112 protein-coding genes, 2 tRNA genes and 2 riboswitches (2 of these 116 only partly in view) are annotated in these 111,166 nt (G+C 62.8%); of the genes, 46 read left to right on the top strand and 68 right to left on the bottom strand.

Translation table 11 applies throughout. The features are described 5' to 3' along the window. The 15 genes from rpsQ to rpsL form a co-directional block, all read right to left on the bottom strand. Window positions 1–140: the 5' portion of a 30S ribosomal protein S17 gene (gene rpsQ, locus IZV00_RS13440; RefSeq protein ID WP_006960320.1), read on the bottom strand. 124 nt of this gene lie to the left of the window's left edge; the window shows 140 of its 264 coding nt (coding positions 1–140); its start codon is at window positions 138–140; its stop codon lies beyond the left edge, outside the window. Between the two features lie 12 nt (window positions 141–152). After that, window positions 153–356 carry a 50S ribosomal protein L29 gene (rpmC, locus tag IZV00_RS13435; RefSeq protein ID WP_021244952.1) on the bottom strand — a complete coding sequence of 68 codons (204 nt, stop codon included), beginning with the start codon at window positions 354–356 and terminating at the stop codon, window positions 153–155. A 3-nt stretch (window positions 357–359) separates the two neighbouring features. After that, complete coding sequence (gene rplP, locus IZV00_RS13430) at window positions 360–791, bottom strand: 50S ribosomal protein L16 (RefSeq protein WP_196225091.1); 432 nt, start codon at window positions 789–791, stop codon at window positions 360–362. A 21-nt stretch (window positions 792–812) separates the two neighbouring features. Further along, complete coding sequence (gene rpsC / locus IZV00_RS13425; protein ID WP_196225090.1) at window positions 813–1,508, bottom strand: 30S ribosomal protein S3; 696 nt, start codon at window positions 1,506–1,508, stop codon at window positions 813–815. 4 nt (window positions 1,509–1,512) lie between these two features. Further along, a complete protein-coding gene (rplV, locus tag IZV00_RS13420; protein ID WP_196225089.1) occupies window positions 1,513–1,899 on the bottom strand; it encodes a 50S ribosomal protein L22 in 387 nt (128 codons plus the stop codon). Then, window positions 1,899–2,177 carry a 30S ribosomal protein S19 gene (rpsS, locus tag IZV00_RS13415; protein WP_007686576.1) on the bottom strand — a complete coding sequence of 93 codons (279 nt, stop codon included), beginning with the start codon at window positions 2,175–2,177 and terminating at the stop codon, window positions 1,899–1,901. Before rpsS ends, rplV begins: the two co-directional genes overlap by 1 nt. Before the next feature lie 5 nt (window positions 2,178–2,182). Then, window positions 2,183–3,019, bottom strand: a complete 837-nt coding sequence (gene rplB / locus IZV00_RS13410) for a 50S ribosomal protein L2 (RefSeq protein ID WP_196225088.1) — start codon at window positions 3,017–3,019, stop codon at window positions 2,183–2,185. A gap of 2 nt (window positions 3,020–3,021) precedes the next feature. Continuing rightward, window positions 3,022–3,339, bottom strand: a complete 318-nt coding sequence (locus IZV00_RS13405) for a 50S ribosomal protein L23 (protein WP_021239762.1) — start codon at window positions 3,337–3,339, stop codon at window positions 3,022–3,024. Next, window positions 3,332–3,955, bottom strand: a complete 624-nt coding sequence (gene rplD / locus IZV00_RS13400) for a 50S ribosomal protein L4 (protein ID WP_196225087.1) — start codon at window positions 3,953–3,955, stop codon at window positions 3,332–3,334. The genes IZV00_RS13405 and rplD overlap by 8 nt, the downstream gene beginning before the upstream one ends. A gap of 2 nt (window positions 3,956–3,957) precedes the next feature. Continuing rightward, entirely contained in the window at window positions 3,958–4,713 is a 756-nt protein-coding gene (gene rplC, locus IZV00_RS13395; RefSeq protein ID WP_196226665.1) for a 50S ribosomal protein L3, read from the bottom strand. Window positions 4,714–4,986: 273 nt separating this feature from the next. Then, on the bottom strand, window positions 4,987–5,295 hold the full coding sequence (gene rpsJ / locus IZV00_RS13390) for a 30S ribosomal protein S10 (RefSeq protein ID WP_004208724.1): 309 nt from the start codon (window positions 5,293–5,295) through the stop codon (window positions 4,987–4,989). 207 nt (window positions 5,296–5,502) lie between these two features. After that, window positions 5,503–6,693, bottom strand: coding sequence for an elongation factor Tu (gene tuf, locus IZV00_RS13385; RefSeq protein WP_097090702.1), 1,191 nt, complete (start codon window positions 6,691–6,693; stop codon window positions 5,503–5,505). Between the two features lie 136 nt (window positions 6,694–6,829). After that, a complete protein-coding gene (fusA, locus tag IZV00_RS13380; RefSeq protein WP_196225086.1) occupies window positions 6,830–8,923 on the bottom strand; it encodes an elongation factor G in 2,094 nt (697 codons plus the stop codon). A 152-nt stretch (window positions 8,924–9,075) separates the two neighbouring features. Beyond that, window positions 9,076–9,546, bottom strand: a complete 471-nt coding sequence (gene rpsG / locus IZV00_RS13375) for a 30S ribosomal protein S7 (RefSeq protein WP_013847768.1) — start codon at window positions 9,544–9,546, stop codon at window positions 9,076–9,078. A 13-nt stretch (window positions 9,547–9,559) separates the two neighbouring features. Continuing rightward, complete coding sequence (gene rpsL, locus IZV00_RS13370; RefSeq protein ID WP_007686591.1) at window positions 9,560–9,931, bottom strand: 30S ribosomal protein S12; 372 nt, start codon at window positions 9,929–9,931, stop codon at window positions 9,560–9,562. Here rpsL and IZV00_RS13365 point away from each other — a divergent pair. From IZV00_RS13365 to IZV00_RS13355, 3 genes are all read left to right on the top strand, one after another. Continuing rightward, a complete protein-coding gene (locus IZV00_RS13365; RefSeq protein ID WP_196225085.1) occupies window positions 9,930–10,163 on the top strand; it encodes a hypothetical protein in 234 nt (77 codons plus the stop codon). The genes rpsL and IZV00_RS13365 overlap by 2 nt on opposite strands. Before the next feature lie 136 nt (window positions 10,164–10,299). Beyond that, entirely contained in the window at window positions 10,300–12,585 is a 2,286-nt protein-coding gene (locus IZV00_RS13360) for a putative bifunctional diguanylate cyclase/phosphodiesterase (RefSeq protein ID WP_196225084.1), read from the top strand. Between the two features lie 150 nt (window positions 12,586–12,735). Further along, window positions 12,736–13,899 (top strand): M23 family metallopeptidase, encoded by a 1,164-nt coding sequence (locus IZV00_RS13355; RefSeq protein WP_196226664.1) that lies wholly within the window; start codon window positions 12,736–12,738, stop codon window positions 13,897–13,899. Between the two features lie 74 nt (window positions 13,900–13,973). Here the strand turns inward: IZV00_RS13355 and IZV00_RS13350 are convergent, their stop codons facing one another. The 7 genes from IZV00_RS13350 to yajC form a co-directional block, all read right to left on the bottom strand. Further along, on the bottom strand, window positions 13,974–15,482 hold the full coding sequence (locus IZV00_RS13350; protein ID WP_196225083.1) for a YifB family Mg chelatase-like AAA ATPase: 1,509 nt from the start codon (window positions 15,480–15,482) through the stop codon (window positions 13,974–13,976). A gap of 40 nt (window positions 15,483–15,522) precedes the next feature. Beyond that, window positions 15,523–16,197, bottom strand: coding sequence for an RlmE family RNA methyltransferase (locus tag IZV00_RS13345; RefSeq protein ID WP_196225082.1), 675 nt, complete (start codon window positions 16,195–16,197; stop codon window positions 15,523–15,525). Next, window positions 16,194–17,312: a Ppx/GppA phosphatase family protein gene (locus IZV00_RS13340; protein WP_196225081.1), complete on the bottom strand. Its 1,119-nt coding sequence runs from the start codon at window positions 17,310–17,312 to the stop codon at window positions 16,194–16,196. Before IZV00_RS13340 ends, IZV00_RS13345 begins: the two co-directional genes overlap by 4 nt. Window positions 17,313–17,446: 134 nt before the next feature. Beyond that, window positions 17,447–17,788 (bottom strand): MTH938/NDUFAF3 family protein, encoded by a 342-nt coding sequence (locus tag IZV00_RS13335; protein ID WP_329604502.1) that lies wholly within the window; start codon window positions 17,786–17,788, stop codon window positions 17,447–17,449. Window positions 17,789–17,841: 53 nt separating this feature from the next. Further along, complete coding sequence (gene secF / locus IZV00_RS13330; protein ID WP_196225080.1) at window positions 17,842–18,828, bottom strand: protein translocase subunit SecF; 987 nt, start codon at window positions 18,826–18,828, stop codon at window positions 17,842–17,844. Between the two features lie 18 nt (window positions 18,829–18,846). Beyond that, window positions 18,847–20,445 (bottom strand): protein translocase subunit SecD, encoded by a 1,599-nt coding sequence (gene secD, locus IZV00_RS13325; protein ID WP_196226662.1) that lies wholly within the window; start codon window positions 20,443–20,445, stop codon window positions 18,847–18,849. A 7-nt stretch (window positions 20,446–20,452) separates the two neighbouring features. Continuing rightward, the gene (gene yajC / locus IZV00_RS13320; RefSeq protein ID WP_196225079.1) at window positions 20,453–20,788 is read right to left on the bottom strand and encodes a preprotein translocase subunit YajC; all 336 of its coding nucleotides are present in this window, start codon (window positions 20,786–20,788) and stop codon (window positions 20,453–20,455) included. Window positions 20,789–20,974: 186 nt separating this feature from the next. Between yajC and IZV00_RS13315 the strand changes: the two genes are divergently transcribed. The 3 genes from IZV00_RS13315 (at window position 20,975) to IZV00_RS13305 (ending at window position 22,033) form a co-directional block, all read left to right on the top strand. After that, window positions 20,975–21,051, top strand: a tRNA-Pro gene (locus tag IZV00_RS13315). Between the two features lie 165 nt (window positions 21,052–21,216). Continuing rightward, window positions 21,217–21,756: a glycoside hydrolase family 108 protein gene (locus tag IZV00_RS13310; protein WP_196225078.1), complete on the top strand. Its 540-nt coding sequence runs from the start codon at window positions 21,217–21,219 to the stop codon at window positions 21,754–21,756. Further along, window positions 21,749–22,033: a 3TM-type holin gene (locus IZV00_RS13305; protein ID WP_196225077.1), complete on the top strand. Its 285-nt coding sequence runs from the start codon at window positions 21,749–21,751 to the stop codon at window positions 22,031–22,033. Before IZV00_RS13310 ends, IZV00_RS13305 begins: the two co-directional genes overlap by 8 nt. A 584-nt stretch (window positions 22,034–22,617) precedes the next feature. Here IZV00_RS13305 and IZV00_RS13300 read toward each other — a convergent pair. Then, window positions 22,618–23,142 (bottom strand): hypothetical protein, encoded by a 525-nt coding sequence (locus IZV00_RS13300; protein WP_196225076.1) that lies wholly within the window; start codon window positions 23,140–23,142, stop codon window positions 22,618–22,620. Between the two features lie 394 nt (window positions 23,143–23,536). Between IZV00_RS13300 and rpsM the strand changes: the two genes are divergently transcribed. The 11 genes from rpsM to IZV00_RS13245 all read left to right on the top strand — a co-directional run bounded on the left by rpsM (window position 23,537) and on the right by IZV00_RS13245 (window position 35,256). Beyond that, the gene (rpsM, locus tag IZV00_RS13295) at window positions 23,537–23,905 is read left to right on the top strand and encodes a 30S ribosomal protein S13 (RefSeq protein ID WP_007707977.1); all 369 of its coding nucleotides are present in this window, start codon (window positions 23,537–23,539) and stop codon (window positions 23,903–23,905) included. A gap of 74 nt (window positions 23,906–23,979) precedes the next feature. Next, window positions 23,980–24,369: a 30S ribosomal protein S11 gene (gene rpsK, locus IZV00_RS13290; RefSeq protein WP_004208752.1), complete on the top strand. Its 390-nt coding sequence runs from the start codon at window positions 23,980–23,982 to the stop codon at window positions 24,367–24,369. Window positions 24,370–24,487: 118 nt separating this feature from the next. Continuing rightward, the gene (locus IZV00_RS13285; protein ID WP_196225075.1) at window positions 24,488–25,549 is read left to right on the top strand and encodes a DNA-directed RNA polymerase subunit alpha; all 1,062 of its coding nucleotides are present in this window, start codon (window positions 24,488–24,490) and stop codon (window positions 25,547–25,549) included. A 228-nt stretch (window positions 25,550–25,777) separates the two neighbouring features. Further along, window positions 25,778–26,203, top strand: a complete 426-nt coding sequence (rplQ, locus tag IZV00_RS13280; protein WP_196225074.1) for a 50S ribosomal protein L17 — start codon at window positions 25,778–25,780, stop codon at window positions 26,201–26,203. A 184-nt stretch (window positions 26,204–26,387) separates the two neighbouring features. Next, entirely contained in the window at window positions 26,388–26,954 is a 567-nt protein-coding gene (locus IZV00_RS13275; protein ID WP_230463221.1) for a hypothetical protein, read from the top strand. A gap of 278 nt (window positions 26,955–27,232) precedes the next feature. Continuing rightward, window positions 27,233–28,486 carry a TCR/Tet family MFS transporter gene (locus tag IZV00_RS13270; protein ID WP_196225073.1) on the top strand — a complete coding sequence of 418 codons (1,254 nt, stop codon included), beginning with the start codon at window positions 27,233–27,235 and terminating at the stop codon, window positions 28,484–28,486. 42 nt (window positions 28,487–28,528) lie between these two features. Next, a complete protein-coding gene (gene guaA, locus IZV00_RS13265; RefSeq protein WP_196225072.1) occupies window positions 28,529–30,088 on the top strand; it encodes a glutamine-hydrolyzing GMP synthase in 1,560 nt (519 codons plus the stop codon). 214 nt (window positions 30,089–30,302) lie between these two features. Beyond that, window positions 30,303–31,475, top strand: a complete 1,173-nt coding sequence (locus tag IZV00_RS13260) for an aminotransferase (protein ID WP_196225071.1) — start codon at window positions 30,303–30,305, stop codon at window positions 31,473–31,475. Window positions 31,476–31,546: 71 nt separating this feature from the next. Continuing rightward, entirely contained in the window at window positions 31,547–32,980 is a 1,434-nt protein-coding gene (rmuC, locus tag IZV00_RS13255) for a DNA recombination protein RmuC (RefSeq protein WP_196225070.1), read from the top strand. Between the two features lie 570 nt (window positions 32,981–33,550). Next, on the top strand, window positions 33,551–34,540 hold the full coding sequence (locus tag IZV00_RS13250) for a UbiA family prenyltransferase (RefSeq protein WP_196225069.1): 990 nt from the start codon (window positions 33,551–33,553) through the stop codon (window positions 34,538–34,540). Window positions 34,541–34,551: 11 nt separating this feature from the next. After that, complete coding sequence (locus IZV00_RS13245; protein WP_196225068.1) at window positions 34,552–35,256, top strand: HAD family hydrolase; 705 nt, start codon at window positions 34,552–34,554, stop codon at window positions 35,254–35,256. Between the two features lie 27 nt (window positions 35,257–35,283). Here IZV00_RS13245 and IZV00_RS13240 read toward each other — a convergent pair whose 3' ends face one another. Further along, window positions 35,284–35,727, bottom strand: a complete 444-nt coding sequence (locus IZV00_RS13240) for an EamA family transporter (RefSeq protein WP_196225067.1) — start codon at window positions 35,725–35,727, stop codon at window positions 35,284–35,286. A 33-nt stretch (window positions 35,728–35,760) separates the two neighbouring features. Continuing rightward, on the bottom strand, window positions 35,761–36,885 hold the full coding sequence (locus IZV00_RS13235; RefSeq protein ID WP_196225066.1) for a hypothetical protein: 1,125 nt from the start codon (window positions 36,883–36,885) through the stop codon (window positions 35,761–35,763). Window positions 36,886–37,233: 348 nt separating this feature from the next. Between IZV00_RS13235 and IZV00_RS13230 the strand changes: the two genes are divergently transcribed. The 7 genes from IZV00_RS13230 to gltB all read left to right on the top strand — a co-directional run bounded on the left by IZV00_RS13230 (window position 37,234) and on the right by gltB (window position 48,434). Next, window positions 37,234–38,664 (top strand): pectate lyase, encoded by a 1,431-nt coding sequence (locus IZV00_RS13230; protein WP_196225065.1) that lies wholly within the window; start codon window positions 37,234–37,236, stop codon window positions 38,662–38,664. Between the two features lie 53 nt (window positions 38,665–38,717). Beyond that, window positions 38,718–38,846, top strand: a riboswitch (yybP-ykoY riboswitch). A 99-nt stretch (window positions 38,847–38,945) separates the two neighbouring features. Then, a complete protein-coding gene (locus IZV00_RS13225) occupies window positions 38,946–39,524 on the top strand; it encodes a TMEM165/GDT1 family protein (RefSeq protein ID WP_196225064.1) in 579 nt (192 codons plus the stop codon). A gap of 89 nt (window positions 39,525–39,613) precedes the next feature. Further along, complete coding sequence (locus IZV00_RS13220) at window positions 39,614–40,561, top strand: complex I NDUFA9 subunit family protein (protein ID WP_196225063.1); 948 nt, start codon at window positions 39,614–39,616, stop codon at window positions 40,559–40,561. A 175-nt stretch (window positions 40,562–40,736) separates the two neighbouring features. Beyond that, window positions 40,737–41,546, top strand: a complete 810-nt coding sequence (locus tag IZV00_RS13215) for an undecaprenyl-diphosphate phosphatase (RefSeq protein WP_196225062.1) — start codon at window positions 40,737–40,739, stop codon at window positions 41,544–41,546. A gap of 164 nt (window positions 41,547–41,710) precedes the next feature. Beyond that, on the top strand, window positions 41,711–43,162 hold the full coding sequence (locus IZV00_RS13210; RefSeq protein ID WP_196225061.1) for an NAD(P)-dependent oxidoreductase: 1,452 nt from the start codon (window positions 41,711–41,713) through the stop codon (window positions 43,160–43,162). Beyond that, entirely contained in the window at window positions 43,159–43,893 is a 735-nt protein-coding gene (locus IZV00_RS13205) for a DUF2059 domain-containing protein (protein ID WP_196225060.1), read from the top strand. The genes IZV00_RS13210 and IZV00_RS13205 overlap by 4 nt, the downstream gene beginning before the upstream one ends. Beyond that, window positions 43,893–48,434, top strand: a complete 4,542-nt coding sequence (gene gltB, locus IZV00_RS13200; protein WP_196225059.1) for a glutamate synthase large subunit — start codon at window positions 43,893–43,895, stop codon at window positions 48,432–48,434. The genes IZV00_RS13205 and gltB overlap by 1 nt, the downstream gene beginning before the upstream one ends. An 82-nt stretch (window positions 48,435–48,516) precedes the next feature. Here the strand turns inward: gltB and IZV00_RS13195 are convergent, their stop codons facing one another. After that, window positions 48,517–48,999 carry a hypothetical protein gene (locus tag IZV00_RS13195; RefSeq protein WP_196225058.1) on the bottom strand — a complete coding sequence of 161 codons (483 nt, stop codon included), beginning with the start codon at window positions 48,997–48,999 and terminating at the stop codon, window positions 48,517–48,519. A 150-nt stretch (window positions 49,000–49,149) separates the two neighbouring features. Here IZV00_RS13195 and IZV00_RS13190 point away from each other — a divergent pair. Next, a tRNA-Leu gene (locus IZV00_RS13190) sits at window positions 49,150–49,236 on the top strand. A 211-nt stretch (window positions 49,237–49,447) separates the two neighbouring features. On the opposite strand, the gene IZV00_RS13185 is transcribed toward IZV00_RS13190, so the two are convergent. From IZV00_RS13185 to IZV00_RS13170, 5 genes are all read right to left on the bottom strand, one after another. After that, window positions 49,448–49,597 carry a hypothetical protein gene (locus tag IZV00_RS13185; RefSeq protein WP_196225057.1) on the bottom strand — a complete coding sequence of 50 codons (150 nt, stop codon included), beginning with the start codon at window positions 49,595–49,597 and terminating at the stop codon, window positions 49,448–49,450. A 38-nt stretch (window positions 49,598–49,635) separates the two neighbouring features. After that, entirely contained in the window at window positions 49,636–50,160 is a 525-nt protein-coding gene (locus tag IZV00_RS13180) for a glycine cleavage system protein R (protein ID WP_196225056.1), read from the bottom strand. Window positions 50,161–50,385: 225 nt separating this feature from the next. Beyond that, entirely contained in the window at window positions 50,386–50,811 is a 426-nt protein-coding gene (locus IZV00_RS13175; protein ID WP_268934766.1) for a ParB-like protein, read from the bottom strand. Further along, entirely contained in the window at window positions 50,811–51,008 is a 198-nt protein-coding gene (locus IZV00_RS21355; RefSeq protein WP_268934765.1) for a ParB/Srx family N-terminal domain-containing protein, read from the bottom strand. Before IZV00_RS21355 ends, IZV00_RS13175 begins: the two co-directional genes overlap by 1 nt. Next, window positions 51,005–52,603 (bottom strand): SulP family inorganic anion transporter, encoded by a 1,599-nt coding sequence (locus tag IZV00_RS13170; RefSeq protein ID WP_196225055.1) that lies wholly within the window; start codon window positions 52,601–52,603, stop codon window positions 51,005–51,007. Before IZV00_RS13170 ends, IZV00_RS21355 begins: the two co-directional genes overlap by 4 nt. A gap of 230 nt (window positions 52,604–52,833) precedes the next feature. On the opposite strand from IZV00_RS13170, the gene IZV00_RS13165 reads away from it, so the two are divergent. Together IZV00_RS13165 and IZV00_RS13160 are read left to right on the top strand one after the other, a co-directional pair. Continuing rightward, window positions 52,834–54,837 (top strand): virulence factor family protein, encoded by a 2,004-nt coding sequence (locus tag IZV00_RS13165; protein ID WP_196225054.1) that lies wholly within the window; start codon window positions 52,834–52,836, stop codon window positions 54,835–54,837. Further along, window positions 54,834–56,285: a hypothetical protein gene (locus IZV00_RS13160; protein WP_230463220.1), complete on the top strand. Its 1,452-nt coding sequence runs from the start codon at window positions 54,834–54,836 to the stop codon at window positions 56,283–56,285. Before IZV00_RS13165 ends, IZV00_RS13160 begins: the two co-directional genes overlap by 4 nt. A 6-nt stretch (window positions 56,286–56,291) precedes the next feature. On the opposite strand, the gene IZV00_RS13155 is transcribed toward IZV00_RS13160, so the two are convergent. The 8 genes from IZV00_RS13155 to IZV00_RS13120 all read right to left on the bottom strand — a co-directional run bounded on the left by IZV00_RS13155 (window position 56,292) and on the right by IZV00_RS13120 (window position 64,685). Next, the gene (locus IZV00_RS13155) at window positions 56,292–56,858 is read right to left on the bottom strand and encodes a DUF4337 domain-containing protein (RefSeq protein WP_196225053.1); all 567 of its coding nucleotides are present in this window, start codon (window positions 56,856–56,858) and stop codon (window positions 56,292–56,294) included. A gap of 11 nt (window positions 56,859–56,869) precedes the next feature. After that, window positions 56,870–57,661, bottom strand: coding sequence for a transporter (locus tag IZV00_RS13150; protein WP_230463376.1), 792 nt, complete (start codon window positions 57,659–57,661; stop codon window positions 56,870–56,872). 66 nt (window positions 57,662–57,727) lie between these two features. Continuing rightward, window positions 57,728–59,668, bottom strand: coding sequence for a DUF4838 domain-containing protein (locus IZV00_RS13145; RefSeq protein WP_196225051.1), 1,941 nt, complete (start codon window positions 59,666–59,668; stop codon window positions 57,728–57,730). A 114-nt stretch (window positions 59,669–59,782) separates the two neighbouring features. After that, window positions 59,783–60,880 carry a nucleotidyltransferase family protein gene (locus tag IZV00_RS13140; protein WP_268934787.1) on the bottom strand — a complete coding sequence of 366 codons (1,098 nt, stop codon included), beginning with the start codon at window positions 60,878–60,880 and terminating at the stop codon, window positions 59,783–59,785. Next, on the bottom strand, window positions 60,837–61,937 hold the full coding sequence (locus IZV00_RS13135) for a hypothetical protein (protein ID WP_196225049.1): 1,101 nt from the start codon (window positions 61,935–61,937) through the stop codon (window positions 60,837–60,839). Before IZV00_RS13135 ends, IZV00_RS13140 begins: the two co-directional genes overlap by 44 nt. Before the next feature lie 59 nt (window positions 61,938–61,996). Then, entirely contained in the window at window positions 61,997–62,281 is a 285-nt protein-coding gene (locus IZV00_RS13130; protein ID WP_196225048.1) for a hypothetical protein, read from the bottom strand. Between the two features lie 137 nt (window positions 62,282–62,418). Beyond that, window positions 62,419–64,266 carry a phosphomethylpyrimidine synthase ThiC gene (gene thiC, locus IZV00_RS13125; protein ID WP_196225047.1) on the bottom strand — a complete coding sequence of 616 codons (1,848 nt, stop codon included), beginning with the start codon at window positions 64,264–64,266 and terminating at the stop codon, window positions 62,419–62,421. An 11-nt stretch (window positions 64,267–64,277) separates the two neighbouring features. After that, a complete protein-coding gene (locus IZV00_RS13120) occupies window positions 64,278–64,685 on the bottom strand; it encodes a DUF2065 family protein (RefSeq protein ID WP_196225046.1) in 408 nt (135 codons plus the stop codon). A gap of 52 nt (window positions 64,686–64,737) precedes the next feature. After that, window positions 64,738–64,848: riboswitch (TPP riboswitch) on the bottom strand. 79 nt (window positions 64,849–64,927) lie between these two features. On the opposite strand from IZV00_RS13120, the gene IZV00_RS13115 reads away from it, so the two are divergent. Then, window positions 64,928–65,224, top strand: a complete 297-nt coding sequence (locus IZV00_RS13115) for a hypothetical protein (RefSeq protein ID WP_196225045.1) — start codon at window positions 64,928–64,930, stop codon at window positions 65,222–65,224. A gap of 140 nt (window positions 65,225–65,364) precedes the next feature. Here IZV00_RS13115 and IZV00_RS13110 read toward each other — a convergent pair whose 3' ends face one another. Next, window positions 65,365–66,729 (bottom strand): cytochrome P450, encoded by a 1,365-nt coding sequence (locus IZV00_RS13110; RefSeq protein WP_196225044.1) that lies wholly within the window; start codon window positions 66,727–66,729, stop codon window positions 65,365–65,367. Continuing rightward, window positions 66,726–67,853 carry a hypothetical protein gene (locus IZV00_RS13105; protein ID WP_196225043.1) on the bottom strand — a complete coding sequence of 376 codons (1,128 nt, stop codon included), beginning with the start codon at window positions 67,851–67,853 and terminating at the stop codon, window positions 66,726–66,728. Before IZV00_RS13105 ends, IZV00_RS13110 begins: the two co-directional genes overlap by 4 nt. 21 nt (window positions 67,854–67,874) lie before the next feature. On the opposite strand from IZV00_RS13105, the gene IZV00_RS13100 reads away from it, so the two are divergent. Both IZV00_RS13100 and kdsA read left to right on the top strand, forming a co-directional pair. Then, entirely contained in the window at window positions 67,875–68,168 is a 294-nt protein-coding gene (locus IZV00_RS13100) for a hypothetical protein (protein ID WP_196225042.1), read from the top strand. 5 nt (window positions 68,169–68,173) lie between these two features. Continuing rightward, a complete protein-coding gene (kdsA, locus tag IZV00_RS13095; RefSeq protein ID WP_196225041.1) occupies window positions 68,174–69,001 on the top strand; it encodes a 3-deoxy-8-phosphooctulonate synthase in 828 nt (275 codons plus the stop codon). 166 nt (window positions 69,002–69,167) lie between these two features. On the opposite strand, the gene IZV00_RS13090 is transcribed toward kdsA, so the two are convergent. From IZV00_RS13090 to IZV00_RS13080, 3 genes are all read right to left on the bottom strand, one after another. Further along, window positions 69,168–70,433, bottom strand: coding sequence for a glutamate-5-semialdehyde dehydrogenase (locus IZV00_RS13090; protein ID WP_196225040.1), 1,266 nt, complete (start codon window positions 70,431–70,433; stop codon window positions 69,168–69,170). A gap of 205 nt (window positions 70,434–70,638) precedes the next feature. Continuing rightward, window positions 70,639–71,265: a class I SAM-dependent methyltransferase gene (locus IZV00_RS13085; RefSeq protein ID WP_196225039.1), complete on the bottom strand. Its 627-nt coding sequence runs from the start codon at window positions 71,263–71,265 to the stop codon at window positions 70,639–70,641. 151 nt (window positions 71,266–71,416) lie between these two features. Further along, window positions 71,417–73,711, bottom strand: coding sequence for a CDC48 family AAA ATPase (locus tag IZV00_RS13080; RefSeq protein ID WP_196225038.1), 2,295 nt, complete (start codon window positions 73,709–73,711; stop codon window positions 71,417–71,419). 336 nt (window positions 73,712–74,047) lie between these two features. Here IZV00_RS13080 and IZV00_RS13075 point away from each other — a divergent pair, with 336 nt between their 5' ends. Beyond that, window positions 74,048–74,929 carry a LysR substrate-binding domain-containing protein gene (locus tag IZV00_RS13075; RefSeq protein WP_196225037.1) on the top strand — a complete coding sequence of 294 codons (882 nt, stop codon included), beginning with the start codon at window positions 74,048–74,050 and terminating at the stop codon, window positions 74,927–74,929. Window positions 74,930–75,020: 91 nt separating this feature from the next. Further along, the gene (locus IZV00_RS13070) at window positions 75,021–76,187 is read left to right on the top strand and encodes a GGDEF domain-containing protein (RefSeq protein ID WP_196225036.1); all 1,167 of its coding nucleotides are present in this window, start codon (window positions 75,021–75,023) and stop codon (window positions 76,185–76,187) included. Window positions 76,188–76,191: 4 nt separating this feature from the next. Here the strand turns inward: IZV00_RS13070 and IZV00_RS13065 are convergent, their stop codons facing one another. Further along, window positions 76,192–76,863: a glutathione S-transferase family protein gene (locus tag IZV00_RS13065; RefSeq protein WP_196225035.1), complete on the bottom strand. Its 672-nt coding sequence runs from the start codon at window positions 76,861–76,863 to the stop codon at window positions 76,192–76,194. Window positions 76,864–77,021: 158 nt separating this feature from the next. Between IZV00_RS13065 and acs the strand changes: the two genes are divergently transcribed. Both acs and IZV00_RS13055 read left to right on the top strand, forming a co-directional pair. Continuing rightward, window positions 77,022–78,965 (top strand): acetate--CoA ligase, encoded by a 1,944-nt coding sequence (gene acs, locus IZV00_RS13060; protein WP_196225034.1) that lies wholly within the window; start codon window positions 77,022–77,024, stop codon window positions 78,963–78,965. 25 nt (window positions 78,966–78,990) lie between these two features. Then, window positions 78,991–79,506 carry a cytochrome b gene (locus IZV00_RS13055; RefSeq protein ID WP_196225033.1) on the top strand — a complete coding sequence of 172 codons (516 nt, stop codon included), beginning with the start codon at window positions 78,991–78,993 and terminating at the stop codon, window positions 79,504–79,506. Window positions 79,507–79,857: 351 nt separating this feature from the next. Here the strand turns inward: IZV00_RS13055 and IZV00_RS13050 are convergent, their stop codons facing one another. Continuing rightward, entirely contained in the window at window positions 79,858–81,066 is a 1,209-nt protein-coding gene (locus IZV00_RS13050) for an FAD-dependent monooxygenase (RefSeq protein ID WP_196225032.1), read from the bottom strand. Window positions 81,067–81,249: 183 nt separating this feature from the next. After that, on the bottom strand, window positions 81,250–82,341 hold the full coding sequence (locus IZV00_RS13045) for a branched-chain amino acid aminotransferase (RefSeq protein ID WP_196225031.1): 1,092 nt from the start codon (window positions 82,339–82,341) through the stop codon (window positions 81,250–81,252). Window positions 82,342–82,499: 158 nt separating this feature from the next. On the opposite strand from IZV00_RS13045, the gene IZV00_RS13040 reads away from it, so the two are divergent. After that, window positions 82,500–83,513, top strand: coding sequence for a threonine aldolase family protein (locus tag IZV00_RS13040; RefSeq protein ID WP_196225030.1), 1,014 nt, complete (start codon window positions 82,500–82,502; stop codon window positions 83,511–83,513). Beyond that, window positions 83,510–84,412, top strand: a complete 903-nt coding sequence (locus IZV00_RS13035) for a DMT family transporter (protein WP_196225029.1) — start codon at window positions 83,510–83,512, stop codon at window positions 84,410–84,412. Before IZV00_RS13040 ends, IZV00_RS13035 begins: the two co-directional genes overlap by 4 nt. Here the strand turns inward: IZV00_RS13035 and IZV00_RS13030 are convergent. The 11 genes from IZV00_RS13030 to IZV00_RS12980 form a co-directional block, all read right to left on the bottom strand. Then, window positions 84,409–84,564 (bottom strand): hypothetical protein, encoded by a 156-nt coding sequence (locus IZV00_RS13030; RefSeq protein WP_196225028.1) that lies wholly within the window; start codon window positions 84,562–84,564, stop codon window positions 84,409–84,411. The two genes, IZV00_RS13035 and IZV00_RS13030, sit on opposite strands and share 4 nt — an antisense overlap. Window positions 84,565–84,646: 82 nt before the next feature. Further along, window positions 84,647–85,453, bottom strand: coding sequence for an SDR family NAD(P)-dependent oxidoreductase (locus tag IZV00_RS13025; RefSeq protein ID WP_196226659.1), 807 nt, complete (start codon window positions 85,451–85,453; stop codon window positions 84,647–84,649). A 93-nt stretch (window positions 85,454–85,546) separates the two neighbouring features. After that, window positions 85,547–85,909 (bottom strand): HesB/IscA family protein, encoded by a 363-nt coding sequence (locus tag IZV00_RS13020; protein ID WP_196225027.1) that lies wholly within the window; start codon window positions 85,907–85,909, stop codon window positions 85,547–85,549. A gap of 42 nt (window positions 85,910–85,951) precedes the next feature. Continuing rightward, window positions 85,952–86,404: an SUF system Fe-S cluster assembly protein gene (locus IZV00_RS13015; protein WP_196225026.1), complete on the bottom strand. Its 453-nt coding sequence runs from the start codon at window positions 86,402–86,404 to the stop codon at window positions 85,952–85,954. Further along, window positions 86,401–87,618 carry a cysteine desulfurase gene (locus IZV00_RS13010; RefSeq protein ID WP_196225025.1) on the bottom strand — a complete coding sequence of 406 codons (1,218 nt, stop codon included), beginning with the start codon at window positions 87,616–87,618 and terminating at the stop codon, window positions 86,401–86,403. The genes IZV00_RS13015 and IZV00_RS13010 overlap by 4 nt, the downstream gene beginning before the upstream one ends. Further along, complete coding sequence (locus tag IZV00_RS13005) at window positions 87,615–88,367, bottom strand: SufD family Fe-S cluster assembly protein (RefSeq protein ID WP_196225024.1); 753 nt, start codon at window positions 88,365–88,367, stop codon at window positions 87,615–87,617. The genes IZV00_RS13010 and IZV00_RS13005 overlap by 4 nt, the downstream gene beginning before the upstream one ends. Window positions 88,368–88,527: 160 nt before the next feature. Continuing rightward, window positions 88,528–89,274, bottom strand: coding sequence for a Fe-S cluster assembly ATPase SufC (sufC, locus tag IZV00_RS13000; protein WP_196225023.1), 747 nt, complete (start codon window positions 89,272–89,274; stop codon window positions 88,528–88,530). 3 nt (window positions 89,275–89,277) lie between these two features. Further along, on the bottom strand, window positions 89,278–89,733 hold the full coding sequence (locus IZV00_RS12995; RefSeq protein ID WP_196225022.1) for a hypothetical protein: 456 nt from the start codon (window positions 89,731–89,733) through the stop codon (window positions 89,278–89,280). 135 nt (window positions 89,734–89,868) lie between these two features. After that, window positions 89,869–91,353 carry a Fe-S cluster assembly protein SufB gene (gene sufB, locus IZV00_RS12990; protein ID WP_196225021.1) on the bottom strand — a complete coding sequence of 495 codons (1,485 nt, stop codon included), beginning with the start codon at window positions 91,351–91,353 and terminating at the stop codon, window positions 89,869–89,871. Further along, window positions 91,350–91,793 carry an RrF2 family transcriptional regulator gene (locus tag IZV00_RS12985; protein ID WP_196225020.1) on the bottom strand — a complete coding sequence of 148 codons (444 nt, stop codon included), beginning with the start codon at window positions 91,791–91,793 and terminating at the stop codon, window positions 91,350–91,352. Before IZV00_RS12985 ends, sufB begins: the two co-directional genes overlap by 4 nt. A 113-nt stretch (window positions 91,794–91,906) precedes the next feature. Then, window positions 91,907–92,818, bottom strand: coding sequence for a helix-turn-helix domain-containing protein (locus tag IZV00_RS12980; protein WP_196225019.1), 912 nt, complete (start codon window positions 92,816–92,818; stop codon window positions 91,907–91,909). A 374-nt stretch (window positions 92,819–93,192) separates the two neighbouring features. Between IZV00_RS12980 and IZV00_RS12975 the strand changes: the two genes are divergently transcribed. Next, the gene (locus IZV00_RS12975; RefSeq protein WP_196225018.1) at window positions 93,193–94,263 is read left to right on the top strand and encodes a quinone-dependent dihydroorotate dehydrogenase; all 1,071 of its coding nucleotides are present in this window, start codon (window positions 93,193–93,195) and stop codon (window positions 94,261–94,263) included. Window positions 94,264–94,321: 58 nt separating this feature from the next. Continuing rightward, window positions 94,322–96,022: a gamma-glutamyltransferase gene (ggt, locus tag IZV00_RS12970; protein WP_196225017.1), complete on the top strand. Its 1,701-nt coding sequence runs from the start codon at window positions 94,322–94,324 to the stop codon at window positions 96,020–96,022. A gap of 108 nt (window positions 96,023–96,130) precedes the next feature. Here ggt and IZV00_RS12965 read toward each other — a convergent pair whose 3' ends face one another. The 6 genes from IZV00_RS12965 to pspA form a co-directional block, all read right to left on the bottom strand. Beyond that, on the bottom strand, window positions 96,131–96,625 hold the full coding sequence (locus IZV00_RS12965) for a hypothetical protein (protein WP_196225016.1): 495 nt from the start codon (window positions 96,623–96,625) through the stop codon (window positions 96,131–96,133). Window positions 96,626–96,692: 67 nt separating this feature from the next. Further along, entirely contained in the window at window positions 96,693–97,115 is a 423-nt protein-coding gene (locus IZV00_RS12960; protein WP_196225015.1) for a SufE family protein, read from the bottom strand. Between the two features lie 40 nt (window positions 97,116–97,155). Then, window positions 97,156–97,386, bottom strand: coding sequence for a hypothetical protein (locus IZV00_RS12955; RefSeq protein ID WP_196226658.1), 231 nt, complete (start codon window positions 97,384–97,386; stop codon window positions 97,156–97,158). Window positions 97,387–97,407: 21 nt separating this feature from the next. Next, on the bottom strand, window positions 97,408–97,788 hold the full coding sequence (gene pspC, locus IZV00_RS12950) for an envelope stress response membrane protein PspC (protein ID WP_196225014.1): 381 nt from the start codon (window positions 97,786–97,788) through the stop codon (window positions 97,408–97,410). Window position 97,789: 1 nt separating this feature from the next. After that, a complete protein-coding gene (gene pspB / locus IZV00_RS12945) occupies window positions 97,790–98,071 on the bottom strand; it encodes an envelope stress response membrane protein PspB (protein ID WP_196225013.1) in 282 nt (93 codons plus the stop codon). A gap of 17 nt (window positions 98,072–98,088) precedes the next feature. Continuing rightward, window positions 98,089–98,757 (bottom strand): phage shock protein PspA, encoded by a 669-nt coding sequence (gene pspA / locus IZV00_RS12940; RefSeq protein ID WP_196225012.1) that lies wholly within the window; start codon window positions 98,755–98,757, stop codon window positions 98,089–98,091. A gap of 146 nt (window positions 98,758–98,903) precedes the next feature. Here pspA and pspF point away from each other — a divergent pair, with 146 nt between their 5' ends. Beyond that, window positions 98,904–99,911 (top strand): phage shock protein operon transcriptional activator, encoded by a 1,008-nt coding sequence (gene pspF / locus IZV00_RS12935; RefSeq protein WP_196225011.1) that lies wholly within the window; start codon window positions 98,904–98,906, stop codon window positions 99,909–99,911. Window positions 99,912–99,923: 12 nt separating this feature from the next. Here the strand turns inward: pspF and IZV00_RS12930 are convergent, their stop codons facing one another. After that, the gene (locus IZV00_RS12930; RefSeq protein ID WP_196225010.1) at window positions 99,924–100,802 is read right to left on the bottom strand and encodes a 3-hydroxybutyryl-CoA dehydrogenase; all 879 of its coding nucleotides are present in this window, start codon (window positions 100,800–100,802) and stop codon (window positions 99,924–99,926) included. 210 nt (window positions 100,803–101,012) lie between these two features. Between IZV00_RS12930 and IZV00_RS12925 the strand changes: the two genes are divergently transcribed. From IZV00_RS12925 to pal, 6 genes are all read left to right on the top strand, one after another. Further along, window positions 101,013–101,483: a YbgC/FadM family acyl-CoA thioesterase gene (locus tag IZV00_RS12925; protein ID WP_196225009.1), complete on the top strand. Its 471-nt coding sequence runs from the start codon at window positions 101,013–101,015 to the stop codon at window positions 101,481–101,483. Further along, entirely contained in the window at window positions 101,480–102,202 is a 723-nt protein-coding gene (gene tolQ, locus IZV00_RS12920; protein ID WP_196225008.1) for a protein TolQ, read from the top strand. Before IZV00_RS12925 ends, tolQ begins: the two co-directional genes overlap by 4 nt. A 124-nt stretch (window positions 102,203–102,326) precedes the next feature. Next, window positions 102,327–102,791 carry a protein TolR gene (tolR, locus tag IZV00_RS12915; RefSeq protein WP_196225007.1) on the top strand — a complete coding sequence of 155 codons (465 nt, stop codon included), beginning with the start codon at window positions 102,327–102,329 and terminating at the stop codon, window positions 102,789–102,791. A gap of 18 nt (window positions 102,792–102,809) precedes the next feature. Then, window positions 102,810–103,775, top strand: a complete 966-nt coding sequence (locus IZV00_RS12910) for a cell envelope biogenesis protein TolA (protein WP_196225006.1) — start codon at window positions 102,810–102,812, stop codon at window positions 103,773–103,775. After that, window positions 103,772–105,094, top strand: a complete 1,323-nt coding sequence (gene tolB, locus IZV00_RS12905; RefSeq protein ID WP_196225005.1) for a Tol-Pal system beta propeller repeat protein TolB — start codon at window positions 103,772–103,774, stop codon at window positions 105,092–105,094. Before IZV00_RS12910 ends, tolB begins: the two co-directional genes overlap by 4 nt. Window positions 105,095–105,153: 59 nt before the next feature. Next, window positions 105,154–105,669 (top strand): peptidoglycan-associated lipoprotein Pal, encoded by a 516-nt coding sequence (gene pal / locus IZV00_RS12900; protein ID WP_196225004.1) that lies wholly within the window; start codon window positions 105,154–105,156, stop codon window positions 105,667–105,669. A gap of 152 nt (window positions 105,670–105,821) precedes the next feature. Here pal and IZV00_RS12895 read toward each other — a convergent pair whose 3' ends face one another. The 3 genes from IZV00_RS12895 to IZV00_RS12885 are packed head-to-tail and all read right to left on the bottom strand — an operon-like array spanning window position 105,822 to window position 109,522. Beyond that, window positions 105,822–106,271: a MarR family winged helix-turn-helix transcriptional regulator gene (locus IZV00_RS12895; protein ID WP_196225003.1), complete on the bottom strand. Its 450-nt coding sequence runs from the start codon at window positions 106,269–106,271 to the stop codon at window positions 105,822–105,824. Between the two features lie 48 nt (window positions 106,272–106,319). Next, entirely contained in the window at window positions 106,320–106,622 is a 303-nt protein-coding gene (locus tag IZV00_RS12890) for a hypothetical protein (protein ID WP_196225002.1), read from the bottom strand. 23 nt (window positions 106,623–106,645) lie between these two features. Further along, window positions 106,646–109,522, bottom strand: a complete 2,877-nt coding sequence (locus IZV00_RS12885; RefSeq protein ID WP_196225001.1) for a M16 family metallopeptidase — start codon at window positions 109,520–109,522, stop codon at window positions 106,646–106,648. Window positions 109,523–109,767: 245 nt separating this feature from the next. On the opposite strand from IZV00_RS12885, the gene clpB reads away from it, so the two are divergent. After that, a protein-coding gene (clpB, locus tag IZV00_RS12880) for an ATP-dependent chaperone ClpB (protein WP_196225000.1) crosses the window boundary here: on the top strand, window positions 109,768–111,166 show its 5' portion. The gene runs 1,181 nt beyond the window's last position; 1,399 of the gene's 2,580 nt are visible here — the first part of the coding sequence; its start codon is at window positions 109,768–109,770; its stop codon lies off the right edge, out of view.

Raw genomic sequence — 111,166 nt, 5'->3', positions numbered from 1 at the left:
TCATCATGGGCATGGTACTTCTTAGAGCGGCGGATGATCTTGCCGTAGAGCGCGTGCTTAACCTTGCGCTCCACGCGAACCACCACCGTCTTGTCGGTCTTGTCGGAAACCACCGTTCCCGTCAGCACGCGCTTGGGCATCGTGTGTTTCCTTTACTTCGCGGCCGAGCGCGAACGCTCGGTCTGCAGGGTCTTGATCTGCGCGATCGAACGGCGGACTTCCTTCACGCGGCTGGGCTTTTCCAGCTGGTTGGTGGCCGCCTGGAAACGCAGGTTGAACTGCTCGCGCTTCAGGTTGTTGAGTTCGGTCGACAGTTCGTCGTCCGTCTTGGTTTTGAGGTCGGCAACGTTCGCCACGGCTTAGCCCTCCAGGTGCGAGGTGTCGCCGAGGCGGGCAACGACCTTGGTCTTGATGGGCAGCTTCATCGCGGCGCGCGAGAATGCCTCTGCTGCGAGCGGGCCGGGAACGCCGTCGAGTTCGAACAGGATACGACCCGGCTTGACGCGAGCCGCCCAATATTCGACCGAACCCTTACCCTTACCCTGACGGACTTCGGCAGGCTTCTTCGACACCGGAACGTCGGGGAACACGCGGATCCACAAACGACCCTGACGGCGGATGTGCCGGGTGATCGCGCGGCGGGCCGCCTCGATCTGACGCGCGGTAACACGCTCGGGTTCCAGAGCCTTCAGACCATAGGCGCCAAAATTCAGGTCCGAACCGCCCTTGGCGTCGCCCTTGATCCGGCCCTTGAAGGTCTTGCGGAACTTCATTTTTTTCGGTTGCAGCATGACGCTATACCTACCTTATTCTCAGCGCGCCGGGCGCACGCCGGAGGTCTGAGCCTCCAGCATCAGCCGGTCGGTAGCCATCGGATCGTGACCAAGGATTTCGCCCTTGAAGATCCAGACCTTGATGCCGCACACGCCATAGGCGGTGTGGGCCGTGGCTTCGGCATAGTCGACGTTCGCACGCAGCGTGTGCAGCGGAACGCGGCCTTCGCGATACCATTCGACGCGCGCGATCTCCGCGCCGCCCAGACGGCCGCCGCAGGTGATCTTGATGCCCTCGGCGCCCAGACGCAGGGCCGACTGAACAGCACGCTTCATCGCCCGGCGGAACGCAACGCGGCGTTCCAGCTGGTCGGCGATGCCCTGCGCAACGAGCTTGGAGTCGACTTCCGGCTTGCGAATCTCGACGATGTTCAGGCTGACGTCCGAAGAGGTCAGGCTGCCCAGCTTCTTGCGCAGCTTCTCGATGTCCGCGCCCTTCTTACCGATGATCACACCGGGACGAGCGGCATATACCGACACGCGGCACAGCTTGGCCGGGCGCTCGATCACGACCTTGGAGATCGCGGCTTGCGGCAGGTTCTTCATGATATACTGGCGGATCTTCAGATCCTCCAGCAGCAGACGGCCATAGTCGGCGCCTTCGGCATACCAGCGGCTGTCCCAGGTGCGGTTGATCTGCAGGCGCAGACCGATCGGATTGCTCTTGTGACCCATGTGCTTACGCCTCCGCTTCTTCAGCTGCTTCGCGAACGACGATGCGCACGCGGCTGAAGGGCTTCAGGATCCGGGTCGACTTGCCACGGCCGCGAGCGTGGAAGCGCTTCAGGGTGAAGCTCTTGCCCACCGACGCTTCCGCGACGACCAGCGAGTCGACGTCCAGATTGTGATTGTTTTCCGCATTGGCGATGGCCGAAGCCAACACCTTGCGCACGTCGACCGCCATCGCCTTCTTCGAGAAAGCGAGGATGTTCAGCGCGTCCTCGACCTTACGGCCGCGGATGAGCGTGGCGACCAGGTTCAGCTTCTGGGCCGAACCACGGATCTGCGTGCCAACGGCCAGCGCCTCATTGTCGGCGACGCGACGGGGAGCCTTTTCCTTGCTCATTAGCGCTTGCCCTTCTTGTCGGCAGCGTGGCCGGGGAAGTAGCGGGTCGGGGCGAATTCACCCAGCTTGTGACCTACCATATCCTCGTTCACCGAGACCGGCACATGCTTGCGGCCGTTATAGACGTTGAACGTCAGGCCAACGAACTGCGGCAGGATGGTGGAACGGCGCGACCAGGTCTTGATCGGACCCGAACGGCCACCGGCGTCCTGCGCCACTTCCGCCTTCTTCAGAAGGCTGAGGTCCACGAAAGGACCTTTCCAGACGGAACGAGCCATCTCGCTTACCTCTTCTTCTTCGCGTGGCGGCTACGGATGATGAACTTGTCCGTCGCCTTGTTGTGGCGGGTGCGCGCGCCCTTGGTCGGCTTGCCCCAGGGCGTAACCGGATGACGGCCGCCCGAGGTCCGGCCTTCACCACCGCCATGCGGGTGATCGACCGGGTTCTTCGCCACACCGCGCGTCAGCGGACGGATGCCGTTCCAACGGTTACGGCCTGCCTTGGCGAGGTTGGTGTTGCCATTGTCCGGGTTCGACACGGCGCCGATGGTGCCCATGCAGTCCGAACGGATGTAGCGCTGCTCGCCCGACGACAGGCGGACCATCACCATGCCACGATCGCGGCCGACCAGTTGGGCATAGGTGCCCGCCGAACGGCAGAGCTGACCGCCCTTGCCCGGCTTCATCTCGATGTTGTGGATGATCGTGCCGACCGGCATCTGACCCAGTTCCATCGCGTTGCCCGGCTTCACGTCGGTCTTCTTGCCCGCGATGACCTTGTCACCCGGGGCAAGCCGCTGCGGCGCCAGGATATAGGCCTGGGTGCCATCGGGATAGTTGACCAGCGCGATGAAAGCGGTGCGGTTGGGGTCATATTCCAGACGCTCGACCGTGCCTTCGACGTCCCACAAGCGGCGCTTGAAGTCGATGATTCGATAGCGCTGCTTGTGACCGCCGCCGATACCGCGCGAAGTAACATGGCCCTTGTTGTTACGGCCACCAGTCTTGCGCTTGCCTTCGGTCAGCGCCTTGACGGGCTTGCCCTTGTGCAGGCTGGACTTGTCGACCAGGATCAAGCCACGCTGCGCGGGGCTGGTCGGGTTGTAGCTCTTAAGCGCCATGATCAGCGCACTCCTTCGGTGATGTCGATCGACTGGCCGTCAGCCAGCCGAACGATCGCCTTCTTCACGTCCGAGCGAGTGTAGGGCTTGCCCTTCCACTTCTTCGTCTTGCCCTTGGCGACCAGCGTGTTCACGCTCTTGACGGTCACACCCCAGAGCGCTTCGACGGCCGCCTTAATCTCCGGCTTGGTCGCATCATTGGCGACCTTGAAGACTACGGCGTTGTTTTCGGAGAGAAGGGTCGACTTCTCAGTGATGACCGGGGCGACGACGACGTCATAATGACGGTTATCGACCTTCGCGGCTTCTTTCTTAGCCATTGAAACGCGCCTCCAGCTTTTCGACCGCGGCACGCGTCAGCACCAGCGAATCCGCCCTAAGGATGTCGTAGACATTGGCGCCGACGGCCGGCAGCAAGTCCACGCCGACGATGTTCGCCGAAGCCTTTGCAAAGCTGACGTTCACCGCGTCGCCGTCAATGAACAGCGCCTTGTTGAGGTTCAGCTTGGCAAGGTGCGCGACCAGAGCCTTGGTCTTGCCTTCTGCCACGTCGAGATTGTCGAGAACGATCAACGAGCCGTTCTTGGCCTTCGTCGACAGAGCCATTTTCAGGCCCAGTGCGCGAACCTTCTTGTTGAGGTCGTGGCCGAAGGTGCGGGCACGGGCACCGTGCGCCTTACCACCGCCGATGAACACCGGCGCCTTGCGGTCGCCGTGACGGGCGGTACCACCACCCTTCTGACGGCCGAACTTCTTGCCGGTGCGGGCCACGTCCGAACGCTCACGGGTAGCACGCGTTGGAGCACGACGCTTCTCGAGCTGCCAGAGGACGACGCGGTGCAGGATGTCGGTGCGAGGCTCGATACCGAACACGGCATCGCTCAGTTCCACATCACCAGCAGCCTGCGCGTCGAGGGTCTGTACATTGACCTTCATGATTAGCCCTCCTGGCCTTCGGTCGCTTCGGGAGCAGCCGCTTCTTCAGCGGGCGTCTCGGCCGGAGCGTTGTTGCTGTTGGCAGCCTGCTTCAGGCTGGCCGGATAAGGCGCATCCGCAGGACGCTTCACCTTGACGGCGTCGCTGACGGTCAGCCAGGTGCCCTTGGCGCCCGGAACCGAGCCCTTGACGAACAGCAAGCCACGCTCGACGTCCGTGCGGACGATCTCGAGGTTCTGCTGGGTCCGCTCACGGTCACCCATGTGACCCGCCATCTTCTTGTTCTTGAAGACGCGACCCGGATCCTGGCGGTTACCCGTCGAACCATGGGCACGGTGGCTGATCGACACGCCGTGGGTAGCGCGCATACCGCCGAAGCCCCAGCGCTTCATGGCACCGGCAAAACCCTTACCCTGGGTATGACCGGCAACATCGACCAGCTGGCCGGCGATGAAATGATCGGCCGCGATCTCGGCGCCGACATCGAGGAGCGCGTCCTCGGCGACACGAAATTCGACCAGACGCGCCTTGGGCTCAACTTCCGCCTTGGCGAAGTGGCCGCGCTGCGGCTTGGCGACATTCTTAACCTTCGCAACGCCCGCACCGAGCTGAACCGCGACATAACCGTCACGATCAACTTCCTTGCGAGCCACGACCTGGTTGCCCTCAAGGGCCAGAACCGTAACCGGTACATGCCGTCCGTCCTCCTGGAACAGACGGGTCATCCCGACTTTCTTAGCGATCACGCCTGTGCGCATCACTGATTACTCCCATAGAGGCCCGCCTTAGCAGCGGGCGTATCCAACGAAAAAACCGCTTAGGATTTCTCCCTCGCGGCCAACCCGAAATAACAATCACCCCGTCCGGGTTGGATGCCGACCCCTCCTCGGGACCAGCGACGGGGGACCAGGACCATGAACCTTTCCGGTTCACCGGAGGGCCATGCGGTATCCCTTGTGTCGTTTGAGCTTCCGGCCTCCCGGAATGCCCGATACCCTGCCATCCTTGCGGAAAAGCGGGGACTTGCCAGCTTAAGCCAGCTTGATTTCCACGTTCACGCCGGCAGCCAGGTCCAGCTTCATCAGCGCGTCGACCGTCTGCGGCGTCGGCTGCACAATGTCAAGCATACGCTTGTAGGTGCGGACCTCGAACTGCTCGCGCGACTTCTTGTCGATGTGCGGACCACGGTTGACCGTGAACTTTTCGATGCGCGTCGGAAGGGGAATCGGACCGCGAATAAGGGCGCCGGTGCGGCGGGCGGTTTCGGCGATGTCGCCGGTCGCCTGATCAAGCACACGATGATCGAACGCCTTGAGGCGAATGCGGATGTTGCTGTCCATTGTTCCTGTACCGATGCGAAAGAGCCAAAACTCAGAGCATTTTCAGAAATCAGCTGGAGCAGCCGATGACTTGTGAAAATGCACCAACAAAAAATATCCGCCCCGTTCCTTGCCCTTCTAGCTCAGTCGAGCCGGAGAAAGGCGATCCGGGGCGGTAGAGAATCCGAGCGGCGCGAATCAGGCGATTCGCGCCGCTGCGGTCCTATATTACTTCGAGATCGTGCCGACAACCCCGGCGCCGACGGTGCGGCCGCCTTCACGGATGGCGAAACGGAGACCGGAGTCCATCGCGATCGGAGCGATCAGCTTGACGCCGAGCTTCACATTGTCGCCGGGCATTACCATCTCGGTGCCCTCGGGCAGGATCACTTCGCCGGTCACGTCAGTGGTCCGGAAGTAGAACTGCGGACGATAGTTCGCGAAGAACGGGGTGTGACGGCCACCTTCTTCCTTCGACAGGACGTAGACTTCGGCGTCGAACTCGGTGTGCGGCGTAACCGAACCGGGCTTCGCCAGAACCTGGCCACGCTCAACGTCTTCACGGCCAACGCCACGAACCAGAGCACCGATGTTGTCGCCAGCTTCGCCCTGGTCGAGCAGCTTGCGGAACATTTCGACGCCGGTGACGGTGGTCTTGCGGGTGTCGCGGATGCCGACGATTTCGACTTCTTCGCCAACCTTGACAATGCCGGTTTCAACGCGACCGGTCACCACGGTGCCACGACCCGAGATCGAGAACACGTCTTCGATCGGCATCAGGAACGGCTTGTCAACCGGACGCTCCGGCTGTGGGATGAACGAGTCAACGGCAGCCATCAGCTTCAGAACGGCTTCACGACCGATTTCGTCGTTCGAACCGTCCAGCGCCTTCACGGCCGAGCCGGGGATGACGGGGATGTTGTCGCCGTCGAAGTCGTAGGACGACAGCAGCTCGCGGATTTCCAGCTCGACCAGCTCGAGGATTTCCGGATCGTCGACCAGGTCGACCTTGTTCATGAACACGACCAGCTGCGGAACGCCGACCTGCTTGGCGAGCAGGATGTGCTCGCGGGTCTGCGGCATCGGACCGTCGGTGGCCGAAACGACGAGGATCGCGCCGTCCATCTGGGCCGCACCGGTGATCATGTTCTTGACGTAGTCAGCGTGACCCGGGCAGTCGACGTGCGCGTAGTGGCGGGCTTCGGTCTCATATTCGACGTGGGCCGTCGAAATGGTGATGCCGCGCTCGCGCTCTTCGGGAGCCTTGTCGATGTTCGCGTAGTCAACGAAGGTCGCGCCGCCGGTTTCGGCCAGCACCTTGGTGATCGCCGCGGTCAGCGAGGTCTTGCCATGGTCAACGTGACCGATGGTGCCGATGTTGCAGTGCGGCTTGTTCCGCTCAAACTTAGCCTTAGCCATTTTATCCTACCTTCTAATCAAATCAGCTTTGGTCTGACCGCTCGGCCGCGCCTCGCGAAGGCGCGTCCATAGCAGCAAATTCACAGATTACCAGCCCCTAACCGAGCCGTTTGCACGGCTCGGTTAAGGAAAATCATCAGGCCATCTTCGCCTTGACTTCGTCCGCCACATTCTGCGGCACTTCGTCATAATGGGAGAAGATCATCGAGTAGTTCGCGCGGCCCTGGGTGAAGGAACGCAACGAGTTCACATAGCCGAACATGTTGGCCAGCGGCACCATGGCTTCGACCACCTGGGCATTGCCGCGCGTGTCGGTGCCCTGGATCTGACCACGACGGCTGTTCATGTCGCCGATGACGTCGCCCAGATATTCTTCCGGGGTTACGACTTCGACCTTCATGACCGGTTCGAGCAGCGTGATGCCCGACTTCTGCGCCGCTTCGCGCATCGCGCCACGGGCACAGATTTCGAACGCCAAAGCCGACGAGTCGACATCGTGGTAAGCGCCGTCATAGAGCACGATTTCGAAGTCGATGATCGGGAAGCCGATCAGCGAACCGGTAGCCGCAGTCTCGCGGAAACCCTTTTCGATCGCGGGGATATATTCCTTGGGAATATTGCCGCCCTTGATCTCGTCCTTGAACAGGATACCCGCACCGCGCTCGCCCGGCGTCAGCTTCACCTTGACGCGGCCGAACTGGCCGGTGCCGCCCGACTGCTTCTTGTGGGTGTAGTCGATATCAACCGGCTTCTTGAGGTACTCGCGATAGGCCACCTGCGGCGCGCCGACGTTCGCCTCGACCTTGAATTCGCGCTTCATGCGATCGACGAGGATTTCGAGGTGAAGTTCACCCATGCCCTTAATGATCGTCTGGCCCGATTCGTGATCGGTCGTGACGCGGAAGGATGGATCTTCGGCGGCCAGGCGGTTGAGCGCGACGCCCATCTTTTCCTGGTCGGCCTTGGTCTTGGGTTCCACCGACAGTTCGATAACCGGCTCGGGGAATTCCATCCGCTCCAGAATGATCGGCTGGCGCTCGGCGCACAGCGTGTCACCCGTGGTGGTTTCCTTCATGCCGGCCAGCGCGACAATGTCGCCCGCATAGGCGGTGTCGATATCTTCACGGCTGTTGGCATGCATCAGCAGCATGCGGCCGATCTTTTCCTTCTTGTCCTTGACCGAGTTCAGATAGGTGCCCTTGGTCAGGGTGCCCGAATAGACGCGCAGGAAGGTGAGCGAGCCGACGAACGGGTCGTTCATGATCTTGAACGCCAGGCCCGAGAAAGGCGCGTCGTCAGCGGTTGCACGGCTGTCGGGCTGATCGTTCGCGGGGTTGATGCCCTGCACGTCCTCAATGTCGAGCGGCGAAGGCAGATAGTCGACGACCGCGTCGAGCAACGGCTGAACGCCCTTGTTCTTGAACGCCGAGCCGCAGAGCACCGGGGTGAACGCCTGGCCCAGCGTACCCTTGCGGATCAGCGCCTTCAGGGTCGCAACGTCGGGCAGGTTGCCTTCCAGATAAGCTTCCATCGCGGCATCGTCCTGCTCGACGGCAAGCTCGATCAGCTTTTCGCGATATTCGGCGGCCTTATCGGCGAGGTCAGCAGGAATCTCTTCATAGGAAAATTCTGCGCCCAGATTTTCATCCTTCCAGATGATCGCGCGATTCTCGACCAGGTCGACCAGCCCCCTGAACTCCGATTCCGCGCCGATGGGCAGATAGAGTACAGCCGGGGTCGCGCCCAGGCGATCAATGATCGTCTGTACGCAATAATAGAAGTTGGCGCCGGTACGGTCGAGCTTGTTGATGAAGCACATGCGCGGCACGCGATACTTGTCGGCCTGGCGCCACACGGTTTCCGACTGCGGCTCAACGCCAGCAACGCCGTCGAATGCAGCGACCGCACCGTCGAGCACGCGCAGCGAACGTTCAACTTCAATGGTGAAGTCGACGTGACCGGGGGTGTCGATGATGTTCAGGCGATGCTCAGGACCCTTGCCCTCTTCGGCTTTCCACACACAAGTAGTGGCCGCAGACGTGATGGTGATACCACGCTCCTGCTCCTGCTCCATCCAGTCCATGGTGGCGGCGCCGTCATGGACTTCGCCGATCTTGTAGGACTTGCCGGTGTAATAAAGGATACGCTCGGTCGTGGTGGTCTTGCCGGCGTCAATATGCGCCATGATACCGAAATTGCGATAGCGTTCGAGCGGATGGCTGCGGGCCATGATGCTTCTCCGTTGCCGGCAGACCGGCGGTGAGTGAGTGAGTCTTGCGGCTGGCCCCTAAACCAATCCGTTCGCCATGGGTAGCCCCACGGCGAACGGACCGATATTCAAAACCAGAATGACAAAGCGGGCACCTGAGCGCCCGCCTTGAATTACCAGCGGTAGTGCGAGAAGGCGCGGTTCGCTTCCGCCATGCGGTGCGTGTCTTCGCGCTTCTTGACGGCATTGCCGCGGTTGTTGGCAGCGTCCAGCAGCTCACCCGACAGACGGGCGGCCATGGTGGTTTCGCTGCGGTTGCGCGAAGCCGTGATCAGCCAGCGGATCGCCAGCGCCTGGGCGCGCTCGGGGCGCACTTCGACGGGAACCTGATAGGTCGCACCGCCGACGCGGCGGCTGCGGACTTCGATGCCGGGCTTCACATTGTTCAGCGCATCATGGAACATGCCGATCGGGTCCTTCTTGGACTTCGCTTCGACAGTTTCGAGCGCACCGTAAACGATGGACTCGGCGACGGCCTTCTTGCCGTCCTGCATGATGCTGTTCATGAACTTCGACAGCACGATATCACCGAACTTGGGATCGGGCAGGATAACGCGCTTTTCGGGGCGACGACGACGTGACATATTCTAGTCTCCCTTACTTCGGACGCTTCGCGCCGTACTTCGAACGGCTCTGCTTACGGTCCTTGACGCCCTGGGTATCCAGAACGCCGCGCAGCACATGGTAACGCACGCCGGGAAGGTCGCGTACGCGGCCGCCGCGGATCAGCACAACGCTGTGCTCCTGAAGGTTGTGGCCTTCACCCGGGATGTAGGTGATGACTTCGCGCTGGTTGACCAGACGCACCTTCGCCACCTTACGGAGAGCCGAGTTCGGCTTCTTCGGGGTCGTCGTGTAAACACGGGTGCAAACGCCGCGCTTTTGCGGGTTCGCTTCCATTGCAGGGACCTTCGACTTGGTCTTCTGCAGTTCGCGGCCCTTGCGGACCAGCTGGTTGATTGTTGGCATGAAGCCCTTCACCTTTTCAGTTACTTTACCGCAAGCATTCCCGCGTTCTTCACGGCCTGAAAAGGATGACCTTTCAAACAGCAAAAGCCCCGACGGGCAACAACCCATCTGGAGCCGCAAGAGCACCGGCAATGTTCAGCTCTATGTCGCCTGGCATGTCACCGACCAGAAAGACCGAATCTTTCCAGGTGGATCGCCGCTGGGCAGGCGCGCCTATAGCGAGGCACGGTAAGCCGGTCAAGAACGGCGGCGCGCCACCTTGTTTCGGTTTCGTTCCAAGATGGTGAACTACTCATTAGCAGATTGATAACTTACGCTATTCTATTGATTTCCAGTGGCGCCACCGGGAGCGCCGACGTGGATTGGCCGTGACCCATCTTTCTCTCTTTTCGGGTGAGTTTCTCAGCCGAACACAGGAAGCCGCCTTTCAAGCGGAGCGCCTCACCGAGTCGCGTCGGCACGCGCGTATACTCTTCATCTGCTCGGCCCTCCTGAATGCGCTTTTCCTGCTGAGTGATTGGCGATTTCTCGGCACGCCCCATTTCTGGATCGCAGTACCGGCGCGCGTCATTGTGGTGCTATGGTCACTTGGATGCCTGTATTTCAGCCGGAAGTTGGACTCCTTCCAAAAGGTCGAACGAGTCTGCCTCGCCTGGCAGATTGTGACCGCGATCGGCGTGGCGTTTCTGGTAAGCTCCCACACCGATATTGCTCTGTTCGTCCTCGTCATGCTGCCGCTGATCTTTTATCTGGTCGTGCCCACCAGCTTCCGAGGCAATTTCGGCGGCGGGCTGGGATGTGGAGTCGCGCTGCTCATCGGCTATCTGGCGCCTGCGCCCTTGTCCCCCACTACCCCCGGTATGATCATGGCCGTGCTGATCCTTCATTGCGGCATGTGGATCACGATCATGCGAACCAACCGCCTCCAGCGTCTGGAGTGGATGGCGAGCCAGGCGGCCGGTGCGGCGCGAGCCGCGTTGGCGCGCAACAGCGAAACGCTGGAGCGCATGTTCATGAGCGTACCCATCCCACTGCTGGTCACGCGTCAGGACGGCACGGTAATCCGCCTCAACTATGCTGCTGCTCAAGCCTTCGGATCAGACGGCGACATTGCGCGCGTTCACCTGCTTGGCGAGGGCTCCGCCGCGCAAGCGAGCCTGCGGGACCAGATCGCAAGCGGCGATGCGCTCAACAATCAGGAATGCCGGATCGTCGGAAAAGATGCGGTGGTCCACGATGTGTTGCTCGCGACGCGCCCGATTCAGATAGACGACGAAAACTGCATCCTTTCCAGTATCGTCGATATCACAGACCGCAAGGATGCCGAGCGGCATCTGGCCCATCTTGCCATGACCGACGCGCTGACAGGCTTGGCAAATCGCTCGCATTTCATGGCGACGCTGGCGCAGGCGGCAAGTGCGACGGGCCATGCGGGCGGACAGATGGCCGTTGTGCTGATCGACGTCGATGAGTTCAAACGGATAAACGACAGTGCCGGGCACGCAGTCGGCGACGCTCTGCTTTGCGCTGTCGCCGAACGGCTGCGGCGAGCGGTGCGGCCGGGAGATCTGGTTGCGCGCATGGGAGGCGATGAATTTGCCGTGCTGTTGACGCGCCTGCGCAACGGACCTGATCTGGAAGCGATCCTGGCGCGCATGATGGCTCAACTTCATCAGCCACTCGCCTATGGCCATCGTGACGTCGATTGCCGTGTCAGCATGGGCGTTGCACTTTTTCCAGAACATGCTGGGGACATTGCCGACCTTATAAAATTCGCGGACATCGCCTTGTATGAAGCGAAAAATGGCGGACGAGGTCGCGCGTGCCTGTTCGAGCCCTCGTTGCTCGAACGATGGCAGCAGGAAGCCCGAATGCTGGATCACGCACGCCACGCCTTGGTCCATGCCCCGCCCGTCCCCTGGTATCAGCCCAAGATCGATCTATCGACGGGCGCCATCATCGGCTTCGAGGCACTGCTGAGATGCGTTCGTCCTGACGGCTCAGTCATCATGCCGGCCGAGATTGCCGCTGCGTTCGAACATTCCGAGCTAGGCCGGACAATCAACGAGCGGATGCTGGATCAGATTCTTGCCGACTGTCGACGCTGGCAGGATCAGGGACTGGATTTCGGTCATGTCGCCATCAATGTGCCAGGGGTTGAGCTTCACGACGGCAGCTTCCCTGATCGATTGCTCTCCCGACTCGCCACTACGGGTATATCCACCGCAAGGATCGAATTGGAGGTGACGGAGTCGGTTTTTCTTGGCCGGAATGCGGAGGTCGTGGAACGCAGTCTTCATCAATTGAGTACAGCGGGCCTGTCCATCGCGCTGGATGATTTTGGCACCGGCTATGCGTCGCTCTCGCATCTGAAGCAGTTTCCAATCGATATCATCAAGATAGATCAGCGTTTCGTCCGGGACCTGGAAACCGATCCGGATGACGCCGCCATTGTGCGAACATTGCTGAACCTTGCCTACAGCCTTGGCATTCGAACGGTCGCCGAGGGCGTCGAGAATGTTCATCAGGTTGATTATCTGCGTGCTGGTGGGTGCCATTATGCACAGGGCTTTCATTTCGGGGCAGCCGTCCCGGCTAGCGAAGTTCCCGCTCTGCTGGGGTTGCATGTCACAGCCCGCCCCACCGAGGCATAATTTTTGCTTTTCGTCAGGAACCGGAACCGCCGAAACACGTTTCGCCCCGATCTGATTTCGACTCGTCACGAGTCCGCGTTGGCAGATTCGCGCGCTGCTCTTCCCCTTGCTAACGGGCCGATTCTCTAAGAATTGAGCACGGGGTCGTCATTGTTGCAGCGGTGTAAATTAGGCATTTTCAGCCTATGGGTGAGGATCGCCGCTTTGTGTCCGGAGCGGCAGTTCCTCTTCCAGTCTGGCGGCGGAAAGCTGCAACGTGTCCGCATCTCGAGCCGCACCCAGGTTTCGACGCTTCTGCTATCCGCAGCGCTCCTGATCGGCGCGGCCACGCTGGCTCTGTCGTTTTCCTGGAACCGGTCTGAGATGGAGAGGGAAAGCGCCGCGATCAATGCGAAAACCAGGGCGATAGCTGAGTACAGGAAATCCATTGAACAACGTGCGCGTGACTTGGAAGCGCGGCAAGACTTCATGGACGATCTTTATCACGCTCATTTTGGCGAGGATGCTTCCCAAACTAACGGGGCACTGAAAGACCTGTCTGAATCAGCTCCCACGCAAGGCGGGGCCGATTCATTAAAGGTTCGCATCAGTGCCGCGCAAGACATTCATCCTCTGGGAGCGATTGACGCGAGACAGCGCCGGTTCGCCGCGCTTCTTACTCATGTGGTCAAGCGCCGGGCGGACGAAACGGCGCATGCAATTCGCAGCCTGGGTCTTAATCCCGACCTATTGGCGCGTGCCGCTCCCCGTGCGCAAGGCGGTCCCTTCGTGCCCTGGCCTGATGGGCAGAGGCCCATGCCCCGGGAATTTGAGCGTCTTTCTGATGCTCTTGCCCGGATGGAATCGTTGGAGACCAGTCTGAAGACCATTCCGTCTGGCCTACCGACGATGGCCCCGATGCAATCCAGCTCCTATGGCTATCGCCGCGATCCGTTTAATGGCCATGCCGCATTCCATGCGGGTATCGACTTTCCCGGCCGTCACGGCGAGCCCATATTGGCCGCCGCGACAGGCAGGGTCACCTTCGTTGGTCAGCGGAGCGGCTATGGCAATGTGGTGGAGATCACCCATGGTAACAGCTTGATGACGCGATATGCCCATCTGTCCGGTTTCAATGCCCGTGTTGGGCAACAGGTCATCCGGGGACATCAGATCGCACGCATGGGTTCAACCGGCCGTTCAACGGGTGACCACCTTCATTTTGAAGTGCGCTTGAAGGGAGAACCCGTCAATCCGCGACCTTTCCTGGAAGCCGCTCGAAACGTCCAGCAAGTCGCCGCTGCCCGGAACGCTGATATCCGAAGCCGCGGCTGAAGCTTTGCGACTTCTAAGATTGATGGGTCGGCAGCTTCCCCCCACAAGCGTCAGACTAGCCGAGACTTTTCGGGTCAGTTGACTGGCGCCCGCCGCCTGTAGCTGAGCGCTTCGGCTACATGTACGCGGCCGACCTGTTCCGCGCCCGCAAGGTCGGCGATTGTTCGGGCCACGCGCAATACCCGGGTATAGCCCCGGGCAGAGAGCTTCATCGCCGCCGCCGCCTGCGCCAGCAGTTCCCGCCCAGCAGCATCAGGACCGGCAACTTCCTCAAGCCGCTCTCCATCGACTTCCGCATTGGTTCGCACGCGGGTCCCGGCATAGCGCTGCGTCTGGCGATCGCGCGCGGCCGCCACCCTGCCTGCTACTTCCACCGAACCTTCAGTTGGAGGAGGCAGAACGAGATCTGCCGCCGTCACGGCCTGAACCTCGACATGCAGATCGATACGGTCAAGCAGTGGCCCCGAAACCTTGGCCTGATAGTCCGCGGCACAGCGCGGCGCCCGTGAGCAGGCAAGGGCTGGATCAGCAAGATGGCCGCAGCGGCAAGGGTTCATCGCTGCAACAAGCTGAACCCGCGCCGGGAAGGTGACATGGGCATTGGCGCGAGCAACCGTAACCTCGCCTGTTTCCAAGGGTTGACGCAGCGAGTCGAGTACAGTGCGCTGGAACTCGGGCAGCTCGTCGAGGAAGAGGACGCCGAGGTGCGCCATGCTCACCTCACCCGGTCGCGCCTTGTGCCCGCCGCCGACTAGCGCCGCCATCGATGCGCTATGGTGTGGAGTGCGAAACGGCCGTGCCCGGCTGATGCGACCGCCTTCCAGTGACCCTGCGACGCTTGCTACCATGGACGTTTCCAGCGCTTCGGCCGGGGTGAGTTGCGGCAGGATACCGGGCAGGCAGCTTGCCATAAGCGATTTGCCTGCGCCCGGTGGTCCCACCATCAACAAATTATGGCCTCCGGCTGCGGCGATCTCCAGCGCACGCTTTGCCGTTTCCTGCCCCTTCACTTGGCGCAGATCTGCCGTACGATGCGGAACCTCCACGACGCCCGGCTGTGGCGGGGAAAGCGCGGCGTTACCTTTGAAGTGGTTGAGTAAACTCAGCAGATCGGGGGCGGCGATGACCTCCACCTGACCAGCCCAGGCCGCTTCCGGCCCCTGAGCGACCGGGCAGATCAGGCCCAACTCCTTTTCGCCAGCATGCAATGCGGCGAGCAGCACGCCGGGGGTGGAAGCGATGCGGCCATCAAGCCCCAATTCTCCCACGACGACATAGCTCGATAGAGTCTCGACATCGATCACCCCCATCGCGCCGAGCAGCGCAAGTGCAATGGGGAGATCGAAATGCGATCCTTCCTTGGGGAGGTCCGCAGGTGAAAGATTTACCGTGATCCGCTTGGGCGGAAGAGACAGGCCGATCGCGGCGATGGCGTTGCGCACCCGCTCGCGGCTTTCCGCCACGGCCTTATCAGGCAAGCCTACAAGGATAAAGTTAGGGAGGCCCGGAACGAGCTGACACTGCACCTCCACGCTGCGCGCGTCCAGCCCGAGATAGGCGACCGTCGATACCGTCGAAACCAATGTGCCCCCATTTTTCTGAAAAACGCCGCGCGTGGCTGCGTCAGCCCTGTTCGTCGGGCCGTCCCTTAAAACCCTGCGCCACGACATACCATTCCACGCTGCCTTTGCGGCTGGCGGGCGGCTTCGCGTGCTTGATCGTCGTAAAATGCTTTTTCAACACCGCAAGCAGATCAGCATCAGTCCCGCCCGCGAACACCTTGGCCACGAACGTTCCGCCTTTGCGCAGATTTTCTACTGCAAACCAGGCCGCTGCCTCGACCAAGGCCATGGTACGCAGGTGATCGGTCTGCGGATGGCCAACCGTGTTCGCGGCCATGTCGGAAATCACAAGATCAGGCGCGTCGCCAAGAGTCTCAGCGAGAACTGCGGGCGCCTTGTCATCCATGAAGTCCATTTGGAACAGTGTGACGCCGGGGATGGGGTCCGTCGGCAGCAAATCCATGCCCACCACCTTCGCCTTGGGCGAGAGCTTGCGCACCACCTGCGCCCAGCCACCGGGCGCGACGCCCAGATCGACGACGGCGCGTGAACCCTTCACGAAATGGAACTTCTCATCCAGTTCGATCAGCTTGAACGCGGCCCGGCTTCTCCAGCCCTCCGCCTTTGCCTTTCGAACATAGGGGTCGTTCAGCTGACGCTCCAGCCAGCGGGTCGATTGCGCCGTCCGCCCTTTTGCCGATTTGACCCGAACTTTGCCGGCGCCCGCGCCTCTCACATCATTGCTCCATCGCGATCCATAAGGCCGCGCAATATACCCTCGCGAATGCCGCGATCAGCCACGCCCAACCGCTCGGCGGGCCAGATGTCCAGGATGGATTCCAAGATGGCGCATCCGGCCACTACCAGATCGGCTCGCTCAGAACCAATACATGGTAATTTCTGCCGTTCGGCCAACGACATGGTGGATAGCCTGCCGGAAATCGACCGCATCGATGTCGAGGGCACAATCAGCCCATCAATCGCTTGCCGATCGTAGCGCGGCAGATTGAGATGCACGCTGGCGAGCGTCGTCACCGTGCCCGAAGTGCCTAGCAAACGTATCGACGAAGTTTGTCGCGGCAAGCGGCGGGCGAGTGGCGCAAAAGCATCCGCTACCCGCGACCGCATTCGGCCGTAGGCAGCCAGACGCTCATTCTGATCGGCATGGTCGAACAACTCGCTTTCGGTAAGCGACACCACACCCCATGGCGCGCTGACCCAATCGACGATGTGCGGCGCACCTGCCCGATTTGCATCGACCAGCACCAGTTCGGTCGATCCGCCGCCTATGTCGAAGATCAATGCAGGGCCATCGCCTGGCTCCAGTAGTGCGTGACAGCCCATGACGGCAAGCCGCGCCTCTTCTTGCGCACTGATGATGTCGAGGGCGATGCCGGTTTCCCGATAGACGCGCTGGATGAATTCCGCGCCATTAACAGCACGGCGGCATGCTTCGGTCGCGACAGACCGTGCCAATGTCACATGCCTTCGCCGCAGCTTGTCAGCGCATACGGAAAGCGCGGCAATCGCTCGGTCGATCGCGGCATCACTGATCCGCCCTGTCGCAGCCAGCCCTTCGCCCAATCGCACGATACGGGAAAAGGCATCGACGACGATGAAGCCGTCAGCCGATGGCTTGGCAATCAGCAATCGGCAATTGTTGGTGCCCAGATCTATCGCAGCATAAGACCGCCTACCACGCGGCGGATGAGGCAATGAGCCCCGCTGCTTCGACGGGGGAGGTATGGCCGCAGCCGTGCTCCCATTACCCTGGCCGGAGCGGGCAGCTTTGCCCGAAACACCCCCGGCGGGACCGGAACTCTGCGGCGATGGGCGGCTTTGCTGCACCATGGCCGGATCACTTCTCTTCTTCGCCGACACCGACAGGTGGCGGAACTTGATGCCAAACTATGCGGATGCCGCGCAAAGCGCAAGACGGCGCTAGAAAAGCCAATGACATAGTGCGCTGGCGAGCGCCGCACCTGTCAAAGCGGGAGCAAGGCCGCCACGATCCAGCGCTCTTCGGCCCGCAACACGCCCCAGGCGCGGGCTGCGGCACGGCTGTCCATCACTTCCACGCCGATGCCCATATTTTCGAGTTCGCGAACGAAAACCCGAGGCGGTTGGCGCAAGCCTGCCCCGGTGCCAAGCAAGAGAAATTCGGGCAAGGGATCGATCGTCAGCAGATCGTCCAGGGAGGCAAGCGTTAGCTTCTCAGGAGAAGGCGCGTCGCTCCACTTCGATGCGCGGGTCGGGCTGAGCAGCAACCCTTCGGGGAACACGTCATCCCTTACGCGAAAGCCTCTTCCCGAAAAACCGGTTACGATCGGCCCCTGCCCCGTCTCATCACGACGGACCTCGATACCAGTGCGCCTGTCGGTCAGGGGCGCGCCCCGTCATCACGCGGACCCATGCGCTCTGCCTGCGCGGCGATGTTCGACTTGCCAGCCTTTCGTTCCGTCAGCTGCGGCGACAGTCCCAGCGTGATCAGGAGCGAGGACGAAACATATACCGACGAATAGGTACCGACGACGATGCCCAGCATCATGGCGGCAGTGAAGCCACGCAACACATGGCCGCCGAACAGCAACAGCGCGCCCAGGGCGAGCATGATCGTAACCGATGTCATCACGGTTCGCGGCAGCGTTTCGTTGACGGAAAGGTCGATGAGCGCCTTCATATCCATCTTGCGATATTTCCGCATATTTTCGCGGATACGGTCGTCGATCACCATCTTGTCATTGATCGAGTAGCCGACGATCGTCAGAACCGCAGCGACGATGTTCAGGTCAAACTCCAGCTGGGTAATCGCAAAGAAACCAAGCGTCATCAACACGTCGTGCATGATCGCGACAAAGGTGGAAACGCCGAACTGCCATTCATAGCGGAACCAGGAAAAGATGGCGATACCGATCACCGCCAGCATCACCGCCAGCACGCCATTCTGGATCAATTCGCCCGACACCTTGCCCGACACAGTGTCGTAGCGGGAGAAGGTAACGCCGGGAAATTCAGCGGTCAGCGCCTTGCGCGCCTTTTCCACGATCGCATTGGCTGCGCCTGCCCCACCCTCTTCAGGTAGCGGCAGACGGATCTGTACGGTCTTGGGATCGCCGAACTGTTGCAGCGATCCATCGCCTACTCCGAGCCGGTCGATCGTCATGCGAACCTGATCGAGCTGCGCTGGTTGCTGGAACCGGGCCTCTATCATCAGGCCGCCGACGAAATCGACGCCAAGGTTGAGGCCACGCTGGATCGTCGCGCCCACGGCGAGCACGGTCAGCAGCGCGGTAAGAGCGAACGCCCAATGGCGCAGCTTCACGAAGCCAATGTTGGTATTGTCGGGGACGAGCTTAAGAAGTTTCATGGGTTTTCTCCCGGCCCCTTAAATGTGGATCTCGGTCGGGCGCTTGGCACGAAGCCAGCGAGACGCGAGCAGGCGGGTGAAGGTGACGGCCGTGAACACGCTGGTCGCGATGCCGATCAATAGCACGATAGCGAAGCCCTTGACCGGGCCGGAGCCCAGCGCAAGCATGATACCGCCAGCGATTGCGTGGGTGACGTTCGCTTCGAAAATCGTTCGGCTCGCTTCCTTGTAACCGAACTCGATCGCCTGAACTACGCCGCGCCCGCGCCTTCGTTCTTCGCGGATACGCTCATATATGAGGACGTTGGCATCGACGGCCGTACCGATGGTCAGGACGAAGCCCGCGATCCCCGGAAGCGTCAGCGTCGCCCCCAGCATCCCCATGACGCCAAGGATGACGAGCACATTGATGGCAACCGCCAGGTTCGCATACATGCCAAAGCGGCCGTAGCTGGCGAACATGAAGACGGCGACGGCAGCGACCGCTATGACTGACGCCAACAATCCGGCGCGGATTGAATCGGCGCCGAGCTGTGGGCCGACGGTGCGCTCTTCCACCACGGTCAAGGCAACTGGCAGCTTGCCCGATCGCAGGGCGATGGCGAGCTGGTTGGCGCTTTCAACGGTGAAATTGCCGCTGATCTGGGCGGAGCCGCCGAGGATCGGTTCATTGATGTTCGGCGCCGACAGGACCTGGCCATCCAGGATGATGGCGAAGGGCCGGTTGACATTCTGGGACGTCACCTGGCCGAACTTGCGCCCGCCTGACCCATTGAAGCGGATGTTGACGATCGCCTGGTTGCTCTGGTCGTAGCCCTGCGTCGCGTCGGTCAGGTCTTCGCCGGACACCATGACCTGGCGCTTAACCGCGATCGCCGGAACGCCGGATGGGTTGCCTGGATAAGGAAGCACTTCGCTGCCGACCGGCGCGCGGCCCTGAGCCACTTCCGACGGATTGGCACTGGTATCGACCAGCTTGAATTCCAGCTTGGCAGTCTGGCCGAGCAGATCCTTCAGTGCCTTCGGATTCTGAAGGCCGGGCACCTGGACGACAATGCGATTGCCGCCCTGCTGCTGGATGGTCGGCTCGCGCGTGCCCATTTCATCGATGCGCTTGCGGATGACTTCGGTTGCCACCTCCATCGCGCTCTTGACCGCATTGTCGATCCCCGCCTCGGTCGGCGTGATCACGATCGTCGAACTGTTGACTACTTCGACATTGAAGTCGCGCTGCCCTGTTAGCCCCGCGCCCTGCGTCAGCGGGCGGATGCGCTCCACCGCAGCATCGACCTGCGAGGGATCGCGGACCATGAAGCTGAGCTTCCCGTCGCGGCTGGAAATGTCCCCGACCGAGATACGCGGGCTGCCGCGCCGAAGCTCGGTGCGGACCTGCTCCTCCATGTTGGTGAGGCGCTGCTTCGCCACATCCTGCGTCGATGCTTCGAGCAGAAGATGACTACCACCGGAAAGGTCAAGGCCAAGGTTCACCCGGGTCTGCATGAACCCGGGCAGCCGCTGAACCGCAGAGTCCGGCAGGAAGCTGGGGATGGCGCAGGTGATGCCGATCAGCAAGGGCAGCAGGATCGCTGCGATAGTCCAGCGCGAGAAGTTCAGCATCAGCCGATCAGTCGTTTGCGGGTTTGGCAGTTGCCGGGTCGATGACATCGGTGAGCGTCGATTTGACCGCCTTCACCTTCATGCCCGGTGCCAATTCGACATCGACGTAGAATTCATCGACGCGGGCCACCTTGCCGACAAGGCCACCGCCGGTCACGACCTGATCACCCTTCTTAACCGCGCCAATCTTCGCCTTATGGTCCTTCATCCGCTTCTGCTGGGGACGGATCAGAAGGAAATAGAAAACGACGAAGATGAGGACGAGCGGCGCCATCTGCACCAGCATGGAGGCACCGGACGACTGTTCGCCCGCGGTCTGGGCAAAGGCTGGGGTAATGAACATGGTGGGACTTTCGCCTTAATCTCTTGTCCAGCCGCAGACAGGCAAATGCCTGCGGATCAAGGGCGCGCGGCTAACACAGATCGGGATAGGGAGGCAACATGATTAGGGAAGGAAGAAAGCGGCAAAAAGGGCGCGCCGAAACGCTTGCAAGTTTTCAAACATGCTTCTATGTGCCGCCGCTCCGGTCGGGACGTAGCGCAGCCTGGTAGCGCATCACACTGGGGGTGTGGGGGTCGGAGGTTCGAATCCTCTCGTCCCGACCAAATTCATGAAGGAAATGGTGAAAAGAACGCGTTTTTGCGGACTCGCCTTTCCTGCCCCGGCAAATCCTATTTTTCCTATTTCCGCGCCAGACGCGAAAATCTGCTGTCCTACAGATAACCAAATGGGATAAATGCCCTGCCTCATTCGACGAGGGAGGCGGCTTCATGGATATTTCAGCACTGATTGACGAGGTGATCGCGCGCGAAGGTGGCTATGGTCATCATCCGGCGGATCGGGGGGGACCTACGAATTTCGGGATCACCCAGGCCGTCGCGCGGGCCAATGGCTATGCGGGCGACATGCGGAAATTGCCGCGGTCGCTGGCCGAGACGATCTACCGAAGGCTTTATTGGGAACGGCCGGGCTATGCCTTTGTCGCGGAGGTCGCGCCGGACATCGCCACCGAATTGTTCGACAGCGCGGTGAATATGGGGCCGGGCACGGCGACCGGCTTCCTGCAACGGGCGCTCAACGCGCTTAATCGCAATCAGAAGGACTATCCCGACCTGAAGGTCGATCGCACGATCGGCGCCAAGACGCTGGCGGCGCTGCGCGCATTCATGGCACTGCGCGGAAAGGCAGGGGAGAAGGTCCTGCTGAAGGCGGTCGAGGCCCTGCAAGGGGAACGTTATCTGGCGCTGGCGGAGAGCAGGCCCGCCAACGAGTCCTTCCTCTACGGCTGGTTGGCGAACCGAATTGGTTAGAGGCAGGACGGCAGCGGGGAACCGGAGGCGGCGCGCCGATCGCTGGACGCTGCGGGCGCGGCCAGCCTTTCTTTATGTCATGTACGCCCTGCTGCTGTGGTCGGTGCCGGTGGGGCTGATCGGAGGCATGTGGCCGGAGGGCGCGGCGGCGATCGTCCGGGCGATGCGGGGCTATTTCGAGGCGTTGCCGGAGCCGCTCTATGCGCTGTTTGGCACCGGGTATCTTGGATATACGGCGGCGCGGACCTGGGGGAAGGTGAAAGGGGTGGAGCGGTAGGAGGAGAGCTGCGCTTCGGATCGGGCGTTGCGCGACCCCCTCTCCCTAACCTCGCAGGGAGTCACGCGCCTCCCTGCGACCCCTGAAGGGGAGAGGGGACTTTTTTGCGCTCAAACCCACAAAAATGAGAGGGGCCGCTGGGTAGATAAGTCCCAGCGGCCCATCATTGACATGGTCACAGCGGCCGGAAGTGCCGCCAAACGGAAACGTTGATCGCGCTATCTTTGCAGGCAAGGAAAGCCCGTTCGCGACTGGTCGCGGCAGAGGCTGTTTCAATGTCTGTAAAAACCGACGTTATGACGTCGCTCAGCGGCGCGTTTCCCGAATGGACTTGACCGACCTCACTGCTGAACCATGAGACATCGGATCACCTCCTTTCGCTTGTTAAAGCCCGCGCAGCCCGCCCTGGAAAACCGTTTTTGACCTGGCCACGACATGGACTGTGAATCAGACGGGAAGCATGATCAAGACTTGTAAAATTCTTTTTTCGAATCATAATGGCGCGTCCGCTTGAAAAGCCGATATGGTGCTCTTTAAGTCGATCCTCCCACAAGATGTGCGGCAAGCGGCCGGAAATGGCCCTTTTAGCGGCGGCAGTCCTCGATGACCCGACCGACCTCTGCCCAGGCGGGCAGGATCAGGGTTTCGAGCCCCTGCGCCTCCACGGCGAAATGGCCCCGGCTGTAGGCAATCTGATCCAGCACTGTGTCGCTGGCGGCGCGGACTGCGAGGGTTCCCGAACCGTTCGGCATGGCGGGCCAGCTGACCGCGCCATAGCTGGTGCGGAGCGTGACGTTCCCCTTCCCTGCTCCGGCGCGCAGAAGACTGATCCGGCCTGCGGCGGGATCGCATCGCAAGGAAAGCAGTGTGCCGGATGCGGGACTGGCGAAGGAGGCGACGGATCCCGATCCTTCCGCGCGGTAGCTCCAGTTGCCGGGCGTCGCGGGACGATATTGCCATTCGACCGGTCCGGGAGCGGGTAGAGGTGGCCTTGCCGAGGGCGAGGGCGCCGGGCGCGGAGCTGGCGGCGGGGGCGCTTCTGGGGCGCCGACGCAGGCCGGGAGGAGGAACAGGGATGCGAGGACGGCGGAGGCGGGGAATATGCGCATGCGCCACTCAATGCCCGAGGGGGCAGACCGGGTTCAACTGGAAAAGGATTTTTTGGGCTGGCGTGGCGATATAGTATCAGCGTTGCGCTGGCCCACCCCCCCCCGGCCCCTTCAAACGAGTCACGTGCCTCGTTTGAACGCTTGCGGGAGGGGGAGTGAAGGCGCGCTATCCGCAGAACCGGCTCAGACGCGCCCTCGCCAATTGACAGTTTCGCGCCGAATCGCTAGGGCGCATCGCATCCCGGACACGCTGGTGAGCGGCAGTGCATGGCACTGGCCGTCTTTTTTGCGTCTCGGGGGCTATCGAATCGGCCGAAGTCCTTCTAGGGCTCGGCCCTGACGCTTTGAGATGGGGTGGCGCCAACCGCCCCGTGGAGCAGGAGTACAGATTACCATGGCACGTATTGCGGGTGTTAACATCCCGACCAACAAGCGCGTGATCATCGCGCTCACCTACATCCACGGCATCGGCCGCAAGACCGCCGTCGACCTCGCCGACAAGCTGGGCATCGACCACAGCCGCCGCGTTCAGGACCTGTCGGACGCCGAAGTCCTGCAGATCCGCGAAGCCATCGACGCCGACCTCACCGTTGAAGGTGACCTGCGTCGCGAAACGGCGATGAACATCAAGCGCCTGATGGATCTGGCCTGCTATCGCGGCCTGCGTCACCGCAAGGGCCTGCCGGTTCGCGGCCAGCGCACGCATACCAATGCGCGCACTCGCAAGGGCAAGGCTAAGCCGATCGCCGGCAAGAAGAAGTAATCGTTGAGGGTCAGCCTTTCGGCATGGCCCTCCGGTGACTTCCGCTTTCAACGATTTCAGTAGGATAGAGCAACATGGCACGCGAACCCCAGCGCATTAAGCGGCGCGAGCGCAAGAACATCTCGGCCGGCGTCGCGCACGTAAACGCCAGCTTCAACAACACGATGGTCACCATCACCGATGCCCAGGGCAATGCGATCAGCTGGTCCTCGGCCGGCATGATGGGCTTCAAGGGCAGCCGCAAGTCGACCCCGTACGCCGCGCAGGTTTGCGCCGAAGACGCTGGCCGCAAGGCTGCAGAACATGGCGTGCGCACCCTGGAAGTCGAAGTGAAGGGTCCGGGTTCGGGCCGTGAATCGGCTCTGCGCGCATTGCAGGCCGTCGGTTTCCACATCACCTCGATCCGCGACGTGACGCCGATCCCGCACAATGGCGTGCGTCCTTCCAAGCGCCGCCGCGTCTAACCGCTGCGCTTGAGTTTTCCGGGCGGCGGACGCGCCGCCCGCTAACCCATCTACATCGCCGGGCGGTCCTGTCGGGTTCAGGATTTCAAACGTTCCGGCCTATCCCCAGGGGAAATACATGACTGTCAACATGAAGAACTGGCAGGAATTGAAGAAGCCCAACAGCCTTGAGATCAAGGCGGCGGGCGACGGCAAGCGGAAGGCGACTTTCGTTGCCGAGCCGCTGGAGCGCGGTTTCGGCCTGACGCTTGGCAACGCGCTGCGCCGGGTTCTTCTGTCCTCGCTCCAGGGCGCGGCGGTCACCTCGATCAAGATCGAGAACGTGCTCCACGAATTTTCGTCGCTGGCCGGCGTGCGTGAAGATGTGACGGACATCGTCCTCAACATCAAGCAGGTTGCGCTCCGCATGGAAGGCGACGGTCCCCGCCGCCTGCAGCTGTCCGCCACCGGCCCGGGCGAAGTGCGCGCCGGTGACATCACCACCGTGGGCGACATCGAAGTGATGAACCCCGACCTGGTGATCTGCCATCTGGACCAGGGTGCGACGCTGAACATGGAACTGACCGCTGACGTCGGCAAGGGCTATGTCCCCGCCGTCGCCAACCGTCCGGCCGATGCGCCGATCGGGCTGATCCCGATCGACGCGCTCTATTCGCCGGTGCGTCAGGTCGCCTACAAGGTCGACAATACCCGCGTCGGCCAGGAACTGGACTATGACAAGCTGTCGCTGACCGTCGAAACCGACGGCACCGTCACGCCGGAAGACGCGGTGGCCTATGCCGCCCGCATCCTGCAGGACCAGTTGCAGCTGTTCGTTCACTTCGAAGACGCGCTGCCCGTCGCCGCTCCGGCTGCTGGCACCGCTGCGGCTGCCGCCGCCGAGGGCGAGAGCGACACCAACCAGATCAACCGCTATCTGCTCAAGAAGGTGGACGAGCTGGAACTGTCGGTTCGCAGCGCCAACTGCCTCAAGAACGACAACATCATCTACATCGGCGATCTGGTCCAGAAGACCGAAGCCGAGATGCTGCGCACCCCCAATTTCGGCCGCAAGTCGCTGAACGAAATCAAGGAAGTGCTGTCGTCCATGGGCCTGCGTCTAGGCATGGACATCCCCGGCTGGCCGCCGGAAAATATCGAGGAAATGGCCAAGAAGCTCGAACAGGAGCTGCTGGGCTGATTTGATCCTCCCCGCACGAAGTGGGGGGAGGGGGACCGGCGAAGCCGGTGGAGGGGCCGTCGCGCAAGCGACGGTTTCACCGTCGCCCCCTCCACCATTCGCTGCGCGAATGGTCCCCCTCCCCATCTCACGATGGGGAGGATTAAAGGTGGAATGGGCGACGACCTCTAACGGTTGCCTGGTCTGGGGTACCTCAAACGGCCCCTTAACGAACGGAAGGAAAGACATATGCGTCACAAGGTTGGTCATCGTAAGCTGCAGCGCAGCGCCGGGCATCGTAACTCGCTGCTCCGCAACCTCGCGGCTTCGCTCATCAAGCATGAGCAGATCCTGACGACCACGCCCAAGGCGAAGGAACTGCGTCCCTACGTCGAAAAGCTGATCACCCTTGCCAAGAAGGGTGGACTGTCCAACCGCCGTCTGGCCCACGCCCGCCTGCAGGACGACACCCAGCTGGTCAAGCTGTTCGAAGTTCTGGCCGAGCGCTACAAGGATCGCAACGGCGGCTACACCCGCGTGATCAAGGCTGGCATCCGCGCTTCGGACGCTGCGCCGATCTCGATCATCGAGCTGGTCGACCGCGATGTCGATGCGAAGGGCAAGGATTCAGGTCCGGTCCAGAACGCCGACGCGGACGAGCTGGAAGCGGCCTGATCAAGGGCAAGGCGCGCCTCTTAGGGGCGGCTGGATAAATCGAAACAGGCTGCGGCTCGATGGAGCTGCGGCCTGTTTTGTTTTTGCGCCGCCTACCTCTGCCTCAACGATGCCCCGGCCGCGTTCAGCCGTGCGACAGCCGATCAAGCCTAGACACGTCCCGCAGCTGACAAGGAGTGATGGGATGACCGGCAAGGCGGGTTGGATGACGGGAGCAATGCTGGGCGCGGCGGCACTGGTGCCCGGCAGCATGGTCCATGCACAGGCGCAACCGGATTATGGCTATCCCAGCGCGAGCGACCGGCAGGCGCAGGATGATCCTTATGCGGATGACGATGTGACCGGCGGCGAGGAGCGGGGCAGCCAGGCGCAGGCGCAGCAGCGGGCTGACGATGATTTTTCCGATGTGACGGGCGGGGTGGATGAGCAGGCCGGTTCCCCTCCGCGCAGTCAAGCTTATGCCCGTCCGGGCGAGCGGGCTGAAGACGCGCGGGTCGACCGGGAACGCGAGGAGGCGATCACCGAATGCGCGGTCGCGGCCCGTGACGAGGCAGAGCGGGACGGCGGCTTTGCCGAGGTACGGCAGGTGCAGGAGCCGGTGGAGACGCGCGGGAAATATCAGGTCGAGGGTGACATCGACGCCCGTTCCAGCTGGCGGTCGGAGGACGGCCAGACGCTCCATTTCACCTGTTCGGTGCAGAATGGCCGGATCGCCAATCTCCAGTTTCCCCGGAACCCGGCGGCGCGATAGCCGGGGCCGGAGCGAACCCCTTTTTTTCGGGCCGTGAAACCGCTAGGGGTCGGGCTTCGTCATGGCGTGATTGAACCGAGCCGCGTCAGGAGCGTCCCCGATCCAATGCATGATCCGATCTGACTGGATCGGATTATGCATTATTTGTCTTTTGTTTCCCGCATTTTCCGAGCCAGCAGATGATACCATCTGCTTCGAAAATGCTTTAATGCATGCGCTGAGCAGGTGAGGTCATCTGCTTTTGAAGGCTTAAGGCCGTCGCAGCGCTAGGAGCCATCATGTCCCCGCCGCCCGTCCCGCCTCGTACCGCCGCCATCGCGTTCATCCTTTTGACGGCGATGCTCGATGTCATGTCGATGGGGATCGTCATTCCGGTCGTGCCGCAGCTGATCGAGGAGCTGACCGGATCGACCACGGGCACGGGCTTGTGGAACGGCCTGCTCGTCGCGCTGTGGGCGGTGATGCAGTTCCTGTGTTCGCCGATCATCGGATCGCTGTCGGATCGCTTCGGGCGGCGGCCGGTGATCCTGATTTCCGTTGCCGGGTTGGCGCTTGATTTCCTGCTGATGGCGCTGGCGCCCAATCTGTGGTGGCTGGCGCTGGGGCGGATTCTTGCGGGCGTGACCTCGTCCAGCTTCACTTCCACCTTCGCCTATATGGCCGACATTCTGCCCCCGGAAAAAAGGGCGCGGGGCTACGGGCTGATCGGCGCAGCGTTCAGTGGCGGGTTCGTCGCCGGCCCCCTGCTGGGCGGCATGCTGGGGGAGATTTCGGTGCGGGCGCCTTTCTGGGCGGCGGCGGGCTTTTCCGCCCTCGCCTTCCTCTATGGCCTGATCGTCCTGCCTGAGTCGCTGGCGCCGGAAAAGCGGATGGCCTTTTCGTGGAAACGGGCCAATCCGTTCGGCGCGCTGAAGCTGTTGCGGTCGCATCCGGAGCTGTCGAGCCTCGCCACCGTCAACTTCCTGCTCCATTTCGCCCATCACCTGTTTTCGGCGGTGTTCGTTCTCTATGCGGGCGACCGTTATGGCTGGGGTCCTTGGCAGGTGGGCATATTGTTCGCGCTGGTGGGGATGCTCGACATGGGCGTGCAGGGCCTGATCGTCGGGCCAATGACCAAGCGGCTGGGCGACCGGGGGACGATGATCATAGGACTTTCCTTTGGCGCGCTGGGGTTGGCGGCCATGGGCCTGGCGTCCACGGAGGCATTGTTCATCGCGGCCGTGTTTCCCAATGCGCTGTGGGGGCTCGCCATGCCCACGATCCAGTCGCTGATGACGCAACGGGTTTCAGAATCCGAGCAAGGGCAGTTGCAGGGCGCGAACAATAGCGTCGGATCGATCGCCGGGGTTCTCTCGCCGATATTCTTTGGCGCTATATATAGCCTGTCGGTGGGCGAGCGGCCGGTGTTGCCCTTTATCGGCAGCGCTTTCCTGATCGCTGCGGCGGTTCTGGCTGGCGCGGCGCTGCTCGGCTGGGCGGCGGGGCGGGCGCAGGACGTCCCTTCGCTGGACAAGCGGGGCCAAGCGCACTAACCGCGCCCCATCCCATTTCTCTCGGCTCATAAAGGCGATTCGATGACGCTGCCCCTTCAGGATTCCATCCTTATCGTGGACTTCGGCAGCCAGGTGACGCAGCTGATCGCGCGTCGCGTGCGCGAGGCGGGCGTCTATTCCGAGATCGCGCCGTTCAACAGCGCCGATGCCGCGTTCCAGCGGATGAAGCCCAAGGGCATCATCCTGTCGGGCGGCCCTTCGTCGGTGATGTGGGAGGACAGCCCGCGCGCGCCGCAGAGCTTCTTTGACGCGGGCATCCCGATCCTGGGCATCTGCTATGGCCAGCAGACGATGATGCAGCAGATGGGCGGCAATGTCGAAGGCGGAGAAAGCGGCGAGTTCGGCCGCGCTTTCATCGAGATCAAGAAGCGTTGTGCGCTGTTCGATGGCCTGTGGGCCGAGGGCGAGCGGCATCAGGTGTGGATGAGCCATGGCGACAAAGTGACGCAACTCGCGCCCGGTTTCGAAGTCGTGGCGGTGAGCGAAGGCGCGCCCTTCGCCATGACGGCGAACGAGGAAAAGCGCTTTTACGCGACGCAATTCCATCCCGAAGTCGTGCACACGCCCGATGGCGGCAAGCTGATCGCCAATTTCGCGCGCCATGTCTGTGGCCTGAAGGGCGATTGGACGATGGCCGAGTTCCGCGCGACCAAGATCGCCGAGATTCGCGAGCAGGTTGGCGACGGCAAGGTGATCTGCGGCCTGTCGGGCGGCGTCGATAGCGCCGTGGCCGCCGTGCTGATCCATGAGGCGATCGGCGACCAGCTGACCTGCGTGTTCGTCGATCATGGCCTGATGCGCAGCGGAGAAGCCGAGCAGGTCGTCTCGCTGTTCCGGGGCAGCTACAATATTCCGCTGGTCCATGTGAACGCCGAGACGCTGTTCATGAAGGGGCTGGAGGGTGTCACCGACCCCGAGGCCAAGCGCAAGTTCATCGGCAAGACCTTCATCGACGTGTTCGAAGATGAGGCGAAGAAGATCGGCGGCGCGGCTTTCCTGGCGCAGGGGACGCTGTATCCCGATGTGATCGAGAGCGTGAGCTTTACTGGCGGACCTTCGGTGACGATCAAGAGCCACCATAATGTCGGCGGCCTGCCCGATCGCATGAACATGAAGCTGGTCGAGCCGCTGCGCGAGCTGTTCAAGGATGAGGTGCGCGCGCTGGGTCGTGAATTGGGGCTGCCGGAGATTTTCGTCGGCCGCCACCCCTTCCCTGGTCCGGGCCTTGCCATCCGCATTCCCGGCGAGGTGAACAAGGAACGGTGCGATATCCTGCGCAAGGCGGACGCCGTGTATTTGGAGGAGATCCGTAACGCGGGTCTCTATGACGCGATCTGGCAGGCCTTCGCCGTGCTGCTGCCGGTGCGGACGGTCGGCGTGATGGGCGACCATCGCACCTATGACAGCGTCTGTGCGCTGCGGGCGGTGACGTCGACCGACGGCATGACGGCGGATATCTATCCGTTCGACGCGGCCTTCCTGAGCCGGGTGGCGACGCGGATCATCAATGAGGTCAAGGGTATCAACCGGGTGGTTTATGACTACACGTCGAAGCCGCCGGGCACGATCGAATGGGAATGACGCGGAAATAGCAGGCATCCGGGGGATGCCAGCCCGCGTCATTCGGCACCGAAAGGTGCCGCGCGTTCACCCTTGAGCAACGGCGTTCCTCCATCTGCTCGTTGAGTGCAAAGAAGTGAAGGGCTTCGACAAACTCAGCCCGAACGGGGCTAAGGGGGATTTACACCCCTTGAGCGCGCTATACTCGGGCGGTGGCAGGCTTTAGGCTGGCGGGATGACCAGCCCGCCTCTTGGCCATCCCGTCTACCGGGACATGCCCGCCACCATCTTTGAAAAAATGTCCACTCGCGCGCGGGAGACAGGGGCAATCAATCTGGGTCAGGGGTTCCCGGATGCGCAGGGTCCGGAGGACATATTGCGCGCCGCCGCCGACGCACTGATGACCCGGTCCAACCAATATCCGCCGAGCAGCGGCCTGCCCCAATTGCGCGCGGCGGTGGCCGCGCATTATGGGCGGCATCAGGGACTGGCGTTAACCCCCGAAGAGGTGATCATCACCTCCGGCGCGACCGAGGCGATTGCGGCCAGCCTGTTCGCGCTGGTGCAGCCGGGCGACGAGGTGCTGTTGCTGGCGCCACTTTACGATGCCTATCTGCCTTTGGTGGAGCGCGCGGGCGGGGTGGCGCGGGTGATCAGGCTGACGCCGCCTGACTGGCGCGTGACGCGGGACGCGCTGGAAGCGGCGGTGGGGCCGCGCACGCGCCTGTTGATCCTCAACAATCCGCTCAATCCCAGCGGCAGCGTGATGGACGAGGCGGCGTTGGCCATGCTGGCGTCCTTTTGCGTGGAGCATGACCTGATCGCCATTTGCGACGAGGTGTGGGAGCATGTGACGTTCGATGGCCGGGTGCATCAGCCGTTGATGCGCTTTCCCGGCATGGCCGAACGCACGGTGAAGGTCGGATCGGCGGGGAAGATCTTTTCGGTCACCGGATGGAAGATCGGCTGGATGTGCGCGGCGCCGCCGGTGGCGAGGCTGTTGGGGCGAGCGCACCAGTTCCTGACCTTCACCAGTCCGCCCAATCTGCAATGGGCGGTGGCAGAGGGGCTGGCCAAGCCGGAAGCGTGGTTTGCGGACATGCGGGCGGGCTATCAGGCGTCGCGCGATCGGCTGGTCGAGGGACTGCGACTGGCGGGCTATGACGTGCAGGCGAGTGCGGGCACCTGGTTCGTAACGGTCGATCTGGCCGCTTCCGGGATCGCACTGGACGATGTCAACTTTTGCGAACGAATCATCGAGGAAGCGGGCGTTGCGGCGATTCCGATATCGGCATTTTATCCGGACGCGGCGGTCACGCATCTGGTGCGGCTTTGCTTTTCCAAAAGTGATGCGGTGATCGATGAGGCCGTCGCGCGGCTTGGCCGTTTTCGCCTTATGCTCGGCTGAGGCGCAACTAGCGCTTGCGGCGCCGCGCGACGGCCGCTAGGTTCACCTTTCGTTCCACCGGGGGATCATTAATGGACAGCCTTGCCATCATCCTCAGTCTGGCCGCCCTGATCGCAGGGTTGGCGCTGGGCTGGCTGTTGCGTGGGAAGACGGTGGCGCCGCTGGTGACGGAAAAGGCCGAGCTTGTTGCGAAGCTGGCGCAGGCGGAAGCGCAGCGTAATGGCGCCTTGCAGGAACTGGTCGTGGCGCAGGAGCGGGCGGGCCAAGCGGGCGCGCTGGCGCAGCGACTGGAGGATGAGCGGGCGGCGCGCGGCCTTGCCGAGCGGGAGCTGGCGGCGCTGCAATCCGACGCGCAGGCACGGGCCGAGGCTTTCGAGGCGCAGATCGTGGCGCTGAAGGACGCGAAGGAGCAGTTGTCGGCGCAGTTCAGCGAGATTGGCGGCAAATTGCTGCATCAGGCGCAGAGCCATTTCCTAGAGCGCGCGGACCAGCGGCTGGCGCAGGCGCATGAGAAGAGCGAGGCGCAGCTCAAGCAATTGCTGCATCCGGTCAATGAGACGATCCAGCGCTACGACCAGAAGATCAGCCAGATTGAGCAGCAGCGCACCGAGGCCTACGGCATATTGCGCGGCGAGATTGAATCGATGAAGTCCGGGCAGGAAGCCGTGCGCGCCGAAGCCCAGAGGCTGGTCGATTCGCTGCGCCATGCGCCCAAGGCGCGCGGCCGTTGGGGCGAGCAGCAATTGCGCAATGTGCTGGAGACGTGCGGGCTTTCCGAACATGTCGATTTCCGCACCGAGGTGAGCGTCGAGGGTGAGGATGGGCGGTTGCGGCCTGACGCGATCGTGCGGATTCCGGGCGGCCGCGCTCTGGTGATCGACGCCAAGGTGTCTTTGAACGCCTATCAGGATGCCTATGGCGCGGAGGGCGAGGAGGAGCGCAAGCGGCTGCTGTCCGCCCATGCCGCCGCGATGCGCGCGCATGTCGAGACGCTGGGGCGGAAAAGCTATGCCGACCAGTTCGACGAAGCGCCGGACTATGTCATCATGTTCGTGCCCGGCGAGCATTTCCTGTCGGCGGCGCTGGAGCATGATCCGCAGCTTTGGGATCATGCCTTTGGCAAGCGGGTGCTGCTGGCGACGCCCACCAACCTCATCGCCATCGCCCGCACCGTCGCGGCGGTGTGGCGGCAGGAGAAGATGGCGGACGAAGCCAAGCGGATCGGCGCGCTGGGCAAGGAATTGTACGAGCGCTTGGCGGCTGCGGCGGGATCGCTCAAGAAGCTGGGCAACCGGCTGACCGGGGCGGTCAGTGATTATAACAGCTTCGTCGGTAGCTTCGAGGGACGCGTGCTGGTCACCGGGCGCAAGCTGCGCGACCTCAATATCGAGACGGGCGGGCGCGAACTGGAGGCGCTGGAGCCGGTCGAGGCTCTGGTGCGCGAGCCTGCCTCACCCGAGGCGGTGCGGGCATTGCCCGAGGCTTTGGCCGACGCGGCGGAGTGAGGTTTGTCGGCCGGGGCCTGTTGATTCTGGTTATCGTGAACAAGTGACCGCCACCGGCTGACAAGGGTGGGGCAAGCTGTCCCGGCGCGATTGGAGCATGATCCAATCAGACTGAATTGGATCATGCCCCATTTGTCTTTTCCCGCATTTTCCGAGCCAGCGGATGATGCCATCCGCTTTGAAAATGCTTTGGCGCCTTTGCTATCGTTCTTGATGGACTGATAAGCCCATGGGAACGCGACCCTGCGGTCAGTACCGCTGACTGCTCGCCGGAGATCCCGGCCTGCGCCGCGATTGTGCATTGTCGGAGCCAGGCGGTCGGCCACCTTGCGGCCCGGAATTGCCATGTTGGTCAAGGCTCTTTCGGGACAGAATGCCTCTGATCCGTATCCAAATGCGTCGCGCTTCTGCCCCCTTTGAACCGGGAGCGCCACTGGCCTGACCCAGGCCCCTATGGCAATAATATCGGCAACATCGTGGACGATAATGGACAGCAAGTAACGCCCGTTTAACCGCCCAATGCCGCGAACGGGATGAGCTTATCTGCATGCCCCGAAGGAGCAGTAAGTGATGATCAACCAGTCTGACGCCACCGCCCGTGGCGCCATTGCATCCCAGGCATCGCTGCGCGATTATCTGGCGATCGCGCGCTTCGACCATATGACGAAGCATGTCTTCATCATTCCGGGCATCGTGTTGGCCTATGCCGTCCACCACAACGCGGCGCATCTGTCGATCGATCGCCTGCTATTGGGGTTTGCGAGCGCCATCCTGATCGCGTCGGCCAACTATGTGATCAACGAGTGGCTGGATCGGGAATTCGACGCCTTTCACCCCGTCAAGTCGCAGCGCACGGCGGTTCATCAGGCGCTTTCGCCCGTGCTGGTCTATGCCGAATATTTCGCCCTGCTGCTGCTCGGCCTATTTTTGGGCTATCAGTTGGGGCAGCTGTTCTTCGTCGCTTCGATAGCGTTCGGACTTTCTGGCATAAGCTATAATGTTGAGCCGATCCGGACGAAGGACAAGGTCTATCTGGATGTCATCAGCGAGTCTGTGAACAATCCGATCCGTCTGGTGCTGGGTTGGGCCATGGTGGACCCGACCGCCCTGCCCCCGGCCAGCCTTTTCATCGCCTATTGGGCAGGGGGGGCATTCCTGATGGGCGCCAAGCGGCTGAGCGAATATCGCGATGTCGTCGCGGATCAGGGCGTCGAGATGCTGCACCGCTATCGCAAGTCGTTCCGCAGCTATTCGAGCGAGAACCTGACCGTTTCCTGCTTCCTCTATGCCATGTTGTCGGCGTTCTTCATCGCGGTGTTCCTGATCAAATATCGCCTTGAATATATCATCGCCTTTCCCTTCATCGGGGGGCTGTTCGCCATCTATATGTGGCTGGCGTTGCGGCAGGGATCGGTGGCGCAGCGGCCGGAACGGCTTTTCCGTTCGCGCCGCCTGCTGGCCGCGACCGGCCTTGCCGTGTTGGCGGTGGCGGTCGCCACCTTTGTCGATCTGCCCTGGCTGAGTTCGCTTTCGCAGCCCTATCTCATCAAGGTCGGCTGATCGGGTCCGGCATGGCGGCGCAGTCCATCCCGATCGATTGGAGCGCGATCGACCTCGTCATCTTCGACATGGATGGCACGCTCTACGATCAAAGGCGGCTGCGCGCGCGGATGCTGGCGGCACTGCTGCGGGATGCGATCGCCCGGCGAAGTCTGGACACGCTGCTGACGCTGCGTTCCTTTCGCCGTTGTCGCGAGGCGCTGGCCGAAGGTCCGGCGGAGGATTTCCTGGCCGATCAGTACAATATCCCGGCGGCCGAGCGTGGCTGCACCCCCGAAGAGGTGCGCGGGCTGGTCGCCGAATGGATGGAAGAGCGGCCGCTGTCCATGCTTGCCGCCTGCCGCCGTCCGGGTATCCAGCAGCTGTTCCAGGCGATAGCGCGCGAGGGTAAGCGGATCGCGATCTTTTCGGATTATCCGGCGGTTGCGAAGCTGGCGGCGCTGGAGCTGACCGCCGACTATATCGTCGCGGCCACTGACCCCGACGTCGGCCGTCCCAAGCCCGATCCAGCAGGTCTTGAGAAGCTGTTGCACTTGTCGGGTGTCGCAGCCGATCGCGCGGTGCTGATCGGCGATCGGGTAGAGCGGGATTGGGCGGTGGCAGCGCGGTTGAACATGCGCGCGCTGATCCTGTCGCGGGGCGCATCAGGCGAGGTCGAGCGATTTCGTTCGTTCGGCGACGCGCTGTTTCAGCCGCTGCTCATGAAAATGGCGTGATGATGGTCCCCTCGCGGGGACCCGGAATCAGAGACGGGACGCCTGTTCGAGCGTCCCGGAAAGCTGTTCCGGTTTGTCCGTCGGGGAGATGGAAAGGCCGATCAGCACTACGCCGAAGACAATGGACGCAACGCCGACAAGCTTGGTGGTCGATATGGGTTCACCAAGGATGAAATAGCTCGACGCCACCGTGATGACGAGGCCCAGCCCGATGAAGGGGTAGGCGGTGGAGAGGTCGACGCGCGCCAGAACCAGCAGCCATATGAGCGCGCTCAGCACAAAGCAGCTCAGGCCGAGGATGACCAGGCGCGAGGTCGCGATCACCATTGCCGTGCGGAACAGCGATTGGTCCGGCTGGGCCAGAGCGCTTTGCACCGCCGCGCTCGACATGCCGAGCTTCAGGATCAACTGCGCTGCCGCAGACAGGAGGACGCTTGCCAAAACCAGTCCGAGGAGCATTGCCTTTGCCATAAATCGCTTTTCCTTTTCGCCGCCGCTGATGCCTTACGAATGTTCGGGGAATGCCGTGATCGGGGCGGAGGATTTTGCCGTACCACGCACCGGACGGTTCGAGGTATCTGATGCCGCGCCCAGTCGCGACCGCGCCATGCTCTCCACAGCGCCCAGCAGGAACAACGGCATCGAGAACATCACGATGCGGCCGACATTATATTGGACGTCCAGCGCCAGCGCGAACAGGAACAAGGCGATGACGCCGCCGATGTCGCAAAGATAGACCATGGGGTCACGGCTCGGCCGAATCGCGGTCCACCACAGGATGATCACGACGATCGGGGGCCAGAGATTCTGATAGGCGCCCTTCAAGCCGAAAAGATGACGGATCGAACCGATCATCCCCGAAACATAGGTGCCGGGGTCCCGTTGATTGTCGAGGCCCGGCATGGCGAGGGTAAGGACGGTCGCCGCATAGGCTGCCAGCGCGACGGCGGCGACGCATGCCATGACGAAATAGACCTTGCGATGCTCCACCACGAACAGCATGCGGAGGCTCGCGCCGAAGAAGGCGATCAGCGCCACCTTCTCATTGACGATTGTCCCCAGGATGACGGCGGCGGCGAAGATGGCGATCCTGCGCTCTATCATCGCGATGGCCGCGATCACGAGCGGCAGCGTCGCTATGCCGTCGGCGGAGCCCATGCCGAGATAGCGTGTCAGCAAGAGAAAGATGAGGGTGGCGCAAAAGGCCCAGCCCACCGAAACATTGCGCCAGAAGGCGAGATAGAGGCCGACAAGGCAGGCGGATATCGCCGCATAGGCCGCATTGGCCGCACACATCGCCTGCAAGGCCCTTACATATTCCGGCTGCATCACGACGGGCGCGTGATGAATGCCCTGACCCGAAAACAGGATGACCGGCAGCTGGTAGAAGGGTGCCGCCAGGATTACCGAACCGATGCGGTATACGTGCGGGCTGGGTGGTATCTTCCCGCCCGGCTCGCCCAGCACCCACAGCAGATAGCGCGAATAGTCATCATAGGACATGGTGCCATAATAGACGGTTCGATAGACCTCGAAGAACATGGGCAGGACGAGCGCCACGAGCATGGTGGCCATGAATATCGGCGCGAGGTAGGTTCCGCCGCGCAGTTCCTTAGAGTGCATTTCCAAGGCCATCCCCCACCATCCCTCAGTTCAGCGCCGCCGTGGAGACCACCGGCCGGGACAAGTTGATCGTGACAGCGCACAGCGGGCGATCACGAAACTTTCCCCATGGCTTTGATCCATCCCGATTTTCTACAGGAGCCCCCCTCGGTCCACACTTGCGATTTCGGAGAAGGGCCACTCCTTGGGGGGATCGCTTTTACTCCCCGATAGGTCCGGAATAGTTGTTTCGATTTGTGGCGCTTTGGCGATCATCGAGGCATGAAATCGGCGCGAGAAACAGGCATGGCCGGGAAAATGGTCCCCGCCGGGCACATCAGGCGGCATCCCTTGCCCGCGGGCGGGGAGCCGTCGATGCGCGCCTGGGGCCTGTCGAAAGCGGTCGCCTTATTGCTGGCGATCATGCCCGTTGCCGCCGAGGCCAGGACATTGGAGGCCTTTCCCGGCGCGGTGGGCTATGGTCGGTTCACCCAGGGCGGACGCGGCGGCAAGATTATAGCGGTGACGAGCCTGGCCGACAGCGGGCCGGGAACATTGCGCGCCTGTATCGATGCACGGGGACCACGCACATGCATTTTCCGGGTCGGCGGGGTCATCCGCTGGACGACCGAGCGCCCGGTGATCCGCAATCCCTATATCACCATCGCGGGACAGACGGCGCCCGGCGGCGGCATCCTGATCACCCATGCGGGCGGCCGATATGGCCTGACCCCCCTTGTCGCCAAGAACACGCATGATGTCATCATTCGCCACATCAGGGTGCGGCTGGACAATCGGGGGGACACGCGCGCTTCCGACAGCGGGATCATCTTCGAAAAAAGCAGCAACGTCATCATCGACCATGTCAGCGTGTCATGGTCGGAGGATGAAACCGTCGGCGGTCAGGGGCAGAACGACAATATAACGATATCCAATTCCATCCTTGCCGAGGGATTGCGTCGGCATGACAAATGCGCGCTTCTGAGCAGCGATGCCACGGGCAGCCAGAAATTGACGTTCATCGGAAACATCTGCGCCCATAACGGCGACAGGAATCCCGACGTCAACTTCTTCCCCGGCTCCTGCGTCGATGTGGTCAACAACCTGATCTACAATGCGCGTTCCGATTTTGTCGAAGTTTGGGAACAGCATGGCGGAAGCCCGGTCAATATCGTGGGAAACTATTTCAAGGCCGGACCCAATATGGTGCCCGGGCGATATATTATCGCTCGCCAGTCGGTGAATTCGACCGGCCGCGCGCGGATATATGAGGCGGGTAACCACATTGAGGGGATGATCGACCGGGAGCCGCCGCCCTATGTGCGCGAGGCGATGGTGCAGACGCCGTCATGCCCCATCGGCGCCCCGGTCATCGACGCGAAACAGGCCTATGATCGCGCCCTGACGACCGCCGGGGCCTTTCCCCGTGATACGGTGGACACCCGGATCGTGAAGGAGGTGAAGCAAGGAACCGGCAAGATCCGCCGTGAGCCCGGCATCCTTCCCGAGATAGCCGATGGAACGCCTTATGCGGATTCCGACGGAGACGGCATGTCCGACCAATGGGAAAAGGCGAACGGCACCGACGCGACCAGAAACGACGCGTGGGGGGATGCGGATCGCGACGGGTGGAGCAATCTCGACGAGTTTCTGGATTATGCGCATCGTCAGGTGCTGGCGGGCTCCAGCCTCGCGGAAATGCAGGAATATCAGGACAAGCCCGGGACTGTTACGGCATGGGTGGTCGCTCTGACCGTCGCCGCGCTCGCTGGGCTAGGCGGCCTTTTAAGAGCGGCGATGATGTGAAGCCCTCCCCTGCTCTTCGCTCCATTGCATACACCACCAATCTCTCCTAAAGGCAGGCCGTCATCTGGGGAGTAGCCAGCCGTTCGCTTGGTCGAACGGGCCGTATGTCAACATATTTGGCCGAGAGGCCGTGGCATGCGGGATATGGGAAGCCAAGGCGAACGCCTTGATCGGGCCGTATCGGGCGAGACCAATGGCATCGGCTCTTCCCTGTCCGGCCGGGCGAGAGGAGGCGGTGGCATTGCGTCTTCAACCCTTCGCCCGGCCCCGGATTGTTATCGATGGACGCTCTCTTCACCTCCACCGCACTGGTCGCGCTCGCCGAGATGGGCGACAAGACGCAGTTGCTGGCCATGCTGCTCGCCACCCGTTTCCGAAAGCCGGTGCCGATTATTTTCGGCATCCTGTTTGCCACGATGGCCAATCATTTTCTCGCGGCGCTGATTGGGCATTCGATCGCGGGGGTGCTGACGCAGCCATGGTTCCGCTATGCCGTGGCGGCGAGCTTCATCGCGATGGCGGGATGGACGCTGATCCCCGACAAGATCGATGAGGGTGAGCCGCTGAAGGCGCCGTCGAAGGCGGGGGTGTTCGCGACGACGCTGATCGCCTTCTTCCTGGTGGAGATGGGCGACAAGACCCAGGTCGCCACCGTGGCGCTGGGCGCGCAGTTCGACAATGTGCTGATGGTGACGGCGGGCACGACGCTGGGCATGATGATCGCCAATGTGCCCGCGGTGCTGTTTGGCGAGGCGCTGGCCAACAAGGTGCCGATGCGTGCGTTGCAGATCGGCGCGGCGCTGCTGTTCCTGGGCCTGGGCCTTTGGATGATCGCGGACTTGCAGGGCTGGATCGGTTAAAAAAGGAACAGGGACCGCCGCCCGGCTGTTGTCAGCGGGCGGCGGCTGTTGCAAGGGAAGCTGAGTCATTTTCCCCAAGCAGGACAGGCATGGAACGCGTGATGAAGGACAATCTGGTTACGGTGTTCGGCGGCGGCGGCTTCCTTGGCCGACAGGTAGCCCAGGCCCTGATGGAACGCGGCGCGCGGGTGCGCATAGCCCAGCGCGATCTGGCGAGCGCCTTTCGCATCCAGCCTCTGGGTGCGCTGGGGCAGAAGCAACTTGTCGCGGCCGATATCCGGAATGCGCAGAGCGTCGCTCGGGCGATCGCGGGAAGCGATATCGTCATCAATCTGGTCGGCGTGCTGAACGGCGACATGGAAGGGTCGCATCATGACGGCGCGGCCAATGTGGCGAAGGCCGCGGCGGAGGCCGGGGTCAAGGCGCTGGTCCATGTGTCGGCCATCGGCGCGGAAGCGGAGAGCCCTTCGGCCTATGGACGGTCCAAGGCAGCGGGCGAGGCGGCGGTTCGGGCAGCTTTCCCTGCCGCGACCATCATTCGTCCGTCCATCATCTTCGGGCCGGAAGATCAGTTTCTCAACCGTTTCGCCGACCTGATCAGCCGCCTGCCGGTGGTTCCGGTGATCGGCGCCGACACGAAGTTCCAGCCCGTCTATGTCGCCGACGTCGCGCAGGCAATCGTCAATGCGGCGGCGGACCCCGGGCTTCATGGCGGCAAGACATTCGAACTGGGCGGTCCGCGACAGCTGAGCATGATGGAACTGAACAGCTGGATCGCCAAGGCCATTGGCCGTAATCGCAGCCTGATCGCGGTGCCTGCGCCGATCGCATCGACCATCGCGAGCTTTGGCTGGCTGCCGGGCGCGCCGATCACGCGGGATCAATATGCGATGTTGCAGAAGGACAATATCGTGTCGGCGGGCATGCCGGGGCTTGCCGAGTTGGGCGTGTCACCCACGCCGATGGAGGCGATCGCCGATAGCTGGCTGGTGCGTTACCGCCGCCACGGGCGCTTTGCCGGGCGCGTCAAGGCCTGACCTGAGCGCGCGCGCCGTCGCCGACTGTCCAACTGTCGATGGAATGACGGGATGGCGCGGCGATGAGCGTTGCCATGCATTGCGCGCGCGCTGCGCATCTGCACAATAAGCGCGATCTTTCTTCCGCCGTGTTCTGTGCGGATTTCCCCTTCCAGTTCAAGGACCAGAGCCGCCCATGGACCTGCATTTTCTGACGGTCATCCTGCTTGGCATCGTCGAGGGGCTGACGGAATTCCTGCCCGTGTCCTCCACCGGGCACCTGATATTGGCGAGCGAGTTGCTGGGTTATGACGCGGCGACCTGGGCGATGTTCAACGTCGTCATCCAGCTGGGCGCGATCTTGGCGGTGGTCGTGCTGTATTGGCGGACATTCTGGGCGGTGGCGATGGGGCTGCTGCGCAAGGAACCGACGAGTTGGCGGTTCCTGCGCAATTTGCTGGTCGCTTTCCTGCCGTCCGTCGTGATCGGCCTCGCCATGCATGATTATATCGAGATGCTGCTGGGCGCGCCGCAGGTGGTCGCCTGGGCGCTGATCATTGGGGGCGTCGCCATCCTCGCCATCGAGCGGATGGCGAAGGAGAACCGCTTCCATGGCATTGCCGACATCCCGCTCGCCCGCGTGATCGGCATCGGTTTCATCCAGTGCATCTCCATGATCCCGGGGGTCAGCCGGTCGGGCGCGACGATCATGGGCGCCCTGGCGTTGGGCGTCGAGCGGCGCACGGCTGCGGAGTTCAGCTTCTTTCTGGCTATCCCGACGATGCTGGGCGCGTCGACGCTCGAGCTGCTGAAAAAGGGCAGCGACGTCACGTCCGCCACGGTGGGCTGGGGCAGCATCGCGCTGGGCTTTGTCGTGTCCTTCATCGTCGCGCTGCTGGTCATCCGCTGGTTTGTCGGGCTTGTTTCGCGGCAGGGCTTCGTTCCCTTTGCTTGGTATCGGATCGTGGCTGGAACCGGGGCGCTGATCTGGCTTTCTCTCAGATAGGGCCGATATGGACGCATATTCCACCCTTATTTCCTGCATGTCGATGAGCTGACCTGAAAATCCTTTAAGTTTAGGTCAGGTAACGTGACCTATATCGCCGAATCCACGTGACTCGGTGGGTTTTTCTGCTATGTGAGCCCTGAACAGATTTTTAGGGACTCATTATGGCTGACAATCCGATGCTGAAATTCGTGGGAACGGGCCAAGCCTATCCCGAGAAGCGTTCGGCGGATGATCGCGCCGACGATTTCCTGGAGATCAGCAGCAGCTTCCTTCTGGAGCGCGCGGAAGAACAGGCGGCGCGTTGCTCGCAATGTGGCGTGCCTTATTGCGCGACGCATTGCCCGCTGCACAATCATATCCCGGACTGGCTGCGCCTGACCGCCGAAGGGCGGCTGCGCGAGGCCTATGAGCTTTCCAACCTGACCAGCACGATGCCTGAGATTTGCGGCCGCATCTGCCCGCAGGATCGGCTTTGCGAAGGCAATTGCGTCATTGAGTTTTCAGGCCATGGCGCGGTGACGATCGGGTCGGTCGAAAAGTTCATCACCGACACTGCGTGGAAGGAAGGCTGGGTCGAGCCGCTGGTTCCCGGCAAGCCGATCGGCCAGTCGGTGGGTGTCATCGGGGCGGGTCCGGCGGGGCTTACCACGGCCGAATATCTGCGCGTCGCGGGCTATGAGGTGCATGTCTATGACCGGCACGACCGGGCGGGCGGGCTGCTGACCTATGGCATCCCCGGCTTCAAGCTGGAGAAGGATGTGGTCATGCGCCGCGTCCAGCGGCTGAAGGACGGCGGCATCGTCTTCCATGAAGGGTTCGAGGTCGGCCGCGATGCGTCGATGGAAGAGCTGCGCAGCCGCCATGACGCCATCCTGATCGCGACCGGCGTCTACAAGCCGCGTGACATCAAGGCACCGGGCGTGGGCGCTGCGGGCGTGATCAAGGCGCTCGATTATCTTACTGCCTCCAACAAGGCGGGCTTTGGCGATGTGGTGCCGGAACATGAGGACGGCACGCTGCACGCGAACGGCAAGAAGGTCGTCGTTATTGGCGGCGGCGACACGGCGATGGACTGCGTCCGCACGGCCATTCGTCAGGGCGCGACTTCGGTGAAGTGCCTCTATCGCCGCGACCGGGAGAATATGCCGGGGTCACAGCGCGAAGTGCAGAACGCCGAGGAGGAAGGCGTCGAGTTCGTCTGGCTGTCCGCGCCGATCGCGTTCGAGGGCACGGAACATGTGACAGGCGTCAAGGTGACGAAAATGCGCCTTGGCCAGCCCGACGCTTCGGGCCGCCGCGCGCCGGAAGCTGATCCGGGCACCGAACACACGCTGGACGCCGACCTCGTCATCAAGGCTCTGGGCTATGACCCCGAAGAGCTGCCCAAGCTGTTCGGCGCGGAGGATTTGTCGGTCACCCGCTGGGGTACGCTGCGCGTCGATCACAAGACGATGATGACCAGCATGGACGGCGTGTTTGCCGCTGGCGACATCGTGCGCGGCGCTTCGCTGGTGGTGTGGGCGATCCGCGACGGCCGCGACGTGACCGAGCATATGCACCGTTATCTGAAGGCGAAGGCCAAGGCTGCGGCTGGCGAGAGACAAGCGGCATGAGGCAGGCTTTCCGTTCATCCGTGATCGGGCTGGCGTTGCTGGCTGCGCCCGCCGTCCATGCGCAAAGCGTGCCCGACGCCGCGCGCGTAGCGGCCGCGCGGCCGGTCGTGGACAAGATTTTTCCTGTCGGCACTTATCGCCGGATGATGGACGGCACCTTGTCCAAGATGATGGACAGCATGATGGACGGCGTCATGAAAATGCCGATCGCACAGTTCGCCCGTATTGGCGGTGTGCCGCAGGACAAGCTGGCCGGGCTGGACGAAACGTCGATGGAGCAGATCAGCGCCATCATTGATCCGAATTTCCGGGAGCGCACGAAGCTGGGCATGGATGCAATGATGGCATCGATGGTCGACATGATGGATGGCTTCGAGCCCAAAGTGCGCGACGCGCTGACCCGCGCCTATGCGCGCAAGTTCGACGGTAAACAGCTGGGCGAGCTGGAGAGCTTCTTCAAGACGCCGACCGGCGACCTTTATGCCCGCGAGTCCATGATGATGTTCATGGACCCGGAGATCATGGCCGAGATGCAGGCTTTGATGCCTGAAATGATGAAGAAGATGCCCGAAATGGCGGCGAAAGCGGAGGCGGCGACGAAGAGCCTGCCGCCGCCACGCAAGATCGCCGACCTGTCGCAGGAGGAGCGCGGCAAGCTGGCGAAGCTGTTGGGTGTCAAGGCGAGCGACCTGAAGGACGGCGCCGCCACGAGTGACGAAGGACCGAACTAATGACCGACCAGACCCCCTATATGGCGAGTCCCGAAGAGCGCGCGCGCCTGGCTGCCGAGGGCATGTATCATCCGGAGATGGAAGGCGACGCTTGCGGCGTTGGCCTTGTCGCCGCGACGGATGGCCGTGCGAGCCGCCGCGTGGTCGCTTCGGCGATCGATGCGCTGAAGGCGGTGTGGCATCGTGGCGCGGTCGATGCGGATGGCAAGACCGGCGACGGCGCGGGCATCCATGTCGATCTGCCGGTGCGCTTCTTTGACGATGCGATCGCGGATTCGGGGCATAAGCCCCTGCCCAACCGGCTGGCCGTCGGCATGATTTTCCTGCCGCGCACGGATTTGTCGGCACAGGAAACGTGCCGCACGATCGTTGAGTCCGAGATCATCGACGCGGGCTACACCATCTATGGCTGGCGGCAGGTGCCCGTTGATGTTTCCGTCATCGGCGAGAAGGCGCAGCGCACCCGTCCGGAGATCGAGCAGATCATGATCGCCGGCCCGATGCCGGAAGAGCGCGATCAGGTCGAGTTTGAAAAGGACCTCTACCTCATCCGCCGCCGGATCGAGAAGAAGGTCATCGCGGCGCAGATCCAGGACTTTTACATTTGTAGCCTGTCGTGCCGGTCGATCATCTACAAGGGGCTGTTCCTCGCTGAATCGCTGTCGGTCTTTTACCCGGATCTGCGCGATGAGCGGTTCGAGAGCCGGGTCGCGATCTTCCATCAGCGCTATTCGACCAACACCTTTCCGCAATGGTGGCTGGCCCAGCCGTTCCGCACGCTCGCGCATAATGGTGAGATCAACACCATTCGCGGCAACAAGAACTGGATGAAGAGCCACGAGATCAAGATGGCCTCGCTGGCGTTCGGGGATCATTCGGAGGACATCAAGCCGGTGATCCCGGCTGGTGCGTCGGATACAGCCGCGCTGGATGCCGTGTTTGAGGCGATCTGCCGGTCTGGCCGCGATGCGCCGACGGCGAAGCTGATGCTGGTGCCCGAGGCGTGGCAGGCTGCTGCTGGCGAAACACCGCAAGCGCATGTGGACATGTACGAATATCTCGCCTCCGTCATGGAGCCGTGGGATGGTCCGGCGGCGCTGGCGATGACAGATGGACGCTGGGTCGTCGCGGGTGTCGACCGCAACGCCCTGCGTCCGCTGCGCTATACGCTGACCGGTGACAATCTGCTGATCGTGGGGTCGGAAACCGGCATGGTCGTCGTGCCCGAAACCACCATCGTCAAGAAGGGCCGCATGGGTCCCGGCCAGATGATCGCCGTCGATTTGCAGGAAGGCGCAATCTACGACGACCGCGCGATCAAGGACAAGATCGCGGGCGAGCGGCCCTATGCCGAGCTGATCAAGGACTTCATGAAGGTCGGCGATCTGCCCGAGGCGCAAAGCGCCCTGCCCGCATGGGACAAGGCGGAGCTGACGCGTCGCCAGGTTGCTGCGAACCTGACGCTGGAGGATATGGAGCTGATCCTGGCCCCGATGGTCGAGGATGCGAAGGAAGCCGTTGGCTCGATGGGCGATGACACGCCGCTGGCGGTCATTTCCGACAAGCCGCGCACGGTCAGCCATTTCTTCCGCCAGAATTTTAGCCAGGTCACCAACCCGCCGATCGACAGCTTGCGCGAACGGCATGTGATGAGCCTGCGCACGCGCTTTTCCAACCTGCACAACATATTGGAGCAGGATACGCAGAACAGCCATGTGCTGGTGCTGGAATCGCCGGTGCTGATCTCGTCAGAATGGGCGCGGTTGAAGGCGCATTTCGGCCCGGCTGTGGCGGAAATCGACTGCACCTTCCCGGCGGAAGGTGGGCAGGAGCAGCTGCGCTCCGCAATTGCCCGCATCCGGGAGGAAGCGGAGCAGGCCGTGCGTGAAGGCCGCACTGAAATCTTCCTGACAGACGAGCATATCAACGCCGATCGCGTCGCCATCGCTGGCGTGCTGGCGGCGGCGGCGGTGCATACGCATCTCGTCCGTAAGGGGCTGCGCAGCTATGCGTCGATCAACGTGCGCTGCGCCGAAGCGCTCGACACCCATTATTTCGCGGTGTTGATCGGCGTCGGCGCGACGACGGTGAACGCCTATCTGGCCGAAGCGAGCATTGCCGACCGCCATGCGCGCGGCCTGTTCGGCGACCTGGCCCTGAAAGAATGTTTCGACCGGTTCCGCACGGCGATCAATGAAGGCCTGCTGAAGATCATGTCCAAGATGGGCATCGCGGTCGTCAGCAGCTATCGCGGCGGCTATAATTTCGAAGCGGTCGGCCTCAGCCGTGCGCTGGTCAACGACTTGTTCCCCGGCATGCCCGCGAAGATTTCGGGCGAAGGCTATGCGTCGCTGCATCATAATGCGGTGCTGCGCCATGAGGCGGCCTATGACAGCGCCGCCGTGCGCCTGCCGGTCGGCGGCTTCTACCGCCAGCGCAATGGCGGCGAGAGCCATGCTTACTCCGCGCAGCTGATGCACCTGTTGCAGACGGCGGTGGGGACGGACAGCTATTCGACCTACCTGCAATTTTCGCGCGGGGTGCGAGATTTGCCGCCGGTCTATCTGCGCGACCTGCTGGAGTTCAATTTCGCGCGTGAAGCCGTGCCGATCGACGAGGTCGAAGCGACCACCGAAATCCGCAAGCGCTTCGTGACGCCGGGCATGTCGCTGGGCGCGCTTTCGCCCGAAGCGCATGAGACGCTGGCGATCGCGATGAACCGCATCGGCGCCAAGGCCGTATCGGGCGAAGGCGGCGAGGATGCGAACCGCTTCAAGCCCTATGAGAATGGCGACAATGCCAATAGCGTGATCAAGCAGATCGCGTCCGGCCGCTTTGGGGTCCATGCCGAATATCTGGGCTCAGCCGAGGAAATCGAGATCAAGGTCGCGCAGGGCGCCAAGCCCGGCGAAGGCGGTCAGCTCCCGGGTTTCAAGGTGACCGAGTTCATCGCCAAGCTGCGCCATTCGACGCCAGGCGTGACGCTGATCTCGCCGCCGCCGCACCATGACATCTATTCGATCGAGGATCTGGCGCAGCTCATCTACGACTGCAAGCAGATCAACCCGCGTGCGCGGGTGTGCGTGAAGCTGGTCAGTCAGGCGGGTATCGGCACGGTGGCGGCGGGCGTGGCGAAGGCGCATGCCGACGTCATCCTGATCGCAGGCCATGTCGGCGGCACCGGCGCCTCGCCCCAGACGTCGATCAAATATGCGGGCACGCCGTGGGAAATGGGGCTGTCCGAAGCCAATCAGGTGCTGACGCTCAATGGCCTGCGCCATCGGGTGAAGCTGCGCACCGACGGGGGCTTGAAGACCGGGCGCGACATCGTGATCGCGGCGATATTGGGCGCGGAAGAGTTCGGCATCGGTACGCTGAGTCTTGTCGCCATGGGCTGCATCATGGTTCGCCAGTGTCACAGCAACACCTGCCCGGTCGGCGTCTGCGTGCAGGATGAAAAGCTGCGGCAGAAGTTCACCGGCACGCCGGAGAAGGTCATCAACCTCATGACCTTCATCGCCGAGGAAGTGCGCGAAGTGCTGGCACGTCTGGGCTATCGCAGCCTGGACGAGGTGATCGGTCGCACGGAGCTGCTGAAGCAGGTCAATCGCGGCGCCGAGCATCTGGACGACCTCGATTTGAACCCCATCCTCGCGAAGGTGGACGCCCCCGACGATCAGCGGCGCTTCAGCCTGAAAGCATGGCGCAACGAGGTGCCCGACAGCCTGGACGCGCAGATGATGCGCGATGCCAAGGCCGTGTTCGAGCGTGGCGAGAAGATGCAGCTGACCTATACGGTGCGCAACACGCATCGCGCCGTGGGCACCCGCCTGTCTGCGGCCGTTACCGAGCGGTTCGGCATGTCTGCCCTGGCGGACGGGCATCTGACCGTGCGGCTGCGGGGGAGTGCGGGTCAGTCGCTGGGCGCGTTCCTGTGCAAGGGCATCACGCTGGAAGTCTTTGGCGATGCCAATGACTATGTGGGCAAGGGCCTGTCCGGCGGCACGATCGTCGTGCGTACGACGGTTTCCTCGCCGCTGACGAGCAAGGACAACACGATCATCGGCAACACCGTCCTTTACGGCGCGACGGCGGGCAAGCTGTTCGCGGCGGGACAGGCGGGTGAACGCTTTGCCGTCCGTAATTCGGGCGCGCAGGTGGTGGTCGAAGGTTGCGGCGCCAATGGCTGCGAATATATGACCGGTGGCACGGCGGTGATCTTGGGGCGCACGGGCGCGAACTTCGGCGCGGGCATGACCGGCGGCATGGCCTTCATCCTGGACGAGGATGGCAGCTTCGAACGGCGCGCCAATCCGGAAAATATCGTGTGGCAGCGGCTGGAAAGCGCCCATTGGGAAGCGCAGCTCAAGGCGTTGATCGCGGAGCATGCGGTGACAACGGACAGCAAATGGTCCAACACGATCCTGGATGATTGGGACCGTTGGCGGCGTCATTTCTGGCAGGTGTGTCCCAAGGAGATGGTGCATCGGTTGACCCATCCGTTGAGCGATGCAAGCGCCGAGGTGGTGGCTGCGGAATAGGATGAGGGGGAGGAAAGGCAGACGGCTTTCCTCCCCCTTTTGCTTGGGACAGTCCGTGCCTGGGGCTGCTGCGCTGCTTTGGCTAATAGGAGCCGGGTGAAACGGCAGGCGCGGAATCGAATTTCGCGCCGTTGCCCTGCGCCAGTTGCGTGGGCTGCGGCTGTGCATCGTCGCCGTTCGCGAACCGGTCTATGTTGGCTGGTAGGCGGTGCATCGGCGATGGCGGGCCGTCCTCAAGCGGTTGCCAATTGTCGGCTTGCTCATCCTGCGCTTCATAATGCTGCACAACCAGATCGTCATAGCCGCTCCAGCCCGCCGTCATGCTTGCCATTTGCCGGTCCGCGAGGGTCGGGCCGCAGCCCTTGCAATTAATCTCATCCGGCCCCGTCAGATCGGGGCTGCCTTCTGATTGCGCGATCGAGATAGGCGATGCGGAGTAAGAAGAGGATTGTGCGTCGGTGAAGGATAGCCGTGGCGGAGTCGTCGCGTAGAGGCCAAGGCCTAGCCCGCTGGCTAACGCAGCCCCCGCGCTCGCCAGGCTGAACAACCAGAAACGGGGGGACATGCGACCTTCTCCTCTCCGCGCTCGCCTGCATCATCACCAGTACCCGGCAAAAGAAACGCACATGAAGATCGGTTGTTGCATGGGTCCGAGGCCTTTGCTAAGGGCCGCCTCCTACCAAGGCACCGGCACCGCCGGTTTCCCTTCAGATGTGCGGTCGTGGCGGAATTGGTAGACGCGCAACGTTGAGGTCGTTGTGGCCGAAAGGCCGTGGAAGTTCGAGTCTTCTCGACCGCACCATTCAGTCAGACAAGGTAACCGATTTTTGCCTTCGGGCTTGCTGGGCCTGCGAAATGGCGCAGTTTCGCAGGGTTTGACGGCGTGGTTTCGGGAACGTGGGTCAGAGACGCCCTTCCTCGCCCTGCCGAGAGGCAAATCTTCGTCCAATTCCCTGTCCGGATTTTTCTCGCCCACGCCAGGGAGACGGTGGAGATGACGGTAGTGCGCGCGCTCAGGCGCTGATGCCGAACAGGGCTTCCTGCGCACCCTTGAAAGCCTGCTTGCCGTGCAACACGGCATACCCGCTGCTTTCGCCAAGGAGAATCGCCAGCGCTTGGATCGACTTGGAGCGAGAGCGACGAGCAATTCTGATGTCGAGCATCGGAGAGACACCCCGGCCATTTTGAGTCCCGATGCCCGTCAACCCGATGCAGACTCACTATCAAAATCGACCATGATCTCGCTCGATATGGCTTCGAGAGCCGTGCGGACTTCGTCGATGGAAAGACCAGCAGGAAGCAGCATCTTCACTTTCGCTCGAAACAGCGGTGCACCGGACCAAGCGCTGCCTTCGATCTTACTGGAGAAGTCTTCAATGTTCACGTTGAGCCCAGCGAGCACTGAGGTCACCTCGCGAACTATGCCGGGGCGATCCTGTCCAACGATGTCTATCCCCAGAAACTCACCGCTGTGCTCATCCGCTTCCGCAGCCGCGATGATGTCCACCTTGATCCCGAATGCATCGATGCCCCCGACGGCGGCTTGGAGTTCATGCAACCGTTCCTCGGGTAGTTCAATTAACACGGATCCGACATATTTCCCGCCAAGGCGTGAGAGATGGCTCTCCAGCCAGTTGCCGCCCGCAGCATAAACTGCTTCGGCGATCGCGCGAGTGAGGCCCGGTCGGTCACTTCCGACCACCGTTAAGATTACCGCCCGATCCATATTTCACCTCTGCGCCGACCACTGTCCAGCAACCGTAGATAGTGCATTTGGCTTGTCTTGAAGAGAGTGAATAGCAACCCGTCCATCCGGGGCATGTTGATGTCGCTTCCACCTGTGACGACACTGACCGAAATAACGGCTGACAGGGTATTCGAAGTTGCTTCTGTCGTGCGTTGCTTAATGCAAGTCTGGAGATGATGAACTGCTGGACGTCGCTAACCAGGTCTAATCCACGCTACCCGACCACCCGGGCAGATGTGCCGCATCCCGCTCACGCGCAAGATCAACGGCCTCGCGCACGCAGGCTTCGTAATCCTTTGCAAGGCGCGACGGCTTGATGCGCTGGCGCAGGAAATTGGCCCAGAGAAATTCGGAATAGAGGATGTCGGCCTTCGCATAACCGCCTGACCGTCTCACCGCTCCGGCCAGCGAGCGATAGGGATCGTCGACCAGTTTCCCTATATGTCTGGGAAGCGCATCATAAGCCTGCCGCTCCCCCCGTTCGTCGAACGGATGCAGCCAGTTGCGATTGTCCATGAAGTTCAGGAAAGCGTCGGTTTTCAGGTGCCCAAGGTCGGCGATCACGCTCACCAGCACATGCTCCACCCCCTCTTCGTGCAGGGCGCGGGCAAGGTGATGATGATCGACCATCACCGTCGGCCCTTCGGTCCAATAACCACCGGGATCATGTGCCGTCCGAGAAAATCGGGACGATCGCCCTCCCGCCGATCATCCCACTGCTGTCGCTTGCGCGCGACATCGATCAGGCCCACGGTCATCTGCGTGGGCCGCAGCTCGGCCAGCGGAACGGAATGGAGCAGCGGCTCGGGGCTGACATGAGCGATCATGGCTTCTCCTTCTTCAATGCCTGGACAGCGTCATCGACGCTGTAGCTGCTGCGCGCGATCAGGTCGGTTGCACCAGCGGCGCGCATCAGGTCGCGCACATGATCGCGCACGCGCGCCAGTTGCAGCGTCACGCCGCGTGTCCTCATCTGCGTCGCGAACTCCGCCAGTGCATCGAGCGCAGTGCTGTCCAGATCGAAGCTCTCCTCCAGGCTGAGGATCAACTGGCGTGTGTCCGGCTCCCTGCCCAGCAGGTCCGCCACGCGGCCCAGAACTCGCTCGGCATTGGCGAAGAACAGCGGTTCGGCGGGACGCTGGATCATGATGCCGGGTGGGCTGACGGCGTCGGGATGATAGTGAAGATCGACATAGTCGCGGCTCGTCCCCAACTGCCCCAGTCGGCTGAGCTGCGGCGCAGCTAGTCGGCGGATCATCAGCGCCAGCGACAGGGCGATGGCGAAAAGCATCCCGTCGAGTACGCCCAGCAGCAGCACGCCGCCCGCCGCGCCAGCCGCCGCGACAATATCCCTGCGAATGCGCCAGAGACGGACCAGCGGCGCGGGATTGAGCGCGTGGATCAGCGCGGCCACGACGACCGCCGCCAGCACCGGCTTAGGCAGTCGGGCTATGAGCGGCATAGCAAGGGTCACCAGCACCGCCAGCGCGGCCACCGCGACCAGACTGCTCCAGCGGCTCCGCGCGCCTGCCGCCTCGGCCGCCGAACCCGCTGAAAAGCCCGCACCGACGGGCATGCCCTGAACGATAGCGGCGCCGACATTCGCCAGACCCAGGGCCGCCATTTCCCGATTGGGCTCCACCCTGTCGCCATGACGCAGGGCAAGGCTGCGCATCGTGCCCCAGCTTTCGGCCAGCAGGATGAGAACAATGGGCGCCGCGAGCTGGGTCAGGCGGGACAGTTGCTGCCAGTCGGGCAAGTCGATCGGTTCCCAACGCGGAACCAGGTCGATCGCGCCGACGCTTGCTACGCCGAGGGCAGGCAGGTCCAGCAATAGCGCTGCGCCGATGCCACCGGCGAGGACGAGGAAAGCGCCCGGCAGAGCTGGGACACGGCGCAGGATCAACAGCATTGCCAGTGCTGAGAGGGCCGTTAGGATGCTCGCGACGTGCCAGCGTCCTGCATTTTCCAGCAGCGTCAGCAGCAGCGGACCAATGGCGGATCGATGAAGCGGCACGCCAACGATCACCGGCAATTGCTTGATGATGATCGTGATGGCGAGGCCAAAGGCAAAGCCGCGCAACACCGGGCGGGAAATGAAGCTGGCAAGCCCGCCCAGCCGCGAGGCGGCCATGACGCAGAATATCGCACCGACAAGGGCGACGAGCGACGTCGCGCTTGCGCCCGAGCCCGCGCCAGACGGAAGCGCCGCCAGCGCGGCCGCCAGAATGGCGGCGGAGGAGGATGTGGGCGAGATGATCGCGAAGCGGCTGCGGCCAAGGATCAGATAGACAGCCCCGCCGATGAGCGCCGACACTATCGCCCGCTGTGGCGGCAAGCCCGCTATGCCGGCATAGGCAATTGCTTCCGGCAGCATCAGTCCCGCGATGGAAAGTCCGGCAATTGCGTCACGGCTTTGCATCGCCTGGCATCCTGTTGCTGCGTCAGCCCACGGGACAAGGCCGATTGTTTCGCAAGCAATGACCTGGTCCGCAAGGGGCAATCACCTCGCAGCGGAAACCATTGACCTGCCAACGGGTCCGACGCGCCAGCGCCAGACAAGCACGGGAAGCAGCAGCAGGCTAATCATCGTGGAGCTGATCAGACCGCAGAATCACCCGTCGTGATCTCGACCGACCGTCGGCAAGAATCGTGACCCACGCACTGGGCGTGAATCCGCCTTCTTCCGGCCTCGCTGGGACCTTCGCCAGTAATCGCACCGGGATCACCAGGGCCGCCCCCGGCCATCACACTCGCACCGAAAGTGCCGTCGGCCGGGGGCGTGAATTTCCAGCAGTGCGATTGCACACGGCATCCGCAGCCGCGCCCTCCATCGTGACTATGCTCGCGTCCCACACGGAAGCTGTTGGCGTTACGCATGAGCGGCTAGGCGGGCGGCGGGATCGGGTTCCCGAGGTTCGCGCCTTGGAGCAGATACTGCCGGGCGCTCAGGTCGAGGTAGAAGAGGTCGGCTTGGAACGAGAACCGTCCGGTGTTGGGCGACGAGACGCGGAGCTCCTCCGTGGTCTGCCGATACTGGCTGCCGCCAGTGTTCAAATTGAAGAGGTCGAGGGACGTGGTGTCGGTGTCGATCGAGTTCGTCTGGTTTTAGACGCGACGTGCGAGGATGTTCGTCAGCGTATAGCCACATTGCTCCGGCTGCGGCGAAGCGCTACCGATGGTGGCGGGCGGCTGGATGGCGATAAGATGGAGACGCGGTCAAAAAAAACTAGCCGATCGGGCGCTGGCCGACTTTTGTTGTTTCTGGTCGCTTCACTGCCGTTCCTGACGGATTTCGGGCCAGCGGCAGCGGTGGTCCATCGGCCTTCGCCAACGACGCCGGTTCGATCGGGCATGGCTCATTTCTCGCCCCTGTTGGGAAGGGTGGCAGTGTTCCGGAGCAAGACCTCGCCGCGAGGGCTGGTCATCCTGCTATCTGATGCGCGGGGCTGGACGAAAGATGACCGCGCGCTCGCCGATCGGCTGACGGCACAGGGCGCGCTGGTCACCGGCATTTCGACCCCCGTCTTCCTCCACGCGCTCGGTTTGCAGAAGACCTGCATCAATCCGAACTATGCCATCGTTCCGCTGGCGCGCGAAATTCAACACCGGCTGGGCGTGCCTATGTATATGAAACCAGTGCTGGTGGGGCGAGGGCTGGGAGCCACGTTCGCCTATGCCACGCTCGTTACTGGACCGGATGGGGCCTATCGCGCGGTGGTCACGGCTGGGTTTCGTCCATTTTTGCCGGGCCGGACCCATTGGTGCAAGTCGGCCATGCTCTCGCTGACGGCCCGCCCATATTCTCACATTGGCCGGACGATCGCCCCCGTGGCCCGTCTAGCTTCCCCCTGGATCAGCTTGAATAGGGAAGGTGTAGATACGCAGGCCGCTGACTTCGCACGATATCGTGGTGCCACGGTTGTCGGGCTTGATCCGCATTTCAGTCCCGACGCGCTGCTCGCGGCGCAAGTGAAGCCATTCATTGCAGCCCGCTATGCCGCGCCAGAATCTTCGCAAAATCTTGTGCCGATGCCTGCGAACCTGCCGATCACCATCGTTGACGATCCGGCCGCGCGGCGCACCGACAGGATGGCGGTGATCTATTCCGGGGACGGCGGATGGGTCGGCCTGGACAAGGGCGTCGCCGCGGAACTCGCAAAGGCAGGGGTACGGGTCGTGGGAGTCGATAGCCTGTCTTATTTCTGGAGCGAACGCACCCCGGCCGGTGCCGCCGCCGATCTTGCCTCCATCATCCGGAACTATTCGCAACATTGGGGTCGCCCCAAGGTCTTGCTGGTCGGCTACAGCTTTGGTGCGGATGTATTGCCCTATATTGCGGGGCATCTGGCCCGGCCCGTGCGGTCGCAAGTGAAGGGGATGGCGCTGCTGGGCCTCAGCGGAAAGGCGGATTTCCAGTTTCATCTGAGCAGCTGGCTGAACATGAGTTCGACAGGGGCCTACCCAACCATTCCCGCCATAGCGCGGCTGCGCGGCGTGCCTATGCTGTGCATCCGGGGCAATCTGGAAACCGACAGCGCGTGTCCTGACATCCCACGAGGCATAGCAACGGTCGTCACGGTGCCGGGCGGGCATCATTTCGAACGCAACGCGCCATTTCTGGTGGCGCAAATCCTCCGGCACATGCCCAGATGATGGCCCAGATGATGGAAGCACAGGACATGCCCACCACCGCAGGGTCGCAGCAGATGACTTCAGCCCCATCCCATTGGCCGATCCTCTCCGCCTGCGCCCTACTGCTTGCGTCCCTGCTGCTTTTCTGGCCGGGGATCGCCGAATATGACTCGATCGTTCAATATCGGCAGGTTTTGAGCCACAGCTACGACGACTGGCATCCTCCGATCATGGCTCGCCTCTGGGCCATGCTGTCCTTCGCCCGGCCAAGCACCGCGCCGATGTTCATAATTCAGATGGCTGGTTACTGGATCGGGATCGGGCTGCTCGGCCGGGCAGTTGGTCAGCGAAGGACCGTCGTCCTGCTTGCCCTGGGCGCGACACCGCTTCTGCTCGGCTGGCTCGCCATCGTGGTCAAGGACAGTCAGCTCGTGGGCGCGCTAACCCTTGCCCTCGGCCTGATTGCCACGTTCCGCCTGCGCCACCGGCCCATTCCGCCATTTGCCTTAGTCATCGTCATCCTGTGCCTGATCTACGCAACGCTGGTTCGCGCGAACGGGGCATTCTCGACCGTCCCGCTGGCGTTTCTGCTGTTGCAGCGTCCCCGGAACGAAATTCTCCGCCTCACCGCGATGATCGCCGCCATTCCCGTGGTCCTCCTCCTTTCCCAACCGATCAACCACAGCCTGCTGGGTGCGCGGGACAGTGGGGTGCGCAGCAGCCAGCCCATATATGATCTTGCAGCTATTGCCGTTCGGACGGACGACCCGGCGACAGGCGTCTCTGCTCAAGCGATCCGGACGCTCGCGGCGCATCATTGCGTCAAGCCGCTGTTCTGGGATCCGCTGGGTGAAAATACCTTCTGCGCGTCCGCAATCCGGCCATGGGACAAGATGCCCCTCGGTCAGCTTTATGGGCTATTTGCCAAGGCTGTCATTGCCCATCCCTATGCCTATCTCGCGCACCGGCTTGGCCATCTGAATTCGACCGAGCGCTGGCTGGTGCCCCTGCATTGGCCGCTGGCCGCACCGCCCGCGCGATCGGAGCCCAATGACCTGGGTTTCCCCGATCCCTCGTTCATGGCGACGCGGTGGCAGGGGGTGGCTGGATTGCTGACCGAAGCGCCCGTGGCGTGGCCGATTTTCTGGGTCGTCGTGGCGTTGTGGGGGTTGTGGAACTGCTGGTGTCGGCCCGAGGGAGCGCAGCGCGAACTCGCAACGGCCCTGTTCGTTTCGACGCTCTTTCAGGAAGCGAGCTTCATCCTGCTCAGCATATCATCCGACCTTCGCTATCATCTCTGGGCGATGTTGGCGACGGCGCTAGGCTGGATCATCCTGTGGAGACGCGACGAAGCCGTTCGCGGGAAAAGGTCGGCCGCGCTGGTGATTGCGCTGGTGATTCTGTCGGGCACTGTCGCCCGCTTCACCTTGCCGACCCCACCCGCGCGCTATGCCAGCCTGATGAATTGAGCCGGATCAGCCAAGGAAGTGGCTGAGTATATCGGGGTGGAACGCCCAACCGGCAAAGCCGCACAGGCCCAGGAACATTCCGAACGCACCGAACATCCAGCCGACGCCGAGCAGCCAGGCGCTTTCCACCAGCGCGGCGACGGCGGCGAGTGATATGGCGGTGGAAATCATGGCCTCGCTCGCGTCGAATTGGTCGTCATGGACGTTGAGGGCATCATAAAGGGCGGAATCGGCCTTTGCCTGCCGAGCCAGAGCAGGCACTTCCCGGATATATTTCGCGATGCTGGCATCAAGCGCATCGACGGTGCGTTTCGACAGCGCCTGCCGATGAGGCGTGTCGGCCAGAAGGACAATCTGACTGCGGCTGGTCTGGCTGATATGCAATTTGGTCTTGGCCGCCTGATATTCATTCCAGCTGTCTACAGCGTTGGACTGCGCCTGCTGCATCGCCTGGACTATGTTGCCATCCTTGATGTTGCACATGCCCGTGAAGATGGAGAGGATGACGACCGTGATCGCGACCATGCGATTAAGCCGCTTGTCCTTCGCCTCTGCATTCAGTTCGACTTCCATGGCGTCCTCTATCAAAAGCGCCGGGCGAGACCGATATAGATGCGCCTTTCAGGCGTGTCGTGGTTGAGGCCGAATTCGGAGCCGATATCGACCTGAGCAGCCTTGCCAACCATCAGTGCGGCGGAGAGGCCCGCGACGGCCTGCGTGCTGATTTTCCCTGCATCATCGTCGCGCATCACGGCGCCTTCGATAGCAAGGTTGAACAGCGGACTTGCGGAGAAGTTGATGCCACCCGCCGAGCCATAGACCAGATGCCGCCCCTTTCGGTCGCTGTCCACGGCTGCGTCTATCTCCGGCGTGAACAGCAGGGAAAGCTTCTCCGCCACGGGCACGTTGATGGGAAGCTGCACGCCGCCGCCCCAATCACCGGCGCCAATCGCACTGCCGCCCGTCGGCACGCTGATCCAGGGCAGAAAAGCAGCCGACAGATCGTGTCCATCGGGGTCGATCAGGTTGCGCTTGATCCCGATGCTGACGTCGCCTGAGCCTGATTGCCGTTGGACGTCCCCGGTTTGGCGATCGCGGGTACGGACGATGCCCGAAGCGGTCCAGCCCAGGCGCAGCTCGGCATGCTCCGCGATGCCATAGCGCAGTGCGACGTCGCCCAGCAAAATGGTATCGCTTACCGAGTCCGGCGACGTGTCATGCGTCCAGTCGACGGCCGATGTTTCCACCGATAAAGCGCCCGGTTCAAGGGTACAGGGCGGCGTGTCCAAACCGGGGCGATCGGGACAATAGTCCCGCGCCGCCGCCCCATTCGCCAGAAGCGTCACAAGGGCAGCGACGGGCACGAAGAGCTTCATCACGGCTCTGCGCTAATTGCCGCCGCATGCATTGTAAAGCAGCGCCTTCACGCACATTGGCAGAGGTCAATTCCAGCTCTCACCCTCGACCCAGGCGCAATGATCGAAATTTGCGATCCAGGTGCGTTCGTGCTGCCGCCGGAACTGGATAAGGGCATCGGCCGCCTGCCCGCCCGCTTCGGACTTCTGCACCCCGCCCGCACTGCGCGCACTAGCCGCCCGGCAGCAGAGCCGCGCATGTTCCAGCCCGAGTTGTAGGAAGTTCACCCGCTCAGCCGCTTGCGGATCATGCGCCGCAGATTGCACGGCTTTGGACAGAAGTTTTTGTCCGGCTGCAAAGCTTCCTTCCGGATAGACGATGGCCGCCGCCCTGGCCCAGCTTTTCCAGCGCGACGCCTTCAATTCGGCGAAGGTCTGCTCCAATCTTCCGCTGAGGTTCATCGTGTAGTTTTCCCAATGCTCGAAATAGGCCTTCACGTCCGCAGCGACGGGGCCGAAACAGGCATAATATTCCTCCAGCAACGCATTGGCATCTGCGTCCGGCTGAGACTGAAGGCGCATCAGTAGGTAGAGCGTCGGGCCTTGGGTCGCCCATTGCCCGGTGAGGGAATCGAAGTCGGTGCCCACCAGGCCGTTCGTGGCCGCGTTCCGGAATTCGTCCGCAAACTGGTGGGCGAAGATGAACGGCATGCAATAGCCATCGAGGAAATGGTTCGTGCGCAGGAAGATGCGCGCGCCGGTGTTTGCCCAGCCGCGCCATTGCTTCTTCATCCACTCCTGCACCGCCGCCGTGCGCGGGTAGAACCATGACGAAGGACAAAAGCCGACGAGAATGTTCTTGTTGAGCCGCACGCCAGAGGTCGGCGGCGCGAAATAGTTGAAATAAGCGTAGCCCACGACCGTGACGTCGGGATTATCCCGAGCCGCGAGGCGCTGGATTTCGAGCCAGGAGCGCGCATACCGATCCGTCACGAAAGGATGGCGGGCCATTTTCGATTGGGGTGGAATGAATGTCAGATAGTCAGGCGGTGGAGGGCTATCGAGCGCGCGACAAAGCGCGCATTCGCAAAGCCCGGGGATGTCGTTTTCGACCGCGTTGATGAAGCTTGCCCCTCGTCTGGCGCCGCCCTTCTCGCGCCAGAGGGTGACGATCTGTTGGTGCAGACCGGGGTCGGCGATCGACATCGAAAAGCGGGCGCCCGGCTTTACCGGTCCGCGCCGTCCATCGACAAGCTGGAACCATTCGGGATGCTGATCCCCATATTTTGCCCACCAGTCGCCAAAGGCATGGCCATAGCCGATGTGCTGGCGGCGGCCCATCCGGTGGCGCCTGATGAATATGCGCTCCTCCGCGCGGTAGTCCGCCGCCGCCGTGGTGGAAAAGCCGAGTTCGGGACGGTCGATCTTGCCCGGTTTGAACAGGCGAACATGACGCTGCATCAAATGGGGAGCGACGACCTCGTCCAGGCTCGGCACGATGAGGGATGCCGTTTTCGGCACCATGGTTCCCAGATCGCCGGGCCAAAGCCAGCGGACCTTCAGATGGTTTTGCAGAAAATGGTAAACGCCAAACAACGTGCCTGCTGTGACATCCGGGTCCAGCGGGTCGCCAGGGCCATCGCGCCCCGCGATACAGAAATTTCCTCCGATCGTGCGAAGGATGCAGGCTTCAGGGGCGAGGCTGCCCAGATCGATCGATGCGCGTGCAATGGCGGTATCACCCAGGAAGAAGAAGCCTTCTGACGTGCTTTGCCCCGACGCTACGTGTTCCGGGATGATCTGGGGCAGCGTGCCGGTGGCCTTCGAAAGATGCGCGGCGAGTTCCCGCGCGGCATAGACCACGCAATCTAGCGGCTGATCCGGTATGACCAGCGGGCGGGGAATGCCGCCCTCGATCAGGGTTACGCTGGATGGGGATGCCGCCTGGCCTTGGCCCATGGTTTGCGCCGAAAGCAGGGCTGCCGCCGATCCGAAGGAAAATGTCCTGCGTGAAATGGCTTGTCCCATTGGCAGCCCTCCTCCCTTCCGATCAGGGTGCCGCCCCTCTTAATCCAATTGACGGTCCTGGGGGCGGTGGCGGAGGGAGTACGTCCAAATGGTGAAAGGACAGCAGGGCCTTTCCTATATTTTCCCCAGTTCGTTGCGGATGAACAGCCGTTCCAGGCTTTCACGCCTGGGCAGTCCGGAGGCCGCGATCGGCTCGCCATCGAGCAGCGTCCTTCGGGCGGCTCGTCGGGCGAGGACATAACTGGGATCGAGGAGGGACAGGAAGGTCAGAAAGGGCGCCAGGCCGGGCCAGCGCAACTGGGCGAGCCGTCGTATATATTGGAGCCGCGCACGGATTCCCCGCGTCAGGGCGCGTGGCACTTCCATGCCGAGCAACTTGCGCGCCGTGAGCAATTGGGTGCGCATCGCGTTGCGGGCATAGCCGGACTGAAAATGCCGGTTCAGCTCATCCCAATCATCCTGCTGGAAGCGGCTGGCGAAGGACTGCATGTCGAGCAGGTGGCGCAGGTCGATCCGGCCGCGCAAATAGTCCCTCCCCTTCAACTGGTCATGCAGCAGCAATATCGCGGTGCATGCAACCGGCGATGGCAGCAGGACTATCCCGCCCGCCAGTTCCAGCAGGGCGGCATTTTGCGCCAGGTCATCAAAGCTATAGGAGAGCGTGTTGGCGCTGCCATAATCGGAGTGAAGGTCGATCGTCGCCGTATCCTGCGGGCGCGAGAGGACAACGGGCACTCCGGGCTGGGGATCGGGGCTGTCGGGGCAGTAGCCGATGCCGCGCAGTTGATCGATCATGGGCAGGAAACGATCGGCGGGCACCATCAGGTCGATGTCCGCCAGCATCCGGGCGGCACGTTCGTCCGGTGGCGCATGAGCCAGCCATGCCGTGCCCTTCAGCAGGATCGGCGACACACCGGCCGCGTTCATCGTCGCGGCGGCTTCGTCCAGTTGCGCCATGATGCGATCGTTACGGTCGCCATTGCGCCTTTCCATCTCGGCAAAAAATGTCGCGACATCCGATGGCAGTGCGGGAAAGCGTCCGGCTTTTCTAAGCCGCGCGGCCACGGCGGGGCTGCACAAGGTCTTGTTGGCGAGCGCAATGATACGCGGCCAATCGGCATGCGAGGGTGTTTGACCCCGCAGGCAGGACAATAAGCCATTTAGGTGATCAAGCCGGATCACAAAATACCCCCAGCAGCGCGGCCGCTTCATCCAGATCGTCATATTCCAGTTCGCAGGTCCGGGCGCCGCCGACGGCGCGGATCAGGCTGTCGATCGCGGGGCGGCTCGCCTCTCCGCTGCACGAGGCGGCTTCGGAGAGCAAATGCTTGACCAGTGCAGTGGGGCGTTGCGGGATCAGGCGCGCGGGCGCGCCCTTCGTCCGCCGCAGCTTCAAGATCCAGCCCACCGGCAGGGGCGCTTGCCCTGATGGCGGTGACAAGGCGAGGTAACGCACCCGCCGCCCATCGGGCCGCCAGTGGATCAGCGGCTGAAGCTGCCCCGGGTAGCGCGCGGCCATCATCGGCCAGGCGCCAGATTTGACGGTTGGCAGAAAGGGAAGGCCCAGCACTTGGCCGTCTGGTCTTAGCATGCTGATGTCATCGCCATGATAGGCAAAGCCGCTGCCGATCAGCCACGAGGTCAGGGTCGTCTTCCCCGCGCCCGGAGGCCCGGTCAGCAGGAGCGCCTTTCCATTGCGGCTGACGCAGCCCGCATGCAGCGCCAGGTTCCAGCGGGGATCATCGATGATGTCCTGGATGATCCGCGCCTTGACCAGGGTGGCGGCCTGATGGAGTTGCAGGACGGAGGCATCGCCCGCATCACGGCTGAAGAGGCAAAGCCCGTTGCTTTGCCAGAGATGATAGATGGTGGAGGGTGGCGTTGAGGCCGCATCCGTTTGAAGATGGGCGAAAAGCGGCGCCACGTGCCGTACCAGCGCCTCGTCATGATAGCGCAGCGTGAGGGCGCGACCACCGAGCGATATGGATTGCATCAGGATGGGCGCGGATGCGGGCGGGCGGGCAGTGGCGCGGACCAGCCCGGAGTGGGACCATTCCGCCAGCACCGTGTCGAGCATGGACGCGGCCTGATCGACGCCCCGGTCGGCGACTTCCTGCGCAAGTTGCGACAGGGACACCCCGTCCTCAAGGCGGCATCCGATATAGCCTGCTATCTGGTTCAGTTCATAAATGGCGTGCCGGGACTGCGAAACGATCACCGGCTGATCGCCGATGAAGGTCATCGAAGTCCCGGGTGTAAGGCGCAGCATCAATTCCGCCCCATGAGGGCGCTCCGCCCATTCGCCATCAATCAGCTGAACCTTGGCGCTCAGTGTTTGCCGCCCTTGTTCCCCGGATTGCCGGGGCTGGTGCCGGGGCCGTCATTGATCGGCGGGTTGCCCGGAGGCTGGGGATCGGGGCCGTTGCCGACACCATTATTGCCCTTGGGGCCGCCGCCGCCGCCGCCGCCCGATGCCGCGATTGCCTGTGACGACAGGGAGGTCGACAACATGATCGTCATTGCCGGGGGAACGGTCGCAGCGAACCGCCCGCAGGTTTTCAGGAAGTTGCGGCGGTCTTCGGTCGCAGCCAGAATGGTGGGTTCCTCAGCCAAGGGTAGCCTCCTCTTTTTCAGGATTGAGGCAAGCTACCACCTGGGCCGAACCGACCGCACTGCTATGGCGGGGTATATCAGAAGGTATACCCCGCCACGCTCTTCACAGGCGATGATATTTCATGGGCTTGGACAGATCAGTCCGAAGCGGGAAGGTAAATCTCGCCCCCCTTATTTTTGAAAGTCTCGCTCATTTCGGCCATGCCTTTTTCCGCATCTTCGGCCGCGATGAATGAGTCGGCGGGTTGGTTCTGCTTCGCTGCGAAGTCCCGGACCTCCTGCGTGATTTTCATCGAGCAGAATTTGGGGCCGCACATGGAGCAGAAGTGCGCGGTCTTCGCGCCCTCGGCGGGCAGGGTCTGGTCGTGATATTTCTCCGCCGTGTCCGGGTCGAGCGACAGGTTGAACTGGTCGCGCCAGCGGAACTCGAAGCGGGCGCGGCTCAGCGCGTCGTCGCGGACCTTGGCGGCGGGGTGACCCTTGGCGAGGTCGGCGGCGTGGGCGGCTAGCTTGTAGGTGACGACGCCCACCTTCACGTCATCGCGGTCGGGCAGGCCCAGATGTTCCTTGGGCGTGACGTAGCAAAGCATCGCCGTGCCGTACCAGCCGATCATCGCGGCGCCGATACCGCTGGTGATATGGTCGTAACCCGGCGCGATGTCGGTGGTGAGCGGCCCCAAGGTGTAGAAGGGCGCTTCGCCGCACGCCTCCAGCTGCTTGTCCATATTCTGCTTGATCTTGTGCATGGGCACATGGCCCGGCCCTTCGATCATCACCTGCACATCCTGTTCCCAGGCGCGCTTTGTCAGTTCGCCCAGCGTATAGAGCTCTGCGAACTGCGCTTCATCATTGGCGTCGGCAATCGAGCCGGGACGCAGGCCATCGCCCAACGAATAAGCGATGTCATAGGCCTTCATGATCTCGGTGATTTCATCGAAATGCTCGTAGAGGAAGCTTTCCTTGTGGTGGGCGAGGCACCATTTCGCCATGATCGACCCGCCGCGCGACACGATGCCGGTGACGCGCTTGGCGGTCATCGGGATATAGGGCAGGCGCACGCCCGCATGGATGGTGAAATAATCGACGCCTTGTTCGGCCTGCTCGATCAGCGTGTCGCGGAAGATGTCCCAGGTCAGTTCCTCGGCGATGCCGCCGACTTTTTCCAGCGCCTGATAGATGGGCACGGTGCCGATCGGAACCGGCGAGTTGCGCATGATCCATTCGCGCGTGTCGTGGATGCTGCGGCCGGTCGACAGGTCCATCACGGTGTCCGCGCCCCAGCGGATGGACCAGACCAGCTTATCGACTTCGCTCGCCACGTCGGAGGCCACGGCGCTGTTGCCGATATTGGCGTTGATCTTCACCAGGAAATTGCGGCCGATCGCCATCGGCTCGCTTTCCGGGTGGTTGATGTTCGATGGGATGATGGCACGGCCACGCGCAACCTCTTCGCGGACGAATTCGGGCGTCACGTAGTCGGGGATTTCCGCGCCCCAGTCCTGCCCGTCGCGGACATATTCGGCTAGGCGGGCGCGCCCGAGATTCTCGCGCTCGGCAACATATTCCATCTCGGGCGTGATGATGCCGCGACGGGCATAGTGCATCTGGGAGACGTTCATGCCGGGCTTGGCGCGCAGGGGGCGCTTGACGACATGGGGGAAAGGCTGGACTCCGCCGCTGCGGTCGGGGCCTTTGAGGCCATTGTCTTCCGGCTGGATGGCGCGGGCGTCATATTCTTCCACATCGCCGCGGCCAATGATCCAGTCGCGGCGCAGCGTTGGCAGGCCCGCCATGATGTCGATGCGCGCGTTCGGATCGGTATAGGGGCCGGAGGTGTCGTAGACGCGAACGGGCGGCTCGCCGCTGCCGGGTTCAAGGTCGATCTCGCGCATGGCGACCTTGAGCGGGCCGACATGGATCTTGCGGCTGCCCCGGATAGGGCCTGTAGTGACGCGCATTTCGGTGCGGGCTGGGATGTCGGCCATGGTGGTTCCTTTCAGGCGATGATGGTGGCACGGCCAGTGAGGCCGGCGAGGAAGAGGAGAATGCCGAGCAGGATCGAAACGGCTGCCCAGATGCGGGTGAAGTTCAGTAACCAGCGGCCGGCCTTGAGAAGCGGGGCAGGAGTCGCGAGCAGCAGCGCCCCTTCGATCAGCGCGGCATAGCCGATCAGGCTGACGATGACGGCCAGCGGATCGGTCCAGATGCTATGGATGAGGACGAGAGCTGCGCCGACCGCGAAGACAGGGAAGCCGAGCGCGATGACCAGCCCCGGCGAGCGTTCCAGATCGTCCATCATCGCCCGCCACCGGGACGGCGCCATGAGGCCGCCGATGCCGACGATGATCATATACAGGCCGATCGCTTCGGAAAGACGCAAGGTGAGGATGGAGATTGTGTCCATCGGCAGTTCCATCCTCCTCTTCATCGCTGGGCGGAAGGAGGATTCGGTTTGCCGGTGACAAGCCGTCCCTCCCTACGCCGGTCTTATCCGGATCAGGTTCAGCGGGTCGCAGCCACATCAGCCGCCTCTCAACCGCTTGTGAGCGGTCCCCCGGGGATTGGGTGGCAATAGCGGAAATGTGCAGGCGACGCCAGCCCATTGCGCTGGACATAAGGGGCGCTTTGCCGCTTTTATGGCAAGCGATGAAGCATCATGATCTGTCCACCAAGGAAGGGCGCAAGGCGCACCGGCATGAAATGCGCATGGTGGCTGTGCGGCCAAGGCGCTGGGGGCTGTGGCTGCTGACCGCCGGGTTCCTGCTGGTGCTGACCCCGTCGGCGCTGGATGTGCATAGCCTGTTCGGGCTGTGGCCGCCGATGTTGGGGGCGATTTGCGTGATGATTGGCGTGCCGCTGCTGGTGGCGAGCGTGGTGCTGAAGCGGCGTTATGTGCGGGAGCGTGCGGCGGGACAGGTGATGGTTGGGCGGGTTAGGGGGTAGGATCACTTCTTCTCCCCTCCCGCAGGCGGGAGGGGCCGGGGGTGGGCCCGCGCAACATCTGCTTACTTCAGGAGGCTGACGATGAAGCTCGCTTCGCTCGCGCCCACCCCTAACCCCTCCCGCCTGCGGGAGGGGAATAATTAGGTTCTGAACATCAGCTTCATGCCCGTCCTCGGGCGGATCGTCAGGCGGCTGATCGGTTCAGGTTTGAACCCTTCCGGCACGGACAGACGGTAGCGGCGCAGGACGCTGGCGATCACGGTCATCACCTCCTGCTGGGCGAAGCCTGCGCCGACGCAGACGCGGGGGCCTCGGCCGAAGGGGAACCAGGCCTGTTTCACCATATCGGCATTGGCGGGATCGTCGAAGCGATCGGGATCGAAGCTGTGCGGGCAGCCCCAATTATCCTTGTTTCGCTGCGTGAGCCAGGGCGCGACGACCAGCATCGCCCCTTCCTCCAACTGCTTGTCGCGCATTGGCATGGGGCAAGGCACTTCGCGCGGGAAGAAGGCGACGGGGGGATAGAGGCGCAACGTCTCGCGGAAGATGTTGCGGACATGCCCCATGTCCTTGAGCATCGCGGCGGTGAGCGCCTCCTCGCCCGCCAGCGCCACCACTTCGGCGCGCGCGGCATTCTGGATATGGGCGCATTCCGCGAGCATGTAGAGCGCCCAGGTCATGGTGCTGGCCGATGTTTCATGGCCCGCGAGGAAGACGGTCGAAACCTGATCCATCACCTGTTGCAGGGTGAAGGGATCACCGGTTTCGGGATGCTTCGCCGCGATCAGCGACTGGAGGATGTCCTTGTGCGGCGATTCCCCGCGCTCATGGAAGCCCTGATAGCGGGCCTCCACGATCGGGCGGAACACGTCGTGGATCGCCTTGGCGGGCTTGAGTGACCGTTGTTCGAACCAGCGCGCGGGGAAGCCGTAGAGCCGCAGCATCGAGGCACTGTGGGCGTAGCGCTGAAACTTGCCGAAGGCGTTGTGGATGATGTTGGAGCGGTGCTCGTCCAAAGCTTCGGAGAAGAGCGTGCGGAAGATGATGTCGGCCGCGACATGGGTCATCATCGGGTCGATGTCGACCGGCTTGGTCCGGTCGGCGGCATCGATGCGAGCGAGCAGATCGTCCGCTGCGGCGACCATCAGCGGCATGGAGCGGTGCAGCGCGGTATGGGCAAAGGCCGGGTTCACCATCGCGCGCTGGCTTTCCCAATCCTCGCCATTGGCAGAAAAGACGCTGTTGCCGATGAGCGGCGAGAGGTTGCGCCCCAGTTCGCGATGCTTGGGAAAGGCGGTTCCGCCGCGTAGCACCTTGTCCACCAGGGGCAGTTCATTGGCGATGTACATGATCTGGCCGGGCATGCGGATTTCGCCCAGCTTCATCGTGTAGCTTTTTTCGAACAGCACATGAATCCAGCTGTGCCAGCCGCGCAGGAAGCGCTTCATCAGGCCGCGCTTGGTCCGGGGCGGCTGCGGATAGGGAGGCGTGAAGGGTTCGGTCACGGGATGGCCCTGAATGCGGCGATGGCTTCGTCGATGGTGCGGCGGCCTGCGGTCAGGCTGACGTAATCGACGGGGGACAGGCGGTCGCCGACGCGCAGATAGTCGAAATGCGCCTCATATTTGTTCGACCAGCCGCTATGATAATTTTCCGGATCGTAGAAGAGGTGGAAGCGCGGCGAAAGCAGGTCAACGCGGGCGGCGCAGCGATCGGAAACCAGCCGGATCGGGTGGACGTCATGATAGGCGGCGCCGTCGGGGGGCGCTGAGAAATCGACGAGGCGGAACTGCCCCTCGTCCAGCGCCTTCAGGTCGGCATGATACCAGCGCGCGTCCTTGCGGAGGGCGATGACGGGGACGACTTGGCCGAGCGTCAGGGCGGTGAAGTTGTCCGGTAGCGGTCTGCCCTCGCGCAGTTCCAATATGCGGCGAAGAACGCTCATGGCGTAGATGGTGCCGTTGCTGTGGGAGGCGAAGATGACTTCGTCCCACGGGCCGTCGATCTCCTGCGCAATGCTGGCGGCGAAATGATCGAGGCGGGCGTCCATTTCCTCACCGGGACCGCGCGCTGCGACGCTGTGGTTGTAATACATGAAGCGCAGCAGCCAGGGGACGATTAGTTTGTTAAGCAATCGGCTCGAAAGCAGGGTGCTGATACCGATGCCGATCAGCGCTGCCGCCCAGATGGGCATAAGCAGCGACAACAGCAAAGCGGGGATCAACGCCAGCGCGAGCGGGATAAGGATGGCGAGCAGCGGCGGGTATAGGATGGTAATCACGGGGCCGGGCCGCAGCCTGCGCATCCGCAGGAACTGCATGTGCCGGGCGTGGGCGGCGTAGGTGGCGATCGATCGCCATGCGAGGAGCAGCGGATTGCGGATCCACACCTTGCCGACCAGATCCTCCCAACGGAGAAATTCGTAGTCGGTTTCGACCCCGGCGCTGTGGTTGGTAACGGTCCAGATGGCCGACGAGGCCGGGCCTGCCCGGCGCGCGCTTACCTCCACCTGCTCGCCCGAGAGGCGCGCATAGCGTTCCGCCTGCTCCCGATAGAGTTGGTGATAAAAACGCACCCCACGCGGATCAAATCCGCCAAGGTAGAAGACTTTACGCTTGAACTTCTGCACGGCCCTGTTCCACATCGGGCCATGACGACACCCGAACGCGACTACTGCTATTTCATAGATCACCGCAAATACAACCGAAACATCGGCTGCCGGAAACATGACAATGCCTATGGCATCAATGGCGGCGGCAGTGAGCGGGACCGGTGGAGGGCGGATTTAGCCTTTTATCAGCATATGCGCGACAATAGCGATCCGATGGCGCTGCCTGCGCTGCTCGCCTGCCTGCTGTTCGGCTGGTTCTGCTGGAACTATCATCCCGGCAAGGGGCTTTGGCGGGGACAGCTCTTGCGCCGTTTTGCGAAAGCGCCGAAGTGAGCGGCATGACACAGCAACGCCATGTTTCCGTTGGGCCAGTTACGATCGGCAACGATCTGCCGTTCGTCCTGATTTCCGGCCCCTGCCAGATTGAGAGCCGCGATCATGCGATGATGATGGCGGAGAAGTTGGCGGAAATTGCCCGGATGGCGGGCGTGCCGTTCATCTTCAAATCCTCCTTCGACAAGGCGAACCGGACTTCGGTGTCGGGCCAGCGTGGCGTGGGGATCGATGCGGGGCTGTCGATACTGGCTGAGGTGAAGACGCAGTTGGGCTGTCCGGTGCTGACCGATGTGCATGAGGCGGGGCAAGTGGAGGCGGCGGCGCAGGCGGTGGATATATTGCAGATCCCGGCATTCCTGTGTCGCCAGACGGACTTGTTGCTGGCGGCTGGGCGGACTGGGGCTGTGGTCAATGTGAAGAAGGGGCAGTTCCTTGCCCCCTGGGACATGGCGGCGGTGGCGCAGAAGGTCGCCTCCACCGGCAATGAGCGCATATTGCTGACGGAGCGCGGGGCGAGCTTTGGCTATAATACGCTGGTCAGCGATATGCGGTCGCTGCCGGTGATGGGTGAGACCGGCTATCCGGTGGTGTTTGATGCAACCCATTCCGTGCAGCAGCCGGGCGGCCTAGGGTCAGCTTCGGGTGGTCAGCGGGAATTTGCGCCGGTGCTGGCGCGCAGTGCGGTCGCTGCGGGCGTTGCGGCGGTATTTGCCGAGGCGCATGATGATCCGGATCGAGCGCCTTCGGATGGGCCTGTCATGCTGCCGTTGGAGTGGATGGGGCCGCTGCTGGCGAAGTTGAAGGCTATCGATGAGGCCGTGAAGGGATAGGGGGTTCGCGCGGAGACACGGAGGGAATGGGCGCAGCCCTTTTTCATCCATTCTGCGTCCTCTGCGCCTCTGCGCGAAATATCTTATATGCGCGCAGAGGCGCAGAGGACGCAGAGAGGTTTGGAGACTTGGTCCAATTTCTCCGCGCACCCGCAAAAATATTAGCCTACGGCCGCGTCTGGCCTGTTCCGCGCACCAGCCATTTGTAGGTGGTGAGGCCTTCCAGCGCCACCGGGCCGCGCGCATGGAGGCGACCGGTTGAGATGCCGATCTCCGCGCCCAGCCCGAACTCGCCGCCATCCGCGAACTGGGTGGAGGCGTTCCACATGACGATCGCGCTGTCGACGGCGTTGAGGAAGCGCTCAGCTTTCTCCGCATCCTCGGTGATGATCGCGTCGGTGTGATGGCTCGCGTGAGCGGCGATATGGGCTAGCGCGTCGTCCAGCCCATCGACCAGCCGCACGGAAACGATGGCGTCGAGATATTCGGTATCCCAATCCTCGTCCGATGCAGCGGTGACGCGGGCGTGCATCGCCTGCACCGCCGCGTCGCCGCGCACTTCGCACTTGGCGTCGAGCAGGGCCTTCACGATGGCGGGGGCAGCTCCGAAGGCCTTGTCGATCAGTACCGTCTCGGTCGCGCCGCAGATGCCCGTCCGTCGCATCTTGGCGTTGACGATCAGCTTGGCCGCCATGTCCGGATCTGCCGCGCCATCCACATAGCTGTGGTTGATGCCGTCGAGATGCGCGAGTACGGGAACGCGCGCCTCTTCCTGCACGCGAGCGACGAGGCTCTTGCCGCCGCGCGGGACGATGAGGTCGATGAAGTCCGACGCTTTGAGGAGCGCGCCCACGGCGGCGCGATCCGTCGTCGGCACCAGTTGCACTGCGTCGGCAGGGAGGCCCGCAGCCGCGATGCCTTCGGCCATGGCGGCGTGGATGGCGCGATTGCTCTCCTTCGCCTCGCTGCCACCACGCAGAATGACCGCGTTGCCCGCGCGCAGGCACAGCGCGGCGGCGTCGGCGGTCACATTGGGGCGGCTTTCATAGATGATACCGATCACGCCCAAAGGCACGCGGACGCGGGACAGTTCCATGCCGTTGGGCCGGACCTGCTTGTCGATGACGCGCCCAAGCGGATTGTCGAGGCTCGCGACCTGATCGACGCCAGCGGCCGTTGCCGCCACGCGGGCTTCGTCAAGGCGCAGGCGGTCGAGCATGGCTGGCGAAAGGCCATTGGCGGCGGCGTTTTCCACATCGCGCGCGTTCGCCGCAAGGATTTGCGGCGCCTGATCCCGAAGCGCCTGCGCGGCACGGCGCAGGGCGTCGATCTTCTGCGCGTCGCTTGCTCTGGCCAGCGTCGCGGCAGCGGCACGGGCGCGTGCGCCCATCGCGGCAATCAGCATTTCGGGAGTCTGGGTCAGGTCATTCATCTGGTCGAGCCTTTCGCCCGCGCCCTTAGCATGAAAGCGTCGCGGGACGAAATGCACTGGGTGCCTTTGGCTACGCTATAACATTATGGCGCTCATCTCGTAATCCAACCAATTCCCCAGACGGAGCTTGTGGAAGCCCTCCACCTAATTTGAAGAGAAGAAAGGCCCTTCGACAGGCTCAGGGCGAACGGGGTGGGATGATATTTCAGGCAGCCTGCGCCAGACTTTCCGCCTTCAGCGCGCGGAAGGTACGGCATGGCGGAATGTTGCGCCATTCGACTCGCTCGGCGATCTCGTTGAACTGCCCGGCAAGCAGCCGACGGACATATGCCGAATATTGATAGACAAGAAATTCCCCGCCCGGCCGCAGCGCGCGCTGCGTCTCCGCGCAGATCAGCTCGCCCACGCCATCGGGCAGGGTGGAGAAGGGAATGCCCGAGAGGATGTAGTCGGCCTGCTGATGCCCGGCTTCGCTGATGAAGCGGCGCACGTCCGCTGCTGATCCATGCACGACGCGCAACCGTGGATCATCGATCTGCGCTTCGAGCCACGCGACGAAGTCCAGGTTAAGATCGATCGCCACCAGCTTCGCGTCCGGGTGCATGCGCTCCAGGATCGGGCGGGTGAAGGTGCCGACGCCCGGTCCATATTCCACGAACAGGCGCGTACGCTGCCAATCCACGCGATCCAGCATGCTATCCACCAGCGCAGCCGAAGAGGGGATCACGGAACCTATCATCCCGGGATGCTTCACGAACTGGCGGAAAAACATGCTCCACTGACCCAGGAATGACGTCGGATCTGCTTTTTTCTTCAAGGGAATGGAGGCCATCAATACTCGCCTGTTTGCCTTCACGTCGGGGCCTTGCAAATATCGGCAAGCCTGGCAAGCCGCTTTGCATGCTGGCGGGCATATTGCCCGGCCATGGGTAAGCGAACGCGCGGACTGCGGATGGGTTCAATCCGCAATCCGCTGGCCCTTGTTAAGATTGCGATTCGCGGGATCGGAGCATCCCCGGTGCCACAAAGCCGATGGGGTCTACCCGCATGGCGCTCTGCTTCAGCTGGGACTGAATCTTTTCATATTCATGCTCCATCTCCGGCGTCACCGACGCGCGGGTTTCCTCAAGCGCCTCGTTGAAATGCGCCTGCTCGACCCGCTCCACCGACAGGGATTGGCGCAGCGCGACCAGACCGGCGCGGCGGACCAGATCTTCCAGGTCCGCGCCGGTGAACCGCTCCGTCCGTTCCGCCAGATCATCGAGGTCAACATCCTCGCCCAGCGGCATCTTGCCCGTATGGATCGCCAGGATGCGCCTACGCCCTGCCTTGTCCGGCACCGGGACATAGATAAGCTCGTCGAAGCGGCCGGGCCGCAGCAGTGCGGGGTCGATCAGCGTCGGCCGGTTGGTTGCGCCGATGACGACGACCGATTGCAGTTCTTCCAGCCCATCCATCTCGGAGAGGATCGTGTTCACCACCCGCTCCGTCACCGCTGGTTCGCCAAGGCCGCCGCCACGCGCGGGGACAAGGCTGTCCAGCTCATCGATAAAGATGACCGTGGGCGCCACCTGCCTTGCTCGGGCAAACAGGCGTGCGATCTGCTGTTCGCTTTCTCCATACCATTTGGACAGCAGATCGCTGGACTTGGTCGCGATGAAGTTCGCCTGCGCTTCTCGTGCGACCGCCTTGGCCAGCAGCGTCTTGCCCGTGCCGGGAGGACCGTAGAGCAGGAAGCCCTTCGCCGGACGGATGCCAATCCGCCGGAAAGCGTCGGGGTCTTTCAGCGGCAGCTCGACCCCTTCCTTCAACCGCATCTGCGCTTCGTCCAGACCGCCAATGTCGGACCAGCCGATATTAGGCGCCTGAACCATCACTTCGCGCATGGCCGAAGGCTGCACCCGCTTGATCGCGGCCATGAAGTCTTCGCGCGTGACGGACAATTCCTCCAGCACGTCGGGCGGGATGATCCCTTCCTCCAGATTGAGGCGCGGCATGAAACGGCGCACCGTCTCGATCGCCGCCTCCCGCGTGAGCGCCGCCAGGTCTGCGCCGACAAAGCCATAGGTCATGCGCGCGAGTTCACCGAGATCGACGCCCTCGCCCAGCGGCATGCCGCGGGTATGGATGCCCATGATCTCACGACGCCCGCGCTCATCGGGCACGCCGACGATGATCTCGCGGTCGAAGCGGCCGGGGCGGCGCAACGCCTCGTCGATAGCTTCTGGCCGGTTGGTTGCGGCGATGACGACCAGATTGGTGCGCGGTTCCAGCCCGTCCATCAGCGTCAGTAACTGCGCGACAAGCCGCTTTTCGGTCTCGCCGGTCACACTGCCGCGTTTGGGTGCGATCGAATCGATCTCATCTATGAACAGGATCGAGGGCGAGGACTTGGCCGCCGCCTCGAATATCTCGCGCAGCTGCTTTTCCGATTCGCCATAGGCCGATCCCATGATCTCCGGCCCGTTGATCAGGAAGAACTCAGCCTCCGATTCATTGGCGACGGCGCGGGCTAGGCGGGTCTTGCCCGTGCCCGGCGGGCCATGGAGCAGCACGCCCTTGGGCGGGTCGACGCCCAACCGTTCGAACAATTCGGGGTAGCGCAGCGGCAGCTCGACCATTTCGCGCAGCTGGTCGATTGCTTCGGCCATGCCGCCCACATCGTCATATGTGACATCGGCACGTCGGGATTCTCGCGGCTCCTCATATTCGGCGCGCAATTCGATCTCTGTATCGGCGTCGATCTGGACGAAGCCCTTGGGCACGGTCGACACAACGACGAGCCGAATTTCTTGCAGCGCATAGGCGGGTGCTGCGAGCATCTGGCGCAGCTGCGGAGGCATGTCACTGGGTGGGACCTGCTGTTGCCCTGCCGTGGCGACGATGTCACCAGCGGCGAGCGGACGTTGAAAGAACACGCGCTTCAATGCTTCCGGATTGCCCTGCAACCGTAGATTATTTTGTGCAGGCGCGAACACGACCCGTTGCGCGGGGCGTGGTTCAATCTTGCTGATGTGCACGAAATCGCCCGATCCGACCCCGGCATTGGCGCGCTGCAACCCATCGAGACGAAGGACATCGAGACCCTCATCTTCCTTGTAGGGGCGGACCACGCGGGCAGGCGTCGACCGCTTCCCCGCGATTTCGATCACGTCGCCCTCGGCCAGATGAAGTTCCGCCATTACCGCCAGCGGAATGCGCGCAAGCCCGCGTCCTGCGTCTTCGGGTCGCGCATTTGCTACCTGAATTCGGCGTTCCGCGCTTTCCTGTTCGGCCATTGCCATCCCCATTCTTGTCACTGCGTAACGAGATAGGAAACGCCGGTCGCCAAGGAAAGGGGCCATCGATCATGACGGACCGGGACAAAAAAAGGGCCGACCCGAAGGCCAGCCCGAAAAGTTTTAGGAGAGGATGCCTGAAAGGCCTTTCCTATGTGCGGCGCAGCATGATATTTTGCAATTGCGAAAAGAACGAGACGGTTGCAAAATTTGCATCTTACCGGTTGACGCTTTTTCGTGCTGGTGAAAAGAGGATGACTTGGGATAGGCCGCTCAACCTTCGAAGCGTACCGATGACGCGTCGCAACAGAGTTATGGCTAAGCTACAGAACGATTATGCGCAGACTGCCGCCCCTTACCGCCCTTGAGGCCTTTGTTCAGGTAGCCCGCCTCGGCTCGGTCAAGGCTGCGGCTGAAGAACTGGCGCTGTCCACGCCCGCGCTCAGCCGCCGCGTTCAGGCGTTGGAACGATTCATCGGTCGCCCGCTGTTCGACCGCAAGCATCAGGCGTTGGAAATCAATGCCGATGGCCAGAAGCTGCTCGACGACATCGCGCCCGCGCTTGATTCGCTGAGCCAGGCGCTGGAGAATATCCAGAGCGGCGGCAACCAGCTTCGCCTGCGCCTAGCGGTGATGCCGCTGTTCGCGACGCAGCGGCTGTTCCCCCATCTGGGCGCGTTGCGGCAGAAGCATCCGCAGTTGCACATCGATATCGAAACGACGCCGCACGCCGTGGCGCGGCTGGGCGAAGGGCTGGACGCCGCCATCGTCCTTGCGAAGGATATCGATCCGGCGCTCTATGCCCATGAGCTGGATCATGACGAAGTCTATCTGATCGGCCGCAAGGCGCTGCTCGAATCGCCGCAGAAGATCGCGACTCCCGCGGACCTGGCGGAGCACACCATCCTGCTTCATCGCGACATGAACCTTTCGTTCGATGCGTGGAAGGAAGCGGTGGGGTTGCCGGACCTGCAACCGCTCGCGATCGACAATTATGATTCGGGCCAGTTGATGCTGGAGGCGGCGGCGCAGGGCCTGGGCGTCGCGGTCATGCATGCGAGCCACTTCAAGGAAGCGGACGACGCACGGCTCGTTCGCCTCTTCCCCGAAACGCGGGTGGAAAGCCCCTATCGCTATTATTTCGTCTGTCGGCCCCGCGCCTTGCAGACACGCGCGGTGCGCATTTTCCGCGACTGGCTGATCGCCGCGGACATCTGATCGACGCCAATATTGTCGGTGGATCGGGGGCTGGGCGTTTTTTTGACTCCCGCGCTCTTAACCTTGGTCAGTTCGATCCGTTATTACCGGCATGACTGGGGCATCATCATCATCCGTAAACCCGCAGCACGGCCTGGCCGATCGTCTGACTCGATGGGCTCGCGGCCTGTCGGGCAAACCGGACGTAGAGGAAGAGACGGACGAAGCTGAACCCCAGCGCGCCCGTTCTGGCAGCACTGCGCATCGCGAGATCAATCGGCGGCGCAAGCTATATGACGAGATCGGCAATTTCCTTTTCGCGCACGATCTTGACCTCACACCGCTGAATTTCGGCGTCGCGCATGATTATCTGACCGGGTCGCAGATCGGCGTGGAAAAGGCGATCAAGGCGGTGCTGGCGGAGCGTGGCAAGATCAGCAACAGCTGGGTCGAAGAAATCGTGGCGGAGCAGCGCGGGGACGAGGTGACGCCCGAGGCGCTGTCCACGATGCTGGCGAAGGTCGAAGAGAATCTCTCCGAATTTACCGGCCTGATGACCGAATCCCGCAATTCGGCGAAGGATTATGGCGCGGCGCTACAGGAAGAAGTGAAGGGCCTTACCGCTGGCGCGAAAAACGAACCCGTCCTTGCACGGCTGGTAGCCCTAACGCGGTCCATGGTCGAAAAGACCCGTCAGGTCGAAGGCCAACTACGCCAGAACCAGAAGCAGAATCATGCGCTTCGATCCAGCCTGGCCAATGCGAGGCGGGCGGCAGAGCATGACCATCTGACGGGCCTGCCCAACCGGCGCGCTTTTGAAGGGACATTGCGCGAGGAGGTGGCGATGGCCCGGAAGGAAGGCCAGCCGCTGGCTGTCGCTTTCTGCGACATCGATCATTTCAAGGTGATCAACGACACGCACGGCCATGATACGGGCGACCGGGTGCTGAAGTTCGTCGCGGGGCTGCTGGCCAAGGCGAGCAACGACCAGTGCCATGTCGCGCGTCACGGCGGCGAGGAATTCGTCATGCTGTTTCGGGGCAAGACGGCGGCGGAAGCGTGCGAGGCGGTGGACGATGTCCGGCGGGACCTTGCCACGCGCAGCCTGGTCAACCGCACCAATGGCGAGCGCATGGAGCGGGTCAGCTTTTCGGCGGGCGTTGCCAATGTGCTGGCCCATGACGATCCGCGCGCGGCACTGAAGGCGGCCGACCGGGCGCTGTATCTGGCCAAGGAGCACGGCCGGAACCGCGTCTATCTCGCGGTTGAGGGCGAATGATTCCCTAAAAGTCCGGCTTTTCATAATGGGGCGGCGGGGTGATGACCTCCATCCGCTCCGACAGCAGAGGCCGGAAGGACGGGCGCGATTTGAAGCCTGCATACCAGCGCTTCACCGTCTCATGCCCAGCCCAGTCGATGCCGCCCAGATAGTCCGCGACTGACAGATGCGCGGCCGCCGCGATGTCGGCCAAGCTCATCGTGCCGCCCGCCATCCAGCTGCGGTGATCGAGCAGATAGTCCATATAATCCATATGGACATTGGCCCGCTTCATCGCCTCACGCAGTACGCGGGCATCGGGTGGCGCCCGTTCGATCAACCGCTTTTTCATCCGCTCATGAAGTAGCGGGCCGACGACATCGCCGTAGAAATTCTGGTCGAAGAAGGCGACAAGCCGCCGCACCTCCGCCCGGCCCGCAGCCGTGCCGGAGATCAGCGGGAATTTCTCGACCGTTTCCTCGAAATATTCGCAGATCGCCTGGCTGTCGATCAGCGTCGATCCCTTTTCCTGATCGACCATGACCGGCGTGGTCCCGGCGGGATTAAGATCGAGAAATTCGTCGCGCGCTTCCCAAGGCGATTCGCGCACCAGATCATAGCCTATCCCCTTTTCGCCGAGCAGCAGGCGCACCTTGCGGGAGAAAGGACAAAGCGGGAATTGGAAGAGCTGCCACATGGCTTCCTGTTAAGCGGAGGCGGCGCCCGCGAAAAGCGGCAAAATGGCTGGCTGCTGCTTAAAATGCGGGCCACTCTGACAGCTTGAAGGCGATCCGGGCTTCCGATGATCGTCTCTACCCTCTAGAGGGGCCGACAACACATAGGAAAGGATGTTCGATGTCTGACGATTTTTTCCCGGTATCTAAGGAATGGGCTGCTTCGGCGTTGCTCGACCGGGATGGTCGTGAGGCAGATTATCAGCGGTCGATCAATGATCCTGAAGCCTATTGGCTGGAGCGGGCGAAGCGCCTCGACTGGCTGACCTTCCCCGGCAAGACCGACGAGAGCAGCTTCAACGAAGCGGATTTCGGCGTGAAATGGTTCGCCGACGGGGTTCTGAACGTCAGCGCCAACTGCATCGATCGGCACCTGGCCGAACGTGGCGAGCAGACGGCGATCATCTGGGAACCGGACTCGCCGGATGCGGAGCCGCGCCGCTACACCTATGCTGAGGTGCATGAGCAGGTCTGCCGCTTCGCCAATGTGCTGAAAGCCGCGGGCACGAAGAAGGGCGACCGCGTCACCGTCTATCTGCCGATGATCCCGGAGGCCGCATTCGCCCTGCTCGCCTGCGCGCGGATCGGCGCGATCCATTCGGTCGTGTTCGGCGGCTTTTCGCCCGAGGCGCTGGCGGGGCGGATCATCGACTGCGATTCGAACATCGTCATCACCGCTGACGAAGGGTGCCGCGCGGGCAGGCAAGTGCCGCTCAAGGCCAATGTCGATGCTGCGCTCAAGGATTGCCCGAGCGTCAAGAAAGTCGTCGTGGTCCAGGCAACTGGCGGTGCCGTCAACATGCAGGAAGGCCGTGACCTGTGGCTGCATGAAGAAGCCACCAAGGCGTCCGCCGACTGTGCGCCTGAGCCGATGAACGCGGAAGACCCGCTGTTCATCCTCTACACGTCAGGTTCGACCGGAAAGCCCAAGGGCGTGCTGCACACGACGGGCGGCTATCTGCTGTGGGCGAGCCTGACCCATGAGCTATGCTTCGACTATCGCCCTGGCGACATCTACTGGTGCGCGGCGGACATCGGCTGGGTCACGGGGCACAGCTATATCGTCTATGGTCCGCTCGCAAACGGCGCGACGACGCTGATGTATGAGGGCGTTCCCAATTATCCGACCCCCAGCCGCATCTGGGAAGTGGTGGACCGGCATCAGGTGCAGACGATCTTCACCGCGCCCACTGCTTTGCGCGCGCTGATGAAGGAGGGCGACGAGTTTGTGCGCTCCACCAGCCGCAAGTCGCTGCGTCTGCTCGGCACCGTGGGCGAGCCGATCAATCCCGAAGCGTGGCGCTGGTATCATCATGTCGTGGGCGAGGATCGCTGCCCGATCATCGACACCTGGTGGCAGACGGAGACCGGCGCGGCGATGATCGCCCCTATGCCGGGCGCGACGGACCTGAAGCCGGGTTCGGCGACGCTGCCGATGCCGGGCGTGATCCCGCAGATCGTCGATAGCGAGGGCCAGGTGCAGGAAGGCGCTGCGGAGGGCAATCTGGTCATCGCCGGAAGCTGGCCGGGCCAGATGCGCACCGTCTGGGGCGATCATGAGCGCTTTTTCCAGACCTATTTCACGACTTTCCCCGGTAAATATACGACCGGGGACGGGGCGCGCCGCGATGCGGACGGCTATTATTGGATCACTGGCCGCGTCGATGATGTGATCAACGTGTCTGGACATCGCATGGGCACGGCCGAGGTGGAAAGCGCGCTGGTGCTGCACGAAGCGGTCGCCGAAGCGGCTGTGGTTGGCATGCCCCATGACATCAAGGGCCAAGGCATCTACGCCTATGTCACGCTGAACAGCGGCGAGGAGCCGAGCGAGGAATTGCGCAAGACGCTGGTCGCCTGGGTCCGCACCGAGATCGGCCCGATCGCCACGCCCGACGTGATCCAGTTCGCCCCTAGCCTGCCCAAGACCAGGTCGGGCAAGATCATGCGCCGCATCCTGCGCAAGATTGCAGAGGGTGAAGTATCGGCGCAGGCTCTGGGCGACACCAGCACCCTTGCCGATCCTTCGGTGGTGGATAATCTGGTCGCGAACCGTCACGGATAAAGCACCCAAGGATCAGGAGACGCCGGTGGAACGATACAGCCTGGTTGCCCGCACGTTGCACTGGATCATGGCGATCCTGATCCTGTTCAATCTGGCGCTGGGCCTCGCGCAAGAGTCCCTGCCGCGCGATTGGCAGGTGATGCCGGTGCATAAATCGATCGGCCTCACCGTGTTGGCGCTGGCGATCCTTCGGCTGGTCTGGCGCCTGACCCACCGGCAAACGCCCCTGCCCGAGGGTTTGCCCGCTTGGGAAAGGCTGGCCGCGAAGGTCACGCACTACACATTTTATGCCTTCATGCTGCTGGTGCCCCTCACCGGCTGGATCATGAGTTCGGCGGGAAAATGGCCGCTCAACTGGTTCTTCCTGTTCGATGTGCCGAAATTTGCGGTGACGAAGGATGACGCGATCGTTGGCTTTTCTTCGGAGGCGCATGAGATATTCGCCTTTGCCTGGATCGCGCTCCTCGTCCTGCATGTCGCGGCGGCGCTGCGCCATCACTTCATCCTGAAGGACGATGTGATGCGGCGGATGTTGGGGTAAGGCCAGCTTTCAACATTTGGTTGAAATTTAAGGGTACTTGCGCTACATTTCTCGAGCAAATGTCACGGGCTGTCTTGCCTTTGATGATAAGAGCCCCCGCCACGGCAATGGTGGGGGCTCAATCGTTTGGAGGGGCGCGGCAACGCCCCTCCGCCCGACGCACACCTATTTGGAGCGCGAAACCTCCACGATCTTGAGGACCAAGGTCGCAAAGGCGATCATCACTCCAAGAGCGATGCACGCATCTGCAAATGACACTTACTTACTTTTCCTTCGATAGAGCGGCGCGATTTGCCGCCCTCCGGGGCTATAAAAGGAGAAGGTTGCCGTGGCCATTAAGCCTTTTGTTTTTTAAACTAATTCCCCGATCAGCAGCTTGGGCAGCGCGCCGGATTCGCCCCGCGCTTCCGCCATGAAGCGATTCTTGAGCATGGGCGTGCGCTGGACGGCGGCGAGGCCGAAGCGGCGGACGGCGGAGGGGATTCGGCCGGGAACGTCAAACAGCCGGACGAGCCCGTCCATGGCTACGCTGACCGACATCGCGTCCAGCCCGCGCCAGCGCTGATAGCGTGCCATCAGCTGAGCATCGCCGGGATCAAGGCCAAGGCGCATGCCCTCGACCAGCACCTCCACCAGCGCCGCAACGTCGCGGAAGCCGAGGTTCAGGCCCTGCCCGGCGATCGGATGGATCGCATGGGCACTGTCACCGACGAGCGCCAACCGGGTGTCGGTGATCCGCGCGGCATGGTGGAAGCCGAGCGGATAGCTGGAGCGCGACCCTGCAAGCGATATTTCGCCCAGGAAACCGCCCATGCGCTTCTGCGCTTCGGCGAGCCACGCCCGCTCGGATAATTTCAGCATCACCGGCGCCTGCTCGGTCGGCACGGTCCACACGATTGCCGATCGCGTGCCGGGCAACATCGGCAGCAGCGCGAAGGGGCCGCCAGGATAGAAAATCTCATAGGCTGTGTTGGCGTGCGGCACCTCATGGTCGATCGCCGTCACCATGGCGGTATGCTTATACTGCCAGCGCGTGGTGCGGATGCCCGCCGCTTCGCGCGTCGGGCTGTTCCGGCCCTCGGCGGCCACCAGAAGCGCGCCGTGCAGAACCTGACCACTGGCGAGCGTAAGGCTGACGCCATCGGCATTGCGATCGACATGGATGGCGCGGTCTGGCTGGAAACGCGTGAGGTTTTCCGCTTTCTCCGCTGCCTGAGCCAGGGCGATTCGCAGGTCGCGATTGGGGAACATGATCCCCATGACCCCATCGTCGGCATCGGGCGCGAAATCGAGCGCACCGGGCTCCAGCCCGTCGCTGACCCAGATGCGGTCGATGGGGCAGCCCTTCCCTTCCAGCAATGCGGCCACACCGATCGCGGACAGCATTGCATGGCTGGTGGAGGAAATGGCGGACACGCGCCCGTCGAAACCGACTGCGCTGGTTTCCACCGGATCAGCGGGATCGATGACGGCGCAACGCACCCCATGACCGGAAAGCGCGATGCCAAGGGTCAGCCCGACCAGGCCCCCGCCCAAGATGACGACGTCAAAACGTTGCATGCAAGCTATCTAGGCGCTTGGGGGCCAATTGGGAAGCGTGACAAACCCCGGCCAAAGAGTGCTGAGTCACATTGGTTCGCGCAGAGGCGCAGAGGACGCAGAGGTTTTTCTCTCTGCGATCTCTGCGCCTCTGCGCGAATAATCTATCCACATCCCCCGTTCGGGAGTGAGCGGTTCGCTGCCTTAAAGCTTGCGCACCCAACCAGCGGGGTCCGCAACCGTTCCGCGCTGGATGCCGGTCAGTTCGGCGCGCAGGGCTTCCGTAACGATCCCGCCATCCCCGTTGCCGATGGTGAAGTCGCCATCGACGCTCTTCACCGTGCCGATTGCCGTCACGACCGCAGCCGTGCCGCAGGCGAACGCCTCGCGCAGCTTGCCGCTGGCCGCATCGTCGCGCCACTGTGCAAAGCTATAGGGTTCTTCGCGCACATCATGCCCCTTGGCTCGGGCGAGGGTGATGATGCTGTTGCGAGTGATGCCGGGCAGGATTGTGCCGGACAGCGGCGGGGTCACGATCGACCCGTCGTCCATGACGAAGAAGACGTTCATGCCGCCCAGTTCCTCGACCCACTTATGCTCGGCGGCGTCGAGGAAGACGACCTGATCGCAGCCGTGCTTCGTCGCTTCGGACTGGGCCACCAGGCTCGCGGCATAATTGCCGCCGCACTTGGCAGCGCCCGTGCCGCCCTTTGCCGCGCGGGTATAATGTTCCGACACCCAAAGCGTGACCGCCTTCTTGCCGCCCTTGAAATAGGCGCCTGCGGGCGAGGCGATGACGCAGAAGATATATTCCGCCGCCGGGCGGACACCCAAGAAGCTCTCGCTCGCGAACATGAAGGGGCGCAGATACAGGCTGCCTTCGCCGCCGGGTATCCACGCGGCGTCGATCTTCACCAGTTCCTCGACAGCCTCCAGGAAAATGTCTTCGGGCAGGACAGGCATCGCCATGCGTTCCGCCGATTCGGCGAAGCGGCGGGCATTTTCTTCCGGCCGGAACATGGCGATGCTGCCATCCTCAAGCCGGTAGGCCTTCATGCCTTCGAAGATTTCCTGCGCATAATGCAGCACGGCGCAGGCGGGATCGAGTTGGAACGGCTCACGCGGGCCGACGGCATGGCTGTGCCACCCCTGCCCCTCGGTATAGCGGATCGTCACCATATGATCGGTGAACAGGCGGCCAAAGCCGGGGTCCTCCAGCAATAGTGCGCGCTGGTCAGCCGCCACAGCTTTGCTGCTCGGGTTGACGGTAAAGCGCGACTTCTGCTGGACGTCCATGATCAATGCTCCTCTAGTAGGACCGGCCGCCTATGTCACAAACGGCTGGCCGAAACAATGGGTCATGATTACTGACCAATTTGTTCCGGTTTCGAAAGGGCCGCTCGCCACCTGCTGGCATCTTGGCGGCGGGCGGCGGCGCGCTTATGCCCTCAACCATGCACTTCTTTTCGGACAATGCGACCCCCGTCTGCCCGCAAGTAATGGCTGCGATGGCGGCGGCTGATCTGGCTGACCACGGCTATGATGGCGACGCGTGGAGCGCGCGGATGGATGGCGCCTTTTCGGACCTGTTCGGCACCCCGGTTCGGGCGCTGTGGGTAGCGACCGGCACGGCGGCGAACAGCATCGCGCTTGCCTGCCTCTGCCCGCCCTATGGCGGCATCCTGTGTCATGAAGAATCGCACATCATGGTCGATGAATGTGGCGCGCCAGGCTTCTACACCCATGGTGCGAGCCTGATGAGTTTGCCGGGAGATGGCGCAAAGCTCTCGCCTGACACGCTGACCGAACGATTGCAGGCGATCCGGCCAGACGTCCACCAAATCCCCGCCCGGGCGATCAGCATCACTCAGGCAAGCGAATATGGCCGCGTATACAAGCCGGAAGAGGTCGCCGCGATCGGGGATGTGGCGCGGAGCCATGATCTTGGCCTGCACATGGACGGCGCGCGCTTCGCCAATGCCGTGGCGCACTTGGGTTGCCATCCGGGCGATGTGTCTTGGCGCGCGGGTGTCGATGTGCTGACATTCGGCTGCGTCAAGAATGGCGGCATGGTGGGTGAAGCGCTGCTCTTCTTCGGTCCGCAGGCGGATGCGCGTGCCGCCGAAGCGGCACGATGGCGCAAGCGCGGCGGGCATCTGCTGTCCAAAGGCCGCTACCTTGCCGCGCAGATACTGGCGATGCTGGAAGATGAGCTGTGGCTGACCAACGCCCGCGCAGCCAATGCGGCTGCTGCTGCTCTGGCCGGGGCGGTGCCGGATCGGCTGCTCCACGGCGTAGAGGCCAATGAGCTGTTCATCCGCCTCTCCCCTGCCGAGGCCATAGGCTTGCGCGCGCAAGGCTTCGATTTTTACGACTGGGGCGAAGGGGCTGCGCGCCTCGTTACCAACTGGGCACAGGATGCTGCGGCGGTCCAGCCACTCGCCGATGCTCTTAAGGCTCTGGGATGAGCGGATCGTCCGAGGCGCGGGGCGGCGTCATCCTGCCCTTCCTGCTCGTCACGCTGATCTGGAGTTCGACCTGGATCGTCATTCGCGATCAGCTGGGCGCGGTGCCGCCGAGCTGGTCGGTCTGCTACCGCTTCCTGCTGGGTGCGGCGGGCATGGCGCTATTCGCGATGATCCGACGAGTGCCCTTGCGGTTGCCACCGGAGGGGATAGCCTTTGCGGGCGCGTTGGGCGTGGCGCAGTTCGTGCTCAACTTCAACTTCGTCTATCGGGCAGAACATTATTTAACCTCAGGCGTCGTCGCGACGGTCTATGCGCTGCTGCTTATCCCCAACAGCGTGCTCGCCTGGATCGCCTTTCGCCAACCAGTCAGCCGCGCCTTCGTCCTAGGGTCGCTGGTCGCGATTGCGGGGATCATGTTGCTGCTGCTGCGCGAATATCGCGCGGCGCCGGTGTCTGCCGAGGCCGTACTGATCGGCATCGCGCTCAGCGTCGCGGGATTGCTCAGCGCGTCCACGGCGAACGTCATGCAGGGTATGCAAATCGCCCGACGCTTGCCAATGGCGGCGGTGCTCACCTGGGGGATGTTGATCGGCAGCGTGGTCGATGCGGCCTATGCCTGGGCGACCGTAGGGCCGCCGGTGATCGAGTGGCGCGCGGGCTATCTGTTCGGCATAGCTTGGATGGGCATTGCGGGGTCGGTTGTGACCTTCCCGCTCTATTTCCAGCTGATCCAGCGGGTCGGGCCGGGGCGAGCCGCTTATAGCAGCGTACTTATTCCCGTCATCGCCATGCTGATTTCCACGCTGTTCGAGGATTATCGCTGGTCAACATTGAGTGCCGCGGGCGCGGTGCTGGCGGTGGCTGGCATGGTGATCGCGTTGCGGGCGAAGGTGACTTAACGGCGAAAGCCAGGCTCGTAACCGCGCTTCGCCGCGTTCACCCGGTCGATCAGGCTGGCGAGCGATTGCGGCTCGGGGTGCGCGGCTTCCGGCATCGCCAGGCGGCTCATGCGCTGGCTGAGCGCGGCGAAGTTGCGGTCGATCCGTTCCATGGCGAGAAGTCCTTGGCGTAAGCTGTGGGACCACCCATGGGGCGCTTTGGTTAACGCCGCGTAAGCGATGCGGCAGCCTGAGTCATTCCGCTGCGGCGAGGCAGGCGGCAAGGCCCTCGCGATAGGTGGGGTAGCGTGGCGCCCACCCCAGCAACCGCTTGGCCCGGCCGTTCGCGACGCGCCGGTTTTCCGCATAGAAGGACAGCGCCATGGGGGACAGTTGCGCCTCCTCCAGCGTCAGCAGCGGCGGCAGCGGTGCGCCCAACATGGCGCAGGCGGCCTCTATCAGCCGGTTCTGCGCGCAGGGCAGATCATCGGAAAGATTATAGGTGCCCGGCGGCCCGTCGAAGGAGGCGATGATGCCGCTTACGATGTCATCGACATGGGCGCGGCTGAAAATCTGGTCGCGGAGGTCGATGCGGTGCGCCTTGCCTTCGCGTACACGCTCTATTGCGGAACGGCCCGGACCATAGATGCCGGGCAGCCGGAAACAACGCATGTCCTCGCGAAGCGCGCGCCAATCGCTGTCCGCCTGAACCCGCACGGCGCGGCGGCCCGAGCCGATGGGACTCGCTTCGTCCACCCAGGCTCCGGCAGCATCGCCGTAAACGCCGGTCGAAGACAGATAGCCGCTCCAGAGGGCCGGGGCGGCAGCGATCGCCGCGCCATAGCGGGTGAGGACCGGGTCGGCCTCCCCTTCTGGAGGGACGGAGGAGAGGATGTGGGTCGCTTTGGCGATGCTGGCGTGCACCGCATCGTCATCATCGAAGGCTATTGCCTCGCCATCGGAAACCCGGCGCACACCTGTCACCTCCCATCCCTCGCCGCGCAGTCGGGCGGCGAGGCGGGAGGCGGTGTAGCCCATGCCCAGGATCAGCATGTGGGGAATAAGCGACGCTCCGTTCGTTTCGAGCGAGTCGAGAAACATTAAGGGCATTCCTGTCCGGTTCTCGACTTCGCTCGAACCGAACGGGCGTGATTACTAGACCGTGAAGCTTTCGCCACAGCCGCAGCTGCCTTTGGCATTGGGATTGTTGAAAACGAAACCGGCGGTGAAGTCATCCTCGACCCAGTCCATCGTCGATCCGACCAGATAGAGGACCGACGCGCCGTCAATGTAGAAGGTGCCGCCGGGCGTTTCGATCTTTTCGTCGAACTTGGCTTCCTCGGTCACATAATCGACCGAATAGGCAAGGCCCGAGCAGCCCCGGCGCGGGGTCGAAAGCTTGACGCCGATCGCTCCCTCGGGCGCCTGGCGCATCAGGTCGGCGATGCGCGCTTCCGCGTTCGGCGTCAAAATGACGGCGGCAGGGCGAGCGCGGGTTTTGGTGGTCGTCTCGGTCATCTTGTTCCTCTTCTCTCCTCCCGCCTGCGGGAGGGGAGATGGTTAGAGCATCCCTAGTTCGAGTTTGGCCTCGTCGCTCATCTTCTGCGGGTCCCATGGCGGGTCCCAGACCAGATTGACCTGCGCATCACCCACGCCCGGCACCGCGCCGACGCGCAGTTCGACTTCACCGGGCATGGATTCGGCCACCGGGCAATGCGGCGTGGTGAGCGTCATCGTGACGACGACATGGCCGTCGCTGGTGACGTCAACGCCGTAGATCAGGCCGAGGTCATAGATGTTGACCGGGATTTCCGGGTCGTAAATTTCCTTCAGCGCATCAATGACGCCATCATAGAGGCTGCCACCCGGCTCACCGACAGGCGTTTGGGCGGGCTTCTGTGCGAGGAAGCCGTCAAGATAGTCGCGCTGGCGAGGCTCATCATCCACGCGCGCCTTGGGCGGCGTATCCACCGCTTCGACTTCCTCCACCAATATCTTCCGCTCTTCGCTCATCCGAAGATCTTCCTCACTCGCTCAATGCCTTTGACCAGCGCGTCCACGTCGCCTTCGTCGCTATAGATGCCGAAGCTAGCCCGCGCCGTCGCTTCGACGCCCAGATGGCGCATCAGCGGCTGCGCGCAATGATGACCGGCGCGGATCGCAACACCCGTTTCGTCCAATATGGTGCCGACATCGTGCGGATGCACCCCCTCGACTTCGAAGGAGAGGATGCCTGCGCTGTCCTCCGGGCCAAAAACGCGCACGGAGTTGAGGCTTTCCAACGCAGCGCGCGCTTTGGCCACCAGTGCGCATTCATGGGCGTGGATCGCGTCAAGGCCGATCGCCTGCACATAGTCGATGGCGGCGGACAGGCCGACGACGCCAGTGATATGCGGCGTCCCCGCCTCGAAACGGGTGGGCGCAGGGGCATAGGTCGTTTTCTCGAACGTCACCTTGTCGATCATCGACCCGCCACCCTGATAGGGCGGCATGGCGTCGAGCAACTCCTTGCGGCCCCACAGCACGCCGATGCCGGTCGGGCCGTAGAGCTTGTGCGCGGAGAAAACGTAGAAATCACAATCCAGCGCCTGCACATCCACGGCAAGGCGGGGAACGGCTTGGCAGCCGTCGATCAGGATTTTGGCGCCAACGCTGTGCGCGATGTCAACCGCGCGGCGGACGTCAAGTACGCTGCCCAGCACGTTCGACACATGGGCCAGTGCGACCATCTTGTGCGCGGGCGTGATCATCGCCTGCATGGCGTCGAGGTCGATCTGGCCGTCCGCAGTGAGCGGCCCGACGTCGATCTGCGCGCCCACGCGTTCGGCGACGATCTGCCAGGGGACGATGTTGCTGTGATGCTCCAGCATGGAGAGCAGGATGCGGTCGCCTGCCTTCAGTTGCGTTCCGGCCCAGCTGTGCGCGACGAGGTTGATACCCTCGGTCGCGCCACGGACGTAAACGATCTCGCTATCCGAAGCCGCGCCGATGAACTGAGCCACCTTGCGCCGGGCGGCTTCATAGGCGAGCGTCATGTTGGCGGAGCGTTCATAGACGCCGCGGTGGACGGTCGCGTAGTCGGGGCCATAGGCACGCGCGATGGCGTCGATTACGGCGTTGGGCTTCTGCGCGGTGGCGGCGCTGTCCAGATAATGCCAGCTGCCGACACCGGGGAAATCATCCCGCAACCGCAATACTCCGTTCGGTTGTTGTGTCTGGTCGGTCATACCAGCGTCTCCAGCTTGGCGAGCGCAGCGGCTTCGAGGCTGTCCTTGACCGCCTCATCGGCCACGTCGTCGAACACGCCGGCGACGAAGGCTTTCAACAGCAACGTCTTGGCGGTGGCCGGGTCCATGCCGCGACTCGCCATATAGAACAGCGCCTGGCGGTCCAACTCGCCCACGGTCGCGCCATGCGCGCATTTCACGTCGTCGGCGTAGATTTCCAGTTCCGGCTTGGCATTGGCCGTGGCGGTGCGGTCGAGCAGCATGGCCTTTACAGATTGGAAGGCATCCGTCCGCTGCGCATCGCGCGCGACGTTGATCGAACCCAGATAGCTGCCCGTTGCGCGTTGGCCGAGGATCGAGCGGATCGTCTGCCCGCTGGTCGCGTCCGGCTCGGCATGGATGACTTTGGTGATGATCTCCAGCACCTGATCCCCGCCGCCGATGATCGCGCCGTTCAGTTCGAAATGGCTCCCCTTGCCCAGCGTCACCGCGAAGGTCACGCGGCCCAGCTTCCCGCCGATGTTGAGGACATGGAAGTCGCAGCGCGCGCCGTCCGCGATGGTGATGACATAATCATGCACGGCCGCCGCGCCCTCGCCTGCATCCTGCAACAGATGGTTGCGCGAGGTTTGTCCAATCGCGACATCGATCCGCGTTGGCGCGGGCGTAGGCCAGATGGTGGCCGCAGCCTCCAGATCGCTGTAGCGCCATTCTTCCTGGCGACGCGTGGGCAAGGCGAGCGCGGTCATGGGCGCAACTCCTCCGCGTCTCTGCGGAGAATATCCCGATCACCTGCGGCACCGTGCGGAACAGACACTCTGCGTCCTCTGCGCCTCTGCGCGAATAATATTTTTGCGCGCAGAGGCGCAGAGCTACGCAGAGAGAAGAAGGAAGGATAGCCTGCGGCGCTCATGCGGCAACCACTTCCGCATAGCCTTCGCGCTCCAGTTCCAGCGCGAGTTCGGGGCCGCCCGATTTCACGATCCGGCCGCCAGCCAGCACATGGACATAGTCCGGCTTCACATAGTCGAGCAGGCGCTGATAGTGGGTGATCAGCAGAACCGCCTTGTCGGGCTTGCGCATGATCGCATTGATGCCTGCGCCGACAATCTTGAGTGCGTCGATGTCGAGGCCGGAGTCGGTTTCGTCGAGGATCGCCAGCTTGGGATCGAGGATGCCCATCTGCACCATTTCCGCACGCTTCTTCTCGCCGCCCGAAAAGCCGACATTCACCGGACGCTTCAGCATCTCCATGTCGAGGCCGAGCAGCGCCGCTTTTTCCTTGGCCAACTTGATGAACTCGCCGCCGTTCAGTTCCTTCTCTCCGCGCGCGCGGCGCTGCGAATTGAGGCTTTCGCGCAGGAATTGGAGGTTGGACACGCCGGGGATTTCGACCGGGTACTGGAAACCCAGGAACAGGCCAGCAGCGGCGCGTTCATGCGGGTCCATGCTGAACAAGTTCACACCGTCCAGAGACGCCGTGCCGCCGGTCACTTCATAGTTCGGACGGCCGCCGAGCGTGTAGGCCAGCGTGGACTTGCCCGCGCCGTTCGGCCCCATGATCGCATGGATTTCCCCCGCCTTGATGGACAGCGACAGGCCTTTCAGAATCGCCTTGCCGTCGATTTCGTTGGTCAGGTTCTCAATCGTCAGCATGGGTTATCCCTTATGCGCGCGCTGAAGCGTCCGCGCGGTCCAGAAGGCCATGTCGCGAACGTCCCCCGGCGCGGGGAAAAGCGTGTCGATATGGCGCTTGATCGGCATGTAGGGCCACCAGTCGGCGCCAGGCTCGGGCGAACCCTTCTCCAGCAGCCCGGTCACGAACTCCGTCACCGGCCCCATGCGGGCGAGGTTGGGCGCTTTCGCCTTGTGGAACGCCTTGTCGGCCTTCAGCTTCTCGGTGAAGGCTGTGTCGCCCTTCTCCAGCGCGGCACGGCATTCGGCCTGATAGGCGTCGAGGTCGCCGAAATCCTTGGCAGCGCGGGCGGCAAGCTCGCCCTCTTCCAGCTCATAATCCTCCGTCAGGATGCGGATCGCGGCGGTCCATGACTGGCCGTTGCCGACATCCTCCGCGAAATCGGCGAGGGCATCCTGAATATCGTCTTCGTCGCTCAAGTTTCAGTCCTCAAAAATTCTTAAGTTCTACATCACCCCGGACTTGATCCGGGGTCTCGCTACCCTCTTACGCCGCTCATGAAGTAGCGGGATGCCGGATCAAGTCCGGCATGACGTGAGAGGATGGAGCGAAGGTCAACCGACCGAACCCTCCAGCGAAATGCCCAACAGCTTCTGCGCCTCGACGGCGAACTCCATCGGCAGCTGTTGCAGCACTTCCTTGGCAAAGCCGTTCACGATCAACGAAACGGCGCTTTCCTGATCCAGCCCGCGCTGCATTGCGTAGAATAGCTGGTCGTCGCTGATCTTGCTGGTCGTCGCCTCATGCTCAATCTGCGCCGAGGGGTTGCGCACTTCAATGTACGGCACGGTGTGCGCGCCGCACTGGTCGCCGAGCAGCAGGCTGTCGCACTGGGTGAAGTTGCGCACGCCTTCCGCGCCCGGCGCCACGCGCACCAGACCGCGATAGGTGTTGTTCGAGCGGCCCGCGCTGATGCCCTTCGACACAATGGTGGAGCGCGACCCCTTGCCATTGTGGATCATCTTGGTGCCGGTGTCGGCCTGTTGCAGATTGTTGGTTAGCGCCACCGAGTAGAACTCGCCGACGCTATTCTCGCCGTTCAGCACGCAGCTGGGATATTTCCAGGTGATGGCGCTGCCGGTTTCGACCTGCGTCCAGCTGACCTTCGAATTGCGCCCCTGGCACAGCGCCCGCTTGGTCACGAAATTATAGATGCCGCCCCTGCCCTGCTCGTCGCCCGGATACCAGTTCTGCACCGTCGAATATTTGATCTCCGCATCGTCCAGCGCGACCAGTTCGACCACGGCGGCGTGCAGCTGATTCTCATCGCGCATCGGCGCGGTGCAGCCTTCGAGATAGCTGACATAGCTGCCCTCGTCCGCGACGATCAGGGTGCGTTCGAACTGGCCGGTATTCTCCGCATTGATGCGGAAATAGGTGGAAAGTTCCATCGGGCAGCGCACACCCTTGGGGATGTAGACGAAGGTGCCGTCGGAAAAGACCGCGCAGTTGAGGGTGGCGAAATAATTGTCGTGCATCGGCACGACCTTCCCCAGCCACTTCTTCACGAGGTCGGGATATTCGCGCACCGCTTCGCTGATCGAGCGGAAGATGACGCCCGCTTCCTCCAGTTCCTTGCGGAAGGTGGTGGCGACGGACACGGAGTCGAACACGGCGTCGACCGCGACCTTGCGGCTACCCTTTACCCCAGCCAACATCTCCTGCTCGGCGATGGGGATGCCCAGCTTTTCATAGGTGGCGAGGATCTCCGGATCGACCTGATCCAGCGAGTCCAGCTCCGCCTTCTTCTTGGGCTCGGCGTAATAATAGGCGTCCTGATAGTCGATCGGCGGGATGTTGAGCTTGGCCCAGTCCGGGGATTCCATCTTCTGCCACATGGCAAAGGCCTTCAGCCGCCATTCCAGCAGCCATTCCGGCTCCTTCTTCTTGGCGGAAATGAAGCGGACGGTATCTTCGTTAAGCCCCTTGGGCGCGAAATCCTGCTCGATGGCGGATGACCAGCCATGCTCGTAGGCAGAGGCGCGCTCGGCGGCCTCATGTGCTTCAAGGTTGCGGATGGTCGTAGCTTCTTCAGTCATGCCATTTCTCGGGTCAAACTGGCGATCGTCACCCCGGCCAAGGCCGATCGTATCGCATTGTTCGCGACATTCATGTGCGGGCGCACGCGGCAGCCATGTTCCAGCGTGCAATCATGGGCGCCCTGTTCGGCGCAGGCGGTCATGGCGATCGGACCTTCCACCGCTTCCACGACATCCACCAAGGTGATTGCCGCCGCAGGGCGCGCGAGCCGCACGCCGCCGCCCGTTCCGCGACTCGATTCGAGCAGTCCCGCAGCCGACAGACGGCTCACCAGCTTTTGCGCGGTGGGCAGCGGGATGCCGGTTTCGCTGGCAAGCGTCGTGGCATTCATCTTCACATGTTTGTTGGTCGCAGGGTCAAGCCCAGCTCCTGCTCCGCAATGACGCGCAGCGGCCGACATCAGCACCACGGCATAATCTGCGAAACTAGAAAGCCTCATTCTGGCCAAGCGCCCCGGTTGCGAACCATTCTCAAATCGGATCGAATCAATCCGATTGCGCATGTGGTCGCGCGGGCGCGTGGAATCAAGCCATTTCTATGAGTCTGCTCGTCTCAGCTGAAACGGTTCAGCACCGCCACGTCCCCACCCAGCGAGCGCCGCAGCAGGGTAAGCTGTGCCACGGCCGTAGGTTCGGTCTGTAACTGGTGCGGGGTCAAGCCGATGAAATGCTTGATCTCGCGGATGAAGTGCGACTGATCGTAGAAGCGGCCATCCTCGCACAATTCCTGCCAGCTATGCTGGTCCAGCGCGATGCGCGCACTGCATCGCAGCGCCCGATATTTTCGCGCCAGCAGCTTGGGCGGGCAGCCATAATAACGATTGGTCAACCGTGCGAGCTGGCGCGGCGACAATCCCGTTCGCTCCACCAGCGCTTCGATCCGGGGCGATCCTTCCCCCATCAGCCACGTGTCCACTGCCTCCAGCAATTGCCAGGTCGTAACCGGCAGGGGTTTTACCCATTGTTCCAGAACCGACCAGCAATGGGCGGCTATGGTTTCCGGGTCGTGCAGGTCTGCCAGGCTGGCATGAAGCGCGGCCATTGCTCCCTTTTTCTCAGGGGTCATGTCCCGCACGCCGTCGGCAAGCGCACAGGCATCGCCGCCATCCAGGCTGACCCACCCGGCCGGGAGCAGCGACACGCCCACGACGCAAGACGGTCCATCCAGTTCGAACCGTGTCGCGCCCAGCGTCGGGCCTAACAGACATATCTTCGGCGTGGGGGCCACCGTTCCGTCATGGAAATGATAGCTGCCCGACCCCCGCAACATGAACCGCAACTGGGGAACATCGGCACGCGTCACGTCCAGATAGTGCTCGGCGCTTTCGGTGAAGAGGTAAACCGACCCGAAATAGGCCCGCAGATGTTCGGGCGGCGCGAAATAGCTTAACCGAACCGGGCCTTGAGCCGCTTCCACCATATAGGAAAGCGGCAGGTCTCCGACCTTTTCCCTTCCATCCGGCATCCCCCGGACGCACTGTCGCGATGCGGCCCCATAATCACCCCGTAGGTGTACTATGAAGCTTCTTTGTTCCCGCGCAAGAGAGATACTGAGGCCTGGGTCATTTTTTCCGAAACGCTTCGAAAAAAATGACCCGGCGGTTTTACGCGCCGGGCCAGTAAAAGGTCTCGTCAGCCAATAAATGGCCAAGAGCCTTCGGGTCGCAGCACTTTCATAAGTCCGAATCGGACTCGGTTGATTGGATGAATCGGACATGTCGCGGCTAGAATCGGGACTAATATGAATGATTTCGCAGCAGAAATTATCGTTATCGATCAACTGTTGCGCTATTGCCACAGCGACTCGACGACGGCCTGCGGCAATGGCATAGGCGCGCCATGTCTTATCGCCTTGTCCGCCCGCTTTTCTTCGCGCTCGATGCAGAACGCGCACATCATCTTTCGGTCATGCTTCTCCGCTTGATGCCCGCTTCCCCTGCTCCCGTACCGGACGTCAAGCTGGCACAGACGGTGGCGGGCATCCGCTTTCCCAATCCTGTCGGATTGGCTGCCGGGTACGACAAGGAAGGACTCGTCGCGCACAAGATGCATGGATTGGGCTTTGGGTTTACCGAACTCGGAACGCTCACTCCGATGCCGCAGGCGGGTAATCCCAAGCCTCGACTGTTCCGTCTTGTCGAGGATCGCGCGGTTATCAACCGCATGGGTTTCAACAATGGCGGCCTGGCGGCGGCGGCAGAGCGCGTTGCCAAGCGCCGCCGTCCTGCTGGCGATGGACCTGCCCCAATCGTCGGCATCAATATCGGAGCGAACAAGGACGCGACCGACCGCATCGCCGATTATGTCACCGGCGTGACCTGCATGGCGCCGCTTGCCGATTATCTGACGGTCAACATCTCGTCCCCCAACACGCCGGGCCTGCGCGCCTTGCAGGACAGGGCAGCGCTGGACCAGTTGCTGGGCGCCGTCATGGCCGCGCGCCGCGTAAACGGGGGCCGGGACGGGGGTCACCTGCCGCCCGTCTTCCTCAAGGTCGCGCCCGATCTGGAGCCCGAGGATATCGAGGACATCGCCGCCGCTTGCCTGGATCATGGGGTGGACGCATTGATCGTGTCCAACACCACCATTTCGCGGCCCCCGCTCCGATCGGTCCATGCCAATGAAAGCGGGGGATTGTCGGGCGCGCCGCTCACCGATCTGTCGCTTCAGCGGCTGCGCGATTTCCGCCGGATATTGGGCGCGCGCCTACCCTTGATCGGCGTGGGCGGCATCGGCAATGCGGAACAGGCCTATGCCCGGCTGCGCGCGGGGGCGAGCCTGATCCAGCTGTACAGTGCTCTTGTCTATGAAGGGCCGTATCTCGCCCGGCGCATCAATGCGGGGCTGAAAAAGCTGATGGCACGGGATGGCTTCACCCATATCAGCGAGGTCATCGGCATCGACAGCTGATCTCGATGGTTGATCTCAGGGACTTGCGGCGGCCCGGCCGAACGATAGGGTGCGGGGCATGACGCCTCGCCTCACTGGCCTGTTGGCCCCTATAGCCCTCGCCTTCCTATTTGCCGCTCCTGTCGCGGCGCGCGAGCCTGTCTCACTCAATGCCACGGTTTCCGCCGCCGATCCGCGCGCGGCGGCGGCGGGGCAGGAGATGCTTCGCCAGGGCGGCAGCGCGACCGACGCCGCCATCGCCATGATGCTGACCCTCAACGTCGTCGAACCGCATAATAGCGGCATCGGCGGCGGCGGCTTCCTGATGCATCATGATGGCGAAACGGGGGTGCTGGAGTCGATCGACGGGCGCGAAACCGCCCCGGCGGCGGCACGGCCCGATCGTTTCATCGGTGCGGACGGCCAGCCCCTCGCCTTTCGATCGGCCTGGCCCGGCGGCTATTCAGTGGGCGTGCCCGGCAACCTTCGGCTCGCCTGGGAAGCGCATCGCAAATGGGGGAAGATGCCGTGGGCGGCACTATTTGCGCCTGCGATCCGATTGGCTGAGGATGGCTTTGAGGTCCGCCAGCGGCTCGACACCGCGATGAAGGCGGTCGCCCCCATATGGGCCGACTTTCCCGAGATACAGAAGTTCTTCTGGATAGACGGCGCGCCCGCGCCCATCGGCACGACCCTTAAAAACCCTCCGCTCGCTGCCCTGTTCCGGCGGATTGCGGCGGAAGGGCCAGACGCCTTTTACAAGGGCGAGACCGCACGGGCGATCGCCAGCACAGTCACCAACGCGCCCAAAAATCCCGTGCCGATGACGGAGGCCGATATCGCCTCCTATCGGGTGAAGGCGCGCAAGCCGGTCTGCGGCCCGTATCGCGGCTACAGCATCTGCGGCATGGGTCCGGTTTCGTCAGGCGGGATCACCGTCCTGCAAATCCTGGGCATGGTCGAACGCTTCCCACTGGCCCAATGGGGGAAGGATGATGCCCGTTCCTGGCACGTCATCGGCGAAGCCATGCGCCTTGCCTATGCCGATCGCGACACATGGCTGGGTGATCCCGAGTTCGTGTCCGTGCCGATCGCGGGACTGATCGACCCGGCCTATCTGAAGAAACGGTCGGCACTCATCGCGCTGGGCCGCACGCTCAAAGACTATCGTCCGGGCAGCCCGCCGGGTGCCGAGGCACGGACTACGGCCCTGCCGCAGCCGGAAAGCGGCACCAGCCATTTCGTGGCGATCGACCGGGATGGCGATATCGCGGCATGGACATCGACCATCGAAAGCTTCTTCGGCAGTCAGTTGATCGCCGATGGCGTCATACTCAACAATGAACTGACCGATTTCAGCTTCACGCCAGAAAAGAACGGTGCGCCTGTCGCCAACCGTGTGGAACCCGGCAAGCGGCCGCTATCCTCCATGTCCCCCACCATTGTCTATGACGCTAAGGGAACGCCGGTCTTCACCATTGGCGCGGCGGGCGGGCGGACGATTATCATGCAGGTGGCGAAGGCGCTGATCGCCCATTTCGACTGGGGCCTGTCCGCGCAGGATTCCATAGCGCTGGGCCTGGAATTTTTCGACGCCAACGGCCTTGTGCTGGAGCAGGGGACGGCCCTCGAAAGAATGAAGACGCCGCTCGAAGTCTGGGGCCACAAGGTCACGATCGCGCCGCTGGGTTTGAAAGCGAATGCGGCGGAGCGCACCGCCGACGGGCACTGGCGGGGCGCGGCTGACCCCAGAAGTCCTGGCGTTTCGCTTCAGGAATAACCCTATCCGGCTTCCGTCATCCCAGCGAAAGCTGGGATCTCAGGCCTCTGCGCGCACCCGCACGAGATCCCAGCTTTCGCTGGGATGACGAGAATGCCTAACCCAACCTCATTTTTTCAAATCCAGCCCCGCGACCTTAAATTCGAACGGAAAGGTCTTGTCCTTCGGCCCCACCACCAGATTAACCTTCAACACCTTCGTCCCCTTGATCGCCTCATCGGCCTTGGCAGCGGGCAGCACCTCTATCCCGTCCTTGTTTTCCGTCATCCGCCCGCGCCAGTCATGGCTCTTGCCATCATCGGTCACCGCCGTGACGCGGCAATCAGACAGGTCGCAGCTGAAAGGCGCGCCGACCAGCTTCACGGTCACGTCCGTACCGCCTTCCGGCATCGGCTGCACCAGCAGCACCGAAAATGTGTCTTCGGCCGTCATGGTCTGCACGCTGTTCGCGCTGCCGATATAGGCGACCTTGGGCTTGCCGCCCTCGCCACCCTCATATTTCCACGTCTGGCCGATCTGCTCGCGCTGGGTCGGCCCTTCCTTTTCGCTGCCAGAGCAGCCCGCCAGCAGGCTGATCGCCGCCAGCGCCAATAGGCTCCGCATCGCGCATCTCCTCAACGTCCGTTTCGATCACGCAAGGAGAACGCCCGGGCACCCGCAGGTTTCCCGCCTAGCTGTAGCGCTCTGCAGTCTGCCGAATGAGCGCGATCATGTTGGGGATGCCCTGTGTCCGGTTGGAGCTGAGCTGATTCTTGAGATCGAACGGCGCCAGCGCGCCTTCAATGTCCACAGCGCCAATCTCGGCGGGCGCCTGATCCTGCACCGTCAGCAGGACCAGCGCGATAATCCCCTTGGTGATCGCAGCATTGCTGTCCGCCAGGAAATGCAGCCGCCCATCGTCGCGCACCGTCGGATAGACCCAGACCGCCGCCGAACAGCCCCGCACCAACGTGGCGTCGGTCTTGAGCGCGTCGGGCATCGCCTCCAAAGAGCGCCCAAGGTCGATCAGCAGCCGGTAACGGTCATCGGCGTCCAGAAACTCATATTCTTCCTGAAGATCGGCAAGGGCGGGCACATCGGTCATAGCCCGCATATAAGGAGAAAAGCGGACCACGAAAGCCGCTTTTGCCAATTCAGGGATCAACGCCCGCCGCAATCGCTTCCAGCTTGCGGACACGTTCCTTGAGGTCCGCCATCGCGATCCGCCCGATTCCCGCGGCGGGCACATTATCACAGGACCGGACAAGCTCCGCATGCTTGAGGGCCAGCCAGCCATTCCATCCGCGCAGCGCCGCCACTGCGATGATCAGCAGCGCCAGCAAGCCACTCGACGCGACGGTCAGGGTGATCGCCATGTCCTGCATCTGGCCCTCCACGCGCCCTGATCAGCGCAAGCTTTCGATCTCATCCGCCAGCCTCGTGTTGCGGCTGGTGTAGAAGGTTTCGATGTCCGCCAGCCGCCGGTCGATGTCGCGAAACTTCGACCGGACGTCGCGCGCCGAGCGCGCCGGATTGGTTCGCACGCCCTGCCAGAATTTCTCGTCATCCCGGTCGGCGTAGAGGCCAAGCGGCTTGTTCTCGCCGAAATAGGCGACGGCGAAATAGGCGATCAGCGACCAGGGGAAGGCCCCCATCAGCGTCACCAGCACCGCGCCGACGCGGACCCATGTCACGTCGATGCCGGTATAGTCGGCAATGCCTGCGCATACGCCCATCCATTTGCCATTCTGCTTGTCGAGGTAGAATTTGGTGCGGCGCGCGGCCATGTCAGTTCCTCCTGCCAATATCCTGGCGATCAAGGTCATAAGCATCGTCTGGCGCAGGGCGCGCCGGACGGAAATCGGGATTGTCAGCGGCGACGATCCGCTCGACCGTCTGCAACCGATCCTCCAGCCGTCGGGCGAGCAGGTGCAGCTCATCCAGCAGCCGCTCATCCTCGTCGGTGATCTTGGGCGCCTGCTTCCACTTGGTCGTATAATGCAGGATCAGCCACGGCATGCCGATGAACAGCATGCCGCAGATCATGATCGGCAGAAACACGTCCTCCATCCGTCAATCTCCCCTGTTCAGGCTGGCCGGTTCATGCTGGCTTTGAGCGCGGCGAGTTCGGCGTCGACCTTGTCGGCGGACTGCAATTCGGCGATCTCTTCCTCCAGCGTCTTCTGCCCCTGGCCAAGATTCAGGGCATCGGCCCGCCCCTCGGCCAAATCAGCGCGCCGTTCCAGCATGTCGAAACGGGCAAAAGCCTCGTTCACCTTCTCCCCGGCATAGGCTTCACGCATGCGCAGCCGGTTGTGCGCGCTTTCCATCCGCGTCACCAAACTGTTCTGCCGCGTCCGCGCCTCGCGCAGCTTGGCTTGCAGCTTGGCGATGTCTTCCTCGGACGCTGTCAGCGCCTCGTCCAGCGAATCGATCTCTCCCCCAAGCTGCTCGGCCATGTCCGCGGCCTTCTGCTTTTCGACGAGCGCAGCCTTGGCCAGGTCCTCGCGATCCTTACTGAGCGCCAGCTGCGCCTTTTCGGTCCAGCTGTCCTGCAGGGCCTGAAGCTTGGTGATATGGCGGCGCATCTCCTTCTGGTCGGCGATCGTCCGTGCCGCCGAAGCGCGCACCTCGACCAGCGTCTCCTCCATCTCCAGGATGATCATGCGGATCATCTTCGCCGGGTCCTCGGCCCGGTCGAGGAGATCGGTGACATTGGCGGCGATGATGTCGCGTGTACGAGAAAAAATACTCATCGGAACTGCAATCCTTCGTTCAGCGGCTTTGCCCGCCTGCTTTGCAGGAGCCGTGCCAATTCGTGAAAAGCCGGATTTTCTGGGGTTATCCCCGCTGGTTCCAATATATCTTGCCAATAAGTGGCAATTTTCACCATAATCTGGCCATGGAACGAAACACCCAGTTCATCGGCCAATCGCTGCCCTTCCTTGACGCTGTCGAGCAGGCCGGGCGCGCCGCCGAACTCGATCGCCCCATCCTGGTTGTGGGTGAGCGTGGCACGGGCAAGGAACTGATCGCCGAACGCCTCCATCGCCTCTCCACGCGCTGGGGTGAGCCGCTTATCGTCATGAACTGCGCCGCGCTTCCCGAAACGCTGATCGAGGCTGAGCTGTTCGGCCATGAACAGGGCGCCTTCACCGGCGCCACCCGCGCCCGCGCCGGGCGGTTCGAGGAAGCCGACGGCGGCACGCTCTTCCTTGACGAATTGGCGACACTCTCAATGGCGGCACAGGAAAGGCTGCTGCGCGTCATCGAATATGGCGAAGTCACCCGCATCGGCGCCTCGCGCGCCATGACGGTAGACGTCCGCATCATAGCCGCGACCAACGAAGACCTGCCCGCCCTCGCCGATTCAGGCCGCTTCCGCGCGGACCTGCTGGATCGCCTGAGCTTCGAAGTCATCACCCTCCCGCCACTACGCGCCCGCGAGGGAGATGTGGTCGTGCTCGCCGATCATTTCGGCCGCCGCATGGCCGCCGAACTGGGACGGTCCGAATGGCATGGCTTCACGCCTGACTGCATCGCCGCACTGGAAGCCCATGGCTGGCCCGGCAATGTCCGCGAACTGCGCAATGTCGTGGAGCGAGCCGTCTATCGCTGGGAAGATCGCTCAGGTCCGGTCGGCCAGATCATCTTCGACCCCTTCGCCTCGCCCTGGAAGCCGCAGGCGCCGTCGCTCAGCGCCAGTGCAGAGGAACCCAAGCCCGCCCCCGCAACCGGCTTCACCGAGGTTAGCGACCTGCGCGCCGCCGTGGACGCGCATGAGGCCGCCATCGTACACGCAACGCTGGAGCGCCACCGCTACAATCAGCGCGCAACCGCCAAGGCTCTTGGCTTAAGCTATGACCAGCTGCGCCATTGCCTTAAAAAGCATCGCCTTAGATCAGACTGATCCGCGCCCCGCTTATCGCGTCGGCACAGGCTCCGTCCCCGAATAGTCGTAAAAGCCCCTGCCCGTCTTGCGCCCAAGCCAGCCAGCCTCGACATATTTCACCAGCAGCGGCGCCGGGCGATATTTGGAATCGCCGGTCGTCGACCGAAGCACGTTCAGCACCTCGAGACAGGTATCGAGCCCGACAAAATCCGCCAGCGTCAGCGGCCCCATGGGATGGTTGAGGCCCAGACGCACGCCCATGTCGATGTCGCGGATGTTGGCGACGCCTTCACCCAGCGCGAAGATGGATTCGTTGATCATCGGCAGCAGGATACGATTGACCACGAAACCGGGGGAGTCGAACGCCTGAACGACATTCTTCCCCAAGCGAGCGGCGAAGGTTTCAACGATGGCGACCGTCTCATCCGAGGTTGCCAGGCCCCGGATCAGCTCAATCAACGCCATGACCTGAACAGGATTGAAGAAGTGGATGCCCACGAACAAGGCGGGATCGGGAACCACCTGCGCCAGCCGCGTGATGGGGATGGATGATGTGTTGCTCGCCAGGATCGTGCCCGGCGTGATCACGGCACCCACATTGGTGAAGATGCTGCGCTTGATCTCCTCCCGCTCGGTCGCGGCCTCGATCACCAACTGAGCGTCGGCCAGCGGAGCCAGGTCACCGCTCGGCCGGATGCGGGCAAAGGCGGCCTCGGAATCTTCCTGGCTCAACTTGCCCTTTTCGACCGCACGGGCAAGCTGCTTTGAAATGCCCTGAAGCCCCTCTTGCGCGCGCGCCAGATCGACGTCGCACAGGATCACATCATAGCCAGCCTGCGCGCTGACCTGCGCAATACCCGCGCCCATCTGACCAGCGCCGATGACGCCCACGGTCTGAATGTCGGTCATGCTAATGTCCTCGCAAAATCAATTTTCCGCCCAGTAGCGATATGGCAAGCGGGGGGCTAGCGCTTTTGAAAGATCACAACGGCTGCTGTGTTAATGAGGGCTGAGCGCGCCTGTTTGTGGGACGGATAGCCCCTGCTGCCCGGCAGGCCGCTTCGGCCCTGTTCATTTCCGCCTTTGCCTGCTGCCTGCTTGATGGTTAAAAGGCCGCGCATGTCCGTTTCAGCGTCCATGCCCGAGCCGGCGACCGGAAGGTTCTTTGCCGCCGTGCATCACTTTCCCCTGCGCGTCTATTTTGAGGATACGGACCTGTCAGGGCTCGTCTATCACGCCAATTATCTGCGCTATATGGAACGGGCGCGGTCCGACATGCTGCGCGTCGCGGGCATCGACCAGCGCGCCGCGCAGGAAGATGGCACCGGCGTCTATGCCGTGACGAATCTCCAGATCGCCTATAAGCGCCCCGCGCGGCTCGACGACGACCTGCTGGTCGAAAGCCGCGTGATCGCCATTCGCCCTGTCGCCTGCACCATTCATCAAAGAGTCAGGTGCGGCGATGAAATACTGACGGACGGCGAAGTCTCTGTCGCCTTCCTGACCAGCCAGGGCCGTCCAACACGGCAGCCCAAATCCTGGATCGACATTTTCAGCCGTTTGATGAGAGGGGAAGACATCAACCCATGAGCCTTTCGATGCCCGACGTTGGCGCCGCTGTCGGCGCCGCCACCCAAGCTGCGACCATTTCGCCGCTCGCCCTGTTTTTGCAGGCCGACATCGTCGTGAAGGTGGTGATGCTGGGCCTCGTGCTCGCCAGCATCTGGACTTGGGCGATGATCATCGGCTTCAGCTTCACCCTGCGCAAGGCCAGCCGCCAGAGCAGCTCGTTCGAGGATGATTTCTGGAAAGCGGAAGATATCGACCGCTTCTATGAAGCGCGCGGCAAGTCGTCCGACTTTCCCGCTGCCAAGGTGATGGCCGCTGGCGTCACCGAATGGCGCCGATCGACCGCGCAGAAGGTCATCGACCGCGACGGCACCCGCGACCGCCTGTCCACCGCCATGTCCAGCATGATCGCTTCGGAAGTCGATCGCCTGTCCGACCGCCTGAACATCCTCGCCACCATCGGCTCGGTCGCGCCCTTCGTCGGCCTGTTCGGCACCGTCTGGGGCATCATGCGCGCCTTCACCGCGATCGCGAAGGAGCAGAACAGCTCACTCGCCGTCGTCGCGCCCGGCATTGCCGAAGCCCTGTTCGCCACTGCCATCGGCCTGTTCGCGGCAATCCCGGCGGTCATCGCCTACAACCGCTTCAGCCACGGCATCAACCGCATGGAATCCAAGCTCACGCGCTTCGCCGACGGCTTTTATTCGACGCTCAGCCGGGAGCTGGAGGCTCAGCGGTGATGGCACCTCTCACCGTCATCCCACCCCATTTCGTCATCCCAGCAAAAGCTGGGATCTCGTGCCTCACGCCCGGCCCTATCCCTCCTGGGATGCCAGCTTTCGCTGGCATGACGGGTAAAGAATAATGGCCATGTCCGGCCCACCCTCCCACCGCCGTGGCCGGGGCCGCGCGCCGATGGCGGACATCAACGTCACCCCGCTGGTCGATGTCATGCTGGTGCTGCTCATCATCTTCATGGTGACCGCTCCTCTGCTCGTCACCGGCGTGCCCGTGAACCTGCCCGAAACCCGCGCCAAGGGGCTCGATCAGGATCAGAAGCCGACCGTCGTATCCATCGACCGCGACGGCGGCCTCTATATCGACGAGACCCAGATCAGCGATACCGACCTGCCGGATCGCCTGGCCGAGATCATGTCCGCTAACGCAGGCAAGGCCGAGCCGCCGCAAATCTTCCTGCGCGCGGACACTGGCCTCGACTATGGCCGGGTCATGCGCGTGATGGGTGAACTAAACCGCGCCGGGCTGAACAAGGTCGCGCTGGTCAGCACCGGCGGCAGCGATGCTGCTGTCAGCGGCAGTTCAGAATAGGGACCATAGGACTCGGGGATGGAACGTGCGGAGAAAATCGGCCTTGGCGTGGCGACGGCGGGACATGTCCTGCTGTTCGGCTTGCTGTCGGCCGGATTCCTGGCAACGCCCAATCCGCTCAAGCTGAACTCGCCGCCCATGGACGTCAGTCTGGTGGACGAGGCCGCACTGCAATCCGCCGCGCCGCAAATCTCGACCCAGCCGCCACCGCCCAGCGTCGCGCCGGAAGCAGGCCCGACCGAGGATGCGGCACCGGCTCCCGTTCCTGAACCCACGCCCGTGCCGGAGCCGGAGCCGACACCCGCCCCCCCGCCGCCAAAGCCTGCGCCGCCCAAGCCCGTGGCGAAACCCGCCAAGCCCGAACCGGCCCCGGCAAAGAAGGACGTGGCAAAGCCCCAGCCAAAGCCGAAGCCCGCGCCAGCAAAGCCAGCGGCTAAGCCGACGCCCGCCAAGGCGAAACCCGCGGCCGCGGCGCCCGCTCCAGCCAAGGCCACCCAAAAGCCTGCCGCAAAGGCCAAGCCCAACGCCCCCGCCCGCGCGTCCGGTCAGGGCAAGGCGAAAAAGCCCAAGGGCTCGCTGCTCGGCAAGGATTTCCTGAAGGGCATCAACACCGAAACCGACGCCCCGCGCAAGGCCGCACCGCCGCCCGCTGCGACCATGGGTCCCGCGCAGAAGGCTGCGCTCGACCGTCTGATCGGCGATCAGATCTACCGGCATTTGAAGCTCCCCTCCGGCGCGGATGTCGAGCAGCTGGTGGCCTTCCTGGAGGTGAAGATCGACCGCAACGGCCGGGTGATCGGCAGGCCCGAAGTGATCGACGTGCAAGGGCAGACCGCAAGCAACAAGCCGCAAGTGTCCATCTACAAGGAACGCGCGGTGCAGGCGGTGCTTCAGGCGTCCCCTTTTCAGGGGCTGCCGGACGAATATTATGAACAGTGGAAATGGCTCAAACCCCTGAGAGTCTACGCAAGGAAAGCGCGATGAGAAGCTTTGGAATAACCGCACTGCTCGCCTTTTGCGCAGCCTTTGCCAGCCCTGCGATGGCCCAGTTGTCGGTCGATGTGACCGGCGACATCGACAGCAACCTCAAGATCGTCGTCCCCTCCCTCCCCCCGCAGGCTGAAGTCTCGACCCCTGCCGGGTCCTCCAGCGAACTCGGCCGCAAGATCGCCGAGGTGATCGCCTCGGACCTCAAGGGATCGGGCCTGTTCGATCCGTCAGGTCCCGGCGGCATCCCCGCCATCGGCTTTCCGGAAGTCACCAACCCCGCCTATGACAAATGGGGCGCCTATCAGGCGCTGGTGCAGGGCTTCGTCCGCACCACGGGTGGCGAGGCGGACATCACGGTCGGCTGCTATCTCTATGACGTGGCGCTCAAGCAGGAGCTGACGCGCCAGGGCTATGTCGTCGCCCCGCGCGACTGGCGGCGGGCCGCGCATAAATGCGCCGACGCCATCTATGCGCGCCTGTCGGGCGAAAGCCCCTTCTTCGACAGCCGCATCGCCTATATCGCCGAAAGCGGCCCCAAGGGGAACCGCACCAAGCGCCTTGCCATCATGGATAGCGATGGCGCCAACCACCGCTTCATCACCAATGGCCAGTCGATCGCGCTCACCCCTCGTTTCTCGCCCGACTATAAGTCGATCGTCTATGTAAGCTATCTGGGCAGCCGGGTGCGCATCTATGTCTATGACATCGGCACCGGCCGCCAGCGCCTCGTCACCGAAAGCAACAATGCGACCTTTGCGCCGCGCTGGTCGCCCGATGGCCGCAATATACTCTTTTCGATGGCGGTGGCGGGGAACACCGACATCTATCGCGTGTCAGCGCAGGGCGGTCAGCCCGTCCGCCTGACCACCGCGCCGGGCATCGATGTCGGGGGCAGCTATTCCCCCGACGGCACCCGGATCGTGTTCGAAAGCGACCGTTCGGGCAGCCAGCAAGTCTATGTCATGAACGCCGATGGATCGGGCCAGCGCCGCATCAGCCATGGCGGGGGGCGCTATGCGACGCCCGAATGGAGCCCGCGCGGCGACCTGATCGCCTTCACCAAGATTTCCGGTGACTTCAAGATCGCCGTGATGACGCCCGATGGCGGCAATGAACGCATCCTGACCAACGGCTGGCAGGATGAGCAGCCGACCTGGTCGCCGAACGGCCGCGTCCTGCAATTTTTCCGCACCACCGCCGGGCGCGAAGGCACCAGCCAGGTCTGGCAAGTCGACCTGACCGGCGTCAACGAACGCCGCATCCCCACGCCTTTGAGCGGCTCCGACCCTGCATGGGGTCCGCTGCTGCCCTGACAGGGAACCACATCATCGCGCAAGCGTAACGACCGCATGGACTTTTTGAGGAGCCTCCCATGAAACTCAACCGCCCCCTTTTGATCGCCGTGTCCGTGCTGGCGCTCGCCGCCTGCGGCAAGAAGGCGCCCAAGGACCTGCCACCCCCGCCCGCGACCGATACCAGTGCGCAAACCGGCACCGGGACCGGCACGACCACTGGGCCGGTCAAGGGCAGCCAGGAGGATTTCGTCGCGTCGGTTTCGTCCGACCGCATCTTCTTCGACACCGACCAATATGATGTCGATGCGCAGGATCAGCAGACTTTGCAGAGCCAAGCGGCATGGTTGCAGCAGAACCCCAATGTTCGCGTCACGATCGAAGGCCATGCCGACGAGCGCGGCACCCGCGATTATAATATCGCGCTGGGCGAACGCCGCGCCAATGCCGCGAAAAACTATCTCGCCTCACTCGGCATCGACCCCAGCCGAATCAACACGGTCAGCTATGGCAAGGAACGTCCGGCTGCACTGGGTTCGGATGAAGCCGCCTGGGCACAGAACCGCCGCGCGGTGACCGTGACTGTTCAATATTAAAAAGCCTTCGGGTCGCACCAGGCTTTCAGGAAGCCCGCTGGTTTTTCGATCGGCGGGCTTTTCTGTGTGAGAATGTTGGCAGCGGGCGTTCCGCGCCTCTCCCTGATTGCGATAGGCGCTTAGGGTGAGCGGCTAACGAATGAACGCGCGTCCTAAGCCTGCTTGCGCCGTTCACCGATGCGGCGAGTGAGGAGCTGCATCATGTTGACGGTGATCTCGACGGCAGCTTCGGGGACGCCTTCGAACAGCTGCTGCGACAGGTCATCCAGCCGTGCTTCAATCCGGGCGGCAAGGTCGCGACCTGCATCGGTAAATTCCACCCGGTTCGATCGCTTGTCTTCCGGATGCGGCAGGCGCTCGATCAATCCCATCGCTGCCAGCCCGTCCAGCGTCCGCACCAGCGAGGGCTGGGTGATGCCCAGCTGATCGGCGAGGTCGGCCTGCCGCACGTCGGGACCTAGCCGGGCCAGATGCACCAGGCACCAGCCCGCGCTGGAAGACACCCGCAATTCCGCCAGCGCTTCGTCCGCCAGTTGCCGCCAGCCGCGCGCGACCAGCGGGAACTGCTGCACCAGCCCCTGCGTCAGACCGGAACTAGACATCAGGATAATCCCACGGTGGCACGGCCGGTCATTGGCGGAAACGCCCGCTTAAACGCGCCGCGTACCGGAAAAGCCCGCCGCCCCGAACGCGCCCAGTTGCATGGTGCCGTTGATCGAATCGCCTTCCACAACCGCTTCGCATTCCATCGTGATGGGCATGGGCATCGTCATGTTCATTTTCCAGTTGAGCTTGTCGCCATCGACCTTGCCCTCGGCGACGTCCAGCGACCCCATCATGCCCGCGAAGGTGCCGTGAAAGCTGGTGCCGTTGCTGATGACGGTGAATACGCCCTTCTGATCGCCCAGCGGCGTCTTTGCCACGCAATCATAAGCGCCGTCGACATTCGCCATCACTTCATCTCCTCAAAGCAGCCTCAATCGGCAAGGGTTCCCATTTCGACGGGCAGGCCCAGCGCGTCAAGCTGCGGCCGGACCAGTTTCGCATCGCCCACGACGACCCAGATCAGCCGGGCGGGATCAATCGCCTCGCGCGCGGCCTTGTCCAGGTCGGCGGCGGTCATGGCGCGGTAGAGGCCCGGCAGCGTTTCATAAAAATCGTCCGGGCGGCCGAGCAGCCGGTTGCGCATCATCGCCCCCATCAGGTCCGACGATGTTTCGAAGCTGCCCGGCAGCGACAGAATCTGGCTGTTGATGGTCTGGTTGCGTTCGACCTCTGTCGTGCCCTTGGCGGTCAGGAAATCGGCAATGTCCTGACGCGCGGCGGCGATGGACGCGCCGGTCTTGTCGGTCTGGACGGGAGCATAGACCAGCAGGGGGATGGTTTCCTTGACGCCGGGCAACGCGGTGCCAGCGGAATAGGCCCAGCCTTTCGTTTCACGCAGGTCCATGATCAGCCGCGAGGTGGAGCTGCCGCCCAGCACTTCGTTGGCGGTCTGCAGCGTCAATGGGTTGTCTGTGCCCTGCTTGCCGGTCAACAGGCCCGCCAGGATCATGGATTGCGGGCTTTGCGGCTTATCGACCAGGATGATCCGCGCCGGGCGCGCCATCCGGTCCATGCGGAACAGCTTCTTGCCCTTGGCCACCGCAGGCGCTTTCCAGTCGCCGAAGCGCTTGTTCAGCAGCGGCATGATTTCGGCCAGGCTGACGTCGCCGGTCACGAAGATGGTGGCATTGTCAGGCCGCATCCATTTGTCGTGAAAGGCGGCAAGATCAGCGCGGGTCGCCGCCTTGACGCCGCTGGCCGTGCCCGATCCGGTGAAGGGGATGCCGTAGGGATGCGCGGCGCCATAGAGCAACGGCGGCAGCAGGCGCTGGGCGATCGGCATCGGTTCGGTTTTCTCAGCGGCGATGCGGGTCAGTAGCTGGCCCCGGATACGTTCGACCTCGGTCGGAGCGAAAGCCGGGTTGCGAATTACGTCGGCGAGCAGGCCGAGCGACGCATCGAGATTGGGCTTGAGCGCATAGAGGCCGACATTGGTGCTATCCATGCCGTTGCTCGCGCCGATCGACGCGCCCAGCCGCTCCTGTTCTTCCGCGATCTGCACCGAACTGCGCGTCTTCGTGCCTTCATCCAGCAGGGCCGTGGTCAGCGCGGCCGTGCCCAGTTTTGCCTTGTCATCGGCGGCATTGCCAGCGTCGAAGGATACCGACACCCGCACCACCGGGACGGTCGCGCGCCGGGCGAAGACGACCGGAATGCCGTTCTTGAGCCGGGCTTCCTCGACAGCGGGGAAATCCAGATCCTTGACCGGCTCGATCGGCGGCTCAGCGATGCGGGTAGGCGGCGGCGGCGTGGCGGCAACCGGCGCGGGCTTTTTGGGATCGCGGAAATAGGCGGGGTGGTGCATGGCGTTGCCCGCGAGCGCATTATCCTCCGCCGTCCGTTCACCGGGCGCCACCGTCAGCCGGAATACCGGACGCCCGAACCATTTGCGGGCGGCGTCGCCCACCGACTGCGGCGTGGCGGCGGCATAGAGGGCAAGGTCCTTCTTATATTTGCCCGGATCGTCGGAATAAACCGCGCCCTCGGCCAGGGTCACCGCCTTGCCGCTGAAGCCGCCGACCTTTTCCAGACCGCCGATCGTACCCGACAGTTGCTGGGTCGCGGCGCGTTGAACCTCATCGGCGGTAGGTCCTTTGGCGAGATAGTCGGCCAGCAATTGGTCGAGCCGCCTGCCGACGGCGGCCGCGTCCTGCCCCGGCTTCACGTCGACGGTGATCTCCGCGATCGACAGCTTTTCGAACGGCTGGATGCTGGCCTTGACACCGACGGCCACTTTCTCGTCGCGCACCAATATATTGTCGAGGCGGGAGGATTTGAGGCCGCCGAACACCGACATCGCCAGATCGAGTTGGGGCAGGTCGGCCGAATTGACGCCCGGCACGATCCAGTTGCGGTAGAGCCGGGTCGCCGCGACATTGTCGTGCATCAGCTTTTCGACATCCCTGTCGAGCGTTGGCACGGCGGCGTCCACATCCTTGGGCGCGGGGCCGACCGGGATGTTCCCGAACCATTTTTCGGCCTTCGCCCTCGCGGTCGCCAAGTCGATATCGCCCGCGAGCACCAGCACGGCGTTGTTCGGGCCATAATGGGTTTTGAACCAGTTCTGCACGTCGGCAAGGCTGGCGGCATTCAGGTCCGCCATCGATCCAATGGTCGAGTGGCGATAGGGATGGCCTTCGGGCAGCATGGCGGCAAGCTGGGCATATTCGACCAGACCGTATGGCTCATTCTCGCCCATCCGCTTTTCATTCTGCACGACGCTGCGCTGGGCATCGAGCTTGGTTTGCGTCACCGCGCCGAGCAGATGACCCATGCGGTCGGATTCGAGGAACAATGCCCGGTCGAGCGCGCCGGTCGGCACCGTTTCGAAATAATTGGTGCGATCGAACCAGGTCGTGCCGTTCCAGTCGGTCGCACCGATATCCTCCAGCCGTCCGAAGAAAGGCCCATCGGCATTTTCAGAACCGTAGAACATCAGATGTTCGAACAGATGAGCAAAGCCGGTCTTGCCCGCAGGCTCGAAGCGCGAGCCGACATGATACCAAACCGACACCGCCACCACAGGAGCCTTCCGGTCGGTATGCACGATGACGCGCAGGCCGTTTTTCAGCGTGAACTGTTCGTAAGGGATATCGACCGCCGAAACGAGGCTGGAGAGCGGCGCTGGAGCCGTCTGAGCCGCTGGGGCAGCGCGTGCGACTGGGACTGGAAAGGCGATGATCGACAGGCTCAATGAAGACAGGCCAAGCGACAGAGCCAGGCGACGCGAGGTGGAGGAAAAAATCATGGGCGCCCTCATCGAAGCTGGAGATCATGGCCGGGGAGGCGGCATGGATGCCCGCAGCATAGCGGCGCATGGGGACGGCGCAATACGCATTGGAGGGACGGCGCGTCGGGATCGGGAGCTTATCTCCCTCTAATATGGGCAGGTTTGCGCCGGGTGGGCGAGCGATGCTAAGGATAATTGCGTAGCGCCTCTTGTGTGTCATTTATGCAACATTACATCGTGGCAAGTTTCACGAAGGGCTTCCTATGAACCTCGAAAAATTCACTGACCGCGCCAAGGGCTTCCTGCAATCGGCGCAGACCGTCGCGATCCGCATGAGCCATCAGCGGATCAGTCCAGAGCATCTGCTGAAGGCGCTGCTGGAGGACAATCAGGGCATGGCATCCGGCCTGATCAAGGCGGCGGGCGGCGATCCCGCTATCGCGCTGCGGGAAACCGATGCGGCACTGGCCAAGGTGCCTGCAGTATCGGGCAGCGGAGCGCAGCAGACGCCGGGCCTCGACAATGATGCGGTGCGGGTGCTGGACAGCGCCGAGCAGGTGGCGGCGAAGGCCGGGGACAGCTTTGTCACGGTTGAGCGACTGCTGCTCGCGCTGACGCTCGCGACCACGAGCGCAGCGGGCAAGGCTCTGGCGGCGGCGGGACTGAAGGCGGAGGCGCTGAATAGCGCGATCAACAATCTGCGCGGCGGGCGCACGGCCGACACGGCGGGCGCGGAGGATCGCTATGACGCGCTGAAGAAATTCGCGCGCGACCTGACCGAAGCGGCGCGCGAGGGCAAGCTGGATCCGGTGATCGGGCGCGACGAGGAAATCCGGCGGACGATCCAGATTTTGGCGCGGCGGACCAAGAATAATCCGGTGCTGATCGGCGATCCGGGCGTGGGCAAGACCGCGATCGCGGAGGGCCTGGCGCTGCGCATCGCCAATGGCGACGTGCCCGATACGCTCAAGGACCGCACGCTCATGGCGCTCGACATGGGCAGCCTGATCGCGGGCGCGAAATATCGCGGCGAGTTCGAGGAGCGACTGAAGGGCGTTCTGGACGAAGTGAAGGGCGCGGAAGGCCAGATCGTCCTGTTCATCGACGAGATGCACACGCTGATCGGCGCGGGCAAGTCGGAAGGCGCGATGGACGCGGGCAATCTGTTGAAGCCTGCGCTCGCACGCGGCGAACTGCATTGCATCGGCGCGACGACGCTCGATGAGTATCGCAAATATGTTGAGAAGGACCCCGCGCTCCAGCGGCGTTTCCAGCCGGTGTTCGTGGGCGAGCCGACGGTGGAGGACACCATCTCCATCCTGCGTGGCCTGAAGGAAAAATATGAGCTGCACCATGGCGTGCGGATCACTGACGGCGCGATCGTGTCGGCGGCGACGCTGTCCAACCGCTACATCACCGACCGCTTCCTGCCGGACAAGGCGATCGACCTGATGGACGAGGCAGCTTCCCGCCTGCGGATGGAGGTGGAGAGCAAGCCCGAGGAGATCGAGACGCTCGACCGGCGGATTATTCAGCTGAAGATCGAGCGCGAGGCGCTGAAGAAGGAAACCGACAAGGCGTCCAAGGATCGGCTCGACGCGCTGGAAGAAGACCTCGCCAATCTGGAGGAGCAATCCGCGGCGCTGACTCAGCGCTGGCAGG

It is taken from the genome of Sphingobium sp. Cam5-1 (genome assembly GCF_015693305.1).
GTDB lineage: Bacteria > Pseudomonadota > Alphaproteobacteria > Sphingomonadales > Sphingomonadaceae > Sphingobium.
Note: the sequence above shows the minus strand (reverse complement) of the source record. Positions and strands in the feature narration are given on the sequence as shown.

What these genes read in the sequence shown, in the direction of transcription:
- rplP (WP_196225091.1), bottom strand. Translation starts at nt 791, where the DNA reads ATGCTGCAACCGAAAAAAATGAAGTTCCGCAAGACCTTCAAGGGCCGG.
- rpsC (WP_196225090.1), bottom strand. Translation starts at nt 1,508, where the DNA reads ATGGGTCACAAGAGCAATCCGATCGGTCTGCGCCTGCAGATCAACCGC.
- rplV (WP_196225089.1), bottom strand. Translation starts at nt 1,899, where the DNA reads ATGAGCAAGGAAAAGGCTCCCCGTCGCGTCGCCGACAATGAGGCGCTG.
- rpsS (WP_007686576.1), bottom strand. Translation starts at nt 2,177, where the DNA reads ATGGCTCGTTCCGTCTGGAAAGGTCCTTTCGTGGACCTCAGCCTTCTG.
- rplB (WP_196225088.1), bottom strand. Translation starts at nt 3,019, where the DNA reads ATGGCGCTTAAGAGCTACAACCCGACCAGCCCCGCGCAGCGTGGCTTG.
- IZV00_RS13405 (WP_021239762.1), bottom strand. Translation starts at nt 3,339, where the DNA reads ATGGCTAAGAAAGAAGCCGCGAAGGTCGATAACCGTCATTATGACGTC.
- rplD (WP_196225087.1), bottom strand. Translation starts at nt 3,955, where the DNA reads ATGAAGGTCAATGTACAGACCCTCGACGCGCAGGCTGCTGGTGATGTG.
- rplC (WP_196226665.1), bottom strand. Translation starts at nt 4,713, where the DNA reads ATGCGCACAGGCGTGATCGCTAAGAAAGTCGGGATGACCCGTCTGTTC.
- rpsJ (WP_004208724.1), bottom strand. Translation starts at nt 5,295, where the DNA reads ATGGACAGCAACATCCGCATTCGCCTCAAGGCGTTCGATCATCGTGTG.
- tuf (WP_097090702.1), bottom strand. Translation starts at nt 6,693, where the DNA reads ATGGCTAAGGCTAAGTTTGAGCGGAACAAGCCGCACTGCAACATCGGC.
- fusA (WP_196225086.1), bottom strand. Translation starts at nt 8,923, where the DNA reads ATGGCCCGCAGCCATCCGCTCGAACGCTATCGCAATTTCGGTATCATG.
- rpsG (WP_013847768.1), bottom strand. Translation starts at nt 9,546, where the DNA reads ATGTCACGTCGTCGTCGCCCCGAAAAGCGCGTTATCCTGCCCGATCCC.
- IZV00_RS13365 (WP_196225085.1), top strand. Translation starts at nt 9,930, where the DNA reads ATGAAGCCCTTCACCTTTTCAGTTACTTTACCGCAAGCATTCCCGCGT.
- rpsL (WP_007686591.1), bottom strand. Translation starts at nt 9,931, where the DNA reads ATGCCAACAATCAACCAGCTGGTCCGCAAGGGCCGCGAACTGCAGAAG.
- IZV00_RS13340 (WP_196225081.1), bottom strand. Translation starts at nt 17,312, where the DNA reads ATGGTGCAGCAAAGCCGCCCATCGCCGCAGAGTTCCGGTCCCGCCGGG.
- secF (WP_196225080.1), bottom strand. Translation starts at nt 18,828, where the DNA reads ATGAAACTTCTTAAGCTCGTCCCCGACAATACCAACATTGGCTTCGTG.
- secD (WP_196226662.1), bottom strand. Translation starts at nt 20,445, where the DNA reads ATGCTGAACTTCTCGCGCTGGACTATCGCAGCGATCCTGCTGCCCTTG.
- yajC (WP_196225079.1), bottom strand. Translation starts at nt 20,788, where the DNA reads ATGTTCATTACCCCAGCCTTTGCCCAGACCGCGGGCGAACAGTCGTCC.
- IZV00_RS13310 (WP_196225078.1), top strand. Translation starts at nt 21,217, where the DNA reads ATGGATATTTCAGCACTGATTGACGAGGTGATCGCGCGCGAAGGTGGC.
- IZV00_RS13300 (WP_196225076.1), bottom strand. Translation starts at nt 23,142, where the DNA reads ATGCGCATATTCCCCGCCTCCGCCGTCCTCGCATCCCTGTTCCTCCTC.
- rpsM (WP_007707977.1), top strand. Translation starts at nt 23,537, where the DNA reads ATGGCACGTATTGCGGGTGTTAACATCCCGACCAACAAGCGCGTGATC.
- rpsK (WP_004208752.1), top strand. Translation starts at nt 23,980, where the DNA reads ATGGCACGCGAACCCCAGCGCATTAAGCGGCGCGAGCGCAAGAACATC.
- IZV00_RS13285 (WP_196225075.1), top strand. Translation starts at nt 24,488, where the DNA reads ATGACTGTCAACATGAAGAACTGGCAGGAATTGAAGAAGCCCAACAGC.
- rplQ (WP_196225074.1), top strand. Translation starts at nt 25,778, where the DNA reads ATGCGTCACAAGGTTGGTCATCGTAAGCTGCAGCGCAGCGCCGGGCAT.
- IZV00_RS13275 (WP_230463221.1), top strand. Translation starts at nt 26,388, where the DNA reads ATGACCGGCAAGGCGGGTTGGATGACGGGAGCAATGCTGGGCGCGGCG.
- IZV00_RS13270 (WP_196225073.1), top strand. Translation starts at nt 27,233, where the DNA reads ATGTCCCCGCCGCCCGTCCCGCCTCGTACCGCCGCCATCGCGTTCATC.
- guaA (WP_196225072.1), top strand. Translation starts at nt 28,529, where the DNA reads ATGACGCTGCCCCTTCAGGATTCCATCCTTATCGTGGACTTCGGCAGC.
- IZV00_RS13260 (WP_196225071.1), top strand. Translation starts at nt 30,303, where the DNA reads ATGACCAGCCCGCCTCTTGGCCATCCCGTCTACCGGGACATGCCCGCC.
- rmuC (WP_196225070.1), top strand. Translation starts at nt 31,547, where the DNA reads ATGGACAGCCTTGCCATCATCCTCAGTCTGGCCGCCCTGATCGCAGGG.
- IZV00_RS13250 (WP_196225069.1), top strand. Translation starts at nt 33,551, where the DNA reads ATGATCAACCAGTCTGACGCCACCGCCCGTGGCGCCATTGCATCCCAG.
- IZV00_RS13245 (WP_196225068.1), top strand. Translation starts at nt 34,552, where the DNA reads ATGGCGGCGCAGTCCATCCCGATCGATTGGAGCGCGATCGACCTCGTC.
- IZV00_RS13240 (WP_196225067.1), bottom strand. Translation starts at nt 35,727, where the DNA reads ATGGCAAAGGCAATGCTCCTCGGACTGGTTTTGGCAAGCGTCCTCCTG.
- IZV00_RS13230 (WP_196225065.1), top strand. Translation starts at nt 37,234, where the DNA reads ATGCGCGCCTGGGGCCTGTCGAAAGCGGTCGCCTTATTGCTGGCGATC.
- IZV00_RS13225 (WP_196225064.1), top strand. Translation starts at nt 38,946, where the DNA reads ATGGACGCTCTCTTCACCTCCACCGCACTGGTCGCGCTCGCCGAGATG.
- IZV00_RS13220 (WP_196225063.1), top strand. Translation starts at nt 39,614, where the DNA reads ATGGAACGCGTGATGAAGGACAATCTGGTTACGGTGTTCGGCGGCGGC.
- IZV00_RS13215 (WP_196225062.1), top strand. Translation starts at nt 40,737, where the DNA reads ATGGACCTGCATTTTCTGACGGTCATCCTGCTTGGCATCGTCGAGGGG.
- IZV00_RS13210 (WP_196225061.1), top strand. Translation starts at nt 41,711, where the DNA reads ATGGCTGACAATCCGATGCTGAAATTCGTGGGAACGGGCCAAGCCTAT.
- IZV00_RS13205 (WP_196225060.1), top strand. Translation starts at nt 43,159, where the DNA reads ATGAGGCAGGCTTTCCGTTCATCCGTGATCGGGCTGGCGTTGCTGGCT.
- gltB (WP_196225059.1), top strand. Translation starts at nt 43,893, where the DNA reads ATGACCGACCAGACCCCCTATATGGCGAGTCCCGAAGAGCGCGCGCGC.
- IZV00_RS13195 (WP_196225058.1), bottom strand. Translation starts at nt 48,999, where the DNA reads ATGTCCCCCCGTTTCTGGTTGTTCAGCCTGGCGAGCGCGGGGGCTGCG.
- IZV00_RS13185 (WP_196225057.1), bottom strand. Translation starts at nt 49,597, where the DNA reads ATGCTCGACATCAGAATTGCTCGTCGCTCTCGCTCCAAGTCGATCCAA.
- IZV00_RS13180 (WP_196225056.1), bottom strand. Translation starts at nt 50,160, where the DNA reads ATGGATCGGGCGGTAATCTTAACGGTGGTCGGAAGTGACCGACCGGGC.
- IZV00_RS13175 (WP_268934766.1), bottom strand. Translation starts at nt 50,811, where the DNA reads ATGGTCGATCATCATCACCTTGCCCGCGCCCTGCACGAAGAGGGGGTG.
- IZV00_RS21355 (WP_268934765.1), bottom strand. Translation starts at nt 51,008, where the DNA reads ATGATCGCTCATGTCAGCCCCGAGCCGCTGCTCCATTCCGTTCCGCTG.
- IZV00_RS13170 (WP_196225055.1), bottom strand. Translation starts at nt 52,603, where the DNA reads ATGCAAAGCCGTGACGCAATTGCCGGACTTTCCATCGCGGGACTGATG.
- IZV00_RS13160 (WP_230463220.1), top strand. Translation starts at nt 54,834, where the DNA reads ATGATGGCCCAGATGATGGAAGCACAGGACATGCCCACCACCGCAGGG.
- IZV00_RS13155 (WP_196225053.1), bottom strand. Translation starts at nt 56,858, where the DNA reads ATGGAAGTCGAACTGAATGCAGAGGCGAAGGACAAGCGGCTTAATCGC.
- IZV00_RS13150 (WP_230463376.1), bottom strand. Translation starts at nt 57,661, where the DNA reads ATGAAGCTCTTCGTGCCCGTCGCTGCCCTTGTGACGCTTCTGGCGAAT.
- IZV00_RS13145 (WP_196225051.1), bottom strand. Translation starts at nt 59,668, where the DNA reads ATGGGACAAGCCATTTCACGCAGGACATTTTCCTTCGGATCGGCGGCA.
- IZV00_RS13140 (WP_268934787.1), bottom strand. Translation starts at nt 60,880, where the DNA reads ATGAAGCGGCCGCGCTGCTGGGGGTATTTTGTGATCCGGCTTGATCAC.
- IZV00_RS13135 (WP_196225049.1), bottom strand. Translation starts at nt 61,937, where the DNA reads ATGCTGCGCCTTACACCCGGGACTTCGATGACCTTCATCGGCGATCAG.
- thiC (WP_196225047.1), bottom strand. Translation starts at nt 64,266, where the DNA reads ATGGCCGACATCCCAGCCCGCACCGAAATGCGCGTCACTACAGGCCCT.
- IZV00_RS13120 (WP_196225046.1), bottom strand. Translation starts at nt 64,685, where the DNA reads ATGGACACAATCTCCATCCTCACCTTGCGTCTTTCCGAAGCGATCGGC.
- IZV00_RS13115 (WP_196225045.1), top strand. Translation starts at nt 64,928, where the DNA reads ATGAAGCATCATGATCTGTCCACCAAGGAAGGGCGCAAGGCGCACCGG.
- IZV00_RS13100 (WP_196225042.1), top strand. Translation starts at nt 67,875, where the DNA reads ATGACGACACCCGAACGCGACTACTGCTATTTCATAGATCACCGCAAA.
- kdsA (WP_196225041.1), top strand. Translation starts at nt 68,174, where the DNA reads ATGACACAGCAACGCCATGTTTCCGTTGGGCCAGTTACGATCGGCAAC.
- IZV00_RS13090 (WP_196225040.1), bottom strand. Translation starts at nt 70,433, where the DNA reads ATGAATGACCTGACCCAGACTCCCGAAATGCTGATTGCCGCGATGGGC.
- IZV00_RS13085 (WP_196225039.1), bottom strand. Translation starts at nt 71,265, where the DNA reads ATGGCCTCCATTCCCTTGAAGAAAAAAGCAGATCCGACGTCATTCCTG.
- IZV00_RS13080 (WP_196225038.1), bottom strand. Translation starts at nt 73,711, where the DNA reads ATGGCCGAACAGGAAAGCGCGGAACGCCGAATTCAGGTAGCAAATGCG.
- IZV00_RS13075 (WP_196225037.1), top strand. Translation starts at nt 74,048, where the DNA reads ATGCGCAGACTGCCGCCCCTTACCGCCCTTGAGGCCTTTGTTCAGGTA.
- IZV00_RS13070 (WP_196225036.1), top strand. Translation starts at nt 75,021, where the DNA reads ATGACTGGGGCATCATCATCATCCGTAAACCCGCAGCACGGCCTGGCC.
- IZV00_RS13065 (WP_196225035.1), bottom strand. Translation starts at nt 76,863, where the DNA reads ATGTGGCAGCTCTTCCAATTCCCGCTTTGTCCTTTCTCCCGCAAGGTG.
- acs (WP_196225034.1), top strand. Translation starts at nt 77,022, where the DNA reads ATGTCTGACGATTTTTTCCCGGTATCTAAGGAATGGGCTGCTTCGGCG.
- IZV00_RS13050 (WP_196225032.1), bottom strand. Translation starts at nt 81,066, where the DNA reads ATGCAACGTTTTGACGTCGTCATCTTGGGCGGGGGCCTGGTCGGGCTG.
- IZV00_RS13045 (WP_196225031.1), bottom strand. Translation starts at nt 82,341, where the DNA reads ATGGACGTCCAGCAGAAGTCGCGCTTTACCGTCAACCCGAGCAGCAAA.
- IZV00_RS13040 (WP_196225030.1), top strand. Translation starts at nt 82,500, where the DNA reads ATGCACTTCTTTTCGGACAATGCGACCCCCGTCTGCCCGCAAGTAATG.
- IZV00_RS13035 (WP_196225029.1), top strand. Translation starts at nt 83,510, where the DNA reads ATGAGCGGATCGTCCGAGGCGCGGGGCGGCGTCATCCTGCCCTTCCTG.
- IZV00_RS13030 (WP_196225028.1), bottom strand. Translation starts at nt 84,564, where the DNA reads ATGGAACGGATCGACCGCAACTTCGCCGCGCTCAGCCAGCGCATGAGC.
- IZV00_RS13020 (WP_196225027.1), bottom strand. Translation starts at nt 85,909, where the DNA reads ATGACCGAGACGACCACCAAAACCCGCGCTCGCCCTGCCGCCGTCATT.
- IZV00_RS13015 (WP_196225026.1), bottom strand. Translation starts at nt 86,404, where the DNA reads ATGAGCGAAGAGCGGAAGATATTGGTGGAGGAAGTCGAAGCGGTGGAT.
- IZV00_RS13010 (WP_196225025.1), bottom strand. Translation starts at nt 87,618, where the DNA reads ATGACCGACCAGACACAACAACCGAACGGAGTATTGCGGTTGCGGGAT.
- IZV00_RS13005 (WP_196225024.1), bottom strand. Translation starts at nt 88,367, where the DNA reads ATGACCGCGCTCGCCTTGCCCACGCGTCGCCAGGAAGAATGGCGCTAC.
- sufC (WP_196225023.1), bottom strand. Translation starts at nt 89,274, where the DNA reads ATGCTGACGATTGAGAACCTGACCAACGAAATCGACGGCAAGGCGATT.
- sufB (WP_196225021.1), bottom strand. Translation starts at nt 91,353, where the DNA reads ATGACTGAAGAAGCTACGACCATCCGCAACCTTGAAGCACATGAGGCC.
- IZV00_RS12985 (WP_196225020.1), bottom strand. Translation starts at nt 91,793, where the DNA reads ATGAGGCTTTCTAGTTTCGCAGATTATGCCGTGGTGCTGATGTCGGCC.
- IZV00_RS12980 (WP_196225019.1), bottom strand. Translation starts at nt 92,818, where the DNA reads ATGCCGGATGGAAGGGAAAAGGTCGGAGACCTGCCGCTTTCCTATATG.
- IZV00_RS12975 (WP_196225018.1), top strand. Translation starts at nt 93,193, where the DNA reads ATGTCTTATCGCCTTGTCCGCCCGCTTTTCTTCGCGCTCGATGCAGAA.
- ggt (WP_196225017.1), top strand. Translation starts at nt 94,322, where the DNA reads ATGACGCCTCGCCTCACTGGCCTGTTGGCCCCTATAGCCCTCGCCTTC.
- IZV00_RS12965 (WP_196225016.1), bottom strand. Translation starts at nt 96,625, where the DNA reads ATGCGGAGCCTATTGGCGCTGGCGGCGATCAGCCTGCTGGCGGGCTGC.
- IZV00_RS12960 (WP_196225015.1), bottom strand. Translation starts at nt 97,115, where the DNA reads ATGCGGGCTATGACCGATGTGCCCGCCCTTGCCGATCTTCAGGAAGAA.
- IZV00_RS12955 (WP_196226658.1), bottom strand. Translation starts at nt 97,386, where the DNA reads ATGCAGGACATGGCGATCACCCTGACCGTCGCGTCGAGTGGCTTGCTG.
- pspC (WP_196225014.1), bottom strand. Translation starts at nt 97,788, where the DNA reads ATGGCCGCGCGCCGCACCAAATTCTACCTCGACAAGCAGAATGGCAAA.
- pspB (WP_196225013.1), bottom strand. Translation starts at nt 98,071, where the DNA reads ATGGAGGACGTGTTTCTGCCGATCATGATCTGCGGCATGCTGTTCATC.
- pspA (WP_196225012.1), bottom strand. Translation starts at nt 98,757, where the DNA reads ATGAGTATTTTTTCTCGTACACGCGACATCATCGCCGCCAATGTCACC.
- pspF (WP_196225011.1), top strand. Translation starts at nt 98,904, where the DNA reads ATGGAACGAAACACCCAGTTCATCGGCCAATCGCTGCCCTTCCTTGAC.
- IZV00_RS12930 (WP_196225010.1), bottom strand. Translation starts at nt 100,802, where the DNA reads ATGACCGACATTCAGACCGTGGGCGTCATCGGCGCTGGTCAGATGGGC.
- IZV00_RS12925 (WP_196225009.1), top strand. Translation starts at nt 101,013, where the DNA reads ATGTCCGTTTCAGCGTCCATGCCCGAGCCGGCGACCGGAAGGTTCTTT.
- tolQ (WP_196225008.1), top strand. Translation starts at nt 101,480, where the DNA reads ATGAGCCTTTCGATGCCCGACGTTGGCGCCGCTGTCGGCGCCGCCACC.
- tolR (WP_196225007.1), top strand. Translation starts at nt 102,327, where the DNA reads ATGGCCATGTCCGGCCCACCCTCCCACCGCCGTGGCCGGGGCCGCGCG.
- IZV00_RS12910 (WP_196225006.1), top strand. Translation starts at nt 102,810, where the DNA reads ATGGAACGTGCGGAGAAAATCGGCCTTGGCGTGGCGACGGCGGGACAT.
- tolB (WP_196225005.1), top strand. Translation starts at nt 103,772, where the DNA reads ATGAGAAGCTTTGGAATAACCGCACTGCTCGCCTTTTGCGCAGCCTTT.
- pal (WP_196225004.1), top strand. Translation starts at nt 105,154, where the DNA reads ATGAAACTCAACCGCCCCCTTTTGATCGCCGTGTCCGTGCTGGCGCTC.
- IZV00_RS12895 (WP_196225003.1), bottom strand. Translation starts at nt 106,271, where the DNA reads ATGTCTAGTTCCGGTCTGACGCAGGGGCTGGTGCAGCAGTTCCCGCTG.
- IZV00_RS12890 (WP_196225002.1), bottom strand. Translation starts at nt 106,622, where the DNA reads ATGGCGAATGTCGACGGCGCTTATGATTGCGTGGCAAAGACGCCGCTG.
- IZV00_RS12885 (WP_196225001.1), bottom strand. Translation starts at nt 109,522, where the DNA reads ATGATTTTTTCCTCCACCTCGCGTCGCCTGGCTCTGTCGCTTGGCCTG.